This window comes from Arthrobacter sp. LAR12-1-1.1, from assembly GCF_040676555.1.
In the GTDB taxonomy this organism is placed as follows: Bacteria; Actinomycetota; Actinomycetes; order Actinomycetales; family Micrococcaceae; genus Arthrobacter.
Map to the genome: position 1 here is coordinate 1 of NZ_JBEGIG010000003.1, position 113017 is coordinate 113017.

The 113017-nt window shown below is 66.6% G+C and carries 102 protein-coding genes, 7 tRNA genes, 1 other RNA gene and 1 riboswitch (1 of these 111 cut by a window edge); of the genes, 30 read left to right on the forward strand and 80 right to left on the reverse strand.

All coding sequences use genetic code 11. The features are described 5' to 3' along the window. Positions 1-570: 570 nt before the first annotated feature. The 10 genes from MRBLAR12_RS04605 to MRBLAR12_RS04650 all read right to left on the reverse strand — a co-directional run bounded on the left by MRBLAR12_RS04605 (position 571) and on the right by MRBLAR12_RS04650 (position 11841). Positions 571-702, reverse strand: a complete 132-nt coding sequence (locus MRBLAR12_RS04605) for a hypothetical protein (protein ID WP_364743911.1) — start codon at positions 700-702, stop codon at positions 571-573. Continuing rightward, complete coding sequence (locus tag MRBLAR12_RS04610) at positions 699-2456, reverse strand: hypothetical protein (RefSeq protein ID WP_364743914.1); 1758 nt, start codon at positions 2454-2456, stop codon at positions 699-701. Before MRBLAR12_RS04610 ends, MRBLAR12_RS04605 begins: the two co-directional genes overlap by 4 nt. A gap of 458 nt (positions 2457-2914) precedes the next feature. Further along, positions 2915-3889 carry a class 1b ribonucleoside-diphosphate reductase subunit beta gene (gene nrdF, locus MRBLAR12_RS04615; RefSeq protein ID WP_223916933.1) on the reverse strand — a complete coding sequence of 325 codons (975 nt, stop codon included), beginning with the start codon at positions 3887-3889 and terminating at the stop codon, positions 2915-2917. Further along, positions 3886-4680 (reverse strand): NUMOD3 domain-containing DNA-binding protein, encoded by a 795-nt coding sequence (locus MRBLAR12_RS04620; RefSeq protein ID WP_364743917.1) that lies wholly within the window; start codon positions 4678-4680, stop codon positions 3886-3888. Before MRBLAR12_RS04620 ends, nrdF begins: the two co-directional genes overlap by 4 nt. Positions 4681-4717: 37 nt before the next feature. Next, the gene (gene nrdE, locus MRBLAR12_RS04625; RefSeq protein WP_364744034.1) at positions 4718-6838 is read right to left on the reverse strand and encodes a class 1b ribonucleoside-diphosphate reductase subunit alpha; all 2121 of its coding nucleotides are present in this window, start codon (positions 6836-6838) and stop codon (positions 4718-4720) included. Positions 6839-6909: 71 nt separating this feature from the next. Beyond that, complete coding sequence (gene nrdI / locus MRBLAR12_RS04630; protein ID WP_414645465.1) at positions 6910-7314, reverse strand: class Ib ribonucleoside-diphosphate reductase assembly flavoprotein NrdI; 405 nt, start codon at positions 7312-7314, stop codon at positions 6910-6912. Between the two features lie 182 nt (positions 7315-7496). After that, a complete protein-coding gene (nrdH, locus tag MRBLAR12_RS04635) occupies positions 7497-7742 on the reverse strand; it encodes a glutaredoxin-like protein NrdH (protein WP_018773329.1) in 246 nt (81 codons plus the stop codon). Between the two features lie 492 nt (positions 7743-8234). After that, positions 8235-9698, reverse strand: coding sequence for a class I SAM-dependent methyltransferase (locus MRBLAR12_RS04640; RefSeq protein WP_414645463.1), 1464 nt, complete (start codon positions 9696-9698; stop codon positions 8235-8237). Next, positions 9695-10441 carry a DUF1365 domain-containing protein gene (locus MRBLAR12_RS04645; RefSeq protein WP_364743921.1) on the reverse strand — a complete coding sequence of 249 codons (747 nt, stop codon included), beginning with the start codon at positions 10439-10441 and terminating at the stop codon, positions 9695-9697. Before MRBLAR12_RS04645 ends, MRBLAR12_RS04640 begins: the two co-directional genes overlap by 4 nt. Then, the gene (locus MRBLAR12_RS04650; RefSeq protein WP_364743924.1) at positions 10438-11841 is read right to left on the reverse strand and encodes an NAD(P)/FAD-dependent oxidoreductase; all 1404 of its coding nucleotides are present in this window, start codon (positions 11839-11841) and stop codon (positions 10438-10440) included. Before MRBLAR12_RS04650 ends, MRBLAR12_RS04645 begins: the two co-directional genes overlap by 4 nt. A 322-nt stretch (positions 11842-12163) precedes the next feature. Here MRBLAR12_RS04650 and MRBLAR12_RS04655 point away from each other — a divergent pair, with 322 nt between their 5' ends. Both MRBLAR12_RS04655 and MRBLAR12_RS04660 read left to right on the forward strand, forming a co-directional pair. Beyond that, positions 12164-13084: a LysR family transcriptional regulator gene (locus tag MRBLAR12_RS04655; protein ID WP_229994507.1), complete on the forward strand. Its 921-nt coding sequence runs from the start codon at positions 12164-12166 to the stop codon at positions 13082-13084. 85 nt (positions 13085-13169) lie between these two features. Beyond that, the gene (locus MRBLAR12_RS04660; protein WP_229994505.1) at positions 13170-13391 is read left to right on the forward strand and encodes a hypothetical protein; all 222 of its coding nucleotides are present in this window, start codon (positions 13170-13172) and stop codon (positions 13389-13391) included. Here MRBLAR12_RS04660 and MRBLAR12_RS04665 read toward each other — a convergent pair. Then, entirely contained in the window at positions 13388-14782 is a 1395-nt protein-coding gene (locus tag MRBLAR12_RS04665) for an aldehyde dehydrogenase family protein (protein WP_229994504.1), read from the reverse strand. The genes MRBLAR12_RS04660 and MRBLAR12_RS04665 overlap by 4 nt on opposite strands. 98 nt (positions 14783-14880) lie before the next feature. On the opposite strand from MRBLAR12_RS04665, the gene MRBLAR12_RS04670 reads away from it, so the two are divergent. Further along, on the forward strand, positions 14881-15387 hold the full coding sequence (locus tag MRBLAR12_RS04670; protein WP_229994503.1) for a DUF2004 domain-containing protein: 507 nt from the start codon (positions 14881-14883) through the stop codon (positions 15385-15387). 148 nt (positions 15388-15535) lie between these two features. Here the strand turns inward: MRBLAR12_RS04670 and metE are convergent, their stop codons facing one another. Both metE and MRBLAR12_RS04680 read right to left on the reverse strand, forming a co-directional pair. Further along, on the reverse strand, positions 15536-17869 hold the full coding sequence (metE, locus tag MRBLAR12_RS04675) for a 5-methyltetrahydropteroyltriglutamate--homocysteine S-methyltransferase (RefSeq protein WP_364743929.1): 2334 nt from the start codon (positions 17867-17869) through the stop codon (positions 15536-15538). Positions 17870-17914: 45 nt separating this feature from the next. Next, positions 17915-18922 (reverse strand): methylenetetrahydrofolate reductase, encoded by a 1008-nt coding sequence (locus tag MRBLAR12_RS04680; RefSeq protein WP_364743932.1) that lies wholly within the window; start codon positions 18920-18922, stop codon positions 17915-17917. 429 nt (positions 18923-19351) lie between these two features. Between MRBLAR12_RS04680 and MRBLAR12_RS04685 the strand changes: the two genes are divergently transcribed. Continuing rightward, positions 19352-19555 carry a hypothetical protein gene (locus tag MRBLAR12_RS04685; RefSeq protein WP_229993357.1) on the forward strand — a complete coding sequence of 68 codons (204 nt, stop codon included), beginning with the start codon at positions 19352-19354 and terminating at the stop codon, positions 19553-19555. Between the two features lie 52 nt (positions 19556-19607). Here the strand turns inward: MRBLAR12_RS04685 and MRBLAR12_RS04690 are convergent, their stop codons facing one another. From MRBLAR12_RS04690 to MRBLAR12_RS04785, 20 genes are all read right to left on the reverse strand, one after another. Beyond that, the gene (locus tag MRBLAR12_RS04690; RefSeq protein WP_364743935.1) at positions 19608-20810 is read right to left on the reverse strand and encodes an ROK family transcriptional regulator; all 1203 of its coding nucleotides are present in this window, start codon (positions 20808-20810) and stop codon (positions 19608-19610) included. A 156-nt stretch (positions 20811-20966) separates the two neighbouring features. Further along, the gene (locus MRBLAR12_RS04695) at positions 20967-22097 is read right to left on the reverse strand and encodes a class I SAM-dependent methyltransferase (protein ID WP_229993359.1); all 1131 of its coding nucleotides are present in this window, start codon (positions 22095-22097) and stop codon (positions 20967-20969) included. 113 nt (positions 22098-22210) lie between these two features. Continuing rightward, positions 22211-23365 carry an NAD(P)-binding domain-containing protein gene (locus tag MRBLAR12_RS04700; RefSeq protein ID WP_364743938.1) on the reverse strand — a complete coding sequence of 385 codons (1155 nt, stop codon included), beginning with the start codon at positions 23363-23365 and terminating at the stop codon, positions 22211-22213. A 13-nt stretch (positions 23366-23378) separates the two neighbouring features. Then, positions 23379-23744: a zinc ribbon domain-containing protein YjdM gene (locus tag MRBLAR12_RS04705; protein WP_229993361.1), complete on the reverse strand. Its 366-nt coding sequence runs from the start codon at positions 23742-23744 to the stop codon at positions 23379-23381. A 71-nt stretch (positions 23745-23815) separates the two neighbouring features. Further along, positions 23816-24652 carry an amino acid ABC transporter ATP-binding protein gene (locus MRBLAR12_RS04710; protein ID WP_290369346.1) on the reverse strand — a complete coding sequence of 279 codons (837 nt, stop codon included), beginning with the start codon at positions 24650-24652 and terminating at the stop codon, positions 23816-23818. Continuing rightward, positions 24639-25304, reverse strand: a complete 666-nt coding sequence (locus MRBLAR12_RS04715) for an amino acid ABC transporter permease (protein ID WP_229993362.1) — start codon at positions 25302-25304, stop codon at positions 24639-24641. Before MRBLAR12_RS04715 ends, MRBLAR12_RS04710 begins: the two co-directional genes overlap by 14 nt. A gap of 36 nt (positions 25305-25340) precedes the next feature. Continuing rightward, positions 25341-26162 (reverse strand): amino acid ABC transporter substrate-binding protein, encoded by an 822-nt coding sequence (locus MRBLAR12_RS04720; RefSeq protein WP_229993363.1) that lies wholly within the window; start codon positions 26160-26162, stop codon positions 25341-25343. A 208-nt stretch (positions 26163-26370) separates the two neighbouring features. Beyond that, positions 26371-26446: transfer RNA gene (locus MRBLAR12_RS04725), tRNA-Ala, on the reverse strand. A gap of 188 nt (positions 26447-26634) precedes the next feature. Next, positions 26635-26707: transfer RNA gene (locus tag MRBLAR12_RS04730), tRNA-Ala, on the reverse strand. Positions 26708-26861: 154 nt separating this feature from the next. After that, positions 26862-27263 (reverse strand): ribosome silencing factor, encoded by a 402-nt coding sequence (gene rsfS / locus MRBLAR12_RS04735; protein WP_364743944.1) that lies wholly within the window; start codon positions 27261-27263, stop codon positions 26862-26864. 166 nt (positions 27264-27429) lie between these two features. Beyond that, positions 27430-28641 (reverse strand): hypothetical protein, encoded by a 1212-nt coding sequence (locus tag MRBLAR12_RS04740; RefSeq protein ID WP_229993365.1) that lies wholly within the window; start codon positions 28639-28641, stop codon positions 27430-27432. 7 nt (positions 28642-28648) lie between these two features. Then, positions 28649-29332: a nicotinate-nucleotide adenylyltransferase gene (nadD, locus tag MRBLAR12_RS04745; protein WP_229993396.1), complete on the reverse strand. Its 684-nt coding sequence runs from the start codon at positions 29330-29332 to the stop codon at positions 28649-28651. A gap of 55 nt (positions 29333-29387) precedes the next feature. Next, on the reverse strand, positions 29388-29627 hold the full coding sequence (locus MRBLAR12_RS04750; RefSeq protein ID WP_229993366.1) for a hypothetical protein: 240 nt from the start codon (positions 29625-29627) through the stop codon (positions 29388-29390). Positions 29628-29707: 80 nt separating this feature from the next. Further along, a complete protein-coding gene (locus tag MRBLAR12_RS04755) occupies positions 29708-31105 on the reverse strand; it encodes a glutamate-5-semialdehyde dehydrogenase (protein ID WP_229993367.1) in 1398 nt (465 codons plus the stop codon). A 26-nt stretch (positions 31106-31131) separates the two neighbouring features. Further along, positions 31132-32304 carry a glutamate 5-kinase gene (gene proB / locus MRBLAR12_RS04760; RefSeq protein WP_229993368.1) on the reverse strand — a complete coding sequence of 391 codons (1173 nt, stop codon included), beginning with the start codon at positions 32302-32304 and terminating at the stop codon, positions 31132-31134. Beyond that, the gene (gene obgE / locus MRBLAR12_RS04765; RefSeq protein WP_229993369.1) at positions 32294-33883 is read right to left on the reverse strand and encodes a GTPase ObgE; all 1590 of its coding nucleotides are present in this window, start codon (positions 33881-33883) and stop codon (positions 32294-32296) included. Before obgE ends, proB begins: the two co-directional genes overlap by 11 nt. A 117-nt stretch (positions 33884-34000) precedes the next feature. Further along, positions 34001-34264 (reverse strand): 50S ribosomal protein L27, encoded by a 264-nt coding sequence (gene rpmA, locus MRBLAR12_RS04770; RefSeq protein ID WP_009372867.1) that lies wholly within the window; start codon positions 34262-34264, stop codon positions 34001-34003. Between the two features lie 62 nt (positions 34265-34326). Beyond that, positions 34327-34635: a 50S ribosomal protein L21 gene (gene rplU, locus MRBLAR12_RS04775; RefSeq protein WP_018773353.1), complete on the reverse strand. Its 309-nt coding sequence runs from the start codon at positions 34633-34635 to the stop codon at positions 34327-34329. Positions 34636-35038: 403 nt separating this feature from the next. Next, complete coding sequence (locus MRBLAR12_RS04780) at positions 35039-36763, reverse strand: bifunctional hydroxymethylpyrimidine kinase/phosphomethylpyrimidine kinase (protein WP_364743950.1); 1725 nt, start codon at positions 36761-36763, stop codon at positions 35039-35041. Beyond that, positions 36746-36842, reverse strand: a riboswitch (TPP riboswitch). Its footprint overlaps the gene before it by 18 nt. 146 nt (positions 36843-36988) lie before the next feature. Then, the gene (locus MRBLAR12_RS04785) at positions 36989-40231 is read right to left on the reverse strand and encodes an Rne/Rng family ribonuclease (RefSeq protein WP_364743953.1); all 3243 of its coding nucleotides are present in this window, start codon (positions 40229-40231) and stop codon (positions 36989-36991) included. Positions 40232-40709: 478 nt separating this feature from the next. Between MRBLAR12_RS04785 and MRBLAR12_RS04790 the strand changes: the two genes are divergently transcribed. Beyond that, entirely contained in the window at positions 40710-41381 is a 672-nt protein-coding gene (locus tag MRBLAR12_RS04790; RefSeq protein ID WP_229993371.1) for a vitamin K epoxide reductase family protein, read from the forward strand. A 97-nt stretch (positions 41382-41478) separates the two neighbouring features. On the opposite strand, the gene ndk is transcribed toward MRBLAR12_RS04790, so the two are convergent. The 4 genes from ndk to ileS all read right to left on the reverse strand — a co-directional run bounded on the left by ndk (position 41479) and on the right by ileS (position 47147). Next, entirely contained in the window at positions 41479-41892 is a 414-nt protein-coding gene (gene ndk, locus MRBLAR12_RS04795; RefSeq protein WP_090578496.1) for a nucleoside-diphosphate kinase, read from the reverse strand. 83 nt (positions 41893-41975) lie between these two features. Next, positions 41976-42431, reverse strand: coding sequence for a DUF4233 domain-containing protein (locus MRBLAR12_RS04800; protein ID WP_229993372.1), 456 nt, complete (start codon positions 42429-42431; stop codon positions 41976-41978). Between the two features lie 3 nt (positions 42432-42434). Continuing rightward, a complete protein-coding gene (locus MRBLAR12_RS04805; protein WP_229993373.1) occupies positions 42435-43793 on the reverse strand; it encodes a bifunctional folylpolyglutamate synthase/dihydrofolate synthase in 1359 nt (452 codons plus the stop codon). Positions 43794-43796: 3 nt separating this feature from the next. Then, entirely contained in the window at positions 43797-47147 is a 3351-nt protein-coding gene (gene ileS / locus MRBLAR12_RS04810) for an isoleucine--tRNA ligase (protein WP_364743958.1), read from the reverse strand. 429 nt (positions 47148-47576) lie between these two features. Between ileS and MRBLAR12_RS04815 the strand changes: the two genes are divergently transcribed. Continuing rightward, positions 47577-48638 carry an endonuclease/exonuclease/phosphatase family protein gene (locus MRBLAR12_RS04815; protein ID WP_364743961.1) on the forward strand — a complete coding sequence of 354 codons (1062 nt, stop codon included), beginning with the start codon at positions 47577-47579 and terminating at the stop codon, positions 48636-48638. Here MRBLAR12_RS04815 and MRBLAR12_RS04820 read toward each other — a convergent pair. From MRBLAR12_RS04820 to MRBLAR12_RS04830, 3 genes are all read right to left on the reverse strand, one after another. Further along, positions 48635-49699, reverse strand: coding sequence for a glycerophosphodiester phosphodiesterase (locus tag MRBLAR12_RS04820; RefSeq protein WP_229993376.1), 1065 nt, complete (start codon positions 49697-49699; stop codon positions 48635-48637). The genes MRBLAR12_RS04815 and MRBLAR12_RS04820 overlap by 4 nt on opposite strands. Positions 49700-49865: 166 nt before the next feature. Then, positions 49866-50657, reverse strand: a complete 792-nt coding sequence (locus MRBLAR12_RS04825; protein WP_229993377.1) for an SDR family oxidoreductase — start codon at positions 50655-50657, stop codon at positions 49866-49868. Positions 50658-50684: 27 nt separating this feature from the next. Then, the gene (locus MRBLAR12_RS04830) at positions 50685-51074 is read right to left on the reverse strand and encodes a DUF488 domain-containing protein (RefSeq protein ID WP_229993378.1); all 390 of its coding nucleotides are present in this window, start codon (positions 51072-51074) and stop codon (positions 50685-50687) included. Positions 51075-51168: 94 nt separating this feature from the next. On the opposite strand from MRBLAR12_RS04830, the gene valS reads away from it, so the two are divergent. After that, positions 51169-53787, forward strand: coding sequence for a valine--tRNA ligase (gene valS / locus MRBLAR12_RS04835; RefSeq protein WP_229993379.1), 2619 nt, complete (start codon positions 51169-51171; stop codon positions 53785-53787). A 101-nt stretch (positions 53788-53888) separates the two neighbouring features. Here the strand turns inward: valS and MRBLAR12_RS04840 are convergent, their stop codons facing one another. The 8 genes from MRBLAR12_RS04840 to MRBLAR12_RS04875 form a co-directional block, all read right to left on the reverse strand. Next, complete coding sequence (locus MRBLAR12_RS04840) at positions 53889-54182, reverse strand: putative quinol monooxygenase (protein ID WP_364743966.1); 294 nt, start codon at positions 54180-54182, stop codon at positions 53889-53891. Positions 54183-54336: 154 nt separating this feature from the next. Next, positions 54337-56256: a glycoside hydrolase family 15 protein gene (locus MRBLAR12_RS04845; RefSeq protein WP_364743969.1), complete on the reverse strand. Its 1920-nt coding sequence runs from the start codon at positions 56254-56256 to the stop codon at positions 54337-54339. A 353-nt stretch (positions 56257-56609) separates the two neighbouring features. Next, complete coding sequence (locus MRBLAR12_RS04850; RefSeq protein WP_364744040.1) at positions 56610-57215, reverse strand: DsbA family protein; 606 nt, start codon at positions 57213-57215, stop codon at positions 56610-56612. 127 nt (positions 57216-57342) lie between these two features. Next, positions 57343-58623 (reverse strand): ATP-dependent Clp protease ATP-binding subunit ClpX, encoded by a 1281-nt coding sequence (gene clpX, locus MRBLAR12_RS04855; RefSeq protein WP_229993382.1) that lies wholly within the window; start codon positions 58621-58623, stop codon positions 57343-57345. A 133-nt stretch (positions 58624-58756) separates the two neighbouring features. Then, positions 58757-59416, reverse strand: a complete 660-nt coding sequence (locus MRBLAR12_RS04860; protein ID WP_026266422.1) for an ATP-dependent Clp protease proteolytic subunit — start codon at positions 59414-59416, stop codon at positions 58757-58759. A 38-nt stretch (positions 59417-59454) separates the two neighbouring features. Beyond that, the gene (locus tag MRBLAR12_RS04865) at positions 59455-60093 is read right to left on the reverse strand and encodes an ATP-dependent Clp protease proteolytic subunit (RefSeq protein WP_229993399.1); all 639 of its coding nucleotides are present in this window, start codon (positions 60091-60093) and stop codon (positions 59455-59457) included. A gap of 298 nt (positions 60094-60391) precedes the next feature. Beyond that, positions 60392-61783 carry a trigger factor gene (tig, locus tag MRBLAR12_RS04870; RefSeq protein WP_229993383.1) on the reverse strand — a complete coding sequence of 464 codons (1392 nt, stop codon included), beginning with the start codon at positions 61781-61783 and terminating at the stop codon, positions 60392-60394. A 68-nt stretch (positions 61784-61851) separates the two neighbouring features. Continuing rightward, positions 61852-61926, reverse strand: a tRNA-Pro gene (locus MRBLAR12_RS04875). Between the two features lie 131 nt (positions 61927-62057). Here MRBLAR12_RS04875 and MRBLAR12_RS04880 point away from each other — a divergent pair. Beyond that, a tRNA-Gly gene (locus MRBLAR12_RS04880) sits at positions 62058-62128 on the forward strand. A gap of 130 nt (positions 62129-62258) precedes the next feature. Here the strand turns inward: MRBLAR12_RS04880 and MRBLAR12_RS04885 are convergent. From MRBLAR12_RS04885 to MRBLAR12_RS04895, 3 genes are all read right to left on the reverse strand, one after another. Next, a complete protein-coding gene (locus tag MRBLAR12_RS04885) occupies positions 62259-63197 on the reverse strand; it encodes an Fpg/Nei family DNA glycosylase (RefSeq protein ID WP_364743973.1) in 939 nt (312 codons plus the stop codon). Further along, the gene (locus tag MRBLAR12_RS04890) at positions 63197-63688 is read right to left on the reverse strand and encodes a ribose-5-phosphate isomerase (RefSeq protein WP_364743976.1); all 492 of its coding nucleotides are present in this window, start codon (positions 63686-63688) and stop codon (positions 63197-63199) included. The genes MRBLAR12_RS04885 and MRBLAR12_RS04890 overlap by 1 nt, the downstream gene beginning before the upstream one ends. A gap of 150 nt (positions 63689-63838) precedes the next feature. Then, positions 63839-64840 (reverse strand): hypothetical protein, encoded by a 1002-nt coding sequence (locus MRBLAR12_RS04895; protein WP_229993385.1) that lies wholly within the window; start codon positions 64838-64840, stop codon positions 63839-63841. 805 nt (positions 64841-65645) lie between these two features. Between MRBLAR12_RS04895 and pepN the strand changes: the two genes are divergently transcribed. Continuing rightward, positions 65646-68201: an aminopeptidase N gene (pepN, locus tag MRBLAR12_RS04900; protein WP_229993386.1), complete on the forward strand. Its 2556-nt coding sequence runs from the start codon at positions 65646-65648 to the stop codon at positions 68199-68201. Between the two features lie 85 nt (positions 68202-68286). Beyond that, positions 68287-68772: an OsmC family protein gene (locus MRBLAR12_RS04905; protein WP_364743979.1), complete on the forward strand. Its 486-nt coding sequence runs from the start codon at positions 68287-68289 to the stop codon at positions 68770-68772. A gap of 18 nt (positions 68773-68790) precedes the next feature. On the opposite strand, the gene MRBLAR12_RS04910 is transcribed toward MRBLAR12_RS04905, so the two are convergent. Next, entirely contained in the window at positions 68791-69804 is a 1014-nt protein-coding gene (locus MRBLAR12_RS04910) for an NAD-dependent epimerase/dehydratase family protein (protein WP_364743982.1), read from the reverse strand. A 136-nt stretch (positions 69805-69940) separates the two neighbouring features. Here MRBLAR12_RS04910 and MRBLAR12_RS04915 point away from each other — a divergent pair, with 136 nt between their 5' ends. Beyond that, entirely contained in the window at positions 69941-70600 is a 660-nt protein-coding gene (locus MRBLAR12_RS04915) for a mechanosensitive ion channel family protein (protein WP_229993389.1), read from the forward strand. 4 nt (positions 70601-70604) lie between these two features. Beyond that, positions 70605-71063: a globin gene (locus MRBLAR12_RS04920; RefSeq protein ID WP_223979482.1), complete on the forward strand. Its 459-nt coding sequence runs from the start codon at positions 70605-70607 to the stop codon at positions 71061-71063. 22 nt (positions 71064-71085) lie between these two features. Here MRBLAR12_RS04920 and MRBLAR12_RS04925 read toward each other — a convergent pair whose 3' ends face one another. Then, the gene (locus tag MRBLAR12_RS04925; RefSeq protein WP_229993390.1) at positions 71086-71745 is read right to left on the reverse strand and encodes a hypothetical protein; all 660 of its coding nucleotides are present in this window, start codon (positions 71743-71745) and stop codon (positions 71086-71088) included. Between the two features lie 96 nt (positions 71746-71841). On the opposite strand from MRBLAR12_RS04925, the gene MRBLAR12_RS04930 reads away from it, so the two are divergent. After that, positions 71842-72822 carry an acyl-CoA thioesterase gene (locus MRBLAR12_RS04930; RefSeq protein ID WP_229993391.1) on the forward strand — a complete coding sequence of 327 codons (981 nt, stop codon included), beginning with the start codon at positions 71842-71844 and terminating at the stop codon, positions 72820-72822. A 97-nt stretch (positions 72823-72919) separates the two neighbouring features. Here the strand turns inward: MRBLAR12_RS04930 and ettA are convergent, their stop codons facing one another. Further along, positions 72920-74602, reverse strand: coding sequence for an energy-dependent translational throttle protein EttA (gene ettA / locus MRBLAR12_RS04935; protein ID WP_229993392.1), 1683 nt, complete (start codon positions 74600-74602; stop codon positions 72920-72922). A 461-nt stretch (positions 74603-75063) separates the two neighbouring features. Continuing rightward, positions 75064-75642, reverse strand: a complete 579-nt coding sequence (locus MRBLAR12_RS04940) for a single-stranded DNA-binding protein (RefSeq protein WP_229993393.1) — start codon at positions 75640-75642, stop codon at positions 75064-75066. 245 nt (positions 75643-75887) lie between these two features. Between MRBLAR12_RS04940 and MRBLAR12_RS04945 the strand changes: the two genes are divergently transcribed. Further along, a tRNA-Arg gene (locus tag MRBLAR12_RS04945) sits at positions 75888-75960 on the forward strand. A 64-nt stretch (positions 75961-76024) separates the two neighbouring features. On the opposite strand, the gene MRBLAR12_RS04950 is transcribed toward MRBLAR12_RS04945, so the two are convergent. Next, positions 76025-77041 (reverse strand): magnesium and cobalt transport protein CorA, encoded by a 1017-nt coding sequence (locus MRBLAR12_RS04950; protein ID WP_229993394.1) that lies wholly within the window; start codon positions 77039-77041, stop codon positions 76025-76027. A 193-nt stretch (positions 77042-77234) separates the two neighbouring features. On the opposite strand from MRBLAR12_RS04950, the gene MRBLAR12_RS04955 reads away from it, so the two are divergent. Then, the gene (locus MRBLAR12_RS04955; RefSeq protein ID WP_364743989.1) at positions 77235-77687 is read left to right on the forward strand and encodes a LapA family protein; all 453 of its coding nucleotides are present in this window, start codon (positions 77235-77237) and stop codon (positions 77685-77687) included. 25 nt (positions 77688-77712) lie between these two features. Then, entirely contained in the window at positions 77713-78357 is a 645-nt protein-coding gene (locus tag MRBLAR12_RS04960) for a GNAT family N-acetyltransferase (RefSeq protein ID WP_229994495.1), read from the forward strand. 20 nt (positions 78358-78377) lie between these two features. Here MRBLAR12_RS04960 and map read toward each other — a convergent pair whose 3' ends face one another. After that, on the reverse strand, positions 78378-79145 hold the full coding sequence (map, locus tag MRBLAR12_RS04965) for a type I methionyl aminopeptidase (protein WP_229994494.1): 768 nt from the start codon (positions 79143-79145) through the stop codon (positions 78378-78380). A 77-nt stretch (positions 79146-79222) separates the two neighbouring features. Between map and MRBLAR12_RS04970 the strand changes: the two genes are divergently transcribed. After that, positions 79223-79906, forward strand: a complete 684-nt coding sequence (locus MRBLAR12_RS04970) for a DNA alkylation repair protein (protein ID WP_229994493.1) — start codon at positions 79223-79225, stop codon at positions 79904-79906. Here MRBLAR12_RS04970 and mptB read toward each other — a convergent pair. Beyond that, positions 79903-81528: a polyprenol phosphomannose-dependent alpha 1,6 mannosyltransferase MptB gene (gene mptB, locus MRBLAR12_RS04975; protein WP_229994492.1), complete on the reverse strand. Its 1626-nt coding sequence runs from the start codon at positions 81526-81528 to the stop codon at positions 79903-79905. The genes MRBLAR12_RS04970 and mptB overlap by 4 nt on opposite strands. Positions 81529-81697: 169 nt before the next feature. On the opposite strand from mptB, the gene orn reads away from it, so the two are divergent. From orn to def, 4 genes are all read left to right on the forward strand, one after another. Next, positions 81698-82330, forward strand: coding sequence for an oligoribonuclease (gene orn / locus MRBLAR12_RS04980; protein ID WP_290369376.1), 633 nt, complete (start codon positions 81698-81700; stop codon positions 82328-82330). Positions 82331-82520: 190 nt separating this feature from the next. Further along, a tRNA-His gene (locus MRBLAR12_RS04985) sits at positions 82521-82593 on the forward strand. A 136-nt stretch (positions 82594-82729) separates the two neighbouring features. Next, the gene (locus MRBLAR12_RS04990) at positions 82730-83884 is read left to right on the forward strand and encodes an acyl-CoA dehydrogenase family protein (protein WP_229994491.1); all 1155 of its coding nucleotides are present in this window, start codon (positions 82730-82732) and stop codon (positions 83882-83884) included. A gap of 39 nt (positions 83885-83923) precedes the next feature. Further along, the gene (def, locus tag MRBLAR12_RS04995; protein ID WP_364743995.1) at positions 83924-84496 is read left to right on the forward strand and encodes a peptide deformylase; all 573 of its coding nucleotides are present in this window, start codon (positions 83924-83926) and stop codon (positions 84494-84496) included. A gap of 33 nt (positions 84497-84529) precedes the next feature. Here def and MRBLAR12_RS05000 read toward each other — a convergent pair whose 3' ends face one another. From MRBLAR12_RS05000 to rnpB, 8 genes are all read right to left on the reverse strand, one after another. Continuing rightward, positions 84530-85240, reverse strand: coding sequence for an alpha/beta fold hydrolase (locus MRBLAR12_RS05000; protein WP_229994489.1), 711 nt, complete (start codon positions 85238-85240; stop codon positions 84530-84532). A 9-nt stretch (positions 85241-85249) separates the two neighbouring features. Further along, the gene (locus tag MRBLAR12_RS05005) at positions 85250-85708 is read right to left on the reverse strand and encodes a DUF1579 family protein (protein WP_364743999.1); all 459 of its coding nucleotides are present in this window, start codon (positions 85706-85708) and stop codon (positions 85250-85252) included. A gap of 30 nt (positions 85709-85738) precedes the next feature. Continuing rightward, positions 85739-86611, reverse strand: a complete 873-nt coding sequence (ppk2, locus tag MRBLAR12_RS05010; RefSeq protein ID WP_229994487.1) for a polyphosphate kinase 2 — start codon at positions 86609-86611, stop codon at positions 85739-85741. Positions 86612-86780: 169 nt separating this feature from the next. Then, complete coding sequence (locus tag MRBLAR12_RS05015; RefSeq protein ID WP_229994486.1) at positions 86781-87578, reverse strand: HNH endonuclease family protein; 798 nt, start codon at positions 87576-87578, stop codon at positions 86781-86783. 108 nt (positions 87579-87686) lie between these two features. Then, positions 87687-87896 carry a hypothetical protein gene (locus tag MRBLAR12_RS05020; RefSeq protein ID WP_229994485.1) on the reverse strand — a complete coding sequence of 70 codons (210 nt, stop codon included), beginning with the start codon at positions 87894-87896 and terminating at the stop codon, positions 87687-87689. Between the two features lie 92 nt (positions 87897-87988). Then, positions 87989-89479: a glyceraldehyde-3-phosphate dehydrogenase gene (locus MRBLAR12_RS05025; RefSeq protein WP_290369375.1), complete on the reverse strand. Its 1491-nt coding sequence runs from the start codon at positions 89477-89479 to the stop codon at positions 87989-87991. 231 nt (positions 89480-89710) lie between these two features. Next, on the reverse strand, positions 89711-91378 hold the full coding sequence (locus MRBLAR12_RS05030; RefSeq protein ID WP_229994484.1) for a GMC family oxidoreductase: 1668 nt from the start codon (positions 91376-91378) through the stop codon (positions 89711-89713). Positions 91379-91569: 191 nt separating this feature from the next. Then, an RNA gene (gene rnpB / locus MRBLAR12_RS05035) (RNase P RNA component class A) lies at positions 91570-91963 on the reverse strand. Between the two features lie 108 nt (positions 91964-92071). Here rnpB and MRBLAR12_RS05040 point away from each other — a divergent pair. From MRBLAR12_RS05040 to MRBLAR12_RS05050, 3 genes are all read left to right on the forward strand, one after another. After that, complete coding sequence (locus MRBLAR12_RS05040) at positions 92072-92923, forward strand: SPFH domain-containing protein (protein ID WP_229994483.1); 852 nt, start codon at positions 92072-92074, stop codon at positions 92921-92923. Positions 92924-92968: 45 nt separating this feature from the next. After that, positions 92969-93862: an alpha/beta hydrolase gene (locus MRBLAR12_RS05045; protein WP_229994482.1), complete on the forward strand. Its 894-nt coding sequence runs from the start codon at positions 92969-92971 to the stop codon at positions 93860-93862. 62 nt (positions 93863-93924) lie between these two features. Continuing rightward, positions 93925-94689 (forward strand): YaaA family protein, encoded by a 765-nt coding sequence (locus MRBLAR12_RS05050; RefSeq protein ID WP_229994481.1) that lies wholly within the window; start codon positions 93925-93927, stop codon positions 94687-94689. Positions 94690-94696: 7 nt separating this feature from the next. On the opposite strand, the gene MRBLAR12_RS05055 is transcribed toward MRBLAR12_RS05050, so the two are convergent. Both MRBLAR12_RS05055 and MRBLAR12_RS05060 read right to left on the reverse strand, forming a co-directional pair. Next, complete coding sequence (locus tag MRBLAR12_RS05055; protein ID WP_229994480.1) at positions 94697-95434, reverse strand: zinc ribbon domain-containing protein; 738 nt, start codon at positions 95432-95434, stop codon at positions 94697-94699. Between the two features lie 62 nt (positions 95435-95496). Then, entirely contained in the window at positions 95497-96426 is a 930-nt protein-coding gene (locus MRBLAR12_RS05060) for a Nif3-like dinuclear metal center hexameric protein (protein ID WP_229994479.1), read from the reverse strand. Positions 96427-96525: 99 nt separating this feature from the next. Between MRBLAR12_RS05060 and msrA the strand changes: the two genes are divergently transcribed. The 3 genes from msrA to epsC all read left to right on the forward strand — a co-directional run bounded on the left by msrA (position 96526) and on the right by epsC (position 98675). Then, a complete protein-coding gene (gene msrA / locus MRBLAR12_RS05065; protein WP_229994478.1) occupies positions 96526-97050 on the forward strand; it encodes a peptide-methionine (S)-S-oxide reductase MsrA in 525 nt (174 codons plus the stop codon). Positions 97051-97115: 65 nt separating this feature from the next. After that, a complete protein-coding gene (gene cysK / locus MRBLAR12_RS05070; RefSeq protein WP_229994477.1) occupies positions 97116-98051 on the forward strand; it encodes a cysteine synthase A in 936 nt (311 codons plus the stop codon). 39 nt (positions 98052-98090) lie between these two features. After that, positions 98091-98675 carry a serine O-acetyltransferase EpsC gene (gene epsC / locus MRBLAR12_RS05075; RefSeq protein ID WP_229994476.1) on the forward strand — a complete coding sequence of 195 codons (585 nt, stop codon included), beginning with the start codon at positions 98091-98093 and terminating at the stop codon, positions 98673-98675. Positions 98676-98699: 24 nt separating this feature from the next. On the opposite strand, the gene MRBLAR12_RS05080 is transcribed toward epsC, so the two are convergent. Both MRBLAR12_RS05080 and gndA read right to left on the reverse strand, forming a co-directional pair. Next, positions 98700-99533, reverse strand: coding sequence for an oxidoreductase (locus tag MRBLAR12_RS05080; RefSeq protein WP_364744009.1), 834 nt, complete (start codon positions 99531-99533; stop codon positions 98700-98702). 106 nt (positions 99534-99639) lie between these two features. Further along, complete coding sequence (gndA, locus tag MRBLAR12_RS05085) at positions 99640-101076, reverse strand: NADP-dependent phosphogluconate dehydrogenase (protein WP_018773415.1); 1437 nt, start codon at positions 101074-101076, stop codon at positions 99640-99642. Between the two features lie 278 nt (positions 101077-101354). Between gndA and MRBLAR12_RS05090 the strand changes: the two genes are divergently transcribed. Beyond that, positions 101355-102083 (forward strand): FadR/GntR family transcriptional regulator, encoded by a 729-nt coding sequence (locus MRBLAR12_RS05090; protein ID WP_229994474.1) that lies wholly within the window; start codon positions 101355-101357, stop codon positions 102081-102083. A gap of 59 nt (positions 102084-102142) precedes the next feature. Here MRBLAR12_RS05090 and MRBLAR12_RS05095 read toward each other — a convergent pair whose 3' ends face one another. From MRBLAR12_RS05095 to MRBLAR12_RS05105, 3 genes are read right to left on the reverse strand one after another with little or no spacing between them, the layout of a single operon-like run. Then, positions 102143-103207, reverse strand: a complete 1065-nt coding sequence (locus MRBLAR12_RS05095) for an L-idonate 5-dehydrogenase (RefSeq protein ID WP_229994473.1) — start codon at positions 103205-103207, stop codon at positions 102143-102145. Beyond that, complete coding sequence (locus MRBLAR12_RS05100) at positions 103207-103977, reverse strand: SDR family oxidoreductase (protein ID WP_229994472.1); 771 nt, start codon at positions 103975-103977, stop codon at positions 103207-103209. The genes MRBLAR12_RS05095 and MRBLAR12_RS05100 overlap by 1 nt, the downstream gene beginning before the upstream one ends. A gap of 13 nt (positions 103978-103990) precedes the next feature. Beyond that, positions 103991-104914 carry an NAD(P)-dependent oxidoreductase gene (locus tag MRBLAR12_RS05105; protein WP_229994497.1) on the reverse strand — a complete coding sequence of 308 codons (924 nt, stop codon included), beginning with the start codon at positions 104912-104914 and terminating at the stop codon, positions 103991-103993. 98 nt (positions 104915-105012) lie between these two features. Here MRBLAR12_RS05105 and MRBLAR12_RS05110 point away from each other — a divergent pair, with 98 nt between their 5' ends. Continuing rightward, complete coding sequence (locus MRBLAR12_RS05110) at positions 105013-106077, forward strand: D-2-hydroxyacid dehydrogenase (RefSeq protein WP_364744015.1); 1065 nt, start codon at positions 105013-105015, stop codon at positions 106075-106077. A 312-nt stretch (positions 106078-106389) separates the two neighbouring features. Here the strand turns inward: MRBLAR12_RS05110 and MRBLAR12_RS05115 are convergent, their stop codons facing one another. The 5 genes from MRBLAR12_RS05115 to MRBLAR12_RS05135 all read right to left on the reverse strand — a co-directional run bounded on the left by MRBLAR12_RS05115 (position 106390) and on the right by MRBLAR12_RS05135 (position 111785). Then, the gene (locus MRBLAR12_RS05115; RefSeq protein ID WP_229994470.1) at positions 106390-107739 is read right to left on the reverse strand and encodes an MFS transporter; all 1350 of its coding nucleotides are present in this window, start codon (positions 107737-107739) and stop codon (positions 106390-106392) included. A 164-nt stretch (positions 107740-107903) separates the two neighbouring features. After that, on the reverse strand, positions 107904-108701 hold the full coding sequence (locus tag MRBLAR12_RS05120; protein ID WP_364744018.1) for an IclR family transcriptional regulator: 798 nt from the start codon (positions 108699-108701) through the stop codon (positions 107904-107906). Positions 108702-108867: 166 nt separating this feature from the next. Further along, positions 108868-109698, reverse strand: coding sequence for a fumarylacetoacetate hydrolase family protein (locus tag MRBLAR12_RS05125; RefSeq protein ID WP_364744021.1), 831 nt, complete (start codon positions 109696-109698; stop codon positions 108868-108870). Positions 109699-109946: 248 nt separating this feature from the next. Beyond that, positions 109947-110225 carry a hypothetical protein gene (locus tag MRBLAR12_RS05130; protein ID WP_364744024.1) on the reverse strand — a complete coding sequence of 93 codons (279 nt, stop codon included), beginning with the start codon at positions 110223-110225 and terminating at the stop codon, positions 109947-109949. 93 nt (positions 110226-110318) lie between these two features. Beyond that, positions 110319-111785: a glycosyltransferase gene (locus MRBLAR12_RS05135; protein ID WP_229994466.1), complete on the reverse strand. Its 1467-nt coding sequence runs from the start codon at positions 111783-111785 to the stop codon at positions 110319-110321. Between MRBLAR12_RS05135 and MRBLAR12_RS05140 the strand changes: the two genes are divergently transcribed. Beyond that, positions 111784-111969: a hypothetical protein gene (locus MRBLAR12_RS05140; protein WP_229994465.1), complete on the forward strand. Its 186-nt coding sequence runs from the start codon at positions 111784-111786 to the stop codon at positions 111967-111969. The genes MRBLAR12_RS05135 and MRBLAR12_RS05140 overlap by 2 nt on opposite strands. 68 nt (positions 111970-112037) lie before the next feature. Here the strand turns inward: MRBLAR12_RS05140 and MRBLAR12_RS05145 are convergent. Both MRBLAR12_RS05145 and MRBLAR12_RS05150 read right to left on the reverse strand, forming a co-directional pair. Further along, positions 112038-112113, reverse strand: a tRNA-Val gene (locus MRBLAR12_RS05145). 103 nt (positions 112114-112216) lie between these two features. Beyond that, a protein-coding gene (locus MRBLAR12_RS05150) for an NAD-dependent protein deacetylase (protein ID WP_414645464.1) crosses the window boundary here: on the reverse strand, positions 112217-113017 show its 3' portion. 105 nt of this gene lie beyond the right edge of the window; only the last 801 of its 906 coding nucleotides appear in the window; its start codon lies beyond the right edge, outside the window; it ends in the stop codon at positions 112217-112219.

Genomic DNA, 113017 nt, shown 5'->3' on the forward strand with positions numbered 1-113017 from the left:
CCGTGCCACCGGGACGAATCGTGCCGAGGTAGGTGACCGTGGCGTCAACTTGGACACCGCAGAGCGTGCCGACCTGATGGTCGGTCAGTTCGGTGCGCGGACCGAGACCAATGTCTTCCAGAACCCGCGTGCTGATGGTTTGTCCGTTGAGTTCCCCGATTTGTTCTCCGAGCATCATGATCTCCTTGCCAATTGGATCGGTGCATGGACCGGAACTAATGCCACGTCGACTGGGGCGTGACGCTCCAATCGTAGGCAGGAGACCGCTCGAGGTCGACGTCTGTCCGGTGCCCGTTTCCGACAGTTCGGATGATGGACCCGGTGCCCCATCGGCGACCGACTCGCTCCCCTAATCCGCGGCAGCCCGGCATCACACCGCGCCTTCCACCCAGAGGACCTCTCCTCGATGGCCGCGGCGCTCCCGCGGGGAGCCGGACCGACGCGAATGACGGCGGCAACGGCGCGGGTGCGGCCCAACGCAGCCTCACATCCTCGCAGAAACTACTTCAGCTAAGCAGATACCCAATACGTGAGTTCGAATATGGCTTTCGGGATAGACGCCGTCGTTGCTCAGGACTGCATGCTCAGGTACCGGTAGACGGTAGCGCGGCTGGCTCCGATGATCTTGCCGATGTCCGATGGTTTGAGACCCCGCGCCTTCAGTTCATGCGCCCGCTTGACCTTCTCGTGATCCGCGGTCACTTATGTACGCCCTCTAGTATCGGATCATCAATCGTCGGTATGCCCCAAGGCTTGTATAGAGGCTGGCTGCCCTCTTCTGATCCGGTGACAGTCTGGAGCCAAACCCGGAAAGGCGTGCCATCGGCAGCTTTCAGCCTGACCTTCTCGCCGGCCCCTTCCCCGGCTTTGAGGTCTTGCCAAATACGCTCACCATCCACGGCCTTCACGTTGGGGTGATAGGTATATCCCGCTCCCAGATTGTATTTACCTCCCAGGATTTCAACAGCGGTCGTGGGCTGTTGAGCCCAGATTGCGCCACCCTCCAGCAGGAGCCTCTCTAGTCCATCATCGGTTCCGCCAGACAGAGTCATCGTCAAGCTCCGCCCAGGAGGCATAACCGTCTGGTAGCCCTCAAGAAGAAGCCGGGCAATGCGAATTTCAACGCGCTCGGTGCGCGTTGTTTGATCCGGAACGGCGAAGCAGACGTCTCCGAGGGCTTGCTCAATGACATACAGGTCATCCACCAACGATTCGGTCCACTCATCGCTGCTGCCTCCGGAATCCTGAAGGGCGTGCAACACCAGAGATGCAAGACGCCCCCCGCCGGCATACATCTCGATCTTGTTCCCTGATCGAAGGATACGAAGCATTCTGATGGCCGCGTGCACATCTCGTACAGAACCACCGGGCGCGTTGAATGTGAGATTGCAGCTGCCTTCACCCGCATTCTCGGACCACGGCAGCTTGAAGATGAGCGTTACTACATTCATGAACTGACATTTGAAGGTCGCTCCGACGCCACCTTTGGCTCGTTGCGCTATACGGCCTTCATATCGTCCTCTGATGAAACCATGCTGATCTAGGACGTTAAGTGTTATGGGTGGCGCATGCGAACCCTCAGACTTTTCAAATGCAGCTGGAGATAGTCGCACTTTCTCGATGTTCATCTGAGGTAGAGGTGCAACCCACGCTGGTCCGATACGAGTAAAAGAGGCCGCACTGCCAGGCAGATCAAAATCATTCAGCAGCCCGTAAGCCAAGTTCTCTTGGAGCTGTTCTGCCACATCCTTGTGCTCTGGTCCGAAGCTAAGCGTAAGTTGGGTGTGGATCGGCTCCTTCTCCATGGCCTCTGGGTGCTTGGCGACGTAGTCCTCAAAGACAACGTTGCCACTGGTGATCAAAGTTGTGTCCCAGTACCTACTTCGCGTATTGGCGAGCGATAGAAGAGCGCCAATTCGTTCAGAGAGATCCGCGTTGCCTACCAGGCCGGCTTTCTCCTGGTTGATCATCCGCAGCACATCTACTAGCTCGTCCCTAAGGAAGGCACGTTCAACCTCCGGATGATCGGTCAATGCCGCTGCCAGCTTTTCCTGTCCCCAGATATCAACATCCACGTCCTTGCTCGCTGCAAACCCGTCAACGAAGTCGCGTTCATTCTTATGTGGATCTGGCGGCATCACTAGAATCCACTCATCCGGGGCATGGTTTTTCCAGGCGGTCTCGAATGACTTCCGCACCTGGGGGCGGCGTGAATCCCGGAACCCACCAGTGAAACCTTCAGGAAAGTATTTAAGCTGGAAGATCTTGACCACCCGGTCTTCCAGCCGCACCGCAACATCGATGCCGCCATCACCACCGGCGCCTCTGAGGACCTCCGCCTTGTACGGCTTCTTGTCATACATTTTGAGAAGCAGGACTTCTACGACTTGGTTGAAGTCAACTTCACTGATTTGGGACCAGTTGATCCTGCTCTGGCTCAGCCCTTTAGGCGCCATGCTGCCCTCCATTCACCGGCCCGTGCTGTTCAGCTGTCTTTGAGGCGTCGACCGCCGGGGAGCTTTTCCGCACGATGGATATATCTCGCCCTCGTTGTGTTCGCTCCATCTAAAGGACGTTCCACGTCCTTGGAAATCGGGGTCTCGGCTCGCCGGCACACGTTCAAGCAATCGTTGGCTGGGGTCTACCTGTGGGCGATATGAAGCCCGGCGCAGCGGTCATTGAGTGAAGAAGCCCGGCTCATGCTGTGGGCATCAGCCCGAACTCGTCAGGGAACGCTTGAAAGGGGCCCGGTAGTTGGCCAGCTGAGGGAATCAGTTGGCCAACTACCGTGAAACGTGGCCATCTAAGTTGGGAAATGGCCACGTAGCGTGGAACCTCACAACTTCCAACTAGACGATGCGTTTCTTCCAAATAGGGTGCCGTACTTCCAATTAGGGTGACATCTCTCAGAGGACTAGAAGTCCCAGTCGTCGTCCTCAGTATTGACAGCCTTGCCAATCACATAGGACGAACCCGAACCCGAGAAGAAGTCGTGGTTCTCGTCCGCGTTAGGCGACAGGGCCGACAGGATCGCCGGGTTCACGTCGGTGACGGAGGCCGGGAACATGGCCTCGTAGCCCAGGTTCATCAGGGCCTTGTTGGCGTTGTAGTGCAGGAACTTCTTGACGTCCTCGGCCAGGCCGACGGAGTCGTAGAGGTCGTGCGTGTACTGGACCTCGTTCTCGTACAGCTCGAAGAGCAGCTCGAACGTGTAGTCCTTGATCTCCTGCCGGCGCTCCTCGGAGACCTTCTCCAGGCCCTTCTGGAACTTGTAGCCGATGTAGTAGCCATGCACAGCCTCGTCGCGGATGATCAGGCGGATGAGGTCGGCCGTGTTCGTCAGCTTGGCCCGCGAGGACCAGTACATCGGCAGGTAGAAGCCGGAGTAGAACAGGAAGCTCTCCAGCAGCGTGGAGGCCACCTTGCGCTTGAGGGGGTCGTCGCCCTGGTAGTAGTCCATGACGATCTGGGCCTTCTTCTGAAGGTTCTCGTTCTCGGTGGACCAGCGGAACGCCTCGTCGATCTCCTTGGTGGAGGCCAGCGTGGAGAAGATCGAGGAGTAGCTCTTGGCGTGCACGGACTCCATGAACGCGATGTTCGTGTAGACAGCCTCTTCATGCGGGGTGAGGGCGTCCGGAATCAGCGACACGGCGCCGACGGTGCCCTGGATGGTGTCCAGCAGGGTCAGGCCCGTGAACACGCGCATGGTGAGCTGCTGCTCGTCCGGGGTCAGCGTGGCCCACGACTGCACGTCGTTGGACAGCGGCACCTTCTCCGGCAGCCAGAAGTTGTTGACCAGGCGGTTCCAGACATCCACGTCCTTGTCGTCCTGGATGCGGTTCCAGTTGATCGCCTCAACATGGCTGAGAAGCTTTACTTTTTCTGTCATGACTCCGACTCGCTTTCTGAAGAGAGACTGGGTTTGGCTGAGTCCTCGACGCAATACTTGCAGTCGGCTTTCTCTATGCCTTTGTTGGTGTGATGTCTGGTATGGGCGTTTCGCTGACTGGAAGGCATGGGACGGCCCTTCCTTACTGCTGACATTTTCGCACGGGTTTCGGCACTGGCCTGCTTCCCAAAGTTCGGGTTGCCGGCACCTTTCTTGGCTTCTGAAAGTGCTTTGCGGGTTTCTTCACTGACCGAATGCCCAAAACTTGGATGCTCCGCGCCGAACTTCCCAAAGTTCGGGTTCTCCGGTCCGGAGTTAGTTCCCTTGCGGTCCTCCGCCCACTTCGTCCGCTGTTCCAGGCTGTGCTTGCCGCCATAAAACGGGTTCTCGGCTCCTGGCCGGCTAAGTCCCTTACGGCCCGTGCTCCTGATGCGGGCGGTTTCGCGCTGTTCTTCAGTCCAGACGACGCCGGTCGGGCCTAGGCCGCCATCCGCAATGTTCAGAAGACGATCCCCTTCGCGTCGCAGATAGCTGATCCACTCGATCTCCGCCTGCCCCAACTCGGGCAGACCTTCAATCCAATCCAGCTCGCCCGCGATGAGATCAGCCGGATCGTGTTTTCGGAGCCAATCGTAGAACGGCGTCTTACGACCCTCAGCAGCCACTCGCAGGTGCTGATGGAAACGACGACTGGCCGTCTTGGTCGTGATACCGACGTAGCGGTACTCGACCTCCCGCCGAAGCCGGATGCCGTAGACCAAGCCGCCCATCGCCGTCGTCGTTTCCATCATTTCAACCGATCACTCAAAATCTACCGATTTCAGTTGATCAAAGCATGCACGAGACACAATTTTCCACCTCGGTCCCTTCCAGCGCGAGCTGGCGGAGACGGATGTAGTAGATGGTCTTGATGCCCTTCTTCCAGGCATAGATCTGGGCCTTGTTGATGTCGCGCGTGGTGGCGGTGTCCTTGAAGAACAGTGTCAGGGACAGGCCCTGGTCCACGTGCTGCGTGGCTGCGGCGTAAGTGTCGATGACCTTCTCGTAGCCGATCTCGTACGCGTCCTGGTAGTACTCCAGGTTGTCGTTCGTCAGGTACGGCGCCGGGTAGTACACGCGGCCCAGCTTGCCTTCCTTGCGGATCTCGATCTTGGATGCCACCGGGTGGATCGAGGAGGTGGAGTTGTTGATGTAGGAGATCGAGCCGGTGGGCGGCACAGCCTGCAGGTTCTGGTTGTAGATGCCGTGCTCCATGACAGAGGCCTTCAGCTCGCGCCAGTCATCCTGCGTGGGGATGTGGATGTTCTTGAACAGCTCGGCGACCTTCTCGGTCTGCGGGACCCATTCCTGCTCGGTGTACTTGTCGAAGAACTCGCCGGAGGCGTACTTGGACTTCTCGAAGCCGCCGAACGTCTGGCCGGTCTGGATGGACAGCAGGTTGGAGGCGCGGACTGCGTGGTACACCACCGAGTAGAAATAGATGTTGGTGAAGTCCAGGCCCTCTTCGGAGCCGTAGTGGACCCGCTCGCGGGCCAGGTAGCCGTGCAGGTTCATCTGGCCGAGGCCGATCGCGTGGCTCTGGTCGTTACCGCGGGCAATCGAGGGCACCGAGGTGATGTTGGACATGTCAGACACTGCCGAGAGGGACCGGATGGCCGTCTCGATGGTCAGGCCGAAGTCCGGCGAGTCCATCGTCTTGGCGATGTTCAGCGAACCCAGGTTACAGGAGATGTCCTTGCCGGTCTGGTCGTAGGACAGGTCATCGTGGTACGTCGTGGGCTGGGAGACCTGGAGGATCTCGGAGCACAGGTTGGACATGATGATCTTGCCGTCGATCGGGTTTTCCCGGTTCACGGTGTCCTCGAACATGATGTACGGGTAGCCGGATTCGAACTGGATCTCGGCGAGCGTCTGGAAGAACTCGCGCGCCTTGATCTTGGTCTTCTTGATCCGGGAATCGTCCACCATCTCGTAGTACTTCTCGGTGACCGAGACGTCGGAGAACGGCATGCCGTAGACCTTTTCGACGTCGTACGGGGAGAACAGGTACATGTCCTCGTCCCGCTTGGCCAGCTCAAAGGTGATGTCCGGGATGACAACGCCGAGCGAGAGGGTCTTGATGCGGATCTTCTCGTCCGCGTTCTCGCGCTTGGTGTCCAGGAAGCGGTAGATGTCCGGGTGGTGCGCGTGCAGGTACACCGCGCCGGCACCCTGGCGGGCACCGAGCTGGTTGGCGTAGGAGAAGCTGTCCTCGAGGAGCTTCATCACGGGGATGACGCCTGAGGACTGGTTCTCGATCTGCTTGATCGGCGCGCCGACCTCGCGGATGTTGGTCAGCGCGAAGGCCACGCCGCCGCCGCGCTTGGAGAGCTGCAGCGCGGAGTTGATGGACCGGCCGATCGACTCCATGTTGTCTTCGATGCGGAGCAGGAAGCAGGAGACCAGCTCGCCGCGCTGCTTCTTGCCGGCGTTCAGGAACGTCGGGGTGGCCGGCTGGAAGCGGCCTTCGATGATCTCGTCCACCATCTGGGTGGCGAGCTTCTCGTCGCCGCGGGCCAGGTGCAGTGCCACCATGCAGACGCGGTCCTCGTAGCGCTCCAGGAAGCGCTTTCCGTCGAACGTCTTCAGCGTGTAGGAGGTGTAGAACTTGAACGCGCCGAGGAAGGTCTCGAAGCGGAACTTCTTCTTGTACGCGCGGTTGTAGAGCTCGCGGATGAAGTTCATCGTGTACTGGTCGAGGGTTTCGCGCTCGTAGTACTCGTTCTTGACGAGGTAGTCGAGCTTTTCCTCGAGGTCGTGGAAGAACACGGTGTTGTTGTTCACGTGCTGCAGGAAGTACTGGTGCGCGGCCTCGCGGTCGGCCTCAAACTGGATCTCTCCGTTGGGGCCGTAGAGGTTCAGCATGGCGTTGAGCTCGTGGTAGCCCAGGCCCTTGTAGGCGGCCGGCATCTCGTGCTTTTCCTGCTTCTCCTGCTTGTCAACGGAGGTGGCGGTGGCCGCGTGGGTGCCTGCGCCCTCAGTTACTGCTGTGTCTGCGACAGTCGTGTCCAAAACTCTTCCAATCCTTGTTGTACGCGGTTGACGTCTTCCGGCGTCCCCATGAGTTCGAAGCGATATAGGTGCGGGACCTTGCACTTGGCGGCGATGATGTCGCCGGCCATGCAGTAGTTGTCCCCGAAATTCGTGTTCCCTGCGCCGATCACTCCGCGGATCAGCTTCCGGTTGCCCGGGTCGTTCAAAAACCTGATGACCTGCTTTGGAACAGATCCCTCTCCCCCGGTGCCGCCATAGGTCGGCACCACCAGCACGTAGGGCTCCCGGGCCACCAGCGGAGCGTCCCTCGGGTAGAGGGGGATCCTGGCGGCGTCGACTCCCAGCTTCGCGACGAAGCGTGCCGTGTTTTCGGAGGTGGAGGAAAAGTAGATGAGGCGGCAGTGCGTTAGTTCGGGAGCTGTTGTGCTGACCGCTTCCCCGCTGTCAGCCGTGGCAGCTACCCGATCTTCAGTTGTTACAACCACGGTGGTCACCTCATCTACCGTGAATTCTTGCCTGGTAGCGGCGTCCCTGAGTGTTTCAGGTGATTGGGCGTTTCAGGCTACGGGGCGTTTCAGGCTACAGCGACGGCGGCGGCCTGCGCCAGTTCTTCGATCTTGTCCGGGCGGAAACCGGACCAGTGGTCCTGGTCAGTGACGACAACGGGGGCCTGCATGTAGCCCAGGGACTTCAGGCGCTCAAGGGCCTCCGCATCCTGGGAGATGTCGACACTCTGGTAGGCGATGCCCTTCTTGTCCAGCGCGCGGTAGGTCGCGTTGCACTGAACGCAGGCCGGCTTCGTGTAAACCGTAACGGTCATGGTCCTAGTCCCCTTTGTTGAAGTCTTCTTCGGAGCGCTTCCCCGGCTCCGACTGTCCCGCGCTGATGCTCTGCTGGAACTGTATGTCGATACTACATGTAGTGCAAGAGCCTCACGCGGACCCCAAGATGATGTATTACAAGTATGTCATTTAACCCACCGTTAATCCACAGGAGGGGGCCCTCCAAATGTCCGGATTTCCGCCATTTTGGCGGACGAAATCCACACCCTGTGCAGTAGTTACCCACATTAATCACCCCCGCGTGTCGCACCGCAGACGGCGTGTCGCGCCCCTCCGTGCGGGCGCGTCACGGTGGCGCCGGCCACTACATCTGGTGTCCGGGCACACTAAAGAGGCGGGCACCGTGGTGCCCGCCTCATCAGATGGTGATTGTTCTAACACCCGAGTCGTCATACCCTGCGCCGTCATGCCGTGACCGGCGCCACGGGGACCTATTCAGGACCTATTCAGGACCTCGGCTGGTGCTCGGTCTAGGCCGCGCCCTTGGTGGCGGCACCGTTCGTAAGGGCACTGTCGAGCACGATCTGCTGCACGTCGAGATAGCCCGTTTCAAACCCGGCCCGGGAGTAGCACAGGTAGAACAGCCACATCCGCTGGAAGACCGCGTCGAAGCCCATGGCCCCCACCTCGTCTTCGCGGGCCATGAACCGCTCCTCCCAGAGCCTCAGGGTCTGGGCATAGTGGTCGCCCATGGCGAGGCGTTCGCGCACCCGCAGTCCGGTCTGCTTCGCGGTGATGTCTTCGATGGCGCGGACGGACGGAATGACCCCGCCAGGGAAGATGTACTTGTGCACCCAGGTGTAGCTGGTGCGGGTGGCCATGAGGCGGTCGTGGGCGATCGTGATGGCCTGGACGGCCACCTTGCCGCCCGGGGCCAGGACCCGCTCGATTGTCTGGAAGTACGTGGCCCAGTATTCGAAGCCGACGGCCTCGATCATTTCGACCGAGACGACGGCGTCGTACTCGCCCTCCACAGCGCGGTAGTCCTTCAGCTCGATCGTGACGGCGTCGGCGTAGCCGGCCTCGGCCACGCGCCGGCGGGCGAGTTCCTGCTGTTCGCTGGAGAGCGTGACGGAGTAGACGGTGGCGCCGCGGGAGGCGGCGCGCAGGGCGAGCTCGCCCCAGCCGGTGCCGATTTCCAGGACGCGGGTGCCTTCCTTCACGCCGGCCTTGTCCAGGAGGCGGTCAATCTTGGCCTGCTGCGCGGCGGCCAGCCCGTCCCAGGCCACGCTCCGCAGGGCGTCGCCGTTTTCCGGGAAGAGGGCGCTGGAGTACGTCATGGTGCTGTCCAGGAACGAGGCGAAGAGCTCGTTGGAGAGGTCGTAGTGCCGCGAGATGTTGGAGCGGGTGTTTTTCTCGGTGTTCCGTTCCCTGCGCGGCTGGCGCGGGAGGTACAGGCCGCGCAGCTTCTGCAGCGGCTCGGGCACGAGCGTGCCGACGCGGGAGGCAAACACCTCCATGACGGCGGTGAGGTCATCGGCGTCCCAGTCGCCGGCCATGAAGGACTCGCCCAGGCCGATCAGGCCGCCGTCGCCGAGCCGGGCGGCGAAGTCGTCGGGCCGGTTGATGGTCATGACGGGGTAGGCGGTGCCGGCGGGCGTCTGCTCGGCGGGTGCCTGGTCCGAGGCAGCCCGCTCCAGAACGGCATTGCCCGGCGCCTTTCCCAGTGCCGTCTTGCCCAATATCGTGCCGTCCGCGTACCGGACTTCCAGCGGCAGCCTGCGCACGGCCGCCTTGAAGATGGCGTCCGCAGCGCGTCCGGCCACACGGGCCTTCAGGCTCGAGGGCACCGTCGCGATGCTGGGCCAGATGGCGGCGTCGATGGCGACGGGCGGCTGGGGAACGGTGTAAGGCACCCTGCTGCTGACGGCTCCGCTGCGCGTGGCGCCCTGGGCCCGTCCCGCGCCGGATCCGGTCGCTTCGGTCATAGTCACTGAACTGCCTCCTGTGAAGGGTGGTGTGGTTTCTTGATGATGGGCAGGCGGCGTGCCCACAGCCTGATGCCCTGCCAGCGGATCTGCGCCGCAACACGCAGCGGGGCCAGAGGTACCGCGAGCGCCGCGGACACGATGTTCCGCAGCGTCGCTTCGTGGCGGACGCCGTCCATGGTGGCGATGAAGGGCTGCTGGCCCTCCCGCTCCAGGACGATCGATACGGCAAGCCGTTCACCGGGTTCGGGGAGCTTCATGCGGTACCCGCCGTCGACGTCGTTGAACGGGGAGACGTAAAACGCCTTCGGGACGCTCGCCCGGCCAGTGGCGTCGGTTTCGAGGAGGTAGCAGTGCCTCTCCCCGTACGTGTTGTGGACCTCGACGACGACGCAGCGCAACTCACCGGCGCTGTCATGGCACCAGAACACGCTTAGCGGGTTGAACACGTGCCCGAATACCCGGGCACTGGCCAGCATGGCGATGCGTCCGCCGTCGAGCCCGATCCCCTGGGTGGCGAGGTAGCGTTCCACATTGCCGCGCAGCGTGCCGTCCGGGTCGCCGAGATGGTCCTCCACCCGGAAGCCGGCCAGCGGCCGGAGCAGCCGCGGCAACTGCGGAAGGTGGTCGACGTCGACATACCAGCTGTAGCTGCGGTACGTGAAAGCGTTGTGCAGCGGGGTGCGCCGCACATGGGAGATGACTGTGCGATAGATGGCGGCGCGGTAGATGGCTGCAATTGCGCTCATGAGCCCTCCGCGGAGACGGCCTGCAGGTCAGGATCTACGGCCACGGAACGGTACTCCTCGTTCAGGACGGCGGCATCGTCCCAGTCGCGGCCCAGCCGGGCGGCGGCCTTGAGGCCGGACAAGGCGCCGTCCTCGTGGAATCCCCAGCCGTGGTAGGCGCCGGCGAAGGCCAGGCGCTCGTCGCCGAGTCCGAGCATCCGCTGCTGCGCCTTCAGCGACTCCGGGGTGTACTGCGGGTGCTCGTAGACCATCCGGTCCAGCACCGCAGCGCCGTCGATCAGTTCGGATTCGCCGAGGCTGACGATGTACCGGCCGCCGTCCGCGGGCTCCAGCCGCTGCAGCCGGGTCATGTCGTAGCTGACCAGGACCTTGTCCGGCCGGGCATCGCAGGACGGCAGCCGGTAGTTCCAGGATGCCTGGGCGTTGGGGCTGGCCGGCAGCACGGCTTCGTCGCGGTGAAAAATGGTCTGGTTCACCGAGTACGGCATGCCGCCAAGGGCATCCCTCTCGGCGGCCGAGGCACCGGTGAGCATGCGCAGGGCCTGTGCCGGGTGGGTGGCGATCACCACAGCGTCAAAGGTCTCGCGCACAGTCCCGGCACCCAGCGCGGACGTGACGTCCACGCCGTCTGCGTGCCGGTGCACCGTGGTGACAGGGCTGGCGAGCCGGATGTCCGGCAGGGTCTTGGCCACCTTGTCGACGTAGCTGCGCGAGCCGCCGGTGACCGTCCGCCACTGCGGCGAGCCTTTGACGCCGAGCAGGCCATGGTGGCCCAGGAAGGTGAACAGGTAGCGGGCCGGGTAGGCCAGCGCTGTGGTGGGGTCGCAGGACCAGACGGCGCTGACCACAGGGGTCATGAAGTGCGAGATGAAGTAGCTGCTGAATTTTTCCCGGGCCAGGAACTCGCCCAGGGTGAGCTCGTGTCCTGTGCCGGTGCCTGTTCCCGTGGAGGGTTCCGCCAGCAGGGCGCGGGCCCGGCGGTGGAACCGGGTGACTTCCAAGAGCATCCGCAGGTAGCGGCCGCGCAGCAGGGTGGACGGCCGGGGAATGATGCCGCTCCCGTTGGGCCGTGCGCCGGCGTATTCCAGGCCGCAGCCGTCGCAGCGGACGGACATGCTCATCTCGGAGTCCTGGGTTTCGACGCCGAGCTCGGCGAACAGGCGCAGGAGTGTGGGGTAGGTCCGCTCGTTGTGCACGATGAAGCCGGTATCCACGCCCAGGGTGGGCCCGTTCTGCTGCGGCACATCGTGGGTGTGGGCGTGGCCGCCGAGCCGGGCGTCCGCCTCGAAGAGGGTCACCCGGTCCCACCCGTTCAGCACGTAGGCGGCGGTCAGCCCCGCCACTCCGCTGCCGATGACGGCGACCCGCCGTCCTCCCGGAATCCCTGCTGCTTGCGACACTGGTCTGCTCCTGTTGTTTAGCCCAAATACTTCTCTAGCCCGAAGTCTCTTGTGGGCTATTCGTTGCCGTCGGGCGGCCGGATGAGTATGGATTCCGCATTTTTCAGGTCGGCTTTCAGTTCACCGCCTGCGGCGCCGGCAACCGTCGCTTGGGTGGGGCCCCTCGAAGTCTCATGCATGGGCATGGCCGTGCCGTGCAGACATTCCGTGCAGCCAACCCTGGCCGCCCGGGGTAGGCCGGATATGCCACAATGAAGCGGGATTTCCGGTCCCGTCCCGTGGACCCGCCACATTGGACCCGCTACCAGGCGAAGGGCAGCCCTTGATCAACCCCGTCCATCTGCGGACCCTTGTCGAAGTGATCCGGCTTGGATCGTTTGCGGCCGCCGCGGCCCGGCTCGGCTACACGGCCTCGGCCGTCTCCCAGCAAATGTCGGCACTGGAGCGTGACACCGGCGTCACCTTGTTCCAGCGGGCGGCCCGCAGCATCCAGCCGACGGAAGCCGCCGTCGTCATGACACGGCACGCAGCCAAAGTGCTCACGGATATCGAGACGCTCATGGCCGCCGCCTCACGGGCGCAGGAGAGCCCCAGCCAGGAGCTGCGGCTGGGCATTTTCCCGAGCCTTGCCACCTATGTGCTGCCGCCGATCCTGCAGAACCCGGCCTGGAAGAAGCTCGGCATCGACCTGCGGGTCTCGGTCGCGGAACCGGCCCAGACCATCCAGGGGCTGCGGACCGGCGGCGAACTCGACGTTGCCCTGGTGTACCAGGTGGGACAGTCCGGCCTCGCCTGGCCGCACACCGTGGACCGGCAGTGGATCGGCGACGACGACTTCCGGGTGGTGCTGCCCGCGGCCTGGGGCATCGGCACGGATTCCAAGGTGGCCGCCCCGCATCTCTCGGACATGCCCTGGATCATGCATCACCCGGGCACATCCGATGCCACGGTGATCGAACGCCTCTTCGCGAGCTGCAACCTGCACCCCCGTGTGGTGGCCTACAGCGATGACTTCCATGCCAGCCTGGAAATGGCGGCCGCCGGGCTCGGCGCCGCCCTGGTCCCCGAGCTGGCCCTGCGGCACCGGCCTGCCGGCGTCGTGGTCCTCGATGTTCCGGAGATCAGGCTGGCCCGCAATGTTTTCGCCCTGCTGATCAACGAGAAGCGGACCGCCCAGGTCCAGCTGTTCGTGGAACTGCTGGCCGAGACGATGCACAGGCTCAGCACCGTGCGAAAGGATTGAGCCCGAAGGGCCGAGCTGAAAGACCACACGTCTAAGAACTGCGGAGGGGTTTCCCTCCGGCGCCCGATCGAGAAGGATGGGGGCCATGAACAAAAGCTATTCAGCCTCCCGGCCCGTCTCCTCCGACAACCCCGAGGTAATCGCCGCGGCCATCCGGGCGGCCACCGAGGAACTCCGAGACACGCTGCAGCGCCATGGCATCGAGGCGAGCTTCGAGGACATAGCCCTGCTGGGGCACTCGGAGTCCTGGGACGACGAGGGGACGCGTTGGGTCGAGGTCGAATGGGACGGTGTGGAAGCCGGTTAGGACCTGACCCGCTTTCCGACCGGCGCGACCAGCGCGTCGATGATCCGGTGCCTGGTCCGGGTGTACGGCGGGTAGATGAGTTCCAGCGTGTCCGGCCACAGCGGCTTGTCCAGGGTGGAGCGCTCATGCGAGAACGTCCGCACCGAATGTTCCCCGTGGTACGCGCCCATGCCGCTGCCGCCTACCCCGCCAAACGGAAGCCCGGGGACGGAGAGGTGGGCCGCCGGAACATCGAAACACAACGCCCCGGACGAGGTCCGCTCGGCGAAGGCACGGCGCGTCGCGGGATCCTTGCTGAAGACGTAGAGGGCCAGCGGTTTGGCGCGCCCGTTGACCTCCCCGATGGCCGCGTCGAGCCCGCGCACGGGCACCAGTGGCAGCAGCGGGCCGAAGATTTCTTCGGCCATGACGGCGTCGCCGGGCGCCGGCCGCAGCAGGGTCGGCGCTAGGTAGCGGCTGGCGGCGTCGCGCTGTCCGCCGTGCACCACCGTGCTGGCGTCGGCCAGGGCAGCGAGCCGTGCGAAGTGGCGGTCATCGACAATCCGGCCGTAGGACGGGCTCGCCGCCGGGTCCGTTCCGAAGAGCGCCGTGATGGCCTTGATCAGCTCGGCCTGCAGCGGCTCCAGGACCTCCTCGCGGGCCAGGACGTAGTCCGGGGCGACGCACGTCTGCCCGGCGTTCATGAACCGGCCCCAGGCAATCCGTTTGGCCGCCGTGGCAAGGTCCGTGGACGCATCGACATAGGCCGGGCACTTGCCGCCGAGCTCCAGCGTCACGGGGGTCAGGTGTTCGGCGGCCGCGCGCATCACCACCTTCGCCGCGGCCTCTCCCCCGGTGAAGAAGATGTGGTCGAACCGTTCGGCCAGCAGCGCTGTGGTCTCCGGGATGCCGCCCTCAACCACCTCGGCGGCGCCGGCCAGGTATTCGGGAATCCAGCGGGCCAGCGCGGCCGAGGTGGCCGGGGCGTGTTCGCTCGGCTTGAGCACTACGGTGTTTCCCGCGGCCAAGGCTCCGGCCAGCGGGGCGAGCAGCAGTTGCAGTGGGTAATTCCACGGCCCGATCACCAGCACCACGCCCAGCGGAGTGAGTTCGGTCCAGGCACGGGCCGGCTGTACTGCGGGAGGCACCGGCACGCGGCGGGGCCGCAGCCAGTTTTCCAGGTGCCGCTCCAGATGTGCCGCCTCTGCGTCAGCGAATCCGATCTCCGCCAGCTGCGCCTCGGTGCGGTGCTTGCCCACGTCGTGGGCGAGGGATTCGGCGAAGTCCGCCTGCCGTTCCGCCAGCATGCGCCGCAGCCCGCGCAGTTGATCCAGCCGCCAGGTGAGTGGACGCGTGGTCCCGGCGTCGAACACGGCACGGGCACGGACGACGGGCGAGATTACATGCTGCATCCGATCAATCTACAGTCACACGGACATCCGCCGGTCCGGCACCCGATAAAACCCTGCCAACGCTGGAATGGTCCGGTTTTCAGGACTATGTTGAACATATGAACAAGGTAGCGAGCAAGCACTTCGGCGAGGTCGAGCTCAACCACGGAAGGGACCATAATCTCACCGCCACGCATGAGCTGGCGGGCCAGACCGTGGAGCTTGACCTGAATGTCAACGCGCATGACCATTTCGATGAAGCGGCCATGCACAAAGTTGACTACCGCTTGCGCTTCCTGCCCGAGCTCGTGGACCAGGTCCGCGAAATGATCGCCGAGGAACTGGACCAGGAAGGCACCAGCCCCCAGGAGTACCGCCACTTCCACTGCAACGCGATCAAGGACGAACACCTCAAGAAGGTTTTCGGCGTCGAGAACAAGAGCCAGCTGACCGACGAGGTCTTCCTCAGGGCGCTCAAGCTCGGCCACGTGGGCATCTACCCCGGCCAGCCGGAACGCTACTTCGTCCTCGACTTCACGCTGGGCCAGCATTTCACCGACGAGGTCCTCGTCGCCTCCGCGGATGAGGACGGCGTCGTCGACGACGAAATCCTCTGGGAATCCTGAATCGCCGGCGAACTTGGATCCACTGCTCCGCAGGTGCCCTTTTGAGCGCCCAAAAGGGCGACTGCTCAGCAATCGATGACCAAGAACGTACGACGCCGGCCGGCCACCTTGCGAGGTGACCGGCCGGCGTCGTTTTGGCTGGAGCGGGTTACTTGGCGGCTTGGAGCAGTTCGGCGCGGACCGTCTTGGTGGCCGTGACCAGGTTGCGCAGGGACTCTTCGGTCTCGGCGTAGCCGCGGGTCTTCAGGCCGCAGTCCGGGTTGACCCAGAGCTGGCGGGACGGGACGTGCTTGACCGCGGTGCTCAGCAGCTCGGTGACTTCCTGCTCGCCCGGGACGCGGGGCGAGTGGATGTCGTAGACACCCGGGCCCACGCCGCGGCCGAAGCCGTGGGACTCGAGGTCGTGCACAACCTCCATGCGGGAGCGGGCGGCCTCGATCGAGGTGACGTCGGCGTCGAGGCCGTCGATCGCGTCGATGATGGCGCCGAACTCGGAGTAGCACAGGTGGGTGTGGACCTGGGTGGCGTCCGCGGCACCGGCCGTGGAGAGGCGGAAGGACTTCACGGACCAGTCCAGGTACGCGGCCTGGTCGGCCTTGCGCAGGGGCAGGAGTTCGCGGAGGGCCGGCTCGTCCACCTGGATGACCTTGATGCCGGCCGCTTCGAGGTCGGCGATCTCGTCGCGGAGGGCCAGGGCCACCTGGTTGGCGGTCTCGCCGAGCGGCTGGTCATCGCGGACGAAGGACCAGGCGAGGATGGTGACCGGGCCGGTGAGCATGCCCTTCATCGGCTTGCTGGTCAGGGACTGCGCGTACTTGGCCCATTCCACCGTGATCGGGGCGCTACGGGTGACATCGCCCCACAGGATGGACGGACGGGTGCAGCGCGAGCCGTAGGACTGGACCCAGCCGTGCACCGTGACGTCGAAGCCTTCGAGGTTCTCGGCGAAGTACTGGACCATGTCGTTGCGCTCGGGCTCGCCGTGGACCAGGACGTCGAAGCCGAGCTCTTCCTGCAGCTCCACGACGCGCTTGATCTCTTCCTTCATGAGCTGCTCGTACTGCTCCGTGGTGAGGTCGCCGCGGTTGGCGCGGGCCCGGGCGGTGCGGATTTCCGAGGTCTGCGGGAAGGATCCAATGGTGGTGGTGGGCAGCGGCGGCAGGTGCAGCGCCTTCTCCTGGGCTGCCTCGCGGACCGCGTAGGCGGAGCGGTTGAAGTCGGCGTCGGTCAGGGCGGCGGTGCGGGCCCGGACGTCGCCGCGGCGGACGCCCTCGGCCTCGGCGCGGGAGGCGATGACGCGGGTGGCCTCGTCGATGGCGGGCTGGACGGCTTCGGGGTCGCTCAGCAGACCGGCGAGGGTGACAACTTCAACGGCCTTCTGGTCGGCGAAGGCCAGCCAGCTGCGCAGCTGCTCGGACAGCTGGACTTCCTCGTCGACGTCGTGCGGGACGTGCTGGGCGGAGGTGGAGGTGCTGACGGCGAGCTTGGCCACCGACTTCTTCAGTTCGGCGATCTTCTTCGCGGAGGCGGCGAGATCGTTGCGCCAGATGTTGTGGCCGTCCACGACGCCGGCGACGAGGGTCTTGTTGCCCAGCGCGGCCATGGCCGCGGCGGACGGGACCTCGCCCTTGAAGACGTCCAGGTGCAGGGCGTCGATGCCGGTGGCGGCGAGCGTGCCGAGCTGGCCGTTGAGCGCGCCGTACGGGGTGGAGACGAAAAGCTGCGGGCGCTGGGCCGTGGCGGCGAGGGCCTCGTAGGAACGGGCGACGGCGGCCTGGATTTCCACGGCCGGGGTGTCCTGGTCCACCACGAGGGCGGGCTCGTCGAGCTGGACCCAGCTGGCGCCGGCCGCGGCAAGCTTCTGAAGCAGTGCGGCGTACACGGGGAGGATGTCCTCGAGGCGGGACAGCGGGCTGAAGCCGGCCGGGGCGTCGTCGGAGGCCTTGCTCAGCAGCAGGAACGTGACCGGGCCGACGATGTACGGGCGGGTTTCCACGCCGTTGGCGAGGGCGTACTCGAATTCCTCGACGATCCGGTTGGAGGTCAGCGCGAAGTTGGTCTCCGGGCCGATTTCCGGCACGAGGTAGTGGTAGTTGGTGTCGAACCACTTGGTCATTTCCAGCGGCTGCTGTTCCTTGTTGCCGCGGGCCAGGGTGAAGTAGCCGTCAATGTCGAGCTGTCCCTCAGCGTTGAGGAGGTTCCCGAACCGGGCCGGCACGGCGCCGAGGTGGGCGGCGGCGTCGAGCACCTGGTCGTAGTAGGAGAAGGTGCCGGGGACGGCCGCGGCTTCAGTCAGGCCAAGGCCCTGGAGGCGCTTGGCGGTGCCGAGCTGGATTTCCTTGGCGGCGGCGTCCAGGGCTGCGGCGTCGATCTTGCCGGCCCAGTAGGCCTCGACGGCTTTCTTGAGTTCGCGGCGGCGGCCGATTCGCGGGTAGCCGAGGATCGAGGCGGACGGGAAGGGGGTGGTGAGAAGTTCAGTCATGGGAAGTCCTTGAAGTTGTCGTTGACAGATGACGGAGGTGGGTGCTCAGCTGGCGAGCTGGCTGGCGGCACGCCGGGAGGCGCTGATGCGGCCGGCGCCGTGCCGGTTGCCGCCCTGCCGGTTGCCGCGGTTGCCGCTTCGCGGCCGGGGCAGGGCGAGTTTGTCCAGCACGTCCAGGGCGGCGGCGTGCTCATTGAACGTGTAAAGGTGGATGCCGGGGGCCCCGGCGGCCAGGGCCGCGTTGGCGAGATCCACCGTGGCGCTGACCCCGATCCGGGTCCGTTCGGCGTCGGTATCGGCGGCCGCAAGGCGTTCGATGAGTTCCGGGGCCGGTTCCACGCCGGTCAGCTCGCCGAGGCGGGCGAGCCGCCGGAGGCTGGTCAGCGGCATGACCCCGGGAATGATCGGGATGGTGACCCCGGCCCGCCGTGCCCGGGTCAGGAGATCGGCGTACTGCTCGGTGTGGAAGAAGACCTGGGTAATGGCGAAGTCGGCGCCGGAGCGCTGCTTGGCCAACAGGACCTCGATGTCGTGCGCCTCACTCGGGGATTCCGGGTGCCGGGTCGGGTAGGCGGCGACGCCGACCGCCACCTTGCCGGCGCACAGCAGTGCCGAGCGGCGCTGCTCCACGCGGCGGATGAGTTCGATCAGGTCCTGGGCGTACCGGAGCGATCCCGGCGGCGGGGTTGCGCCGTCTTTGGGCCGGTCACCGCGCAGGGCGAGGATGCCGCGGACACCGACGTCGAGCAGTTCGCCGATGATCTCCGCCAGTTCCTGCGGGGAGTTCCCGACGCAGGTCAGGTGGGCCAGGGGCCGGAGCGTCGTTTCCTGCACGAGCCGGTTGATGAGTTCGACGGCGGTGCTGCGGTTGGAGCCGCTGGCGCCGTAGGTCACGGAGACGTAGTCCGGGTCCGTGGCTTCCAGTTCGCCGATGGTGGTCCAGAGGGATTCGGCGGCCGCGGGCGACCGCGGCGGAAACAGCTCGTAGGACAGCGCAACAGGGGCTGCGCCGCCAAGATTGGGATGGGTGTCGATAAGGCTTGGTGGTGACATTTGCGTCCTTGGCTGTGAACACTGCCGTCAGGAGACCGGAAACCCGGATGACCGGATACAGATACGGAAACACCGTTGGCAGTGAATTGAGTTTGGGGAACACGGAGGGAACTTCAGCAGGGCGCAGCCGCGACTGTTACGCCTGATACGAAGTTGTCCGTGAGCAAATGTCAGGCCCACATGGGGGCACCCACACCCTCCTGGGCTGCCTTGGGGGCAGCCTTCAGCGGAGGATCGCTGACACGTTACTGAGGTAACTTGTATAGAACTCTAAGGCCGGGCAGCGGGGCCCTTCAAGTCGGCGCCCGAATTAAGACGCACCTTTACGGCCGTTTGCGGTGCCGGGCAGAATTATGTTCGCCGAAGGGGCGGTTTTCGGCCGGCACGGCCGCTCTCCCCAACGCACGCGGTCAGGACTATCCTGTTGCCATGATTCAGCTTCCAGCCAGCTACAAGGAGTACCTCGCCGGCAAGAGCGAGAGCTTCATCAACACGGTCCGGCCCGTCCTCATGCAGTCGGCCGCAGATAAGTCGCACGGGGTGCGGGTCTCCTACAACCGCGGCCCCACCGGCCACCAGGCGCATCTGGACGACACTATTCCTTATGGGACGGTCGTTGAGGACATCGACTGACGCCCGGCTGGCCCGCTGAGGCGGCCGGGCCGGGTCAGCCCACCAGCGACGTCTATCCTTCGAGGAGGAGGCGCTGGGAGCGCGGGGCAAGCGTGTGTTCCAGCACCAGGCAGGCGGCACCGACGGCGCCGACGTCCTCGCCCACTCCTGTGCCCACCACTTCGATCCCGTGGATCTTCCGGGTGGCGCTGTTCGCGTCCACCAGGGCCGGGATTAGCTCCAGATAGGCCGCTGAGAGGCACGTCCAGAACGGGCCCCCAAAGACCACGCGGTCCACGTCCAGGGCGTTGGTGATGGCCGAGACGGCACGGGCCACAAGCACGGCGGACCGTCGAATGATTTCCTTGGCCTCTTCGTTGCCGGCGTCGGCGATCGCGCACAACTGGGCAAACCGCTCCTGGACCGCCGGCGCGCTCCTGTCCTGGAGCGATCCATCCAGTACGCCGGCCGCCTCGGCCTGCGCCACGAGGACCTGCGGAATGGCGGAGGATTTCACGCAGCCGCGCTGCCCGCAGTCGCAAAGGGCGCCGCCCGGGTCCACGATGATGTGTCCGATTTCCCCGGCGTTGCCCGAGGTTCCGCGGACCACTTCGTCGTTGAGGACGATCCCGCAGCCGATCCCGGTCCCCATGTACATGAAGACAAAGCTACCCTCGCCACTGGGGCCGCCGGCCCAGGTTTCGGCCACGGCTGCGGCAGTCACATCTTTGTCCATGATCGTGGACAGGCCCGTGGCTTCGGCCAGGGCATCCCGCAGCCCCACGTGGTCCCAGCCCGGCAGCAGGGGCGGGTCCACGACGGCGCCGTCGTTGAGGTCGATGGGGCCCGGTGAGGCAACCCCGAGCCCGGCGATCCGGTCCGGGTCCACCCCGGAGTCCATGATGAGACGCTTGATTTCGTCCGAGATGGTGTCAATGACCGCCCGGGGGTCGGTGCCGGGCGGGGTGCTGATCCGTGAGTGCCTGACGACGGCGCCGAGCAGGTCCAGCACGACGAACGTAAGTACGGCGGGGTCCAGGTGCACGCCCACCGCATACATTCCTGCGGGATTGAGCCGGAGCATGGTCCTTGGCTTGCCCGGTCCGGTGCCTTCCTTGCCTGCCTCGACGATCAGGTGCTGGTCCAGCAGGCGGCGGGAAATATTGGAGATGGTCTGCGGCGAGAGTCCGACGATCTGGGCGAGCTCCACCCGGCTCAAGCCGCCCGGCGCGCGGCGGATGGCGTCCAAGATGACCGTGAGGTTGAAGTCACCCATCTTCGGTAGGTTGGTCCCTCGCCTCGGAGAGGGTTGCCGGAACTCGGTCACTGATACCTCTAAACGTCTTTGGCCACGCACAGCAGTTGTCAGAATCGTACGTTACGTGCAGGCCTGCGCCCACACTTGCGCTTTTCAGACACAATGTTTCTGCCGCTACGGCCGCCGGGTGCTTGCCGTCACGGTGAACTTCGGATTCCTGCCGACCTCGCGGGTGGGCCCGATCAGGCGTTCGAGTGCCGGCCGGTAGTGCAGGTGGCTGTTGAACACGGTCCAGAGCTCCCCGCCCGGGGCGAGCACCCTGCCTGCCGCTTCGATCAGCTTGATCCCTGCGCCGGAGTGGACGGCCGCTTCAAGATGGAAAGGCGGGTTGAGCAGGACCAGGTCCGCGCCGGCGTCCGGCAGAGAGCTCATGGCGTCGTCCTGGAGCACGTCGATCCGGCCGTCCAGGCCGTTCGCCCGGGACGTGGCCAAGGCAGAGTCGACGGCGGCCGCGGACCGGTCCGTGGCGGTGACGCGGGCGCCGGGGTTGGCGCGGGCGTACATCGCGGCGAGGATTCCGGTGCCGCAGCCAAGGTCAACGGCACGGGTGGCGTGCGGCATCCGGGGCAGGAAGTCCAGCAGGAACCTGGTTCCGATGTCCAGCCCGGTGCCGGCAAACACGGCGCCGCGTGCGCAGACCGTGAGGCCCAGTTCGTCATTGACCTCAGTGACCGGGAAGGGCAGCGCGGCCGGGACCGGCTTGGGGCGCCGGGCCAGCAGGAGCCGTGATTTCTGCCGGGCCAGTTGGGGCTGGACGTCCTCGAAGTAGCGCGCCAGCACGGCGTTCATGCCCAGGCTCATGTGTTTGACGCGTCCGCCCGCCAGCAGCACGACGTCGGGAGCGGCGTAGCGGGCGACGGCGTCGGCGATCTCCTCGAGTTCCGCCAGGGACCGGGGCAACTGGAGCAGGACCAGGGACGCGCCCTCCAACAGGCCGGCGCCCAACGGGAGGTGTTCGAAGCCGGCGTCGATCTCCAGGGCCTCGGCGTTCGCCCGCAGCGCCCGTTCACCGGTGATGAGGTCCTGGTGGACCCGGACAGGGTGCGCCCCGAGCGTCAGCGCCCCGAGTGTCAGGGCGCCGTACCGGTCCCCCATGACCGTGAGCCGTCCCCCGGGCTGCAGCAGGCCGGCGGCGGCCTCCAGCAGGAGCTTGTCCGTGGCATCCCAGGCCTGCAGGTTGGCGGCCTCGACGTCGGGGAATCGTCCCAGCCGGGCAAAGAGCGATTCGAAGTTGTTGTCCGTCACGCGCGTTGTGCCGCCGTTTCTACTTGGGCTTGGGAATTTGGCTGGGGTGCCGGGACCCGGTACGAGGGCCCTGGGTACTGCACTGCAGTGTTTTACGTTTTACGTTTTACGTTTTACGTTATACCGGTCCGGGCCAGCAGTGTGACGATGCCCGCCACGGCGGCCCGGCCGGCACGGTTGGCGCCTATCGTGGACGAGGACGGCCCGTAGCCGACGAGGTGGACCCGCGGCTCGGCCGCGACCTGGGTGCCGTCCATCGCGATGCCGCCGCCAGGTCCGCGCAGGTGCAACGGGGCGAGGTGTTCGAGTTCGGCCCGGAATCCCGTGGCCCACAGGATTACCCCGGCGGCCAGGAAGCTGCCGTCAGCCATCCGCACGCCGTCGGGCTCGATCGCGGTGAACATGGGGTGCCGGTCAAGGACGCCGCGCGCCGCGGCGGCGCGCAGGGCCGGGGTCCAGATCAGGCCCGTCACGGAGACGACGCTCTGCGGCGGGAGGCCCTGGCGCACCCGCTCCTCAACGAGGGCGACGGCGTCGTGGCCCGCCTGCCGGTCGAAGGCGGCCTCGCGCCAGAGAGGTACCCGGCGCGTGAACCACGTGGTGCTGGTGAACTTGGAGATTTCATCGAGCAGCCCGACAGCCGAGATCCCGCCGCCGACCACGATGACATGCTGGCCGCGGAATTCGCCGGCGGAAACGTAGTCGGCAACGTGCAATTGCCGGCCGCGGAAGCTGGCCTTGCCCGGATAGATGGGCCAGAACGGCCGGGTCCAGGTGCCGGTCGCGTTGATCACGGCGCGGGCAGAGAACCCGCCGCTGGAAGTGGTGATGGTCAACCGTCCGGCGGGATCAGCGTCTTCCCGGGTCACCGAGTGCACTTTAACGGGCCGCTCGATCGCGAGGCCGAGGTCGTGTTCGTACCCGCCGAAATAGCGGGTGAGGAAACTGGAGCTGGCCTCGGCGGGATCCACGTCGGGCTGTGGGATTCCCGGGAGGTCGCTGATGCCGTTCACCGTGGCCATGAGCAGGCTCTTCCAGCGGTGCCGCCAGGCGCCGCCGGGCCCGTCCTCGGCGTCGAGCACGACATACGTCCCCGCAGGCGGGGCCTCCGCCGCTGCTGGTCCTTCTGCCGCGGTCTGCCCCGTGCCGGCCCCGGCAGGGCCGGCCGGGATGAAGCCGCGGCGCTGAAGGTGGTAGGCCGCCGACAGCCCCGCCTGCCCGGCGCCGACCACGACGACGTCGGCCCGGCGCGCCGTCTCCACAGTCACGCTCCGGCCCCGGTCAGATCTTTTTGACGACGCTGGACTTGAGCTGCATGGGGCCCACGCCGTCCACCTTGCAGTCGATGTCGTGGTCGCCCACACCGTTGACCAGACGGATACCGCGGACCTTAGTGCCGACCTTGATGACCGTGGAGCTGCCCTTGATTTTCAGGTCCTTGACCACTGTGACGGTGTCGCCGTCGGCGAGGACGTTGCCCACCGCGTCCTTGACGACGGCGTCGGCAGGGGCGGCGCCGCCGGCGTCTGTGTCAGTTTCCGCGGACGCGGACCATTCGTGCGCGCACTCCGGGCAGACCAGGAGCGCCCCCATTTCATAGGTGTATTCGCTGGAGCATTCGGGGCACGGGGGCAGGGTATCGTTCACGCGTCCAAGTTTAGTCGCCGCTTTGGGTCGCCGCTTTGCTGGCCGCTATTGGCCGCCGCTGGCTGGTTGCCTCAGAACGGGTTCAGCAGGCGATCCACGAACTGCCGCGTGCGTTCCTCCCGCGGGTCCCGCAGGACGGTGTCGGGGTGGCCGCGCTCGACCACCACGCCGCCGTCCATGAAGATGACTTCGTCGGCCACCTGGCGGGCGAACGCGAGCTCGTGGGTGACCACCACCATGGTCCAGCCTTCGTCCGCGAGTTCCTTGATGACGGTCAGCACCTCGCCCACGAGTTCGGGGTCCAGCGCCGAGGTCGGCTCGTCGAAGAGCAGCAGCTGCGGGCGCAGGGCGAGGGCACGCACAATCCCGACACGCTGCTGCTGGCCGCCGGAGAGCTCGAACGGATAGCTGTTCTCCTTGCCGGCCAGGCCGACGCGCTCCAGCAGTTCCCGTGCCTCCTGGATCGCCTCAGCCTTGGGCCGCTTCTGCACCTGGACCGGGCCCTCGATCACGTTCTCCAAGACGGTCTTGTGCGGGAAGAGGTTGTAGTGCTGGAACACCATGGCGCTGCGGTCCCGTAAGGCGAGCACCTGCTTCTTCGCCACCGGAGTGGAAAAGTCGACGGTCAGTTGCCCCGCGAACTCGGCAACGCCGGCGTCGGGCATTTCGAGGCCGTTCAGGCACCGGAGCACTGTCGTCTTGCCCGACCCGGACGGCCCGATCAACGTAACCACTTCGCCGCGGCGGACTTCAAGGTCGATGGATTTCAGCACAACATGGTGGCCGAACGCCTTGCGCAGGCCCGTGACGGTCAGCAGGGCGTCCACCGGGACAGCGGCGTCCGGAAGCGTATTCCCAGGGGGCGGCGGTTCAAGCGGTTCCGGGGGAAGCGGTTCAGTGGGCGACATAGCGGTCCAATCTCTTCTCCAGGGCGGACTGTCCGCTGGCGAGGACGAGGCAGATGATCCAGTAGATCACGGCCGCCTCCAGATACAGCAGCATGAACTCCTGGCTGAAAGCCGCCACCTGCTGCGCCACGCGGAACAGTTCGGTGACGAGGATCAGCGACGCCAGCGAGGTGTCCTTGACCAGGCTGATGAAGGTGTTGGACAGCGGCGGGACCGAGACCCGCGCCGCCTGCGGCAGGATGATCCGCACCAGTGTCTGGTGGCGCGACATTCCGATGGTGTGGCCGGCCTCCCACTGGCCCTTGGGAACGGACAGGATGGCCGCCCGGATGACCTCCGCGGCATAGCCGCCGACGTTCAGGGAGAACGCGATGATGGCGCTGGGCCAGGGGCTGATGGTGATTCCGACGGACGGGAGCCCGTAGAAAATGACGAACAGCTGGACCAGGAGCGGGGTTCCGCGGATGACGGAGATGTAGATCCTCGCCACCGCGGAGATGAGCCGGTTGCGGCTCAGCCGCATGAGGGCAACTACCAGGGCCAGTAGGAGGCCCAGGCTGAACGACGCCAGCGCCAAGGGAATAGTGCCAAAGATTGCACCCGACAGGAGGGGGCCCAGCGATGACCACACGAGTTCCCAGTTGATGCTCATACCCGGACGCGGCGTTTCTCGGCGGCTGTCACAGGGCTACTTCGTGACGTCGGCGTCGAAGTACTTCTGGGAGATCTTCGTCAGGGTGCCGTCGGCCGCCAGCTCGCCGAGGGCCTTGTTGATGGCGTCGGTCAGGCTGGTCGATCCCTTGCGCAGGGCGAAGGCGCTCAGCGACTTGTCAGTGGTCTCGGCGGCAACCTTGATGGCGGTGTCGTTGTCGGTCTTCTGGTAGTCCAGATACGTCAGCTTGTCGTTGATGGTCGCATCGACGCGGCCCTGCTTGAGCAGCGTGATCGCCTGCGCCCATCCCTCCACGGCCTCGACGTTCGCACCGCTCTGCTGCGCCAGTTTGTACCAGTTGCTCGTCAACGACTGCGCCGTGGTCTTGCCGTTCAGGTCCTCGAAGGAATTGATGCTGTTGTTGTCCGATTTGGTGACGACGACGCCGGTGCTCACCGTGTAGGGCGTGGAGAAATCGTACTTGGCCTTGCGCTCGTCCGTGATGGAAACCTGGTTGGCGACGACGTCGAACCGTTTGGCGTCGAGGCCGGCGAAGATGGCGTCGAACTGCGTCTCCTGGTAGGCCGGCTTGACGCCCAGCTTCTCGGCGACGGCGTTCATGATCTCGACGTCGTAGCCCGTCAGTTCACCGCTGCCGTTGGCGTGGAACGTGAACGGCCTGTAGGTGCCTTCCGTGCCGACCTTGAGCACGCCCGAGCTCTTGACGTCGCTGAGGGAGGTGTCCGCACCGGCGGCCGGCGCCGAGCTGGCCGGAGTGGTGGACGCCGAGCCGCAGCCAGCCAGGGCGAGTCCAGCTGCTGCAATGAGGCCGATAACGGAAAGTCGTGTGCGCTTCATGATGGTCCTTAGTCGTGGAGCCGGAAATGGCCTTCCAGCTGGCCGCATGGCGGCCGTCTCCTAGCGACGATAGCAAGGTCCAGCTCAGGGTGGAGAGCTTAAATGACAGTTTGTGACGTCCGGTCTTGACGGACGCGCTTTCTGACCGGCTGCACACCTGCGGGGGGTACGAAAAAGGGAACCACCGTCTGACGGTGGTTCCCTTGGTTGGTGGAGCTGAGGGGACTCGAACCCCTGACCCCCTGCATGCCATGCAGGTGCGCTACCAGCTGCGCCACAGCCCCTCATTTGCCTTGGAAGTTCTTATCTTCCCTGAAGCAACCTGATTAGCTTAAACCACAAATCGCGTTCGCGCTAATCGGCACCCCGGCCCGTGAATTTGCTCGCCCGGCACGCCCTGGAGCAGCCCCGCACCCTGGATCCGGGCAGAAAAAAATCCGCCGGAATCTTTCGATTCCGGCGGATTATCCGGTGGAGCTGAGGGGACTCGAACCCCTGACCCCCTGCATGCCATGCAGGTGCGCTACCAGCTGCGCCACAGCCCCGAATTTTCGCTGCTCCGAGCACGCCTGCTGACGCGCAAAGTTCCGGTTCTTTGTCCGGATCTCTCCGAAGCAACTCAAATATCTTAGACCAGCCCTTCGGAAAATTCCAAATCGGGCATATTCGCCCCAATGGGCGTGGCCGGTGCGCGGGTTGCTACTCCGTGTCCGTGGCGGCGGCTGCCTTGGCGGAGGCGTCCTCGCCCAGCTGCAGATCGACGACGGGGCAGTCCTTCCACAGGCGCTCGAGGGCGTAGAAAATGCGGTCTTCCTCGTGCTGGACGTGGATGACGACGTTGGAGTAGTCCAGCAGGACCCAGCGACCGCCGGAGCGGCCCTCGCGGCGGACGGGCTTCTGGTCAAACTTGGCGAGCTCGTCCTCGATGCCGTCCACGATCGCATTGACCTGGCGTTCGCTCGGGGCCGAGGCGATCAGGAACACGTCGGCCAGGGCCAACCGTTCGCTGACGTCCAGGGCCACGATGTCCTCGGCAAGCTTCTCCGAGGCAGCGCGGGCTGCGTGGCGGGCGGTAATGATGGATGAATCGGTTGCAGACACGGGACTCCTTGTAGTGATGAAATTTATGGTGAAGAAAAATGCTTGGAATGAAAACTGTGGGGTCAAAAGCTGAACTTGGGTGGCCGTCGGGCGAACGCTGCGGCGGGAAACAGCAGAACAGCCGCGGTGCCGTTCTTAGTGGGGTGCCATTGGACGGGCCCCCGGCCTAGCGGGCCAGACCGGTGACGATCAGGGTGATGCCGGCGATGAGGGCGACGATCCCCAGGGCCAGGACGCCGAGCTGGAGCAGACGGAGGCGCCGCGCCCGGCCCAGCCCGGCGGTAGCGGCATCCAGGGGTTCCAGTCCGTAGGCCGAATTCGCGGCCACGGGCTCCCCGCCCACCAACCGCTCGTCCGTCTCCCCCGCGGAATTCGCCGCGGCGCTTGCCGGCCGCGCCGTTCCGGCCTTGGCGGCTTCTTCTGCGCGGGCCAGGACGCCTGCCCGGCTGCCAGCCGGGCCTGCGGGCCGCTGGCGGGACACGCCCGGACGCCGCGCGCCGGGTTTCCGTGGCGCGTCCACCCGGGGACCCGGGTTGGTGACAACCGGAACATACGACGTGGCAGGGCGCTTCATGACGGGCCGCTCCACGCCGGGAACCTTCTCAAATTCCAAGGGCGTGACCATTGCCAGGTTGTTGGCCGTGGTCGGATCGTTGCGGGGCACCGCCGGCTGGCTGTTTTGTTCCGCGAGCTTCTGCTTGGCGGCGGCACGGCGGTTCAGTATCGCGGCGCGCTCAGCCAGGGCGATCTGCTCGGCCAGGACGGCCGGATCAACGGCGTCGGGATCCGTGGCCGCGATGTGCTCCATCTTGGCCACTTGGTTCTTGGCCTGCTCCGCGAGGAGTTCGCGCGCGGCTAGCGCCTGCTCCACGGTCATCCCCTCGGGCGTCTGCCGGCCGGGTCCGGCGCTGTCCGGCGCGGGAGCATTGGGAGCCGGGGATGCTGACACAGCCGGAACCGCGCCCTTCTGGGCGGCATCCTTTGGGGCAGCGTCCTTCTGAGCGGGGGAAACCACGGGGGTGGCCCGGGTCCGCGGCGACACCGGGACGATGGTGTTGGCCTGGGTGGCCGGGGCGGTTTCGGTCGCCAGCTCCAAAAGCCGCAGCTGGCGCCGGGTGGGCGGCCCTCCCTGCGCCAGCTGGCCTTCTTTCTCAGCCAGTTCCTTGATGGTCCGCAAGGCGGCACGGTCCCGTGCCCGGACCTGAGAGGACCGTTCGGCACCGCCACGCACAGAGTCCACGGGAGCGTCGGCAACGCGACGGCTCCGGCCGGTGATTTCGGCCTCGGTCGGTTCGCCCGGTCCCTGAGTGTCCAGACGTTCATCTCTGGCCTGTCGCATTTCGCGGCGGCTGCGGATGGGAGGCTGTTCCTGACTCATGGCAAACTCATTCAGTGCTGGCTGGTTGGGTTATCTCGAAGGTGGGATCGTGCTGTGCGGGGTCGACCCCTGCCGCGCCGTTGCCGGCGTTGGTGGCCTCAGCGTGTTCGGAATCGGGGCGGACTGAGTCGGTGCTGGCGTGGTACAGGCCGTACTTGGCGATGTACTGGACCACCCCGTCCGGCACGAGGTACCAGACCGGATTGCCTTCGGCCACCCTCGTGCGGCAGTCCGTGGAGGAGATGGCCATGGCCGGGACCTCCAGGAGGCTGACGTCTTTGCGGCCCATGCCGTCCAAAACGTGGCCAGGCCGGGTTACGCCCACGAAGTGAGCGAGGGACCAGAGTTCATCGATGTCTTTCCAGGACAAAATCTGGGCCAGGGCGTCCGCGCCGGTGATGAAGAACAGGTCGGCGTCCGGTCGCAGGGTGTGCAGGTCACGCAGGGTGTCGATCGTGTAAGTCGGTCCCGGACGGTCCACGTCCACCCGGCTGACGGTGAAGCGGGGGTTCGAGGCCGTGGCGATGACTGTCATGAGATACCGGTGCTCGGCTTCGCTGACTTTCTTGGCCATCTTCTGCCAGGGCTGGCCGGTGGGCACAAACACGACTTCGTCGAGGTCGAACTTGGCCGCGACCTCACTGGCCGCGACAAGGTGTCCGTGGTGGATGGGATCGAACGTGCCGCCCATCACACCCAGACGCAGGCGGCGCTGGGCGCCGCGCTGCCTCATGGTGGCGGAAATATTAGTGACCTTGGCTGTGATCGTGCTTGTTCGGGTGCTGGCGGTGCGGATCCGAGTGCTCCTCGACAGCCACGTGGCGCCTGCCCAGGTTGGAGTAGGACAGCGTGATCAACAGCAAGACGACCAGAATCACGAACAGGGAGCCGCCAATGACAAACGGCGGTGCGATGAGCGGTGCGAGTTCCTCGTGGCCCGATTCGCCGACGGCGGCGACGAAAGTGGCGATCTGCTGCGACAGCATGTTCTCCCCTAGTGAGTTCAAAATTTGACGACGGCGGAGGTGTCCGCCGTTCCGGTCTTCCGTTCCATGTTACAGCGTTGTTAGCCCCGGACCTGGCCCTCGCCCTGCACGATCCACTTCGTGGTGGTCAGTTCCGTCAGTCCCATGGGGCCGCGGGCATGCAGTTTTTGGGTGGAAATCCCCACCTCGGCGCCGAGGCCGAGCTCGCCGCCGTCGGTGAAGCGGGTGGAGGCGTTCACGATCACGGCGGCCGAATCGACCTCGGCGATGAAGCGCTCGGCGTTGGCGAGGTCGTTGGTCAGGATCGCTTCGGTGTGGCCGGTGGTCCACTTCCGGATGTGCCTGACGGCCTCGTCCAGGCTGTCCACCATGGCCACTGCCAGGTCCAGGTTCATGTATTCGGTGGCCCAGTCTTCCTCCGTGGCAGGCACCGTCTGGATCGAGGCCGGCAGTGCGGCGCGGATGCGCTGGTCCACGTGCAGGGTGACCCCGGCTGCCCGCAATGCCGAAGCGACGGCGGGAAGGACGGTTGACTTGGAGTGCACCAGGAGCGTTTCGACCGTGTTGCAGACGCTGGGCCGCTGGGTCTTGGCGTTGAGGAGGATGTCGACGGCCATTTCCTCGCCGGCGGAAGCGTCCAGGTAAATGTGGACATTGCCCTCACCGGTCTCGATGACCGGTACGGACGAGTTCGTCACAACGGCCTGGATCAGCTCGCGGCCGCCGCGGGGAATGAGCACGTCCACCCGGCCGCGCGCCCGCATGAGGGCGTTGGCGCCGTCGCGGCCGTACTGGTCCACAGTCTGGACGGCGTCGGCGGGCAGGCCCACCGATTCCAGCGCATCCCGGAGGATGGTGATCAGGGCGGCGTTGGTGGCGGCAGCGGCGGACCCGCCGCGCAGGATGACGGCGTTGCCGCTCTTAAGGGCCAGTCCGGCAATGTCGACCGTGACATTCGGGCGGGCCTCATAGATCGCGGCCACCACACCCATGGGTACGTTGATCTGGCGCAGGCGCAGCCCGTTGGGGAGGGTCTGGCCACGCACGACGTTTCCAACGGGATCGGGCAGCGTGGCGAGGTTTTCCAGCGCCGCGGCGAGGGCCGTGATGCGTGATTCGGTCAGCGTCAGGCGGTCCAGCAGGGCGGCGCTCGTGCCGGCGGCCCGGCCTGCCGCGACATCTTTGGCGTTGGCGGCCAGGATCTGGTGTTTGTGTTCCACCAGCGCCTTGCCGATGGCGCGCAGGCCCCGGTCCTTCCAGGCCCGGTTGGCGTGCGCCATCTTGCGGGCAGCGTGGCGCGAGCGGTCAGCGATCGCGTGGACGGCAGCTTCGATGTCCGTTGCCGTGGCCGGCGTCCCTGCCGGATCCGGCGCCGCGCCGAAACCCTGGGTGGGTACGGCAGTGCCGGCGGGAACGGTGCCGGCAGGCACGTCAGACACGGCGGCGGGCACGGCGGCGGAAGTCAGGGCCTCAGTCATGCTTCCAGTTTAGGCGTCCAGTGGACCTAGACCAGCACCAGGTCGTCAACATGAACAACTTCGCGGTCATATCCGCGGCCCAGCGCCTTGCCCAATTCCCGCGTGGAGCGGCCCAGCATTTGGGGCAGCTCGGCGGCGGAATAGTTGACCAGCCCGCGCGCAATCACGGTGTTGTCGACAGACACCATCTCCACGGCGTCGCCGGCCTCGAAGTGGCCTTTCACCGCGGCGATCCCGGCAGGCAGCAGCGAGGTGCGGCGGTCGCGGACGGCCTTGACCGCGCCGTCGTCGAGCACCAGGGTGCCGTGCACGGTGGCCAGGTGGGCCAGCCACAGGAGCCGGATCGGCTTGCGCGCGCCATTGACGGAGAACCACGTGCCCACGTCCTCGCCGGCCAGTGCCGCAGCCGCATTCGGCGTGGACGTGACCAAGGCGTGGATGCCGGAACCGGCGGCCATGCTGGCGGCTTCGACCTTGGTGGCCATGCCGCCTGTGCCCACGCCGGCCTTGCCGGTGCTGCCGATCGAGACACCGTCGAGGTCGTGCGGGCCGGAGACGTGCGCAATCCGTTTGGCGCCGTGCGACGGCGGGCCGTCGTACAGGGAGTCGACGTCGGAGAGCAGCAGGAGTGCGTCGGCGCGGACCAGGTGGGCCACCAGGGCGGCGAGCCGGTCGTTGTCGCCAAAGCGGATTTCGTGGGTGGCCACGGTGTCGTTTTCGTTGACCACCGGGACGACGCCGAGGTTCAGGAGCCGGTTCAGCGCGCGGAACGCGTTGGTGTGCTGGCTGCGGCGCATGAGGTCATCCGCGGTCAGCAGCACCTGGCTGACGGTGACGCCGTGCGCGCCGAAGGCGTGGGTGTACCGGGCCATCAGCAGGCCCTGGCCCACGCTGGCAGCGGCCTGCTGGGTGGCGAGGTCGCGGGGGCGCTTCTCGAGTCCCAGCGGGGCGAGGCCGGCTGCGATCGCGCCCGAGGACACCAGGATGATCTCGGTGCCGGCGTTGCGCTGGTGCGCCAAGGCGTCGGCGAGGCCGGTCAGGGCCTCTTCGGAGATCCCGCCCTTGATGGACGTCAGCGAGGACGAGCCCACCTTGACGACGATCCGGCGGGCCCCGGACAGCGCACTGCGGTCCGGGGCGCTGAGGGTGTGGGCCTTGAGGGGCTGCGACCGGTGCTCGACGACGGTCTTACTCGTCATCTGTTGCGCCCAGTCCACTCTCCTTGAGCGGCTGCCGCGCGCGGCGTCCGCTGACGGACTCGGTCCAGATGCCGGCCTTGCGTTCGGCTTCGAGCTCCGCACGGGCGGCGGCCTTCGCGTCGCGCCGCTCCTGCTGTTCGTCGCGCTTCTGGCCACGCGTCGGGCGGTCGCCGATGTCGGCGAAGCGCACGTCGGTGCCGCGCGGTGAGGCGAGGAGTTCGGCGCCGGCCATCATGGTCGGTTCCCAGTCGAAGACGACGCCGTCGTCCTCGCCGATGACCACAGTGTCGCCCGGTGTGGCGCCCTGCTTGAAGAGTTCATTTTCGACGCCGAGCTTGGCCAGGCGGTCCGCGAGGTACCCGATCGCTTCCTCATTGGTGAAGTCGGTCTGCTTGACCCAGCGCACGGGCTTGTCGCCGAGGACGCGGAAGAGCGGCTCGAGGTTCTTCTCTTCGCGGCGGATCGTGAAGCCGGTCTCGTTGACGGCGCGGGGGCGCAGCACGGGGGCCTGCACCTTCGGCGGGGTCGCGGCGACGGCGTCGCGGGCGGCCTGGACGATTTCGGCCATGGCGAAGCCGAGCTGGCGGAGGCCCTCGTGGCTCGTCGCGGAGATTTCGAAGACTTTGTAGCCGCGGGATTCCAGTTCGGGGCGGACGAACTCGGCCATGTCCTTGCCGTCGGGCAGGTCCACCTTGTTCAGGGCCACCAGGCGGGGGCGGTGGTTCAGCGGAACCACTTCGCCGTCGGACCCGCTGTAGCTCATGTCCACGGCGTACTTCTCCAGCTCGGCCTCGATGATGGCGAGGTCGGAGAGCGGATCGCGGTCCGATTCGAGCGTGCCGCAGTCCAGTACGTGCACGAGGGCTGCGCAGCGCTCGACGTGGCGAAGGAAGTGGTGGCCGAGGCCCTTGCCCTCGCTGGCGCCCTCGATCAGGCCGGGGACGTCGGCAATGGTGAAGCGGACCTCACCGGCCTGGACGACGCCCAGGTTCGGGATGAGGGTGGTGAAAGGGTAGTCGGCGATCTTGGGCCGCGCGGCCGACATGGCGGCGATCAGGCTGGACTTGCCGGCCGAGGGGAAGCCGACGAGGGCGATGTCAGCGATGGACTTCAGCTCCAGGACGACGTCGCTGGATTCACCCTCGATGCCGAGCAGCGCGAAGCCGGGCGCGCGGCGCTTCTGGGAGGACAGCGAGGCGTTGCCGAGGCCGCCAATGCCGCCGGCGGCGGCGATGTATTCGTCGCCTTCGCCCACGAGGTCGGCGAGGACCTCACCGGACTTGGACTTCACCACGGTACCTACGGGCACCGGAAGGATCAGGGTTTCGCCGTTCTTGCCGCCGCGCCAGTCGCCCATGCCGGGGCCGCCGTTGGTGGCGTGCCGGTGGGGTGCGTGGTGGTAGTCGAGCAAGGTGGTGGTCTGGAGATCGACGCGCAGGATGACGTCGCCGCCGTTGCCGCCGTTGCCGCCGTCGGGACCGCCGAGGGGCTTGAACTTCTCGCGGTGAACGGAGACACAGCCGTGGCCGCCGGTACCGCCGGATACGTGCAGTACTACCCGGTCTACAAAGCTCGCCACGTGGATCTCCTCAGTGCTGTTCCCCGGACCCACAAAGGGGCCCAAGATGATTGTAATGCGGTTAAAACACCGGTGGAGCGGACCTAATGGCCCGCCCCACCGATTTAGAACGTTTTGTTACTCTGCAGCTGCAGCAGCCACGATGTTCACAACGCGGCGACCACGGCGGGTGCCGAATTCGACAGCACCGGGGGTCAGGGCGAACAGGGTGTCGTCCCCGCCGCGGCCGACGCCGGCGCCCGGGTGGAAGTGGGTGCCGCGCTGGCGGACGATGATCTCGCCTGCGGAAACTACCTGGCCACCGAAGCGCTTGACGCCGAGGTACTGGGCGTTGGAGTCACGACCGTTGCGAGTGGAACTCGCGCCTTTTTTATGTGCCATTTGGAATGCCTGCCTTCAAAAAATTCTGGGGAATCTGCTGGAACCTGAACAGTAACGAAGAGTTACTTGATACCGGTGATCTTGACCTTGGTCAGTTCCTGACGGTGGCCCTGACGCTTCTTGTAACCGGTCTTGTTCTTGAACTTCTGGATGACGATCTTCGGACCACGAAGGTCTTCGAGGATCTCAGCCGTAACCGTTACCTTGGCCAGGTCCGCAGCAGCAGACGTGACTTTGTCACCGTCCACCAGGAGCAGTGCGGGCAACTCAAAGGTGCTGCCGGCTCCACCGGGGACGCGGTTCAGGGTAACGAAGTCTCCAACGGAAACCTTCTCTTGGCGGCCGCCTGCGCGGACAATCGCGTACACCACTGGGGAACTCACTTCTCTCGACGTTTATTACTAGATTTGCGTGCGGAACCTGGGGCCAAATTGTTTGGACCGGCTCACGCTGTGCCTCAACGCCGGTGGATTCCCCGGGGGAACCCATGAGCTATCCCCGGAACAAATCCACTTGGAATTCCAAGCAGGCTGTTCTCAGGGTCATAACCCAAGTGTTGGCGTAAGCACCGAAGATCTAGAATACGCTAATTTTGCCTTCGGCCGCAAATGAGGCTGGTTCCGGCTGGTAGTCCGTGATAGGCGCCACAACGTCTTGAAGCAAAGACCGTGTCAATGTTCTTGACCGTGATCTCGACCGTCTTGATGCTGTGCTGCCGCAACGACTTCCGGAACCGTGCCCCACCATCGTACCGGCTGTGCGGGCCAGGTCGTGTCAGGCGTACAGCCGCGGCGCGTCGAAGAAGGCCACTTCGTAGCCCGATGACTGCCGGAAAGCCAGGGCCATGGCCTCCCGCTCGCTCCCGGATGCCCGTCTGGCCGCCGTGTCCGTGTACGCGATGGCCTGCCGGGTCGCGGCGGCGAAGTCCTCATCGGCGTACGTCCGCAGCCAGTCGGCGTAGGGGTGTGCCACGGGGGCGCCGCCGGCAAGGAATTCCCGGTGCAGGGTGGCCCCGACCTCGGCGTAGAGCCAGAAGCATGGGAGCGCCGCCGCGACGAGGATCGCGTAGCTGCCGGCCACCGAGGCGGCCAGCAAGTGGTCCACGTACGACTTCGTCACCGGGCCCAGGTTGGGGGCAGTGGGGCGGGTGCTGAGCCAGGAACGGTGCAGCTCTGATTCGACCTCCAGGCAGGTCTGTGCGGAACGGGCCCAGAACAGCTGCTCCGCCTCGGTGGGGGCGATCGCGGCGGCACGGGCCAGGACCCGGGAGTAGCCGTTGAGGTAGATGGCGTCCTGGGCGAGGTAGTACGCGAACTCGTGCTCGGGCAAGGTCCCGTCGGCCAGCCCGCGGATGAAGTCCAGGGCGTAGATGGCGTCAAGATCGCCCGCGGCCCCTGCGCGCAAGGCAGCGGCGAACTCGCCCTCCGCCGGACCGTGGCCGTCGAGGCTGCCCTGGCCGCGTTGGTCGTCTTTGAGGGCGTGCACATCGCCAGTTTGCTGCATGTGGTGGAAGTGATGGACCGGACCGTTGCCGGAGCCGACGTCCAGGGCCGCGGCTTCGCGGAGCGCGCCCAGCAGCCACGGCTTGACCTCCCGCAACGCCGCTTCCCAGTCCCCCACCCGGGCCTGCACGGTGGCCATGGCCGAGGACAAGGAGCAGCCGGTGCCGTGGCTGTTGCGCGTGGCGATCCGCTCCCCCGGCACCACCACCGTTTCCCGGCCGAGCAGGCCCCCGGTGTTCACCAATGCATCCGGGCAGCCGGCGCCCGCGCCGTTCCCGCCCTCCGCGGCATCGCCGCCGTCGACGGGTCCGTCCCCGGGCTGGCCGCCCTGGGAGTGTCCGTCCTTGAGGTGCCCGCCTTTGACCAGCACGGTGGTGCCGGTCAGGGCCGCCAGTCGTTTGCCCTGCGCCAAGGCCTCAGCCCAGTCGGCCGCGGCGGGCTCTTTGAGCAGGATGGCGAGTTCGGCGAGGTTCGGCGTGATGAGGTCCGCCAGCGGCAGGAGGGCCTGCAGGGCGGCCTCGGCCGATTCCTGCAGGAGCCGGTCGCCGCTGGTGGCGACCATCACCGGGTCCAGGACGACGACGTCGGGGCTCACCTTTTCCAGCCAGCTGCGGACGGCGTCGATCACCGCGGCGTCGCCGAGCATGCCGATCTTGACGGCGTCGATGCCGATGTCGTCGCTGATGGCGTCCAGCTGGGCCGTGAGGAACGCGGCCGGGGGCACGTGGACGGCGCGCACGCCCTGGGTGTTTTGGGCCGTCAGGGCCGTGATGGCGGCCATGCCGTAGCCGCCGTTCGCTGCAATGCTCTTCAGGTCGGCCTGGATCCCGGCCCCGCCGGAGGGGTCGGAGCCGGCGATGGCCAGCACGCGGGGAATGCGCGGGGGTGCGGACGGGGACGGCACGGACGGGGACGGCACGGACGGGGACGGCCCTGCCGTCTGACAATCGCTGGGCAGAAACTCGGACTGATTCGATCTCGCGGACAAGTCAGACATCCCTTCGCCGGTGCTAACCGGACAGGTTCAACGGGTCTGGATCTCAGCCGGCTGATGCGCGGCACCCCGTGTCAGTGTTCCAGCCTAGCCGTTGCCACCGGGCTGCCCCGTTAACGCAGGAGCGGGACCGGGCCGGAGCGGACGTATTGTTACGCCCGCTCCGGCCCGGTCCCGCAGTCCAACCAGTCGAAGGGACCGGTCGGGGAAGCGATCAGTCGCGGCGGACTACAGCTCCGACGCCGGTACGCCCACGCCGAGGATGATCGGCTCGTTGCCGGCCGGGATGGACGCCGGCCTGGCCGCGGCGGGTGCCTTGGCCTCGTGAACCGATCCGGCCGCGGCCGGCCGCGTCGCCTCGCGATGCTCCACGGAGGTCTCGTTCGCAGCGCCCTGGGCGCGGCTGGCGCTCCGGTTGCGGCGCCCGCGGCGGCCACGAGCCGTGGTGTCCGCTGTCCGCGAAGCCGGCGCCTGCGCAGTGCGCACGGCTGCGGGCGCCTCCGGTGCCGCGGAAGCCGCGGAGGGCGGGGCCTGGACGGCGTCCATCCCGGCCGGCTTGCCGGCCTCGGCGTCGCCCAGGTTGGCGAAGGCCTCGGTCAGCAGGTCCAGGGTCAGGGCCGGTTCCGGCGTGTCCTCGGCGTGCTCCACGAACGGCAGGGCCACCTGCTCACCGCCAAACGTCAGCACGGTCGCGGGACGTCCGGCTGCCTCTTCGGCGGCCGCGAGCTGCGTGACGGCGTCGACGGCGGCCTTACGGGCCCCGGCGTCGCTGGCAGCGGCTGCCTCCCCGTCGTGCAGGTGCGCGGCGTGCGCCGCGGCGGCGATGTTGGCCAGCGCGGCCCGGGTGGCTTCAGCCTTGGCGTGGCGTTCGGCCTCGGTGGGCTCGACGTGGACGGCTGCGGGTGCGGCCGGCGCCGTCTCCGGGCCCTGGCCTCCCCTGCCGCGGCGACGGCTCTTGCGCTCCGTGCGGGCAGCAGGCTGCGCCTCGGCGCGCGGCACATAGTGCTCCGCGGCAACCGTGTTGGCGCGGCGGTGTTCCACCGGTTCGTCGTGGGTGACGATGCCGCGGCCCGCGCAGGTTTCGCACTGTTCGCCGAAGACTTCCAGCAGCCCGGTGCCCATCCGCTTGCGGGTCATCTGCACGAGGCCCAGCGAGGTCACCTCGGCCACCTGGTGCTTGGTCCGGTCCCGGCCCAGGCACTCCACCATGCGGCGCAGCACGAGGTCGCGGTTGGATTCGAGCACCATGTCGATGAAGTCGATCACGATGATGCCGCCAATGTCGCGCAGGCGCAGCTGCCGGACGACTTCCTCGGCCGCTTCCAGGTTGTTCTTGGTGACGGTTTCCTCGAGGTTGCCGCCGGAGCCGGTGAACTTGCCGGTGTTGACGTCCACCACGGTCATGGCTTCGGTGCGGTCGATCACGAGGGAACCGCCGGAGGGCAGGAAGACCTTCCGGTCCAGGGCCTTGTGGATCTGCTCGTCGATGCGCCAGGCAGCGAAGATGTCCGTGTCCTTGGTCCACTTCTCGAGCCGGCCCACGAGGTCCGGTGCCACGTAGGTGACATAGGCCTCGATGGTGTCCCAGGCTTCCTCGCCGGAGACGATCAGCTTGGAGAAGTCCTCGTTGAAGACGTCGCGGACCACCTTGATGGTCAGGTCAGGTTCGCCGTAGAGCAGCTCGGGGGCGAGGATTTTGGTCGACGTCGACTGGCTCTCGATGCCCTCCCACTGCGCGCGGAGCCGGTTGATGTCGTGCGTCAGCTCTTCCTCGGAGGCACCCTCGGCCGCGGTGCGGACAATGACGCCCGCGTCCTCAGGCAGGCGGTCCTTGAGGATCCGCTTGAGGCGGTTGCGCTCGACGTCGGGCAGCTTGCGGGAGATGCCGGTCATGGAGCCGCCGGGCACGTACACAAGGTAGCGGCCGGGCAGCGAGATCTGGCTGGTGAGGCGGGCCCCCTTGTGGCCGACCGGGTCCTTGGTGACCTGGACCAGCACGGAGTCGCCGGACTTCAGCGCGTTCTCGATCCTGCGCTGTTTGCCTTCGAGGTTGACGGACTCCCAGTTCACTTCGCCGGCGTAGAGCACGGCGTTGCGGCCGCGGCCGATGTCCACGAATGCGGCTTCCATGGACGGCAGCACGTTCTGGACCTTGCCCAGGTAGACGTTGCCGATCAGGGAATCCTGCTGGGTCTTGGACACAAAGTGTTCGGCCAGGACGCCGTCTTCGAGGACCCCGATCTGGATTCTGTCGTCGCGCTGGCGGACGATCATCTGGCGGTCCACGGACTCGCGGCGGGCCAGGAACTCGGCCTCGGTGATGACGGTGCGGCGGCGGCCGGTGTCGCGGGATTCGCGGCGTCGCTGCTTCTTGGCTTCCAGGCGGGTGGAGCCCTTGACGGACGTGACGCGGTTGTTGACCGGCGCCTCGGCCATGGCCCGCGGCGCACGGACGCGGGTCACCGTGTTGGGCGGATCGTCGCCTTCCCCACCGGTCAGTTCCAGGTCCTGGTCGCCGCGGCGACGGCGGCGGCGGCGGCGCGACGTCACGCCATCCTCAAGGGTTGCCTCGGAACCTTCGTCGCCCTCGTCCTCGGCGCCTTCGGACTCGGTGTCGGACTCGGCGGACGTACGGGTGCGCCCGCGCCGGCCACGGCTGCGGCGTCGACGGCGGCTGCCGGCGTCCTCGTCCTCGTCGCCTTCTTCCTCCTCGGGCTCCGCTGCTGCTGCGGCAACGGGGACCGGGCGCACCACGGTGCTGAGGTCGGGGGCCTGGAAGATCACGGAAGTGAGGGCACCCGGTTCCATGAACAGCGACGTGGCCGGGCTTTCCTCGGGCAGGGCTTCCGGCTCTTCGGGCTGGGCCGCGGCGGGGGCTTGCGCAGGTTCGGCCGCCGTGGCGGCTTCTGCCGGCTCGGCTTCTTCGGCCGGGACCGCTACTGCGGGTACGTCTTCGGCTTTCGGTGCGGCCTTGGCACGGCTGGCGCGGCGCCGGACCGGCTTCTCTGGGGCCGTCTCTGCGACCTTCTCTGTGGCCGTCTCCGTGACGGCGGCGTCGTCGGAAGCAGCGGCCGCCTCGGGAGCCTCTGCCGCGGCAGGCGCGTTGGCTTCGGGCTCTTCAGCGAAGGCAGGCAACGGTTCCGGGGCGGCAACAGGCTTGCGGGCACGGGTGCGCCGTGCGGGCGCCTTTACAGCAGTTTCGGGGGCAGCAGTTTCGGGTACGGCGGTTTCGGCGTCGGCTGCTTTGCGGCGCGCGGCGACGGGCTCATCCGAGCCGGCCGCTTCGGCCAGCACCGCGGCTTCAGCCACGGCCTCCGCGGCGGCCGCGGCGTTGACCTTTGCGACGGGCGCCTTCCGGCGGGTCCGGACGGCCCTCTTCGGCGCTGCCGGAGCTTCCGCTTCCGCAGTTGCTTCTGCTTCCCCGGCGGCTACTAGTTCTTCGTTACCGGCTACAACCTGGTCATTATCCATCTGTGGCGACACTCCTGCCCCTGATGCGCCGCCACATTCGGCGCCCGTTGGGGCAAATATGCGTCAACACCCGCAGGCATTGACAGAAGTCAATTGGATACCCTCAGGTTCGCACCGGCAGTGGGGTGCGGCAGCCCTGGAGGGCCGGCGAGATTGTTTTGGAACCCGTTGACCTACACGCCACAACCAGGTGCCGTCCAATGGCATTGCGGGACAGCTGGAATCAGAGGATCCGCAGCTCCCTGCTCATCATTGGCGGTCTTGAAACAAAATCGCCGGACCGGAATCCGGATGTGGATCGGGTTCCAGCCACGATCATTGTCTCACAGGAGCCGCCAAAGCTGGCGTAGGCGGGGCCTGAAGTGCTTTCGGAGCGGCTGGGCAGGGCGGCAGGGGCCGTTCTCCGCCGCTGCCCAGCCTGCGGCGTTAGAATCGGGCCAGCAGAACACGGTCAAGACGATCAAAGGACTCATATTCCATGCCCAGCATCTCCAGCACTGCCGGTGACGCGACCGTACAGCACCCGGGTTCCGGCCCGGCGCCCGCGGACCGCTCCCTTCCCACGATGACCCGCGACCGCCCGTTCGCCTGGCTCCTGCTGATCACCGGCGTCGTTGGCTGGCTCGCTTCCGGCGCCCTGGTGCTGGAGAAGCTGGAGGTCCTGAAGGACCCCAACCACGTCACGGTCTGCGACGTGAACCCGTGGATCTCCTGCGGCCAGGTCATGCAGACGCCGCAGAGTTCTGTGTTCGGCTTCCCGAACATGTTCATCGGCATCGTGGCTTTCGCCGTGATCATCACCACGGCCATGGGCATCCTGGCCGGCGCAAGATTCGCCCGGTGGTACTGGCTGGGGCTGCAGGCGGGCGTGACGCTGGGCTTCGCGTTCGTTATCTGGCTCTGGTCCCAGGCCCTGTACGCCATCCACATCCTCTGCCCGTTCTGCATGATCGTCTGGGCCGTGATGATCCCGTTGTTCGTCTGGGTGAGCGTCCGCAACATCTCCCACGGGGTGATCGCGTTGCCCGCCGGTCCCACCAAGGTGATCGGCGACTCGGGCTGGATCATCACGGCGCTGTTGTACGTCGCCGTCATCGCGACAATCTTCTTCGCCTTCATCCAGGTCTTCATCGGGACCTCCGGCTACTAAGCACTCCCGAACGCCGCGAGATAACAGTTAAGGCCAATGTTCAGCGTGAACATTGGCCTTATCTGTCACCTCGGTGAGGCGAGGGTCCAGGAAATTCCTAGAACCAGATCTTGATCTCGCGCTCGGCGGATTCCACCGAATCCGAGCCGTGGACCAGGTTCTGCTGTACCTTCAGGCCCCAGTCGCGGCCGAAGTCGCCGCGGATGGTGCCGGGCGCCGCCGTCGTCGGGTCCGTGGTCCCGGCGAGGATACGGAAGCCCTCAATCACGCGGTGGCCCTCGAAGATTGCGGCGACCACCGGGCCGCTGAGCATGAACTCAACCAGCGGCTCGTAGAACGGCTTGCCGACGTGCTCCTCGTAGTGCTGCTCGAGCAGCTCGCGGTTCGCATCGACTTTCTTGAGCTCGGCCAGGGTGTAGCCCTTGGCTTCGATCCGGCTCAGGATGGCGCCGGACAGGTTGCGGGCGACGCCGTCGGGCTTGATCAGGACGAGGGTGCGCTCAATGCTCACAGCTGCTCCAATGTGTTGGGGTGGGGTTCGGGTCAAGTCTACGGGGTGCGGCCCAAGCGCCGGGCGCAGGTTCAGTCGCTGGTTCAGGCGCCGTTGCCGGGCGCGGGGCCCTGGGGATGGGCCGCATCCCATTCAGCCTGCTCGCGCTCCCGCTGCGCGGCCTCCCGGTCAATCCGGATGCCGGTCCGGACCCCGTACCACCAGGCCACGGCGAAGAGCGCGCCGACGAGGTACATGGCAGGCTCCACGAGGCCGCCCAGTATCAGGACGAGCTGCAGGATCCAGCCCAGGGCCACTCCCCACGGCTTGGAGAGGACCGCGCAGGTGAAGATGAAGACCAGGCACAGGCCGATCCCCACGGAGAAGACCAGGGCCGCAGGATATTCGTTCCGGTGCAGGCCAAAGACGGCCAGTGTTCCGAAGAGCACCACGAAAGCTTCCAGCAACAGGACCGTGGAGGCGAACATGACCTTCGTGGAACGCCGCTTCTTGGGCATGCCCGGACGCCATTCGCGCTGGGCTTTGGTGAGTTTCGCCATCGCTTACGCGTCCGCCTTTCCGAGCAGGATGCGGGCGTCCGCGACGAGCGTGATGGACCCGGTCACCAGGACGCCGCCGGCGAGTTCGTCATCGGCTTCGGCGCGTTCCACGGCCCATTCGATGGCGTCGTCGAGCTTTGCAGCGACATGGATGTTGTCCTCGCCGAAGCCAAGATCAATGGCGACCTCAGCCAGGTCCTCGGCCGGGACGGCGCGGGGCGAGTTGGACTCGGTGAAGCAGTATTCGGTGGCCAGGCCGCCCAGGGATTCCTTGAGCTGGCGCAGGATCTCCTCGGCGTCCTTTTCCCGCAGCACGCCAACCACCACCACCAGCTTGGTGAAGTTGAAGGCCTCGTGGATGGCCTCGGCGGAGACCCGGATGCCCTCCGGGTTGTGCGCCGCGTCCACGATGATGGTCGGTGAGGTGCGGACCACCTCGAGCCGCCCCGGGGACGTGACAGAGGCAAAGGCCTCCTGCAGGATCTCGGCGTCGATCGCCTTCTCCCCGCCGAAGAACGCTTCCAGCGCGGCAATTGCGACGGCGGCGTTCTCGGCCTGGTGCGCGCCGTGCAGCGGCACCAGCAGGTCCTCGTAGCGGCCGGCGATGCCCTGGATGGTGACCATCTGGCCGCCCACCGCGACGGTGCGGGATTCAACGCCGAACTCCACGCCCTCGAAGCGGAACGGCACGTTGACCTCCTTGGCCTTCTCCAGGAGGACCTGGGCCGCGTCGACGGGCTGCGCCGCGCTGATGAGGAAGCCGCCGGGCTTGATGATGCCGGCTTTCTCAAAGGCGATGTCCCCGGTGGTGTCGCCCAGCAAATCGGTGTGGTCCAGGGAGATCGGGGTGACCACGGCCACCTGGCCGTCGCCGACGTTCGTGGCGTCGGTGATGCCGCCGAGGCCCACTTCGATCACCGCGACGTTGACCGGCTGGTCGGCGAAGACCGCGAAGCCCAGGATGGTCAGGCACTCGAAGTAGGTCAGCCGGGGCTGGCCCGCCGCCTCGAGTTCGCTGTCCACGATCTGCAGGTAGGGCCGGATCTCGTCCCAGATCCGGACGAACGTCTCATCCGGCACCGGGGCGCCGTCGATGCTGATCCGTTCGGTGACCTTGGACAGGTGCGGGCTCGTGTACCGGCCCGTGCTCAGGCCGTGGGCCCGCAGCCCGGCCTCGATCATCCGGGCTGTGGACGTCTTGCCGTTGGTGCCGGTGACGTGGATGATCGGGAACGCCTTGTTCGGCTCCCCCAGGATTTCCATGGCCCGGTGCAGCGGGGCGAGCCGCGGCTCCATCTTGTTTTCCGGCGCCCGGCCCAGCAGTTCGGCGTAGACGCTTTCTACGGAGAATTCGTCGGTCATGGTTTAGGCCCCAACTTTCTTTGCAACACTGACCAGCGGTTCCTTGATGTCGGCCGTCACAGTTTCCAGCTCGATGGTCAGGGTTTCGGTCTTGACCAGCGCCGCGTTGGCCAGCAGGGCTTCGACGACGTCCTGCTTGGCCGTGACGGAGGTGCTGATCCGGTCGCTGACATTGAGTCCGGCGTCCTTGCGGGCCTGCTGGATGGCGCGGACCATGTCGCGTGCCAGGCCCTCGGCCTCCAGTTCCGGGGTGACCTCGGTGTTCAGGACCACGAACCCGCCGCCGGGAAGCACTGCGGCGGCCCTTGTGGCAGGACCGGCTCCGGTTCCCTCCGCGGCTTCAGCCACGACGGTTTCCAGGGTGTATTCCTGCGGCTCGAGCTCGAGGCCGCCGGCGGTGACCACCCCGGCTTCGCTGACCGACCAGTCGCCGGACTTGGAGCCCTTGATGGCCTGTTGGACGTTCTTGCCCAGGCGCGGGCCGGCGGCCCGGGCGTTGACGACGAGCTTCTGCTCGATGCCGAACTCCTCCGGGGAGGCGGTGTCGGCGTCGAGCAGGCGGACCGAGCGCAGGTTCAGTTCATCGGCGACGACGGCGGCAAAGCCTCCCAGCGCGTCCGCGCCGGGAGCCACGACCGTGAGTTCCTGCAGCGGCAGGCGCACGCGCAGGTTCGCGGCCTTGCGCAGCGAGGAGCCGGTGGAGCAGATCTGCTGCACACGGTCCATCGCTTCGACCAGTCCCGGGTTGGCCGGGAACAGTCCGGCGTCCGGCCAGTCGGCCAGGTGCACGGAGCGCCCCCCGGTGAGGCCGCGCCAGATCTCCTCGGAGACCAGCGGCAGCAGGGACGCGGCCACGCGGGAGACGGTTTCCAGTGCGGTGTAGAGCGCGTCGAAGGCGTCAACGCTCTCGTCGAAGAAGCGCTGGCGGCTGCGGCGGACGTACCAGTTGGTGAGCATGTCCAGGTAGCTGCGCAGTTCGTCGCAGGCGCCGGAGATGTCGTAGCTGTCCAGCTGGGCGGTCATGTTCCGGACGAGGTCCCCGGTGTTGGCTATGAGGTACTGGTCCAGGGTGTCGGCGTAGCCGTCATAGCGGAGCTTGGCATCGTACCCTGTCCCGCCGTTGGAAGCGTTCGTGTACAGCGTGAAGAAGCTGTACACGTTCCACAGCGGCAGGATGACCTGGCGGACGCCGTCGCGGATGCCTTGCTCGGTGACCACAAGGTTGCCGCCGCGCAGGATGGGGCTGGACATCAGGAACCAGCGCATGGCGTCGGAGCCGTCGCGGTCCAGGACCTCGGAGACGTCCGGGTAGTTGCGCAGGCTCTTGGACATCTTCTGCCCGTCCGAGCCCAGCACGATGCCGTGGCTGATGACGTTGCGGAAGGCCGGGCGGTCGAACAGCGCGGTGGAGAGGATGTGCAGCATGTAGAACCAGCCGCGGGTCTGACCGATGTACTCGACGATGAAGTCCGCCGGGTTGTGGGTGTCGAACCATTCCTCGTTCTGGAACGGGTAGTGCACCTGGCCGTAGGGCATGGACCCGGAGTCGAACCAGACGTCCAGGACGTCCTCGACCCGGCGCATGACGGACTGGCCCTCCTCCGGGGTGCGGGGGTCATCCGGGTTCGGGCGGGTCAGCTCATCGATGAAGGGTCGGTGCAGGTCCACCTGGCCGGCCTTGTTCAGCGGCAGGCGGCCGAAGTCGGCTTCGATCTCGGCCAGGGAGCCGTAGACGTCGGTGCGGGGGTAGTCGGGGTCCGTGGACTGCCAGACCGGGATGGGGCTGCCCCAGTAGCGGTTGCGGCTGATGGACCAGTCGCGGGCGTTGGCGAGCCACTTGCCGAACTGGCCGTCCTTGACGTTGCCCGGGATCCAGTTGATGTCCTGGTTGAGCTCGGACATGCGGTCCTTGAACTTGGTGACCTCGACGTACCAGGAGGACACGGCGCGGTAGATCAGCGGGTTGCGGCAGCGCCAGCAGTGCGGGTAGCTGTGCTCGTAGCTGGCCTGGCGGACCAGGCGGCCCTGGGCGCGGAGCACCTGGGTGATGGGCTTGTTGGCCTCGAACACTTGCAGTCCGGCGATTTCGGCGAGGTCGCCGTGGCCGAAGAGCGGGAGGAATTTGGCGCCTTCGTCGACCGAGAGGACCACCGGGATGCCGGCCTCTTCACAGATTTTCTGGTCGTCTTCGCCGTAGGCGGGTGCCTGGTGGACGATGCCGGTGCCGTCGGTGGTGGTGACGTAGTCGGCCTCGAGGAAGCGCCAGGCGTTTTCGGTGCCGTACTTTTCGGCGTCGTGGAAGTAGTCCCAGAGCGGCTCGTAGCTCAGGCCGTCGAGCTCGGCGCCGGTGTGGCGGGAGGTGATGGCGGCTTCCGCGGCGGCGGCGCCCTCGGCCCCGTCGCCGTAGCCGAGGTCCTTGGCGTAGGCGCCCAGGAGGTCAGCGGCGAGCAGGAAGCTGCCCGCGACGGGCGCTTCGGCTGCCGCGGCCTTGATCCCGTGCGGGCCGGCGGGCAGGACCACGTAGCTGATGGCGGGCCCGACGGCGAGCGCCAGGTTCGTGGGCAGCGTCCAGGGCGTGGTGGTCCAGGCGAGCGCCTGCACCCCGGCGAGCTGCCTGGACAGCTCCGATTCCCCGGCCGTGATGGGGAACATGACCGTGACAGTCTGGTCCTGGCGGTTCTTGTAGACGTCGTCGTCCATGCGCAGCTCATGGTTGGACAGCGGCGTCTCGTCCTTCCAGCAGTACGGCAGGACGCGGTAGCCGTTGTAGGTGAGGCCCTTTTCGTGCAGCTGTTTGAAGGCCCACAGCACGGACTCCATGTACTCGACGTTGAGAGTCTTGTAGTCGTTCTCGAAGTCCACCCAGCGCGCCTGGCGGGTGACGTAGCTCTTCCACTCGTCGGCGTACTTCATGACGGAGGCGCGGCAGGCGTCGTTGAACTTGTCGATGCCCATGGCCTCGATCTGGGTCTTGTCCGTCATGCCAAGCTGCTTCATGGCTTCCAGCTCGGCGGGAAGGCCGTGCGTGTCCCAGCCGAAGCGTCGCTCGACGCGTCGGCCGCGCTGGGTCTGGTAGCGGCCCACGAGGTCTTTGGCGTAGCCGGTCAGGAGATGGCCGTAGTGCGGCAGGCCGTTGGCGAAGGGCGGACCGTCGTAGAAGACGAATTCGTTGCTGCCGTCTTTGCCAGCATCGCGCTGGTCGATGCTGGCCTGGAAGGTGCCGTCCTGGTCCCAGTATTTGAGGATGCGCTCTTCGATCTCCGGGAACTTCACGGAGGCCGGAACACCAGAGGTGTGGGAAGCGGAGGTGGTGGAGCCGGCGCCTGCGGCGGCGGCCTTGGGGTAATAAGTCATCTCGACATCCTGGGTTGAGCTGGTGAACACATGTATTCATTCAGGATGCGAGGACGGCCCCTGCACTGTCTTTTGACAACAACTGTCTTTCGACAACACCGGCACCGCGGTACCACCTCACTTACCGCCACCGGACCGCACCTTTTCGAGAAAGGGGCTGCACCGGCGTCGGCCGCTCATTACTGCTGTGACGGGCTTACCCGTCCGGTTCTACTGGCCCTGGCACGCTCAGTGGGACTGAGTCTGCACCGCACGCGGGGGTGTTCTTCCGGAAGCTCACCGGTGATGGCCGGGTCAAAGCTGCTAAGTCGATGGTACCGGAGAAAATACGGGCTTTCACAGCGCAGCAAACTCCGCTGCCAGGGGCGACGCCGGCGGCCCGACTACATAGACTCGTGCCATGACCGTCCCGCCGCCTCGGGCCGACCCGTGAAGAGCCGCAGCTCAAGCCGCCGCTGGCACCTGTCCTCCGCCCTCTGCGCCGCGCCCGTGGTGGTGGTGTCCGTGTTCCGGGCGGTCCCGGCGCCGTGGCCGGCGCCTGTGGTCCAGCTCGTGGCCTTCACACCCTGGTTCGTGCTCCCCGCCGGCGCCGCCCTCCTGCTGGCGTTGCCGGCACGGCGTCCCTGGGCGGCCCTCCCGGCCGGTGCCCTCCTGGCCCTCCAGCTGCTCTGGCTGTTCCCGCCGGACCGGGTGGCGGACCGGTTCCTGGCCCGGCAGGCCGATCCGCCGCATGGAGAGCAACAGAGCACAGGGCAGGAACAGGCCGCGACACGCCCGCCGGCGGCGGAACTGAAGGTCATGACCCTCAACGCCTGGAAGGGCCAGGCGGACGCCGCGGAGGTGGTTCGGCTGGTGCGGGAAAACGGCGTCTCGCTCCTTGCCGTCCAGGAACTCTCCCCGGCCCTGGAAAAACGGCTGGATGCTGAGGGGCTGGGCGCGCTGCTTCCGCACCGGATCAGCCGCTCGAGGGACGGCGCGGGCGGCGGAGCCGTGTACTCCTCCCGCCCGATCGTTCCGTTGGACTCCGTGGACGGTTCCGCCTTCCACACGCCCACGGTGCAGTTGGAGCTCGACGCCGGCGGCCGGCCGGTCTCCCTTGCCGTGACCAACGTGCACACCAAGGCTCCGGTCTGGGGCCGGGCCGGGCAGTGGCGGAGCGAATTGGCCGCCCTGGGCCGCCTTGCCGCCCGTCGGGGCAACCTGCTGCTGCTGGGCGACTTCAACGCCACCCTCGACCACGCCGAGTTCCGCCAGATGCTTCAGGGGCCGGAGGGGGCCGGGCCTGGCGGCCCCCTCGTCGACGCCGGGGCAGCGGCCCTGGCCCGCCTGGTTCCGACCTGGCCCATGGATGGCCCCCCGCTGCCGGGCGTGGTGATCGACCACATCGTGACTGGCCCGCAGGTTCGCAGCGGCGGCTATTCCGTGCTGCCGGTAGCCGGGACGGACCACGCGGCGGTTCTGGCCACGCTGTCCGTCCCGGCGGAGGACTAGCTGCGCGGCAGTTTCATGCCGGACTCGGCCATCACGTCCCGGAGCCGGTCCGGGTAATCCGTGATCAGCCCGTCCACACCCGCACCGATGAGCGCGCGCATGGTGGGCTTGTCATCAACGGTCCACGGAATGACCTGCATGCCTGCCGCGTGGGCGCGGCGGACCATGTCGGCGGTGGCATAGGGAACATAGCCCGGATCCGTCACGGCGCCGTTCTGCGGCGCGCCGTGCACCGGAGAGATGGCGTCGAAGCCAAGGGAGGAGGCCGCGGCGACAAGGTCACCGCCGAAGTCATCGGCGTCGATTCCGCCCAGCCACGGCGACTTGCCGGGCTGGCCCGCCTGGAGGAAGTCCTTGTTGGTCAGGGCCACAGTGCGGATCTGCGGATCGCGCTGCTGGACCAGGCGCAATGCACCCCAATCAAAGCTCTCAATCGAGACACGGCTCTGCATGTGGGCTGCCGTGATTTCGCGGAGAGCGACGTCGACGAACTGCTCGCGCGGTGCGGTTTCCTGCGGCGCGCCGGCCTCCACCTTGGTTTCGATGTTGAACTTCACCTGGCTGGCGCGGTAGGAGTCCGCCAACGCGAAGACCTCGGCCAGCGTGGGCATCTTTGCGCCCGGGGAGGCAACCTGGCCCGGGAACTGGGGAAGCGTGAGGCTGCCGCAGTCCAGGCTGCGGACCTGCGCGAACGTCAGGTCCCTGACGTACTTGCCGACGTAGGGGAACTGGGGGTCGTTCGGTGTGACAGGAGCCGTGTCCAGGCACTTCTGGCCGCTGATCTTGCGGTCGTGGGTGATGACCTCGTGGCCGTCCTTGGTGATCTGGAGGTCAAGCTCGAGGGTGGAGACGCCGGTCTCGATCCCCTTGGCGAAGGACGCCAGGGTTGACTCGACAGTCAGGCCGATGCCGCCGCGGTGGGCCTGGAGATCGAAGTGGTTGTCCTGGCCGTTGGCGTTGGTGTCGGCCGCGGGGGCCTGGACCGCGTTTGCCTGGGCCGAGGTGGCGAGCAGCAGGGCTGCGCTGAGTACGGCAGCGCCGAGCTTCGTCGGGGTTCGCATGGGAAAGTTCTCCACTCTGGTGGTGTGCAGTTGCACGGGCCACCCTGCCCCGCCGCGGCCAACTCCGGACCAGCGCAGCCTGACCGGCACACGACGCCACGGTGAACGGCCGGAGTCGCCGCCGGACGTCCCGGCCCACGCGGCTGGACCTAAGCCCAGACCTGCCCTACTGGCTCTTGCGGATCAGCTTGTAGTTGGCCGCCTGGGCCACCGGGCGGATCACGATCTGGTCCAGGTTGATGTGGTGCGGCGCCACGACGGCGTAGCGGACCACATCGGCGACGTCGGCGGCCGTCAGTGGCTTCTCGACTCCCGCGTAGACCTTGGCTGCCGCGTCCTGGTCGCCGAGGCGGTTGAGGGCGAACTCCTCGGTCTGCACCAGGCCGGGGGCCACCTCGATCACGCGGAGGTTGTGCTCGGCCTCTTCGAGCCGCAGGGCGCCGGTCAGGGCGTGCTGGGCGAACTTGGCCGCGTTGTAGCCGCCGCCGCCCTCGTAGGCCGAGAGCCCGGCGGTGGAGGTCAGGTTCAGCACGGTGCCCTCGCCGCAGGCACGCAGCATGGGCAGGAACGCGCGGATGAGCTTCATGCTGCCCAGCACGTTGACCTGGAACATCCATTCCCAGTCCTCGGTCTTGGCTCCGGCAACCTTGTCGGCGCCGCGGGCACCGCCGGCGATGTTGATCAACGTGTCGATGCCGCCGGCCCGGGTCACCTCCTCGAGCAGCCGGGCCACATCGGCGTCGTCGGTCACGTCGGCGGGAAGCGCGATGGCACCGGTTTGGGCGGCGAGCGCCTCGAGCCGGTCGGCGCGGCGGGCGACGGCGAAGACGGTCCAGCCTTCCTTGCGGAGCGCACGCACCGTGGCGTCGCCGATTCCGGTGCTGGCGCCGGTGACTACTGCTGCTTTGGCTGCTGTTGCGTTGACTTCTTTTGCGCTGTTGTCTATTCCCTCAGTCATGGCACCACCCTAACGGCAACGCCGGGCTCATTTCCTACTGTTGCTGCTGTGCTCCAGGAACTCCTGCAGCACCCGGGCATGGTTGGTCTCCGGGTCCCGTGCACCGAACAGCAGCGTCACTTTCCCGTGCTCCGCCGCGAGTCCGTAGAGCGTCTGCACGGCGGGGTTGGTTTCCAGCTCCGCCTCGTAGGCCGCCCGGAAGTCCGCGAACCGTTCCTGCATGTGCCCGAACTCCTTGCGCAGCGGCGGGGACGGTGCCACGTCCTTGAGCCAGAGCTCCAGGTGGGCCCGTTCCTTGCTGACTCCCCGCGGCCAGAGCCGGTCCACCAGGACCCGGCAGCCGTCGTCGTCGGAGGGGTCATCATAGATGCGCTTGATCGCAAATCTGGCCCCAGATTTCTCCATAGTGCTGGACATTAGTGCAGTGGATTGCCCTCGCATAGTGCGGTTCATTGCAGTGGACTGCCGCGATTAGGTGAAACGGACTGAAAAGAACTGCAAGAATTGACCCATGGCTGAAGACAATCAGGGTACAGACACGCCCACCACCGCCCCCATCAACGTTCCGGACAAGCCCGCCCTGGAGGGGCTGGAAGAGGCGCTCACGCAGCGCTGGCTTGACGAAGGGACCTACAAGTTCAACCCGGACACCACCCGGGAGCAGGTCTACTCGATCGACACTCCCCCGCCCACGGCGTCGGGATCCCTTCACGTCGGACACATGTTCTCGTACACGCAGACCGACGTCCTGGCGCGCTACCAGCGCATGACCGGCAAGAACGTGTTCTACCCCATGGGCTGGGACGACAACGGCCTGCCCACGGAGCGCCGCGTGCAGAACTACTACGGCGTGCGCTGCGACCCCACCGTCACGTACGACGCCGGCTACCGCCCCCCGGCCGAGCCGGCCAAGAACCAGCGCGACTTCGACGTCATCTCGCGCCGGAACTTCATCGAGCTGTGCGAAGAGCTCGCGGTCGAGGACGAGAAGGTCTTCGAGCACCTCTTCCGGACCCTCGGCCTGTCCGTGGACTGGGACCTGACCTACCGGACCATCGATGACAAGTCCCGCGCGATCTCGCAGCGGGCCTTCCTGGCCAATCTGGCCGCCGGCGACGCCTACATGGCCGAGGCGCCTACGCTGTGGGATGTCACGTTCCGCACCGCGGTGGCCCAGGCCGAACTTGAGGACCGCGAAGTCGCGGGCGCCTACTACCGCTACCCGTTCTTCACCGAAGACGGCGAGAAGATTTACATCGAGACCACCCGCCCCGAGCTGCTGGCCGCCTGCGCCGCGCTCGTGGCGAACCCCGACGACGAGCGCTACAAGCCGCTGTTCGGCAAGAAGGTCACCTCCCCCCTGTTCGGCGTCGAGGTAGAGGTCAAGGCCCACCCGCTCGCCAAGGCGGACAAGGGCTCCGGCGCCGCCATGGTCTGCACCTTCGGCGACCTCACCGACGTCACCTGGTGGCGCGAACTGCAGCTGCCCACCCGCGCCATCGTGGGCCGCGACGGCCGCATCATCGGCGAGACCCCGGACTGGATCACCACCGAAGAAGGCCGCGCCAACTTCGCGGCTATCGCCGGCAAGACGGTGTTCAGCGCCAAGGAAGGCGTGGTGGAGCTCCTGGCCGCCGCGGAACTGCTCGACGGCGAGCCCAAGAAGATCATGCACCCCGTGAACTTCTTCGAGAAGGGCGACAAGCCCCTCGAGGTCGTCACCTCACGCCAGTGGTACATCCGCAACGGCGGCCGCGACGAGGACCGCCGCGAACGGCTGATCGGCCGCGGCAACGAGATCGAGTTCCACCCCGCCTTCATGCGCTCCCGCTACGAGAACTGGATCTCGGGGCTCAACGGCGACTGGCTCGTGTCCCGCCAGCGCTTCTTCGGCGTGCCGGTACCGGTCTGGTACCCCCTGGATGCCGACGGCAACCCCGAATACGACGCCCCGATCGTCCCGTCCGACGCGCAGCTCCCCGTGGATCCCGCGGCGGACGCCGCCCCGGGCTACGAAGAAGCCCGGCGCGATGTGCCGGGCGGCTTCACCGGCGACGCTGACGTCCTCGACACCTGGGCCACGTCCTCGCTGACGCCGCAGATCGTGGGCGGCTGGAGCACCGACGAGGCACTGTTCGCCAAGGTCTACCCCTTCGACGTGCGCCCGCAGGGGCACGACATCATCCGGACCTGGCTCTTCTCCTCCGCCGTCCGCGCCGATGCGCTGCAAAACACGGCGCCGTGGAAGCACGCGGCCATCTCCGGCTGGATCCTGGACCCGGACCGGAAGAAGATGTCCAAGTCCAAGGGCAACGTCATCGTGCCCACCGATGTCCTCGAGGAGTACGGCTCGGACGCGGTGCGCTACTGGGCGGCATCGGCCAAACTCGGCGCGGACACCGCCTACGAAATCGCGCAGATGAAGATCGGCCGCCGCCTGGCCATCAAACTGCTCAACGCCTCCAAGTTTGTCCTGAACCTCGGTGCCACCGAGGACTCCGTCGTTTCCGGCGACGTGTCCGTGCTGAGCAACCCGCTGGACCGGGCCGTCCTGGCCCAGCTCGCCGATGTTGTCGCCCAGGCCACCAAGGCGTTCGAGGGCTACGACTACGCCCGGGCCCTGCAGATCACGGAGAGTTTCTTCTGGAACTTCACGGACGACTACGTGGAGCTCATCAAGGACCGTGCCTATGGTGCGGCCGGCGAGGAGCAGCAGGCGTCCGTGCTGGCCGCGCTGGCGACAAGCCTGGACACCCTCCTGCGGCTCTTCGCGCCGTTCCTTCCGTTCGCCACGGAGGAGGTCTGGAGCTGGTGGCGCACCGGTTCCGTGCACCGCGCCCAGTGGCCGTCCGCCGTCGCGGTCGACGGCGACACGACCCTCCTGGCCACGGTCGGCACCGCGCTCAGCGGCATCCGCAAGGCCAAGTCCGAGGCGAAGGTCAAGCAGCGCACCGAGGTGCTGTCAGCGACGATCACGGCCTCGGAATCCCTCACGACGCAGCTGAAGGCCGGTCTCGGCGACCTCAAGGCCGCCGCCAACGCGCGCGAGCTGGCGCTGGTCGCCGGTGAGGGAGAACTCAGTGTGAGTGACGTCGTACTGGCTCCGGCCGAGCCGCCGGCCCAGGCGTAAGGCCTGCGGCCACATCGATACCGAGGAAGGGGGCCCTCGGCCCGGCCCAGGCCGGGCCGAGGGTTCTCTTTTGTTTACCAGGTCTTTGCCGTCCGGGCGCCTCAGATTTTGAAGGACGTCTCGAAGCGCGTCAGCACCGGCGGAGCGGCCAGGAGCTCTCCCAGCCCGCTCGCGCCGTCGCCGGCCCGCCAGGTGCGGTAGGCCTCGTCGTGCTCCAGCGACGCCCACTGTTCCACCACGAGAACGTGCGCCGGATCCGTGCTGTCAACCAGCACATCGACGCCGAGGCAGCCGTCAAACGCCCGGGTAGCGGAAAGGATGTCGCGGAGCACGGCCGCGGCCGTGGACACGGCTTCGGTTTTGAAGTTCAGGTCAAAATGGGCGGTGATGGGCATGGTGCTCCAATGATCGGGGTGGGCTCAGGACACAGGACGCCGCCAGGCGGGATGCTTCACATCACGGCACCCGGACCGCTGCCTGCCAACAGAGGCAACACCGTTGCCACAGGGCTTGTTCCTTCGGTCCCGATCCGCCGGCCGGCTTCCGCTGCTAGACGCCGGATTCCCGGCTGTGCCGTTCCGCTTCGCTGATCGCCCAGGCCGCGTTGACGAGGCCGATGTGGCTGAACGCCTGCGGGAAGTTGCCCAGCAGCTCGCTGCTGTCCGGGGCGACCTCTTCGGCCATCAGGCCCAGGTCGGTGGCAAACGCGGCCGCCCGTTCGAAGACAGCCCGGGCGTGTTGGGTGCGTCCGGCCAGGGCCAGGGCGTGCGCCAGCCAGAAGGTGCACAGCAGGAACGTGCCCTCTTCCCCTGCCATGCCGTCGTCGGCGAGGTAGCGGTACACGAGGCCGCGGGGGTCCGTGAGCCGCTCCTCGATAGCCTCAATCGTGGCGATCATGCCGGGATCGTCCGCCGGCAGGAATCCCACGATGGCGAGCATCAGGGCAGAAGCATCGAGATCGTCGGATCCGTAGGCCTGGGTGTAGGCGTTCGCTGCTTCGCTCCATCCCTCAGTGCGGATGGACGCCGCGATCGCGTCCCGCGCCTCGGTCCAGTGCGGAACTTTTTCTGTTGACTGCAGGATGCCGGCGAGGGAGATGGCGCGGTCCACGGCAACCCAGCACATGAGCTTGGAGTGCAGGTAGTGGCGCCGCTCCCCGCGGACTTCCCAGATGCCGTGATCGGTGGACTTCCAGCGCGCGGCGGCAGTGTCCGCGGCGTCGGCAAGGAACTTCCGTGTCTCCGGTGCCAGTTCCGCGAGGTATTCCGGCAAGGTGGCGGCGGCGTCGAGAAGTTCGCCGTAAACGTCGAGTTGGCGCTGGTTCCAGGCGCCGTTGCCCACCCGGACCGGGGTGCTGGCGCGCCACCCCGGCAGGTGGCCGAGCGCGCGTTCGGGGAGTTCACGTTCCCCGCCGATGCCGAACATGATCTGCAGTTCCTCGCCTCCGGCCAGCTGGCTGGCCGCCGCGGTGGCCAGGAATTGGAAGAACTTCCCGGCCTCGTCCGGGCAGGCCGCCACCCAGAGGGCCTGCAGGGTCATGCTGGCGTCCCGGATCCAGCTGTAGCGGTAGTCCCAGTTGCGCGTGCCGCCGGCCACCTCCGGCAGCGACGTGGTCGGGGCGGCGACGATCGCGCCACTCGGGTAGTAGCTCAGCGCCTGCAGGACCCTTCCGCTGCCGGCCACGAGCTCCTGCCAGGGGCCGCGGTAGTTCTGGTGCATCCCGGACCAGCTGGTCCAGCCCTGCACGCTGTCCTCGAGCCTGCGCCCAATCTCATCCTGGCTCCAGAACACGGGGGCACCGTGCCCGCCGGGATGGAAGTCTCCGGACCCGGAGTGGTGGGCCCGGGAGTGGAGGGCAAAGCCTGCAACGTCGCCGGCGCGGAGGCTCAGTCGTGCGTGCACTGTGTCGGTGCCGGCGTCGGTGCTGGTGTCGGCGCCGGCGCCGGTGCTGGTGTCGGTGCCCGGCCGGAACGCCGCCGGGGTCGAGACCGACAGGACCACATCCCCCGCGCGGATGAGGAGACCGCCGTCGGCCGCGGTGAGAAGTGGCCTCGCGAGGCCGTAGTCGGGTCGGGCGCACAGGACGATGTCGACGTCGACGGAACCCTGCGTGCAGGACACCTGGCGCAGGAGGGTGCCCGGGGAGTCCGCCCCGAGCTCGTGGCCGCGCCGGCCGTCCCCGAGGGCGAGGGCATCTGTGACGGTCATGCACCCGCCGGCGGTGATGTGGGTGGTTTCCAGGACCAGCGTGGGTCCGAGGTAGCGCCTTGTCGAGGTGTGGGCGCCGGCGGGCCGGATCGACCAGAATCCCGCGTCCGGGCCGAGGAGCCGGCCGAACACGGAGGGGCTGTCAAAGCGGGGGAAGCAAAGCCAGTCCACAGAACCCGCCGCGCTGACCAGAGCACCGGAGCGGCAGTCGGACAGGAGTGCGTAGTCCGCGATTGGTTCACCGCTCTGGAAACTGCTCATGGGGCACACTCTGGCCAGTTTTTGGGCAAAGGGGAAGCCCCATCAGCGTTTAGCCGTTGGTGGGGCTTCGACTTTTCGATTGTCACGTGACGTCTTAGACAATCTGGCGGGATCCTTAGACTTTCAGGTCTTCCTACCTCGTCACTGGTAGCCATCATCTGACTTTGCCGAAGGCTGCGTCGGATGAGTGTCACTGAATCTTTGGTTCCTGCGTCCCTCTTCTTTCGAAGTGGGTAAGTTCTATTGTTGTCCCCCCGTCTGGCATACACAAGAGCCCCGGCAGAACTACATCGGAGTAGTTCTGCCGGGGCTCCTGGCAGGCCGGGCAGAGTACCGGCGCGGTGTCTTCAGGCCTAGTTGAAGACCGGGCTTTCGGTCCGGCTGCGCTTGATTTCGAAGAAGTAGGGGAAGGAAGCCAGGGTCACGGTGGCGTCCCAGATCCGTCCGGCTTCCTCGCCGCGCGGGATGCGGGTCAGGACCGGGCCGAAGAAGGCCGTGCCGTTGAAGGCGACGACGGGCGTGCCCACGTCCTGTCCGACCAGGGAGATGCCTGCCTCATGGCTGGTGCGGAGCTGCGCATCGAATTCGTCGCTCTGGCCGGCGGCCGCAAGCTCGGCCGGCAGTCCCGCCTCGGCCAGCGACTTGGCGATGACCTCGTCGACATCCTTGTTGCCCTCGTTGTGGATCTTGGTGCCCATGGAGTCGTAGAGCGGCTTGATGTACTGCGCGCCATGCTGTTCAGCGGCGGCAGTGATGACGCGGACGGGAGCCCACGCCTTCTTCATGAACTCCCTGTACTGCTCGGGCAGCTCCTCGCGGCCCTCATTGAGCACGGCGAGGCTCATCACATGCCACTCGGTCTTGATGTCACGGACTTCTTCCACTTCGCCGATCCAGCGGGAGGTAACCCAGGCGAACGGGCACATCGGGTCGAACCAGAAGTCGGCTTTGTTGGTCATGGTTTCAGGCACAGGTGTTCTCCTTAAGGAAGTCTGGGGGATGCGCTGAGGCAGATCACCTACACGGCGCGCCAAGGATCATAGCGACCGGTACGGGTTGTTTATTCCCGTGCTGGCCTGGTCCGGATCAGGCGGACTTGCGGCGCTTGACGTCGTGGGCGATCATCGTGGGCGCTGCCTTCTTGGTCACGACCTCTTCCGTGATTACGACGCTCGCGACGTCGTCACGGCTGGGGAGGTCGAACATGACCGGGAGCAGCACTTCCTCCATGATGGCGCGGAGCCCTCGGGCTCCGGTGCCGCGCTCCAGCGCCTGGTCGGCAATGGTGTTCAGGGCCTCGTCCTCGAAGATGAGCTCGACGCCGTCGAGCTGGAACATCTTCTGGTACTGCTTGACGAGGGCATTCTTCGGCGTGGACAGGATCTGGATGAGCGCGGCGCGGTCCAGGTTCGAGACGGTCGTGATGACGGGCAGCCGGCCGATGAATTCCGGGATCAGCCCGAACTTGAGCAGGTCTTCCGGCATGACCTCGCCGTAGGAATCCGTGGTGTTCTTGACCTCGTTGAGCGGGGCGCCGAAGCCGATGCCCTTGCGTCCGGAACGCGAACCGATGATGTCCTCGAGCCCCGCGAAAGCTCCGGCCACGATGAACAGCACGTTGGTGGTGTCAATCTGGATGAATTCCTGGTGCGGGTGTTTGCGTCCGCCCTGCGGCGGGACCGAGGCCACAGTACCTTCGAGAATTTTCAGGAGCGCCTGCTGCACGCCCTCGCCCGAGACATCCCGGGTGATGGACGGGTTTTCGCTCTTGCGTGAGATCTTGTCGATCTCATCGATGTAGATAATGCCCTGCTCGGCCTTCTTGACGTCATAGTCGGCGGCCTGGATCAGCTTGAGGAGGATGTTCTCAACATCCTCACCGACGTAACCGGCCTCCGTCAGGGCCGTGGCGTCGGCCACGGCGAACGGGACGTTGAGGCGGCGGGCCAGGGTTTGGGCCAGGTAGGTCTTGCCGCAGCCGGTGGGGCCGATCAGCAGGATGTTGGACTTAGCGATCTCGACGTCGTCGTGGTGCACGCCGTCGGCGAGGCTGCCGCTCTTCGGCGCGTGGCCGGCCTGGATCCGCTTGTAGTGGTTGTACACCGCGACGGCAAGCGACCGCTTGGCGGGTTCCTGGCCAATCACATATTCCTGCAGGAAATCAAAGATCTCGCGGGGCTTGGGCAGCTCGAAACTGCCCAGGTCAGCTACTTCCGCGAGTTCTTCTTCGATGATCTCGTTGCAGAGTTCGATGCACTCGTCGCAGATGTAGACGCCGGGCCCGGCAATGAGCTTGCGGACCTGCTTCTGGCTCTTTCCGCAGAAAGAACACTTCAGCAGATCAGTGCTCTCGCCAATCCGAGCCATGTGTGAACCCCTTTAGTAGCTTGCTGCTGCCTGTGACATGTTCCACTCTAGGTCACTTTGGGCCTGTTGGGTGGAAAGCGGACGCCGGTGCGGCCAAGTGAAAGTGCCGCACCGGCGCGTCGCGAATTGCTGATTAGCGCGCGATTGCCTGGGGCTTGATCTTGCGGGAATCGAGGACCTGGTCAATTAGGCCGTACTGCATGGCCTCGGCGGCCGTGAGGATCTTGTCCCGCTCGATGTCGTTGTTGACCTGTTCCGGCGTTCGGCCGGAGTGCTTGGCCAGCGTGTCCTCAAGCCAGGACCGCATGCGCATGACCTCGGCGGCCTGGATCTCCAGGTCCGAGGCCTGCCCGCCCTGTCCGCCGGACAGTGAGGGCTGGTGGATCAGCACGCGGGCGTTCGGCAGCGCGAGGCGCTTGCCCGGCGTGCCGGCCGCGAGCAGCACGGCGGCGGCGCTGGCCGCCTGGCCGAGGCAGACGGTCTGGATCTCGGGCCGGATGTACGTCATGGTGTCGTAGATCGCGGTCATGGCGGTGAAGGAGCCGCCCGGGGAGTTGATGTAGAGCGTGATGTCGCGGTCCGGGTCCGTGGACTCGAGCACCAGCAGCTGGGCCATCACGTCGTCGGCCGAGGCGTCGTCGACCTGGACGCCGAGGAAGATGATGCGGTCCTCGAACAGCTTGGTGTACGGGTCCTGGCGCTTGAAGCCGTAGGGGGTGCGCTCTTCGAACTGGGGCAGCACGTAGCGGCTGCTCGGCAGGTTGCCGGCAGTCGAACCGAAGTTGTAGTTCATGTTCATTGCTCCTGAATTCATTGCTGTCTACCTGCCGGTCAGTTCTCGGTGGCTGTCGCAGCGCCGCCGGCGTTGCCGGAGCCATTGGCGTTGGTTCCGCCGCCGCCGGCCACGGATCCGGCGTGCGCCGCGATCTTGTCGAAGAAGCCGTATTCGAGGGCTTCCGGGGCCGTGAACCACTTGTCGCGGTCGTTGTCCTTGAGGATGGTGTCCACGCTCTGGCCGGTCTGGTCAGCGGTCAGCTCGGCCATGACCTTCTTCATGTGCAGGATCAGCTCGGCCTGGATCTTGATGTCCGACGCCGTGCCGCCGATGCCGCCGGAGGGCTGGTGCATGAGGATGCGGGCGTTGGGGGTGGCGTAGCGTTTGCCCTTGGTGCCGGAGGAGAGCAGGAACTGGCCCATGGACGCGGCGAGGCCGGTGGCAACCGTGACAACATCGTTCGGGATGAACTGCATGGTGTCGTAGATGGCCATGCCGGCGGTGACGGAGCCGCCGGGTGAGTTGATGTAAAGGTAGATGTCCCTTTCAGGATTTTCCGCCGAGAGCAGCAGCAGCTGGGAGCAGATCGCGTTGGCGTTATCGTCGCGGACCTCGGAGCCGAGCCAGATGATGCGCTCTTTCAGCAGGCGGTTGTAAATGTAGTTATCCTGGGCTGCCGGATCGACCGTGGCCATCCGGGGTGCCCCTGCTTGCTGTGACATATGTACTTACCTCTCGCTGGCGACGGTGACGCCATTGGACGACATCACTGAACTTTCCTACAGCGACACTAACCGTTTTCACGCCCGCTTTGTTCGCTGGCGCCGGGCTGTTCGCTGACGGCGCACGATTGCCGGGACCGCGCAAGCCGGGTCCCGGAGGCACGGCCTTCGCGGCGCTTAACTGGCTGCGTCAACAGGACACGGCCGGCAGGCGGGGGGCTTAAAACGAACGGCCCCCGGATCGGTGATCCGGGGGCCGTCAGCGGCAATGCTAGAACTTCACTGCTGCGGGGTCATCGCTCGGCGTGGCCTCGGTGGCTGCATCCTCTGCGGTTGCTTCCTCAACGGGCTCGGCGGCCGGGGCTGCCTCGTCGCCGGGGCGGACGAAATCGCTCAGGTCAACCTTGTTGCCCTCGGAGTCGGTAACCTCGGCCTGGCCCAATACGACGGCCAGTGCCTTGCGGCGGCGGACCTCGGAAACCATCATGGGAACCTGGCCGCTCTGATCGATGATCTGGGCGAACTGGTTCGGGTCCATGCCGTACTGGCTGGCGGTGGTGACGATGTAGTCGATCAGCTCGTTCTGGCTGACGTTGACTTCTTCCTTTTCGGCGATTGCGTCAAGGATGATCTCGTTCTGGAAGGCGCGCTCGGTGTTGGCCTTGACTTCGGCGCGGTGCTCCTCGGTGTCGTGCTCGCCTTCACCGTGGGCGTTTTCGGCGTTGAAGTGCTGCTCAAGCTGCTCTTCGACGATCGATGCCGGGACGGGAACCTCAACGAGCTCAACGAGCTTGTCCAGGACCTTGTCGCGGGCCTCGACGCCCTGGTCCACAACCTTGGACTCGGCGGCCTGCTTGGCGAGGTCCTCACGGAGTTCGGCCAGGGTGTCGAATTCGCTGGCGAGCTGGGCGAAGTCGTCGTCGGCGACGGGGAGTTCGCGCTCCTTGACGGCCTTGACGGTGACCTTGACCTGGGCGGACTCGCCGGCGTGCTCGCCGCCAACCAGCGTGGTGTCGAAGATGGCGTCCTCGTCGGCGCTGAGGCCGGTGACGGCCTCGTCGAGGCCTTCGAGCATGGTGCCGGCGCCAACCTGGTAGGACAGGCCGGAGGCGGAGTCAACGTCTGCGCCGTCGATCGAGGCTGCGATGTCGATCGTCAGGAAGTCGCCATCGGCGGCCGGACGGTCTACGGACTTCAGCGTGCCGAAGCGGCCGCGGAGCTCGTCCAGGGCCTTGTCGACGTCGGCGTCCGAAGACTCGGCGGCGGCGACCTCAACCTTGATGCCGGCGTAGTCAGGCAGCTCGATCTCGGGGCGGATGTCAACCTCGGCGTGGAACTTGAGCTCACCGTCGGTGGCGGACGGGTCCGGAACCTCGGTGATCTCGACCTCGGGACGGCTCAGGGGGCGGATGCCGGTTTCCTGCACGGCGGCCTGGTACCAGCCGTTGAGACCTTCGTTGATGGCCGTCTCCAGGACGTAGCCGCGGCCAACGCGCTGGTCAATGAGCTTGGAGGGGACCTTGCCCTTGCGGAAACCGGGGACCTGGATCTGCGAAGCAACAGTCTTGTATGCCTCTGCGATGCTGGGCTTCAATTCCTCAAAGGGGACCTCAACATTGAGCTTGACCCGCGTGGGGGTGAGGTTCTCGACAGCGCTCTTCACAGTCTAAGTACTCCTGGTTTGGGGGGTATGGGGTTCTGCATTGCCACGTGCTGGCAGTGCTTGCAGAGTCGGGGTGACAGGATTTGAACCTGCGACTTCCTGCTCCCAAAGCAGGCGCTCTAGCCAAGCTGAGCTACACCCCGTAAGTGCACAGAACAGTCTACGGTCATACACTGCCGATTTGCACATTTGACACCGGGGCCCTGAATTGGGTTTAGTTGTATCCGGCTTGCACAGCCGACCGGAAGTTATGCTGGAGTTCCAGCAAGTTCCCGGGGACGTAGCTTAATGGTAAAGCCTCAGTCTTCCAAACTGATTACGCGGGTTCGATTCCCGTCGTCCCCTCGGAAATATGACGAAAAAAGCCCCTCTGCGGAGGGGCTTTTTTCTTGCCCTCATGCATCTTTCATGCCCGATTCATGCCTCTGTCATGCGTCTTTCATGCCTGCTTCATGCCTGCGGCGTTTATGCCTGCTCAGGCCTGCTGGCACTGCGGACACCAGTACAGCTTCCGCGCACCCAACTCCGTGAGCGCCACGGGCGTGCCGCAGTCACGGCAGTCCAGCCCGTGCCGGCGGTAGACGAAGTGTGCCTCATCCGGTTCCGGCAGCACGCGACGGGACGCGCCGGCACCGGCGCCATTCCAGTAGCGCGGCGGCGTCGTGATGATCCGTCCGTCCCGGACGCCGTCGGACATCATGGCCACGGTGTCGTCCCAGAGCCGGCGGGCCGCGTCCACTGACAGTTCAGCCCCGGGCAGCCAGGGGTTGAGGCGCTGCCGGAACAGCAGTTCGGCCCGGTAGACGTTCCCGATGCCGGCAATCACCTTTTGGTCCATGAGCAGGCCCGCCAGCGGTGTGCGTTTGCCCGCCACCGTGGCGATGAAGGCGTCCCGGTCCCCTGACCGGTTGCGCAGCGGGTCCGGGCCGAGCCGCGCCAGCACGGCCGCCGCCTCCGGTTCCGTGATTGCCTCGCACGTGGTTGCGCCGCGGAGATCGGCCCAGCCGTGCCTGCTCACCAGCCGGACGCGGACGGCGCCCACCGGCGCGGGCGGCCCTGCGTATGCAGACGAGGCGGCGACGACGTCGGCCGGCTCAGCCGCGCTGTCGTCGTCGTAGACCTCCCGCTCCCCCACCTTCCGGGGCGCGCCGATGCTGGACGCGCCGCGGAAGCTGGCGTCGCCGCCAAAATTCCAGGCGCCATAGAGGCCGAGGTGGACATGCAGGTCCAGCCCGTGCTCGAACTCGAGGAAGAGGTGCTTGCCGTGCGCGGTCGCGGCTGTCATGACGTGGCCGTCCAGCAGTGCGGCGCCGGGCGCGAACCGGCCCTGCGGGCTCGAGACTGTCAGCCTCTCGCCTGCGAAAACGTCACCGAACTGGCGGGCCAGCCGGTGGACGGAATGCCCTTCCGGCACTAGTCGATGACCTCGCCGGTGCGCTCGTACGTGGCGATCTTGCCGATCCGGCGGACGTGGCGCTCGTCGTTGCTGAACGGCTCCGTCAGGAAGGCCTCGATGATTTCCGTGGCCTCTTGGACGCTGTGCTGGCGGCCGCCGACGGCGACGACGTTGGCGTCGTTGTGTTCGCGGGCAAGCTGCGCCGTGGAGAGGTTCCACGCCAGCGCGGCACGCACGCCCTTGACCTTGTTGGCGGCAATCTGTTCGCCGTTGCCAGAGCCGCCGAGGACGATGCCCAGGGCGTGGGTTCCGGCTTCCTGGTCCGCGACGACCGCGAGGGCGGCGTTGATGCAGAACGACGGGTAGTCATCCAGGGCGTCGTAGACCTTGGGTCCGTGGTCCAGCACCTCGTAGCCCTTGGCACTGAGGTGGCTGACGAGGTGGGCGCTGAGCTCCATGCCGGCGTGGTCGGTGGCGATGTGCACGCGGGGGAAGTCAGAAATGGTCACGGCTGTTCCGTTCGGTTGCGGCGCCGGGCGGCGGCCGGGTGCGGTTGGGGTCTGGTCCAAGCGTACTAGGCCGAGCCTTCCGGAGCGGTGCTCTAGCTGGCCGGATGCCTCACGGGGCTCTCGTGTTACACGGCTGTTTACACGGACGAGTTACACCGCGGGTGTCCCGCCGTTCCGCCGGGCCCTGTCCGCCACCCGGGAAAGCGTTTGGGCCATGTTGTCCGCCGCGGTGGCGCTTCCGCCGCTAACCGCCAGCCGCCGCCCGTCCGAGCGGTCGATGACCACGGCGGGGCCGCTGCTGACCAGCATCGCCGTGGTGTTGCCGTGGATCCGGTATCCCCACCCGCCATAGTCCGCCGCCGTGACGTCCCGGGGCGTGGCGGCGTCGATGGCCGCGGCCGGAACTTCCATGACCCGGACGAAGCCTGCCGCGAAGACGTGCAGGCCGCCGCGGTCAACCCGGATCCGGGCCACCAGGAACGCCGCGGCCACCAGGGCCGCGGCGACCAGGAGGGCAGCAAGCCACGGCACGGCAATGGTGAGGAGGGCGGCGGGCAGAAGCGTCGCGATGCCGAGCATGACGAAGATCGAGCTGCGGGCGTGGACCCAGAGGCTGACCCGGTCCCTGGCCAGTTCCGGATCCTGTTCACGCTCGAGGGCCTGGCGGACGGCGAGGTCGTCATCGACAGACCAGCGTTCGTCGGCCTTGAACACGAAACCCATGACGACGCCCAGGGCGAGGGCCGCGCCGCTGCCGAGGGCCAGAACGGAGGCGTCCACATGGGATCCCCGCGCATCGGGCAATCCCAGCTGGCCCACGAGCACGGCTGCCAGGACGGTGGTGACGAAGAGGCTCATGGCCAGGCCGGCGCCCATCATGATGCGGCGCATCATCACGGGGCGGGACAGCGGAACGGCCTGCAGCAGCACGGCCCAGCCGATCACCACGATCAGCGCGGCACCTGCTCCCGTGACGGCGGTGAACGGCGCGAAGTCGGCGGCACCGGCACCAGTCCAGCGGACGGCCAGCGGTTCGGGCAAATCCGGGCGCACCAGAAGCGCGCACACCACGAATCCGGCCGCCAGCATCAGGGGGAAACCGATGGCAAAGCGCAGCGCCCTGGCATCGACTGAGTAACGGATCTTTCCCATACCCCAACGCTACCCCCGCCGCACCTTGAGGGATCTGGGGACGTGCGCGCAGGTCAGGAGGTCGACGGGAGGGAAACGTGGGATCAGGCACGTTGTACAGGACCCGCCCACGAGCAAGAAGAGATCGCGATTCAGTACGACGGCGGGCATCACGCCAGTCCGGCCCAGCGTCGCAGCGACATCTTCCGGGATGAGAACGCCAGGGATGCCGGGTGGCGCGTCGTCGTATTGACCCAATGGCATTTGACCCCGTTCGCCCCTGGGATGGAGCCGGCCGCGGTTACCCGGGTGCGCGCGGCGCTGACGGAGCGCGGCTGGACTCCCGGCCCTGGTTCAAGTCCGGGGCCGAAGCCGGGGCGACGCCAACGTGCCCGCCCTACAGAGCACTCACTTGACACGAATGGCCGCTAAGCACGGTGGCATAGCGGCCATCTGCGGCGAATCGATGGAGAGAGTGCCGGCGGAGCTCCGGGAAGCACTTGGATCGAAGTTCAAGCGCACACGGGCAAACCACACACCCCGGTTCCGAAGGTCCGTGCCCGGGTCCGAAGCCGGGGCAACCTCAACGTGCCCGCCACGCCGCGCCGCCCCACCGCACTCATCTGACACGAATGGCCGCCAAGGGCATCGGCTTAGCGGCCATTCGTGGCAAATCGTGGACTCGGTGCAGGGGCGTTGGCGCCGGACATTGTGATCGGGCTAACTTGCCATAGGCCGCTGACGTGAAAGAATAATTTCACAGTATCGCCGGCGGCTGCGGCCGGCCGGCAGTATCCATCTTCTTCTGGAGGCCCCTTTGCCCGGTATGAACCTGACCCGCGCCGAAGCCCGCGAGCGCGCCGCCCTGATCGACGTCGACTCCTACGAGGTCAGCCTTGACCTGACGCGTGGCGAGAAAGTCTTCGGGTCCACCACGGCCGTGAAGTTCAGGGCCAAGCCTGGGTCTTCGACCTTCATCGACGCCGTGACCCACGCCGTGCACAGCGTGAGCCTCAACGGCCGCGAACTGGACCCGGGCGAGGTCTCCGACGGCGTCCGGATCCAGCTCCCGGACCTGGCGACCGAGAACCACCTGCTCGTGGTCGCCGACGCGCCCTACATGAACACCGGCGAAGGCCTGCACCGCTTCGTGGATCCGGTGGACAACGAGGTCTACCTGTACACGCAGTTCGAGGTCCCGGACTCGCGGCGCATGTTCGCCGTCTTCGAACAGCCCGACCTCAAGGCCAGCTTCACCTTCACCGTCACCGCCCCCTCGCACTGGGACCTCGTGTCCAACTCCCCCACACCGGTGCCGGTGGAGACCATCCCGGGCGCGGACGGGGGCGCCCGCTCCGTCTGGGAGTTCACCCCCACTCCGCGGCTCTCCTCCTATGTCACCGCGCTCATTGCCGGGCCGTACCAGTCGGTGCGCAGCGAAGTCACGTCGGCGGAAGGCCGGGTCACTCCGCTGGGCATCTTCGCCCGCAAGTCGCTCATGCAGTACCTCGATGCCGAGAACATCTTCGAGCTCACCCGGCAGGGTTTCGAGTTCTTCGAGGCCCAGTTCGGCTGCCCGTACCCGTTCGAGAAGTACGACCAGCTCTTCGTGCCGGAGTTCAACGCCGGCGCCATGGAAAACGCCGGGGCCGTCACCATTCTTGAAGGCTACGTCTTCCGCGGCAAGGTCACCGATGCCCAGGTGGAACGCCGCGCCATCACCGTGCTGCACGAGCTCGCGCACATGTGGTTCGGTGACCTCGTGACGATGCGCTGGTGGAACGACCTCTGGCTCAACGAGTCCTTCGCCGAATACATGTCCCACCTGGCCGCCGTGGAGAACACCGAGTTCGACCACGCCTGGACCACCTTCGCGTCCGTGGAGAAGTCCTGGGCGTACCGGCAGGACCAGCTGCCCACCACGCACCCGATCTTTGCCGAGATCAACGATCTCCAGGACGTTGAGGTGAACTTCGACGGCATCACCTACGCCAAGGGCGCCTCGGTGCTGCGCCAGCTCGTCGCCTGGGTGGGCCCGGAGGAATTCATGTCCGGGGTGCGCGAGTACTTCAGCAAGCACGCCTGGCAGAACACCGAGCTCAGCGACCTCATGGCCGAACTCGAGAAGGCCAGCGGCCGTGACCTCGAAAGGTGGGGCCAGCTCTGGCTGGAAACCGCCGGCGTCAACACCCTGACACCGGAGATCTCGGCGGACGCGGACGGCACCATCGGCTCCTTCGCCATCGTGCAGTCGGCGATCGAGAGCGAACCGACGCTGCGGCCGCACCGCCTCGCCGTCGGCTTCTACAACCTCAACGGCGCCGGCAGGCTGGAGCGGGTGCACCGCGAGGAGCTCGACGTCGACGGCGAGCGCACCGAAGTTCCGGCCCTGGCCGGCCTGGCCCAGCCGGACCTGATCCTGCTCAACGACGACGACCTCGCCTATGCCAAGGTCCGCCTGGATCCGAAGTCCCTCGCCACCGCAACGGCGCACCTGAAGGACTTCAGCCAGAGCCTCCCGCGCACCCTCGTGTGGGGCTCGGCCTGGGACGCGGCGCGCGACGGCGAATCCCCGGCCCGCGGGTACGTGGACCTGATCCTGGCCAACATTGCCGAGGAATCCGATTCCTCCGTGATCATGGTCCAGCTCCGCCAGCTTGCCACCACGCTGACCTTCTACGTGGCCGAGGAGCACCAGGCGGCCACTGCCGTAGCCGCGGCCGACAAGCTCTGGGAGCTCGCCTCGGCGGTGCCTGCCGGCTCGGACGCACAGCTGCAGTTCGTGAAGTCCTACGCCCTGCTGGCCCGCAGCGCCGGGCAGCTGGACACGGTGTCCGGGCTGCTGGACGGCTCGCTCACCCTCGACGGGCTGAGCGTGGACCAGGACCTGCGGTGGGAGCTGCTGGCGTCCCTCGTGGCAGGCAGCCGCGCCGGGCAGGAGCGGATCGACGAGGAACTGGCGCACGACAACACCTCCAACGGCCAGAACGCGGCGGCCCTGGCCAAGGCCGCCATCCCCACTCCGGAGGCCAAGGCCGAAGCCTGGGAATCGATTGTGGTCAAGGGCGATCTGTCCAACGCCCTGCAGGGCTCCGCGGTGACCGGTTTTACCCGGGTCCTGGACACGTCCCTGCTGGAGCCGTACGCCGAGAAGTACTTCGAGGCCGTCCCGGGCATCGTGGCCAACCGCACCCACGCGCTGGCCTCGCAGATCGTCGTCGGTCTCTACCCGGCCCAGCTGACCACGCAGGCCACCGTGGACCGCACGGATGAGTTCCTGGCCTCGCTGCCGGAGGACAGCTCGGCGCTGCGCCGGATGATGCTGGAGAACCGCGACGGCGTGGCCCGCTCCCTGCGGGCCCGCCAGGCTGACGTCGGCTAGGACGCCAACAGCCTGCCCCGACGATCCTGGAACCCCGGTGCCGCCCCCGCGCGGCGCCGGGGTTCCGTCGTTCTAGACTGGCCGCATGAGCCTTGACGAACACCGCTACGCGCTGACTGTCCGCTGGACTGGGAACCTCGGGTCCGGGACGTCCACATACCGCGGTTACTCACGCGACCACGACGTCGAGATCCCCGGGGTGCCGGTGTTGCGCGGCTCCGCCGATCCGACCTTTCACGGGGACCGGCAGCGTTACAACCCCGAACAGCTGCTCCTGGCCGCGCTCTCGCAGTGCCACATGCTCTCCTTCCTGCACGTGGCCGTGAAGCACGGCGTGGTGGTGACAGCTTATGAGGACCGGGCCGAGGGCCTGATGCGGACCAACCGGGACGGCAGCGGGCAGTTCGAATCCGTCACGCTGAAGCCCACGGTGACGGTGGCTGGACCGGCGGCCCCGGATGTTCTGGAGGAGCTTCACGTCGAGGCCAACAAACTCTGCTTCATTGCCCGCAGCGTCAACTTCCCGGTGTTGCACGAGCCCACGGCTGTGGTGGAGGGCCAGACAGACTGAACAGGTCAGCCGGCACCGTCAGCCGGGCCCGGCTGAGGCCTCTGCCTTGTACTCGGACACGATCCGGCGTTCCGTCTCCGGGCTCATCCCGGCCTTGCGTTCGCGGCCGAGTCCGCGGCGGCGTTCATCCGCCAAGGTGTCCCGCAGCGTGTCCATCCAGGGCCGGATGGACAGCCCGGCTGCCCGGGCAGCGTCATTGCTGCGGGTCTCGAAGCCATCATGGCCGGGCGGCAGCCACAGCGGCAGCGAGTCCGGACCGGCCCAGTAGTTCGCGCCGTGGGACGCCAGCCAGTCCTCGGGAGCCACAACGGCCTCGGAGTCGGCGTCGGCGAGCTGACGCGACTCCTCAAGGTAGGCGGCAAAGGGGACCGGTTCGCCGACGGCGTTCAGTGCCCCGGTGATCCCGTTTTCGGCGGCGGTGAGGATCCAGGCCGCGAGGTCGCGGACGTCGATGATCTGGGTCGCGTCGGTGGGGATGTCCGGGACCAGGACGGGATAGTTGTCCCGGGCGAAACGGGCCGGCCAGTACCCGTAACGGTCGGAGCCGTCCCCGGGTCCGCCGATCAGGCCGGCACGGCAGAGGTGCGCCTTGTCCCCTGCCAGTTGGCGGGTCCATTGCTCGATCGCGGACTTGGCCTCGCCGTAGTTATCCATGCTCAGTTCCGTCCCCGGCGCCAGCGGCGGAAGCACCTGGGCATCTTCGGCGGCGCCGGCCACCGAATGGTCCGCATAGACAGAGCAGCTGGAGATGAAGGTCCAGTGCCGGGCCGAGCCGGCCAGCGCCTCGAGCGCCTCCCGCGCCTGGCCAGGATCCCGCGAAACGTCGACGACGGCGTCCCACCCGCCGCTGCCGGCGGCCCCCACGTAGGCGGCCTCCCCCTGGGAGCGGTCCGCGCGCAGCCAGGTAGCGCCGTCGGGCGGCGCAGCGACGGTACCGCGGGCCAGGCAGGTGACGTCGTGGCCCGCGGCCAGGGCCTGCCGGGCTATTTCTGCTGACAGGAAGACCGTTCCGCCGAGTACCAGGATGCGCATGGAGCCACGCTACGGCGCTAATGTTGAAGTAGACCAGAGTGTTATGCGCCCGGCGAACGCCGGCCGCCTATCCGGACGCCCAGCCCCGCTGCCGGCCGGCAGCAGGGACGCAGCAACAAGGAGTTTTCCCCCGCCGATGATCAGCCTTACCACCATCGAACCAATCACCGCCCAAGACATCGCGGCCGTCAACCTGCCGGGTGCCCTGATCAGCCTGGGGATCGGCGTCGCCGTGTGGCTAGTGGCATCCTTCGTGATCTCCGTCATCACCAAGCGCGTCGCCTCGGGCAGCACGCTCTTCAAGAAGCCGCACTTCCGCTGGGTGGCTCCGGCCTTCCGCGCCCTGGACCATGAGCGCCGGGTCCAGCGGGCACAGACAATCGGCGCACTGCTCAGCAGCGTGGTCGGCGTCCTGGTGGCCGTCCTCACCATCGTGTATGTGCTCAAGAACCTGAACGTGGACATTGCCCCGATCCTGACCAGCGTCGGCATCCTCGGTGTGGCCATCGGCTTCGGCGCCCAGCAGCTGATCCGCGACTTCCTCGCCGGCATCTTCATCACGATCGAGGACCAGTACGGCATTGGCGACATCATCGAGACCTCCGAGGTGGTGGGCACTGTCGAGGCCATGAACCTGCGGATCACCCGGGTCCGGTCCGACGACGGCACCATCTGGTACTTGCGCAACGGCGAAATCCTGCGCGTGGGCAACCGCTCCCAAGGCACCTACATTCCGCCGGAGACACCGCCGGCGGACGAGGCCGACAGCGCACCCCAGCAGAAGGCCGGAGAATAGAGAAATGACGATTCCCAGCGCCGGCGAACCCAGCCAGCCCAGGCAGCTGCTGCAAAACGATCCATTCAGCCAGCCCGGCTACACAGACAACTTCTATGATGCCGTGGGCGGCCACGAGACTTTTGTGAAGCTCATCGACGTCTTCTACGACGGCGTCGCGACCGATCCGCTGCTGCGCGCCATGTACCCGGAAGAGGACCTCGGCCCGGCCAAGCGGCGTTTCCTGATGTTCCTGGAACAGTACTGGGGCGGGCCCACCACCTACGGCGAGGAGCGCGGGCACCCGCGGCTGCGGATGCGCCACATGCCGTTCCGGGTGACGCCGGAGGCCAAGGAACGGTGGCTGTTCCACATGCGCGCCGCGGTGGATGCCCTGGAGCTGCCGCCGTTGTACGAGGGAACGCTCTGGGACTACATGGAGCGGGCAGCCCTTTCCATGGTGAACAGCCCGTCGGAGGCCTGAGCGGAGGATGCCGGGAAGCTTCCTAGAGCCCGGTGCCGGTCCGGACCAGCACGTGGCCGCGGGTGCCGCTGAGCCGGAACCAGCGCCCGGCCCGGTAGAGCCGTTGTTCGCCGTCGGCCAGGAAGCCCAGGGTGAGGGCGGCGAACGCGGCGCCGGCCGGCAGCCCGGCGGCGTCGGGCAGTTCCCGGCCCCAGACCGTTGCCCGGGCGTTATTGACGATCAGCGCGCCCGGCTTGTCCGGGATGATCGCGGCGATCTCCCTGATGCCGGCCTCGGCGGCGGCCCGCAGGACGGTGTCCTGGACGGTGCCGAGCGGTTCCCAGCCGGCCCGCGGCGCCCCTATCCCGGCCCACGACTCGCTGACGGTCACCGGCGGGACGGGGAGTTCGACGTCGTGCTCCCCCGCCCGTGCCAAACGGTCCAGCACGGCGGACAGCGGCACGGTGACGTCAGTGTCCGCCGGCTGCGCCAGCGCCATGGTCCGCAGGCCCAGGATGGTGGGGGTGGATTCGCCCAGGAGCCGGGGCCGCAGGACGCAGACGTAGGCGGCCAGGACTGGGCCCGCGGCCTGGAGCCGGATGGCGCCGTCGTCAATGGACTTGGCGCGCGTGGCGAAGGTGCGCAGGTCGTCGAGGTCGCGGGGATCGGAGAACTGCAGGGGCTGGTTTAGGACATCAGACACACTACCGACTCTACCGGCTGCGCCTCTCGGGAGCCGCGCCGCCTTTTGAGCAGTGTCCCTTTTGAGCAGTGTGACTGTGCCGTCTAGAGTCAGACCATGACTGAAGCCGAAGCCGGACTGCTGGGGCTCCCGACCCAGGACCCCACCTCCTCGCTCATCCAACTCCTCAACCTCGGCGAGCTCGAGGGCGCGCGGACGGACGAGGACATCTTCATGGGCCCCTCCCAGCAGCAGCCCAGGCACCGCGTCTTCGGCGGCCAGGTGCTGGCGCAGTCCCTGATAGCCGGCAGCCGCACCGTCGATCCGGACCGCAGTGTGCACTCCATGCACGGCTACTTCCTCCGGCCAGGAGACGCCAACAAGCCGATCACGTTCGGCGTGCAGCGCCTGCGCGACGGCCGGTCGTTCTCGGCCCGCCGGGTCCACGCCTACCAGGAGGGCATGCCCATCCTGTCGATGATCGCGTCCTTCCAGGCCGAGGACGAGGGGATCGAGCACCAGTCCGAGATGCCCGCCGGGATCCCGGACCCCGAATCGCTGCCCAGCACTGCCGACCTGCTGGGCAAGTTCGATCACCCCGTGGCCCGGCACTGGGCGTACGAGCGGCCGTTCGATATCCGCCACGTCGATCCGGCGTTGTATGTCTCGGCCAAGGGGCCCAAGGACGCACGCAACGCCGTCTGGATGAAGACCTTCGGCCCGATGCCCGACGACGCCGGCGTGCACCGGGCCGCCCTGGCCTACGCGAGCGACTACACCCTGCTGGAGTCCATCCTCCGCAAGCACGGGATGAGCTGGATTACGCCCGGGATGTCCGTGGCAAGCCTGGACCACGCCATGTGGTGGCACCGGCCGGTCAGGGTCGACGAATGGCTCCTGTACGTCCAGGAATCGCCCAGCGCCCAGGGCGCACGGGGCCTCGCCACCGGCAAGATCTTCAGCCGGGACGGCCGGCACGTGGCGACGGTGGCCCAGGAAGGCATGGTCCGCGTCCCGAACGATTTGAAGAACAAGGTCAAGGGCGCCGTCCAGTCCAAGGTGCTGCAGCACCAGATGCGCAAGGCCGAGCGCAGCTAGCCCGCCCGTCCGCTCGCTGGCACTTAGACACCACGGCACACAAAAGCCGGCTCCCCGCGGGGAGCCGGCTTTTTCATGGCGCTGAAGCCGTGTGGGCTTAGTCGCGGGTGAGGCGGCGGTGCGTTACGCGGTGCGGCTTGGCCGCGTCCGGGCCCAGTCGCTCGACCTTGTTCTCCTCGTAGGACTCGAAGTTGCCCTCGAACCAGTACCACTTGGAGGGGTTCTCCTCGTCGCCTTCGTAGGCGAGGATGTGGGTGGCCACCCGGTCCAGGAACCAGCGGTCGTGCGAGACGACGACGGCGCAGCCCGGGAATTCGAGCAGGGCGTTTTCGAGGCTGCTGAGGGTTTCGACGTCGAGGTCGTTAGTCGGTTCGTCGAGCAGCAGCAGGTTGCCACCCTGCTTGAGGGTCAGCGCAAGGTTGAGGCGGTTGCGCTCACCACCGGAAAGCACCCCGGCCTTCTTCTGCTGGTCCGGACCCTTGAAGCCGAAGGCGGCCACGTAGGCGCGGGAGGGCATTTCGACGTGGCCGACCTGGATGTAGTCGAGACCGTCGGACACGACTTCCCACAGCGTCTTGTTGGGGTCGATGCCGCCGCGGCTCTGGTCGGCGTAGGAGATCTTGACGGAATCGCCGATCTTCAGTTCGCCGCCGTCGAGCGGTTCCAGGCCCACGATCGTCTTGAAGAGCGTGGACTTGCCGACGCCGTTGGGGCCGATGACGCCAACGATGCCGTTGCGGGGCAGGGTGAAGGACAGTCCGTCGATCAGGGTGCGATCGTCGAAGCCCTTCTGGAGATCCTTGGCCTCCAGCACGAGTCCGCCCAGGCGCGGTCCCGGCGGGATCTGGATCTCTTCGAAGTCGAGCTTGCGGGTGCGGTCCGCCTCCGCAGCCATTTCCTCGTAGCGGGCCAGACGGGCCTTGGACTTGGTCTGGCGTCCCTTGGCGTTGGACCGGACCCATTCGAGTTCTTCGGTCAGGCGCTTGGCCTGCTTGGCGTCCTTCTTGCCCTGGACTTCCAAGCGGGCGCGCTTCTTCTCCAGGTACGTGGAGTAGTTGCCCTCGTACGGGTAGAGGTGGCCGCGGTCCACTTCGGCGATCCACTCGGCCACGTGGTCAAGGAAGTAACGGTCGTGGGTGACGGCCAGGACGGCGCCGGAGTAGCTGGAGAGGTGCTGTTCGAGCCACAGCACGCTCTCGGCGTCGAGGTGGTTGGTGGGCTCGTCGAGCAGCAGCAGGTCCGGCTTCTGCAGCAGGAGCTTGCACAGCGCGACGCGGCGGCGCTCACCACCGGAGAGCAGGGTGACATCGGCATCGGCGGGCGGGCAGCGCAGTGCGTCCATGGCCTGTTCCAGCTGGGAATCGATATCCCAGGCGTCAGCCGCGTCGATCGCTTCCTGCAGCTGTCCCATTTCCTCGAGGAGGGCATCGTAGTCAGCGTCGGGGCTGGCCATTTCCTCGGAGATCTCGTTGAAGCGCAGGATCTTGCCGTAGATTTCACCGACGCCTTCCTGGACGTTGCCCAGAACGGTCTTGTCTTCGTTCAGCGGCGGCTCCTGCAGCAGGATGCCTACCGTATAGCCGGGGCTGAGCCGGGCCTCACCGTTGGAGGGAGTGTCCAGGCCTGCCATGATCTTGAGAATGGTGGACTTACCGGCACCATTCGGGCCGACAACGCCAATCTTGGCCCCCGGGAAGAAGGACATGCTTACGTCATCGAGGATGAGTTTTTCGCCGACAGCCTTACGGGCCTTGGTCATTGTGTAGATAAATTCCGCCATGCCTACAAATCTAGTGGTTCGGCCGGGATAACTCACATTCCGTGAGCCGCGCTGCGCCCCTGGCAGGCCCAGTTGCAGGAGCCATTGCCGTTGTCCTTGCGGTTGCCGTTGCCTCAGTGGCGCCGATTGCACCCGCAACCGTGCCCGGCCGCTGACGGTTCGGTTCAGTCCCGGACGCCGACAAGGCAGCCGCCCCGCTCCAGAGGCCTGGGCTCCGCTGCCCCCGGCCGGCATCGAACAGGCGGACGCTGCGAGCAGGAGCGCCACGGTTGTGGCCGCCGGAACGGCCCGGCCGCGGCGACGGGCGGCGCCGCCCGCGGCGGTAGTACCGGCCGCCAGTACCGCAGCTGCAGAGGCCGCGGCGTGTCCCGCAGCGCTCCTGGCATGTCGCATCCGGCAATTCTGCCACGCGGTGGTGTCTCCGATCCGGTGCCCGGGCATTGCCCGCCGGTGCCCGGGATTCAGGCGGCGGCCCCTTTCAGTTCGCCGGTCTCCTGGTCCACCTCCTCTTCCTCGCCGCTTGCGTCGTTGATGAAGGTCGTGTGGTCATCGGCACCGCCGTCGCCGTCCCCGCCGGTATCCCCGCCCGTATCCCCGGACTGGGTCTGGGGTCCGGCGTCGTCGCCGTCTCCGCCGCCAGGCGCACCAGCGGCACCAGGTCCTGCGGCCGGCTGGTTTCCTGCTGCGGCCGAGCGGGTGAAGTTGGCAGAGCCCCACATGAGGTCGTGGCCGACTGACTCCGCGTCAATCTCGGCGACGTGGTAGACCCTGCCGTCCTTTTCCCAGCTGCGCATCTTCAGCCTGCCAACGATGATGACCCGCTGGCCTTTCTTGATGCTGCAGCCGATGTTGCCGGCCAGTTGCCGGTAGCCCTGGACAGTGAACCAGTTGGTGTTGCCGTCCACCCAGGTGCTGGAGCCGCGGTCGTAGCGGCGCTCGGTGGCGCCGAGCCTGAAGGACGCCGTGGGCACGCCGCCGGGGGTGGTCGAACTTCTGATCTCCGAGGCGACGAAGCCCCGGACCGTAATGTTGTCGCTCATTCTCATGTCCTGTCTCGAGTTGTCGTGCCCTGCCGGGCAGTTCCAGCATCGCGCCGCGGACCGTCACCGGGGAGGGCCCGGTTGTGCCATGTGGAAAACCGGCTGCCGGCCGCGGCGTTGCGGCCTGTGGTGGGGAGTGGTCCGGGCCGCCGGACAGGCGAACGGCCAGCATTGACCCCCACCGGCCGTCCGGCACTGTAAACTTTTTGAGGCGTCCCCCGGCAGCGGCCGGCGGGTGCCACCGTGCCCCAGTAGCTCAGGGGATAGAGCAGCGGCCTTCTAATCCGCCGGTCGGGGGTTCGATTCCCTCCTGGGGCACAAGAGAGCGGCTCTGACCTGCGACAACGCAAGGTCAGAGCCGCTTCCTATTTCAGCCGGATCCTCAAATCCATTTGTTGTGTTTGAACGTCAGGAACAGCGCACCGCCCATGCCGATCATGAGCGCGAGTGCCATCGGATAGCCGAAGATCCAGTCGAGCTCGGGCATGTCGCGGAAGTTCATGCCGTAGATCGACGCGATCAACGTCGGGGCGAACAGGATGGCAGCCCACGACGATATCCGCTTGACCTGCTCATTTTGGGCGAAGCTCGATTCGGTCAGGAGCCGCATTTCGTCGTTCTGCCGCTGGGCGACGAGGGCTGCGTTGACGGCCAGCGCGTTTTGCAGCAGCGCCCGGAAGGCGGACACCCGCTCCCCCAGCCTGATGGCGTGGTCCAGGACGTCGCGGAAATGGTCCTGCAGTTCGGGGTCCGGCACCCCGTCCGGCCCGCTGCCCATAAGAGTCTGCAGGATCCCGGCCAGCGGGGCTGTCGCACGCTGGAAAGTGATGACCTGGCGGGAGAGTTCATAGATCCTGCGCGATACGCCGGGATCGGCGGCGAACAGGTCATCTTCGATTTCATCGATGTCGTTTTCGAGCCCCGCGGCCACCGGCTCGTACTCGTCCACTACCTGGTCCAGAATCGCGTACAGCACCGCGTCCGGACCGAGCGCCAGGAACTCCGGCTCGGATTCCATGCGCCGGCGCACCCGGGCCAGATCGGGAGACTCTGCCCGGCGGACAGTCACCACAAAGTCCGGGCCGGCGAACACATGGATCTCGCCGAACTCGACCTTCTCCACTTCGTCCAGGTACCGGGCGGGCCGCAGCACCAGGAACAATGTCTCGCCGTAGTGTTCCAGCTTGGCCCGCTGGTGGCCGGCGAGCGCGTCCTCCACGGCCAGGTGGCTCAGGTCGAATTCCTCGGCCACCGAGCGCAGCTCCTCAGGTTCCGGCCGGTAGAGCCCGATCCAAGCCATGCCCTGGCGCTGCCGCAGGAGAAAATACGTTTCCTCGAGGCCTTCCGGGTCGGCGGTCCGGTGACCGTCCACATAGACGGCGATGTCGATAATGGTCACGGCCGCGCCTCCTCTTCAAGGCAATCCCTTGGCTGTGACGTTATACCGTGCCCGGGCCGGTGCCAACAGCCCGAACCGCGCGCCCAACCGCCCGGACACCCCGCCGGCCATCAGCACGCTTAGTATTGAGTGGACCGGCAGGGCGCCAGGGAAAGTCTGTGCGCCCTGCCCGCAATCGAAAGGCACGGCCGCCATGACCGAGACACCCCGCAGATTCGACCCCAACAATCCCGACGATGCCCTGACCACCCAGTACCCGGGGACCGCCGACGCCACGTCCGGGTCCGGGACCTCCGAGGTTGATACCTCCCGTGCAGAGGCACCCGTGGCGCCGGCGCCGGCCCCTGCCCCCACCCCTGCCCCGGAAACGCGCCAGGTCACCCGCGCGGGAATGGTCTGGGCCGCGGTTGCCAGTGCGCTGGTGGTGCTGATCGTGCTCATCGCCTTCATCCTGCAGAACCAGGAATATGTGCAGGTGAAGTTCTTTGGCCTCGAGGGGTCGGTTCCGCTCGGCGTTGCCTTGTTCATCGCGGCCGTCGGCGGCGGCGTGCTGGTCGCGATCGCCGGAGCGGCCCGCATCATTCAACTGCGGCTCGCCGCGCATCGTGTCCGCCGACAGGCCGGCCCGGGCACGCGCACGCGCTAAAGCCGCCAGGCGCTACCCTCTATCCATGGGCGAAGCAGACCCCCGGAGCCAGCCAGCCATTACCACCGCCGCGGCGGACTGGCCCGACGTCGAGCGTCTTTTTGGCGTCCGCGGCGAACCGTCACGCTGCTGGTGCCGGTTCTTCGCCGTGACCGGCAGCGAGTGGTCCGCGTCGACGCCGGAGGACCGCAAGAGCCAGTTGAGGGACAAGTTCGACGGCGGCCAGCCGGCGCCCGGTGTCCTGGCCTTCCGCGACGGGCATCCAGTGGGCTGGTGCGCCGTCGAGCCCCGCGGGTGCTATCCAAGGATCCTGCGCTCGAAGGTCCTGACGTCGGCCCCTGACGTGGCCCGGGATCCCGGCGGGAACCCGGTGTGGTCAGTCAGTTGTTTCGTCGTCTCCCCCGGCCAGCGCCGGCGCGGTGTGGCGGGGGCGCTGCTGGCAGCCGCCGTCGAGCACGCCTTCGCGCACGGCGCCACCGTGGTGGAGGGCTATCCGGTTGATCCCGCGCGACGGCCCAAGGCGGGCCCGGCAGACCTCTATCACGGCACCTTGGGGCTTTTCCTGGCGGCCGGTTTCACAGTCGTCAGCGACGCGGTGCCGGGACGCGCCGTCGTGCGCCTGGCCGCACCCCCGACTGGAGCCCGCCGCGGTCCCAGGCCCCAGCCCTAGCCCTAGCCCTAGCCCTAGCCCTAGGGCAGCGTAAGGATCACAGGCCCGTCCGCGGTGATGGCCACGGTGTGCTCGCTGTGCGCGGCGCGGCGACCGTTCGCCGAGCGGAGGGTCCATTCGTCGTCGTCATGGTAATAGTCGTCCTTGCGGCCGAGAATCAGCATCGGCTCGATGGCGATGACCAGGCCCTCGGTCAGTTTGATGCCGCGGCCGGGACGCCCGTCGTTGGGCACGTGCGGCTCGGCGTGCATGGTCCGGCCGATCCCGTGGCCGCCGTGATCGGCAAGCAGCCCGTAGCCGGCCCGCCGCGCTGCCCCGCCGATCGCGTAGGCGAGGTCCCCCATCTTGTTCCCGATCCTTGCCGCTTCGATCCCCCGGGCCAGGGCGGCGTCGGTGGCGTCGATGAGGGCCTGGTCCACCGGGTCCGGGGTCCCCACAATGAAGCTGACGGCGGCATCGCCGCACCAGCCGTCCAGGAACGCGCCGCAGTCCACGCTCAGCAGGTCCCCGTCCTGCAGCCGGTACTCGTTGGGGATGCCGTGCACCACGGCGTCGTTGACGGACGCGCAGATGACCCCGGGAAACGGCACTGACGCCCACCGCGGCCGGTAGTTCAGGAACGCCGGCGTGGCGCCGGCGTCGGCGATGGACGCCGCGGCGACCTCGTCCAGTTCCTTGAGCGAGACGCCGACGGCGGCGGCCTCCCGGACCCGCCCCAGCGTGTTGGCGACCACCCGGCCGGCCTCGCGCATCAGTGCGATCTCTTCAGGACTCTTAATCATGGACATGGGTTTCCTTCCGACGCGGAGCCGCGGCTTGCTGGGTTCAACTCTAGAGCCCGCCGCAGGATGTCTACAGTGGCCTCATGGTCACCACTGAACTGATTGACGCGATCCGCGGCCGGCTGCAGGCGGTGGCCGATCCTGGCCGCGCCGCGGGGGCGCAGGCTTATATGAAATCGCAGATGCCCTCACTGGGCGTGCGCGTTCCCGAGGTCCGCAGGATCGTCCGAGCCGAGGCGGCGGCCCATCCGCCGGGCGGCCTGGCGGAGCTGCAGTCCACCGTGCTCGCGCTGTGGCGGAGCGCCAGCTGCCGTGAGGAACGTTATGCCGCGATCGAGCTCACGGGGCTCAAACTCGCCGCCGGGGAACTGAGCATGCTGGCGCTGTACGAGGAAATCATCCGCACCGGAGCCTGGTGGGACCTGGTGGACGGGGTGGCGCACCGGCTGGGCACGCTGTTGCAGGCGCACCGGGCAGAGCTGACGCCGGTGCTGGGGCGCTGGAGCAGGGACGACGACTTCTGGGTCCGGAGGGCCTCCATTACGGCGCAGCTGGGGGCGAAGGCGGCCACTGACACGGCCCTCCTGGCCGCAGTAATCGAGGCCAACCTCGATGATCCGGAGTTCTTCATCCGCAAGGCCATCGGGTGGGCGCTGCGCCAGTACGCCAGGACGGATCCGGCCTGGGTGCGGGCCTTCGTGCAGCGGCACTGGGACGATCTCAGCCCGCTTTCCCGCAAGGAAGCGCTCAGGAACCTGCCGGCCTAGATGATCGGGCGCGTGGTGACCGGCTCGTCCGACTTGCTGAACAGCAGCTTGGTCTTCGGGTCCAGGAAGATCAGGTACAGGGCAAACAGCAGGGCGATGATCGCGGCGGCGTTGCGGGCCAGCGCCAGGGCCAGGCCGAGGTCCGCGGTCTGCAGGTACGGGAAGACGTCCAGCTGGTCCGAGATCGCGTACACCATGAAGAAGGACACGATGAAGTAGAGCGCCTTGACCTGCCAGTCATCTCGGATGCCGGTGACGGCAAAGAGCGGGATGAGCCAGACGATGTACCAGGACTGGATCATCGGGGACAGGAGCACGACGGCGGCGAACGCCAGGGTGAGCCGGCGCATCAGCCGGTCGTAGTCACCGCGGAAGATCTGCCAGGCCACGATCCCGACGGCGAGCAGCTTGCCGGCGTCGAACACCCACTTGGCCAGTCCCCAGCCGTCGAGCCCGAAGGCGTTGGAGATGGAGGCCACGATCAGGCCCACCAGGCCAACGGGCGCGTACCAGATCCAGATGCTGCCCGGCGCGGACAGCCCGTTGATCCAGCCGAAACCGAAGCCGTTGACCCGGCTCATGAGGTACAGCAGGGCCAGGCTGATGCCGGCCGTGAGGGCCCAGAAGACGAACTTGCGCGGCCAGCTGGCGCCCTTGCCAGCCCAGAGCAGGCCGATGAACGGCAGGAAGACGACCGTGATCGGCTTGACCGAGATGGACAGCGTGACCAGCACGATGCCAAGGATGACCCGGCGGGTGGCGCAGTAATACAGGCCGGCCAGGGCAAGGCCGATCATGAGGGCGTCGTTGTGGACGCTGGCGATGAAGTTGGTGAGGAAGAGCGGGTTGGCTGCCGTCAGCCACAGGGCCCGGTTCGGGTTCACGCCGTGCAGCTCGGCCAGTTTTGGCACGTAGATCACGCAGAGGACGACGCCCACGAGTGCGGCCAGCCGGAACAGCATGATGCTGCCTTCGGGGTGCACATTGGTGGCCCAGACCACGAACTGTTCGATCCACAGGAACAGCTGGCCGTACGGGACGGGGGCCTCGGTCCACATCCTGTCGGCGCCCAGCTGGAAGTAGTTCGACAGCGCAGAGATGCCGTTTTCGTAGGGGTTGAAGCCTTCCACCATGAGCCGGCCCTGGCCGATATACGCGTAGACGTCGCGGCTGAACAGCGGGACGGAGAACATCAGCGGCAGGCCCCAGGCCACCGTCGCCTGGAGCGTGGCTTTGCGGGCGCCGGCTCCCCAGACCCGGACGCGCTGGCCGAGCCGCAGCCAGGCGCGGACCAGCAGCATCCCGCCGAAGGCCAGCAGGACAATGGACAGGGCGACGCCAAGGGCCTCGGTGCGCATCCAGATGAACAGCGGAACACGGCGGAGCTCGGACGCGGGGGCGAGCCAGCCGACACCCATCGAACCGATCGTCATGAACAGCGATCCCAGGAACCCGGCAAGGATTGGGGACCGGGGGTTGTCGACGTCGCCAACGGCACCGTCCCCCAATGGGGTGAGCTCAGCCGGGCCGAGCGCAGACCGGCCGGACGCAGAGGGGCGGGACGTGGACGTGCGGGACGTACCGGCAGCCGTTCCCCCCGCCGCAGGCACAGGCGCCGTCATGTCAGGATCGTCCAATCTGTTGTGGGCCATATTTCCGCCCACAGCTAGCCGCATTGTCCGGCCCGGGGCGCCGCGTTGAAGAAATCGGTTGACGAAATAATTCGACGGCCGCGTATCCGAAATCCTAGCACCGGACGGCTCTGTGGCGTCGGAACGGTAGGCTGGGCGGGTGCCTATTACTAACGAACGCATCGTCTGGATTGACTGCGAAATGACCGGCCTGGACACCAAGAATGACGCCCTCATCGAGGTGGCCGCCCTGGTGACAGATTCGGAGCTCAACATCCTGGGTGACGGCGTCGACGTCGTGATCAAGCCTGACGACGCCGCGCTGGCCCAGATGAACGACTTTGTCCGCGACATGCACACCCGGTCCGGTCTTCTTGAGGAGCTCCCGCACGGCAAGACCATGGCCGAAGCGCAGGCAGCGGTGCTCGACTACATCAAGAAATGGGTGCCGGCCCCCCGGAAGGCCCCGCTCGGCGGCAACTCCGTGGGCACCGACCGCGTGTTCCTGGTCCGCGATATGCCCGAAGTGGTGGAGCACCTGCACTACCGGGTCATCGATGTGAGCACCATCAAGGAACTCTCCCGCCGCTGGTTTGCCCGGGCCTACTTCCAGTCCCCCGCCAAGCTGGGCGGGCACCGGGCCCTCGGCGACATCAAGGACTCGATTGACGAACTCCGGTATTACCGCGAGGCCGTGTTTGTCCCGGCGCCGGGCCCGGACAGTGCCACGGCGCAGCGGATCGCCAAACGCGTCATGGACGGCGAGGCAGCCGCCGCCAATCCGGCGCAGTAGCGGCACACTGACGGAAACCAACCGCCGGCACCGCCGCGAAACGTGGCGCAGGAATGTAATCTGCGCCACGTTTCGCGGAAATTTTGGTGAAAATCGCAAAAGTGGCAAAACCACCCCCAAACAACAGGTAAGCTATTTGTCGTTGCCTTTCCAGCCAGCCGGTTCGCCGGAGGGCGCGATACGGCACATGGTGGGCGTAGCTCAGTTGGCAGAGCGCCTGGTTGTGGTCCAGGAGGTCGCGGGTTCAACCCCCGTCGCTCACCCTCATGAAGGACGGCAGTGATTGTCCGACCTTTTCCAAAGGCCGCACCGGATATCCGGTGCGGCCTTTGTTGTCTGTACCGAGTTTTTGACCGTACGGCGCAGTTGTCCCGGGATCTGTCATTGGAAGGAAACGCAGTGAAGCGCAAGCTCTTTGAAGAAGACCACGAGATGTTCCGTGAGATGGCCGCCGAGTTCAACGTGCGCGCGATTGCCCCGCACTACGCGCAGTGGGACGAGGACCACATGATGTCCCGGGAACTGTGGTCGGCGGCCGGCGAGCAGGGCCTGCTGGGCCTCGCCGTGCCGGAAGAGTTCGGCGGCATGGGGATGTCCGACTACCGGTTCCGGGCAGTGCTCGACGAAGAATTCGCCAAGAGCAACCACCTCGCGGTCGGCCTGGCGTTCCACCTCCACGACGACATGGTCCTCCCCCATCTGCTGGCCTACGGCTCCGATGATCTCAAAGCCCGCTGGCTGCCGGGAATGGTCTCCGGCGACAAGGTCACCTCGGTCGCCTGGACCGAACCGGGGGCCGGCTCCGACCTGCGCGGCATCCGCACCAAGGCCGTCCGCGACGGCGACGACTGGCTCATCAGTGGCCAGAAGACGTTTATCGGCAACGGCATCTCCGGTGACGCCTCCCTGGTCCTGGCCCGCACCGACGGTGGCACCGGACGCGGAAACCACGACTCGTTCTCGCTGTTCATGGTCCAGAAGGGCGAGGGCTACAACACCGGTAAACAGCTGGACAAGATGGGCCTCAAAGCCTCCGACACGGCCGAATTGTTCTTCGACAACGTCCGCGTCCCGCACGCCGATCTGGTGGGCGAGGAAGGCAAGGGCCTGCAGTACGCGGCCGAACAGCTCCCCCAGGGCCGTCTGGCGATCGCCGTGGCCAGCTCCGCCGTCGTGCGCGCCATTTACGAGGCGACCGTCCGCTACACGAAGGACCGCAACGCGTTTGGCGAGCGGGTCATCGATTTCCAGAACAGCCGCTTCGAACTCGCGGACATCCTGACGGAGGTCGAGGTCACCGAAACGTACGTGGACCAGGCCATCCTCGCCTTCAACGCGGGGGAACTCGACGCCGCGTCCGCTGCCCGCGCCAAACTGTGGGCGTCCGAGCGCGCCAAGTCCGTTACGGACCGCTGCCTGCAGCTGCATGGCGGTTACGGCTACATCCTGGAATACCCGGTGGCCCAGGCCTACCTCGCCGCCCGGCTGCTGACGATTTTCGGCGGCACCAACGAAATCATGCGCGACGTCGTCGGCCGCACCATTGCCGGCTGAGACGCCGCGTCTCCAACAGCACCCGAGGAACCCCCTGACATGACCGTCCTGCCCATTACGATCTGGGGCGAGCCCGTGCTGCACCGCCGGGCCGCGGAAGTCGAAGTCTTCGACGACGAGCTCCGCACCCTGATCGCCGACATGTTCGAGACCAACGACGCCGCCAACGGCGTCGGGCTGGCCGCTCCCCAGGTGGGGGTCGGCAGTCGGCTCTTCGTGTACAAGTACGACAACGACGACGGCGCCCCGCCCACCGGCGTCGTGGTCAATCCTGTCCTGACGCTTTCCAAGATTTCCGGCGCGCTGCCGGACCCCGACGAGGAAGAGGAAGGCTGCCTGTCCTTCCCGGGCGGCCAGTATCCGCTCAAGCGGGCAGAGTGGGCCAGGGTCCAGGGCTTCGACGGTGACGGGAAGCCGGTGGAATTCGAGGCAACCGGCTGGTTCGCCCGGGTCATCCAGCACGAGTACGACCACCTCGACGGCAAGCTCTACGTGAACCGGCTGATCGACCGCTATTCGCGCAAGGCCATGAAGCAGGCCAAGCGCAGCGGCTGGGGCGTTCCGGGCCTGACCTGGATGCCGGGCGTGGACCCGGACCCGTTCGGCCACTGACGAATTTCCCGCCGGACTGGGCGACCCGGCCGGCTAGCTCCCCGAAGTGCGGTCGACGGCGGCCAGGAGGGCGGCGCCGAGCTCGGCCGGCTTGGTGAACTGCGGCCAGTGGCCGGTGGGCAGGTCCACGTAGTCGACGTCGCGGATCCGTGCGAGCTCCGCCACGTACGGGTGGCCCCCGGCAATCATTTCCCTCAGCGTCGAGGACGGGAATTCGCAGGCGATGACGGTGGCCGGGACCTCGAAACGGCGTTCGTCCTTGAGCTCCTGCCGGTCCTGGGCCACGCCGCGAGGCTGCGGGATGGCGCGGGCGCGGAACATGGCACGCAGGTCCCCGGTCAAGTCGGAGAGGTCCGCATCCTCGAAGAGCTCCCACGGCGGCAGGGGCACGTCGTCGCCGTCGGCCGGGAGTTCGTCATTGATGAGACCACCGTCGGCGAGCGGTCCGCTGTCCACGTAAATTGCCCGGGCCACCCGGTCCGGGCGGGCATCGACGGCGCCGTGGATGATCGCCCCTCCGCCGGAGTGGCCCACCAAGGCCACGGGCGCGTCGAAGGTATCGATCTTCGCCACGACGGCGTCGATGTGGGTGCGCAGGCCGATCCCGGCGCGCGGCGCATCGGCAGATTCAAGGCCCGGCAGTGTCAGCGGGTAGACCTTATGCCCGGCAGCGGTGAGCGGCGGGGTGACGTCCTCCCACGACGAGGCGTCCAACCAGAATCCGGGTACGAGGATGATGTCCATGCCGGTACCCTACCGTTCGAGTACCAACTCCACCACCTGATAGGGGTCTTCACCTGGGACGACGTTGTGCATGGTGATGCGTGCGCCCTGGCCCTCCCCCGGGTGGATGTGGATCTGCCAGCCCCAGTCCGGGCCGGTCGGCGCCGCGAAGGAGCCGCTGAGCCGCAGGACACCGTCCCCGTCCACGGTCCCCGAGAACTGCATCAGTGCCTTGCCCGTGTGCCAGGAGTCCACCCACACCGCAGTGGCGGGCTCCGCGTCGGACGCTCCGCCGGCCAGGAGCAACAGGCCTTCCTGTGGGCTCTCGCCGTCTGACCACGTGTAGGCGACGCTCGCGAAGTGCGCGGCCGTCACTGTGACAGTGGCGGTGGCCGCCGAGTCCTTGTAGTCGTCCGTGGGCATGATCCGCGAGCGGTTTTGTCCCTGCCAGGCGCCAAGCAGCGGCGTTATGTATCGCACAATGTCCATGCTGCAGTCTACTGAGGAAGTCAATTGCGCTCAGTCCTCGGCCGGTTTTTCCAGGCTTGCCGCGAAGTCCGGGACATAGCGGAATAGCTCCCGCGGCGGGCGCGTGTAGTTGACGGCCTTCGGCCGCTCCGGCAAAGTCACCAGCTCTGTCCGTACTTCGCTGTAATCGATGCTGGCGAGTAGGTGGGCGATGAGGTTGATCCTGGCCCGGCGTTTGTCCTCGGCTTCCACGACATACCACGGTGATTCCGCAGTGTCCGTCTGCATGAACATGTCATCCTTGGCCCGCGAGTAGTCTTCCCACCGCAAGATTGCCTCCCGGTCCATCGGTGAGAGCTTCCATTGCCGCATGGGATCATCCAGACGGGATTTGAACCGCCGCTCCTGTTCCGCATGGCTGATCGAGAACCAGTACTTGAAGAGCAGAATGCCGTCCTGAATGAGGAGCCGTTCAAAGACCGGGCACTGCGCCATAAAGCGTTTGTGCTCCGCCGGGGTGCAAAAGCCCATAACGTGTTCGACGCCGGCGCGGTTGTACCAGGAGCGGTCCATCAGGACTATTTCCCCGGCGGCGGGGAGATGCGGCACATAGCGCTGGAAGTACCATTCACCGCGTTCGCGCTCCGTCGGCGCCGGCAACGCTACTATCCGGGCAAACCGCGGATTCAGGTACTCGGTGACCCGCTTGATAGCGCTTCCCTTGCCGGCGGCGTCCCGCCCCTCAAAGATAACCAGAACCCGCGCCCCGGTGCTCCGGACCCACTCCTGCAGGGCAACCAGTTCTGCCTGGAGCCGGAGAAGTTCGGCCTCGTAGATTCCGACGTCGAGCCGAGCCCGCCGCCGTGCGGAGCCCTTCCTGTGACCGGAGTGCCCCTTGCCAGAATCGTCCGTGCGATGTGCCATGGTTTCCGTTCCAGTATTCCGGCGCGAGGTTTGTCCCGCGCCCATTCTCGCCGGGCAGCAGAACGGCAGCAAGGGTCCTCCAGCCCGGAAGCGGCGAGGGGCGGATCCTATGCTTGGGCCACTGAATCCCTGCGACATGCACGAAAGGACGGGACAGGACATAGTGCCGTCACCGCGCAACGATTGTCTGCTGCCCTGGGCACGAGGCGAGGATCCGTTTCATCGCCTCCTTCTCCGCGGGCGTGACCCATAACCGGTAGGCGGCCTTGACGGAAATCTGGCGGGCCACGTAGTGGCAGCGGAAAGCCTTGTTGGGCGGCAGCCAGGTGGCGGCGTCCGAGGCGCTTTTGTCCTGGTTGGCGGGACCGTCGACGGCGATCAGGTTGAGGGGATCGTTGGCCAGGTGTTCGCGCTGCTGCGCGGTGAGCTGCTGGGCGCCCTTTTGCCACGCGTCGCCCAGCGCCACGACGTGGTCGATCTGCACCGCTGCGCTGGTCTCGGCGCCGCGCCGGAACGCGATCATGCGGCCGGTGTAGGGTTCCTGGAACGTGCCGCCGGCCACCTGGCACCGGGAGCCGCTGACGAATTCGGCGGCTTCCAAGTCCCGGCGGAGGATGTCGTTGCGCGTATCGCAGCCGTTGCGGTCGACGTCGAGCCAGGCCTGGCCGAAGGCGCCGCGGTCATAGTTGTCCTTCGCCGACCGGCCCTTGACCGCAAGGGTGTCGAGCGCGCCGGCGGCGCTTCCTTCCGGCACGGCCCGGACTGGGTCCACCGCGTACATCCACCCGCCGGCAAGCACGGGGGCCTCGCTGGGGCCCGGGGTCTGCGGCTCCGCGACGGCAAACTGGCCGGCCGTGAAGAACCAGACCACGGTGCCGAGGAGGGCCAGTCCGGCTGCGGCCAGAAGAACCCACGCCTGGCGGGAGCGGCGCCGGGCGTTGCGAAATTCCGTCCAGGTGACGGTCATGAGGGCGGCCGCTGGCGGCGTTCTGGCTGCACGCCCTGAGCCTACCCGGGCGCTCAGACACCCGGGAGGTTGTCCACAGTGTTGGGGACGGGTGGCGGAACGCCGGGGCTATTGGTCCCGCGTGACCCGTTTCAAGTCTTCGTTGGCCAGATCCAGCAGGTCCTGGAGCTGGCTCACCCGGTCGTCGTTGACTTCACCGGCCCCGCGTTTGACGATGGCGTCGTCCAGCAGCCGCTTCGCTTCCTTCGCGTTGCCCCGTGCGACGTCCAGCGCGTGTTCCAGGGTGGTCTCGTGTTCAAGAGCCGGGTTCTGTTCCATGGCACCATTGTGGTGCCCTTTCCCGGCCGATTCCAGTGCATCGGCCGGGAAAGGAGGAACATGTCCCGGTCAGGGACCTTTGGCCCCGCGGACTAGACCTCTACGGGCAGCCCGGCGGCCTCGAGGATGGAGGCGGCGTCCTTGGCGGGGAAGGACGGCGGGTTGACCCCGGCCATTTCCTCCATGACGCGGACCACCTGGCAGCTGTAGCCGAACTCGTTGTCGTACCAGACGTACAGGACGAGGTTCTTGTCGTTGGAGATGGTGGCCAAGCCGTCAACGATGCCTGCCCGGCGCGAGCCGACGAAGTCCGTGGAGACAACCTCGGGCGAATCGATGTAGTCGATCTGCTTGCGCAGCTCGGAGTGCAGCGACATTTCCCGCAGGTAGTCGTTGACTTCGTCCTTGGTGGTGCCGTTGTCCAGGTTCAGGTTCAGGATGGCCAGCGACACGTCCGGGGTGGGGACGCGGATGGAGCTGCCCGTGAGCTTGCCGAGCAGTTCCGGCAGCGCCTTGGCGACGGCCTTGGCGGCACCAGTCTCGGTGATCACCATGTTCAGCGCGGCAGAGCGTCCACGGCGGTCACCCTTGTGGAAGTTGTCAATCAGGTTCTGGTCGTTGGTGAAGGAGTGGACTGTCTCCACGTGCCCGTGCACCACGCCGTAGCGGTCGTTGATCGCCTTGAGCACCGGGGTGATGGCGTTGGTGGTGCAGGAGGCCGCCGAAACGATCGTGTCCGAGTCGGCGATAGTGCCGTGGTTGATGCCGTGCACGATGTTCTTCAGTTCGCCCTTGCCCGGGGCGGTGAGGAGAACGCGAGCGACGCCCTTGCTCAACAGGTGCTGGGACAGGCCTTCGGCGTCGCGCCAGCGGCCCGTGTTGTCCACGACGAGCGCGTCGTGGATGCCGTAGGCGGTGTAGTCCACCGTGGAAGGGTTGTCCGAGTAGATGACCTGGATCTGGACGCCGTTGGCTGTGATGGTGTCGTTTTCGAGGTCCACCTTGATGGTGCCTTCGAAAGAGCCGTGGACGGAGTCGCGGCGCAGCAGGCTCGCGCGTTTGGCAAGGTCGTTATCGGAACCGCGGCGGACCACAATGGCGCGCAGGCGCAGGCCGTGGCCGCCGCCTGCCTTTTCGATCAGGAGCCGGGCCAGGAGCCGGCCGATGCGGCCGAAGCCGTAGAGGACGACGTCGGTGCTGGTGCGGTCGTCGCCGCCGCGCTTGCCGACAACCTCGGCGAGTTCCTCGCGGAGGAAGGCATCCAGGCTGGCGCCGTCGCCCTCGGCGCGGTACTTCTCGGTGAGGCGGGCAATATCAATGGCCGCTGCGCCGAGGTCCAGCTTGGTCAGGGCCTCCAACAGCGGGGCCGTCTCCTCGAGGCGCAGTTCTTCCTTGCTCATCCGGCGGGCGAAGCGGTGGGCCTTGAGGATATTCATAGTGGACTTGTTGATCAGGCTGCGTCCGTGGATGGAGGTCACCACGTTGTTCTCGCGGTACAGCCGGCCGATCACAGGGATCATGGCCTCGGCGAGCGCCTCACGGCCCATCCACGTATCAAGACAAGAATCTGACGTCTGGCTCACAGAACTACCTTCCTAGAATCCACCCCCTACGTCCTCGTAGGGGGAAGTCGGCCGCCGGAGGGTGTCCGGTACCGGGCACCGGCGGGGATTCGGTCCACCCCGGGCGCCTCATCGAGCGCAAAGAAAAATCCGCCGGCTGCGAACGCAGACCCGGCGGCAGAACTTCTACGTTCACCATCAATTCTACGGGCGGCCCGGCAGGGTGAGGTGCCTTGTTGCGCGTGAAATGACTCACACACCGTCTGGGACGCTGCAGGAACCGGCGAATCCACCGACGCCGGGTGTCGCCCTGCCTGCGTCCTCGAGGATCATGTCCACAGCTTTTTCCGCGATCATGATCGTGGGCGCCTGGGTGTTGGCACTGATCAGGCGGGGCATGATCGAGGAGTCAACCACGCGCAATCCCTCAAGACCATGGACCTTCAGCCGCGGCGAGACGACGGAATCATCGGAGGTTCCCATCGCACAGGTGCCGACCGGATGGTAGGAGGTCCGTCCGTAGGAGCGCACGAAATTCACATACTCGTCACGGGTTTTGACCCTTGAGCCGTCACCGATGTGCTCCGCCTTGATGAACGCTGCCATCGACGGCTGCTCCATGATCTGGCGGCTCTGCCGCACGCCGGCAATCGTCATCTCCAGGTCATAGTCATCCGCGAGGAAATTCGGATCGATGAGCGGTGTCCTTCTGGGATCTGAGGACTCGACGCGAACTGTCCCGCGACTGCGTGGGCGCAGGAAGTACGAGTTCAGCGTCGCCCCGAACCCGGGCCGCAGCGACGCTATGCCCGGCTCCGACCTCGCCGCTGGCAGGAAGTGGAACTGCAGGTCAGGGGTCTTCTCATTCGTGTTGGCGTAGCTGAAGCCACCGGCCTCGACAAGGTTGGACGCGAACGGTCCCGAGCGGAAGGCCAGGTACTCGAGGCCGGCCATGACGGTCGCCGGGCGCACGCGATTGAACCGGTCCAGGCTGTGGTCGTCGGTGAGTTCGTAGATGATGTCCAAGTCCAGGTGGTCCTGCAGGTTCTTCCCGACGCCCGGCAGCGCATGGAGAACGTCGATGCCGGCGGCAGCAAGGTCTGCCGGGTCTCCAATGCCCGAAAGCTGCAGCAACTTCGGAGATCCGAAGGCGCCACTGGCGACGATCACCTCACGCCGTGCGCCGTAGGTTCGTTCCACTCCGCCTTCGATGGCCTGGATGCCGACGGCGCGGCCATTATTGATGACCACCTTTGAGACGGTTACGTTGACTCGAACCGTAAGATTGGGCCGCTGGCGCGCGGGTTTTAGATAGGCAACGGCTGCACTGCACCGTCGGCCGTTCCTGGTGGTGGTCTGGTAGAAGCCGACGCCGAGCTGCTTTGCGCCGTTGAAATCGTTGTTGTAGGGTAGCCCGAACTCCTGGCCCGCCTGCACGAATGCCGCCGAGAGCGTGTGCGGTCGCCGGGGGTCAGAGACGCCCAGAGGCCCTTGAGTTCCGTGGTGGGGCCCTGAAAGTCTGGAGTTTGACTCCGAGCGGACGAAATACTTGGACACCTCGGCGGCGGACCAGCCCTCGCATCCGTAGTCCGCGACCCAACCGTCGTAGTCCTCAGCCACGCCCCGGGTGAAGACCTGGGAGTTGATGGACCCTCCGCCGCCGAGCACGCGGCCTTGAGGGAGCGGGATGCTGCGGCCGTTGCTGTACTTTTGCGGGACGCTGTTGTAATCCCACTGGTACGGGCCTCCCTTTAGTCTCGGGAAGCCCGCGGGCATGTGGATGAAAGGATGGCGGTCGGACCGGCCCGCCTCAAGCAGCAGCACGCGAACTGCTGGGTCTTCACTTAATCTCCCGGCCAGGACGCTGCCGCCTGTGCCACCACCGGCGATGACATAGTCGTATGCTGCGTCATCCGGCACTATGACTCCTCAACCATCGCATGCACCGTCACCTGAAGCGTTCATTGAAGTGTCGGGGCTCGCCGGGATGATGTCAAGCATGCCTCAAGGTTTTCCCAAGCTTGCAACCGTGCAGGCACGCGCCCCCCGGCCGGCACCCTGTGAGGGCCGAATCCCGCTCCGGGCAGGACAGGGTAACCCGGCGGTTTTGGTGGATGGGTTGACCGATACGCCGGGTTCTGTGTTCCCGCGCTGTTGCCGGCGAGGGAGTAGCGGCCATCCATCTACGGACGCCGTTGCCGACGCCCTCCAGCGGCCTACCCGAACACTCGGGCGAGCAGCCCTCAAACGTGTCCTGTCTGGCCTTGCTCCGGGTGGGGTTTACCTAGCCTTCCCGGTCACCCGGGAAGCTGGTGGTCTCTTACACCACCGTTTCACCCTTACCTGCCGTGCGGCCTGTGCAAGCACACGCCGCACGCAGGCGGTCTGTTCTCTGTGGCACTGGCCTGCGGGTTACCCCGAGTGGGCGTTACCCACCACCCTGCTCTGCGGAGCCCGGACGTTCCTCGAGCCACTTGCGTGACGCGCGGCCGCCTGGTCAACCCATCCGCTGTCCATTCTACGTTCTCCCCACGACGCAGCCGCACCGGGTCTTTTGGGGCGGCCGGTGGGAGAATTGGAGCAGGATTCCTGCTAGTCAAGGAAAAGATCCCGATGAACTGGACCGCCATCATCATCTGGCTGCTCGCCATCGTCCTGGTGGTTGTTATCGCCAAGATGTCGATCAAGATTGTGCGCCAGTACGAACTAGGCGTCCTGTTCCGGCTGGGCCGGGTGGTCGCGGTCCGGATGCCCGGGTTGCGGTTCATCATCCCGGTGGTGGACCGGCTTCAGCTGGTGAGCCTGCGGATTGTGACGATGCCGATCCAGTCGCAGGGCATCATCACCCAGGACAACGTCAGCGTCGACATCTCGGCAGTGGCCTATTACCGGGTGATCGACGCCGTGAAGTCCGTTGTGGCGATCGAAGACGTGGCGGCGGCTATCAACCAGATCGCCCAGACCACCCTGCGCAAGGTCGTGGGCCGGCACAGCTTGGACCAGACGCTGTCCGAGACCGAGCACATCAACAGTGACATCCGGAAAATCCTGGACGCCCTGACCCTGGAGTGGGGTGTCGAAGTAACCCTCGTTGAACTCAAGGACATCCAGCTTCCGGAGAGCATGAAGCGGGCGATGGCCCGGCAGGCGGAGGCCGAGCGGGAGAAGCGGGCCAAGATCATCGCGGCCGAAGGAGAGGCGATCGCCGCCGTGGCGCTCGGCGCGGCATCTGACACCATGATGGCCCACCCGGTCGCCCTGCAGCTGCGGAATCTCCAGTCCCTCGTGGAGATCGGGGTGGACAAGAACTCAACCGTCGTCTTCCCGGCGCCCCTGATGAGCACCATCGCCGAACTGGCCGCCTTCCTGGCCCGCGAGGACCATGTGGCCCGGACAGCGATGTCGGCGGCTGCACCCGCAGCGACGCCGGCGGAATCACCGGCGTCACCGATCAAGGCCGCGTAACGCCCGGACCGGCGCGCCTATTACCGGCGCGCCTATTATCGAGGGATGGACAAGTCTGCCCTGACCCGGCGCCGGCTGCTTGAGCTGGCAGGAATCGGCCTTGGCGCGTCCGCCCTCACAGCCTGCACTGACGGCATAGCGCCTCCCGAGAGCTCCCCGCCCGCGCCGGCAAGCCCGACGGCGACAGCTCTGCCGGCTCCCGCCGCCCCGTTGACAGTCCGGACCAGAACAGGTTCATTCGTCTCGGCTTTCCGCCCCGGGATCGCCAGCCATTGGTCGCTGGCTGCACCCGAATTGCCGCCCGGCGGCGTGCCGCCCGAATTGCCCGTGGCGGTGTTTCTTCACGGACTGGGCGGCAGCCACACCGTCCTGCTGGAGGATATGGCGGCCCATGAGGCCCTCCAGGGGCACCTGGACGCCGGTGGGGCGCCGTTCGCGATCGCTGCGGTGGACGGCGGAAACACGTGGTGGCACCCCCGCGCCGACGGCAGCGACACCCAGTCGTTGCTGGTGAAGGAGTTTGTTCCGTTCCTGGGCGGCCAGGGCTACGACCTTGGCAGGATCGGCCTCTTCGGCATCTCTATGGGAGGCTTCGGCGCCCTCCTGCTGGCCTCGCAGGGCCGGCTGCCCGGAGTCCGCGCCGTCGCGGCCATGAGCCCGGCGGTCTGGGACCACTACGACCCACGACAGGAATCCGCTTTCGACGGCCCGGCCGACTTCGCGGCCCATGATGTGTTCGCGCTCCGGCCCCGACTCGCGGCCGTGCCCATGCGGATTGATTGCGGCACCGGGGACGAGCTTGCCGCCACGGTCCGTGCCTACCGCGCAGGACTGCCGGGCGATGTCGAGGGGAGTTTCCGGCCGGGCGGCCACGACTACAGCTACTGGCGGTCCGTCCTGCCCGAGGTGCTGTCATTTCTGGGCTACCACCTCGCCTGAACCCTCCGCCGCCGGCCCCGGACTGCGGCACCCGCGGCCCCCGCCGCCGGTAAGATCGTACGGTGCTAATTCTGCTGCCGCCCTCCGAGGGCAAGACTCCCGCTGTGGGCGGGGACGCCGCCGACTGGAGCGCCTTGAGCTTTCCCGCCCTCAACAGCTCCCGGGCCAGGGTCCTGGACGCCCTCGGCACCGTCAGCGCCCACGAGGACGCCCTGGCGCTGCTGGGCGTCGGCGCCTCGCTGAGTTCCGACGTCGAACGCAACACCCGCCTGCACGCGGAACCTGCCGCCCCGGCCCACCAGGTGTATTCCGGGGTGCTCTTCGACGCCCTCGGCTACGACTCCCTGACCCCGGCGCAGCGGAAGAAGGCCGACGCTTCGGTGCTGGTGGTGTCCGCCCTGTGGGGCGCCATCCGCTTCGCCGACCGCGTACCGGCCTACCGCCTCTCGATGGGGATCTCGCTGCCCGACGTCGGACGGCTGGCCTCGTTCTGGAAGCCGCAACTGGGCGACGCCCTGGCGGCGGTCACTGCGGGTGAGCTGTTAGTGGACTGCCGGTCCAGCACCTACGCCGCGGCCTGGACTCCCCCGCCGGAGCAGACAGTGGCCGTGAACGTCTTCACCGAGACCGCCGGCGTGCGCAAGGTGGTCAGCCACTTTGCCAAGCACACCCGGGGCGAGCTGGCACGGCATTTGCTCAGCCGCAGGGGCAAGGCTCCCCAAACCCCGGCGCAGCTGCAGAAGGCGGCGGCGGAGAAGTGGGTTGCCGAACTCGTTGAGGGCACGGCCCGGAAGCCGCACACCCTCAACATCATCCTGCCGGGCTAGGAACCGGCTAGGCCCACTCGGCCGAGCGGACCAGGATGCAGCCGGAGTCCGGGCAGAACACGATGTCGTCCTCAGCCGCGGCCTTGATCTCGGCCAGGTCGCCGGGGCTGAGGTGCATGCCGGAGCCTTCCGAGGTGCCGTGGAAGAGCCGGGCAGCGCCGACGCCGCGCTTGGCCAGGGTCTTCTCGTAGACGGCAAGCATCCCGGCGTCGAGTCCGGCGGCGAACTCGGCACGCCGCCCGCGCACCACAGTGGCTTCGGCAGCAATCTCGGCCAGCTGCCCGTCCAGCTCGGCACGGATGGAGCCGAAGGAGCCCTGGATGTCGTCCACGATCTGCTGCTGTGCCCCCTGGCGGGCGCGGAGCGAGTCGAGCCGTTCGAGGACTTCGAGCTCGACGTCCTCGAGGTCCGAGCGGCGCTTGTTCAGGGAGACGAGGTCGCGCTGCAGGGCAACGAGATCCTTGGACAGGCCGGTGCCGCTGTTGAGCCGCGCCTCGTCGCGTTCGATCCGGGAGGCAACCTGCTCGACGTCGGCCTCTGAGCGCTTGAGCTCGAGCTCGGCGTCGTGGACGGCCACCTTCGCGGCGCCAAGTTCACCGTTGGCCACGCTGAGCGCGGCTTCCAGGTCGGTGATCCGGGAGTCACTTTCAAGGCTTCGTCGGCGGTTGGACAAGGACTTGAGCTTGGCATCGAGTCCCTGCAATTCGAGCAACTTCAACTGTTCCGCCGGTGCTGCCTTGGCCACTATTTACCTCCGCTAAATCCAAACCGGCCGAAGCCGGGCACCGTATCGGCGCTCCCTAGACTCTAGTCCCCGCCCGGAGTCAGAATGAAGTCCCACGGGTCGCTGTTGGTGGTACTGACCCGGATCTCGACGTCGTGGCCCTGGTCGGCGAGCACATTGCCCAGCGCTTCGGCGGCCGCAGGCAGCCAGAGCCATTCGCTGGCGAAGTGGGAGACGTCGATCAGGTACGGCCGGTCGTTGACCGCCGCCTCCCGGGCTTCCGAGGCCGGGTGGTGCCTCAGGTCCGCCGTCACGTAGACGTCCGCGTTGCTCGCCCGCACCTCGCCGAAGAGGGAATCCCCGGCGCCACCGCAGACAGCCACCCGCCGGATCAGCCCGTCCCGGTCACCCGATACCCGGACGCCGCCGGCCACAGAGGGCAGGATGCCGAACACGCGGGCGGCGAAATCACCCAGCGTCAGGACCTCTTCGAGGTCGCCGACGCGGCCGATGCCTTCCTCGGGGAGACCGTTCGCCGCGGGAGTCAGCGGGGCCACGTTCTGCAGGCCCAGCGCGTCAGCAAGGACGTCGGAGACGCCCCCGACGGCGGAGTCACCGTTGGTGTGCACGGTCATCAGCGCGGTCCTGGACTCGATGAGGCGGTGCACGGCTTTGCCCTTGGCCGTGTTCGCCGCGACGGACGTCACGCCTTTGAGCAGCAGCGGATGGTGCGTGATCAGCAGCTCGGCACCGAAGTCGATGGCTTCCTCGATCACATCGGTCGTCGGATCGACCGCGAACATGACCCTGTGCACCTCGGCGTTCGGGTGGCCCGCCACGAGGCCCACCTCGTCCCAGTCCTCGGCCAGCGATTCAGGCCAGAGCTCCTCCACCGCCAGCTGGATCATGCCCAGCGTCGCGGCGCCCGAGGCCTCCCCTGTGCCGGCATCGCCGTCGACGGCGGCAGCAGCGCGGTCGGATTCCGCTGAAACATCGGTGTTCACAGGTTCCATACCCCCATTTTTACCCTATCCGCGGGCGGCACTGTCACTCGTAACACTCTCGTAAGGTGGGTGGGGAATCATCGGGGCCCTCGAACCATTGAAGAGATCATGAGAACTTTTGTCCTCGGCGGAGGCTGCTTTTGGTGCCTCGACGCCGTCTACCAGAAAACCAAGGGCGTCAGCTCGGTCGTCTCGGGCTACACCGGAGGCCATGAACACAACCCCGACTACTACTCTGTGTGCTCCGGGACCACAGGCCATGCCGAGGTGGTGGCGGTGACGTTCGACGAGGACGTCATTCCCGCGGAGGTCATCCTGGACATGTTCTTCGTCCTCCACGACCCCACCACACTGAACCGGCAGGGCTACGACGTCGGGACCCAGTACCGGTCCTCGATGTTCTACGAGACCACCGAGGAAAAGATCCTGTTCGAGGAGGCGATCGAACGGAACCAGGCCCTGTGGCGGCACCCGATCGTCACCGAGGTCAGCCGGCTGCCGAAGTTCCATGTGGCCGAGGAAATCCACCAGGACTTCTTCGCCAAGTACCCCGAGGAGGGCTACTGCCAGGTCATCATCAACCCGAAGCTGGCCAAGGCGAGGAAATATTACTCTGCATGGCTTAATGCTTAGCTAGGGCCTGCAGGCGCTCGTTAGGCTGACCTCAGTCAACCCTCTTCAAAGACAGGCATACATACATGGCACCGATCTATGACGATGTAACCCAGCTGGTGGGCGGAACTCCGCTGGTCCGGCTGAACCGGCTGACCGAAGGTCTTGACGCCACCGTGGCCGTCAAGCTGGAGTTCTACAACCCGGCCAACAGCGTCAAGGACCGGATCGGCGTCGCCATCATTGATGCTGCCGAGAAGTCCGGTGCCCTCAGGCCCGGCGGCACCATTGTCGAAGGCACGTCCGGCAACACCGGAATCGCCCTGGCCATGGTGGGCGCGGCCCGCGGCTACAGGGTCATCCTGACCATGCCGGAAACCATGTCCACCGAGCGCCGGGTCATGCTGCGCGCGTACGGTGCCGAAATTGTCCTGACCCCCGGCTCCGAGGGCATGCGCGGAGCCGTGGAGAAGGCCCAGGAGATCGTGGCCAACACGGAGAACTCCATCTGGGCCCAGCAGTTCGCCAACGAGGCCAACCCGGAGGTCCACCGCCGCACCACGGCCGAGGAAATCTGGACGGACACCGACGGCAAGGTGGACATCTTCGTCGCCGGCGTCGGCACCGGCGGCACCGTCACCGGCGTCGGGCAGGTCCTGAAGGAACGCAAGCCGGACGTCCAGATCGTCGCCGTTGAGCCGAAGGACTCCGCCATCCTCAACGGCGGCGCCCCGGGCCCGCACAAGATCCAGGGCCTCGGCGCGAACTTCGTCCCGGAAATCCTGGACACCAACGTCTACGACGAGGTCATCGACGCCACGCTGGAAGATTCCGTCCGCGTCGCCCGCGATCTCGGCATCAAGGAAGGCATCCTGGGCGGCATCTCCTCCGGCGCCATCGTCTGGGCGGCCCTGGAGCTAGCCAAGCGCCCGGAGAACGCCGGTAAACTCATTGTTGCTGTGGTTTGCGACTTTGGTGAGCGCTACATCTCCACCGTGCTGTACGACGACATCCGCGGCTAAGTACCTGCCGCTGTCCCACAATTCCCCAGAAAGGTCTTTGTGAGCTTCTTCGCAAGACTGAAGGAAGACCTCGACGCCGCCCGGTCCCACGACCCGGCGGCTCGAGGTTCTTTTGAGAACTTCTTCGCCTATTCCGGCCTGCACGCGATCTGGTTCCACCGCCTGACGCACCGGCTGTGGCAAAACCCGGCCCTGCGGTTCCCGGCGCGGCTCATCTCCCAGCTCGCCCGGTTCCTCACGGGCATCGAGATCCACCCCGGCGCGACCATCGGCCGGCGCTTCTTCATCGACCACGGCATGGGCGTGGTCATCGGCGAGACCGCCGAGATCGGCGAGGACGTCATGATCTACCACGGCGTGACCCTCGGCGGCCGCTCGCTGGCCAAGATCAAACGCCACCCCACCATCGAGGACCGCGTGGTGATCGGCGCCGGGGCCAAGATCCTGGGCCCCATTACTATCGGCCGGGACAGCGCCGTCGGCGCCAACGCCGTGGTGGTCAAGGATGCCCCGGCGGAATCAATCGTCACCGGCGTGCCGGCTACGTGGCGTCACCGCGATGCGCAGCGCGAGACCAAGCCCGCCGTCGACCCGGCCGAATACCTGATCGATTACCACATCTAGACCCAATACCGGATCTGGGCGGTCCTACCCGGGGAACCGCTTGTAGATGTTCCACAGGACGGCGTCGAACACACGGTCCGGCAGCAGGTGGCGCAGCATCAGGATCCCCCGGGCGCTGGCACCCACCGGGTACCGGGTCTTGGGGCGCCGTGCCGTCGCCGCGTGCAGGATCGCCTCGGCCGCGAGCTCCGGCCGCGCCGACGTTGCAGCGTTGTCCGTGGTGGCCAGGGCAGCCGCCACCACCTTGGCCTGGGCCCCGTACGGGCCACTCCCGGAGCTGGCCAGCAGCCCCTGCGCCGCAATGGCGCCCCACTCGGACTGCGTCCCGGCGGGCTCGATGATGGCCACATCAATCCCGTGCGGCTTAAGCTCGAGCCGCAGCGAATCACTCAGGCCTTCCACCGCAAACTTCGTCGCGTGGTACCAGGCGCCCAGCGGCTCGTACATTTTGCCGCCGATCGATGAGATGTTGATGATCCGGCCCGCCCGCGCGGCCCGCATGGCGGGGATCACGAGCTGCGTCATGCGCGCCAGCCCGAAGACGTTCACGTCGAACTGCCGTCGCCCCTCGGCCAGCTCCACCTCCTCGAGCGAACCGTACGTCCCGTAGCCGGCGTTGTTGACCAGGACGTCGATCCGGCCGTGCGCGGCCAGCACTTCCCCGACGGCGGCGCCCATCGAGTCCTCATCCGTCACGTCCAGGGCCATCACCTTGACGCCGGAGGCTTTCAACGGCTCCATCTTCTCCACCCGGCGGGCACCGGCATAGACGGTGAAGCCGGCCGCGGCGAGCTTCTTCGCGGTGGCAAAGCCGATCCCGGTGGACGCACCGGTGACAAGCGCTACGGGCTGGGGCATGTGCAGAACTCCTTGGGCGCTGAACTCCTTGGGTAGGAGCGGCCGGATACACGGACGGCCGGCGCCTCCCAGAGTATCTGGAAGGTGCCGGCCGTCCGTGGTGCGGCTAGTGGGTGTCGACTGCCTCGATCTCGGACTTGTCCTCGCCCCAAAGGGTGTGGAACGTGCCCTCGGCATCGACGCGGCCGTAGGTGTGCGCACCGAAGAGGTCGCGCTGGCCCTGGATGACGGCGGCCGGCAGGCGCTTGCGGCGCAGGCCGTCGTAGTAGGCCAGCGAGGAGGAGAACACCGGCACCGGGATGCCGAGCTGCACGGCGGTGGACACTACCCGGCGCCAGGCCGGGAGGACCTCGGCGATCGCCTTGGTGAACGCCGGGGCGAAGAGCAGGTTGGCCGGCTTCTCCGCCGCGGCGTAGGCCTTGGTGATCTCCTTGAGCAGCTCGGCGCGGATGATGCAGCCGCCGCGCCACAGCGAGGCGATTTCATCCAGCTTCAGGTCCCAGCCGTATTCCTTGGCCGCGGAGGTGAGCATGTCCAGCCCCTGGGCGTAGGAAACCAGCTTCGAGGCGTAGAGCGCCTGGCGGACGTCTTCGACAAAGCTCTCGGGGACCTCGACGGCGGCCTCGCCGCCGGCGAGCAGTTCCTGGGCCAGCACGCGCTGCTCCGCCTGCGAGGACAGGGCCCGGGCAAAGACCGACTCTGCGATGCCCGAGGTCGGGGAGCCGAGCTCGAGCGCGGAGATGACCGTCCAGCGGCCGGTGCCCTTCTGGCCGGCAGCATCCACCACGACGTCGACGAACGGCTTGCCGGTCTTCGCATCGACGTGGCCGAGGACCTCGGCGGAGATTTCGATCAGGAAGGAGGCGAGGTCGCCCTTGTTCCACTCTTCGAAGATCTTGGCCTGCTCGGCCGGTTCGATCCCGGCGCCGGAGCGCAGGAGGTCGAAGGCCTCGCCGATGACCTGCATGTCGGCGTATTCGATGCCGTTGTGGACCATCTTGACGAAGTGGCCGGCGCCGTCGGTGCCGATCCAGGCGCAGCAGGGCTGGCCGTCGACGTGGGCGGCGATCTTTTCCAGCAGCGGGCCAAGCGCGTCGTAGGACTCCTTGGAACCGCCCGGCATGATCGAGGGGCCGTTGAGGGCACCCTCCTCGCCACCGGAGACGCCGATGCCGACGAAGTGCAGGTCCTTCTTGGCGAGCGCGGCCTCGCGGCGGCGGGTGTCCTCGTAGTGCGAGTTGCCGGCGTCGATGATGATGTCGCCCGCCTCCAGGAGCGGCTCAAGCTGCTCGATCACGGAATCGACCGGCTTGCCGGCCTTGACCATGATCAGCACGCGGCGCGGCTTTTCCAGCGAATCAACGAGTTCCTGGAGGGTTTCCGTGCGGACGAAGTCGCCCTCATCGCCGTACTTGGCGAGCAGGGTGTCTGTCTTTTCCACCGACCGGTTGTGCAGGGCAACGGTGAAGCCGTTCCGGGCCAGGTTGCGTGCGAGGTTGGCCCCCATCACCGCGAGGCCGGTAACACCGATGTGTGCTGACATCAAAACTCCAATTCATTTCTGTGCACCATGATTTCTGTAGACCATGGATGCACGGCGGTTCATCTAAGACGTTCATCTAGGACTCGGGCAGGTGCGCCGCAGAGGGCGGAACCCGCTCTTGAGAATTTGTGGCTGTCCATAAACCATATGTATTTCCGCGGGCTGCGGGAAAGCAGCGCCCACGTAGCGGAATACTGTGCGTCATAAACAGTCTATGATCACCGGCGCCCGCCCCGCCGGTCGGCCTGGACCAGGCCCGCCGCATTATGCTTACGACTATGTCAACCAGTCTCCATCATCGTGCCATTGAGCACCTCGGAACCCGGATCGTGGCCGGCGAGCTGCCGCCCGGGCACGTCATGCTTGCCGAGCACCTTGAGGACGAACTCAAGGTCTCCCGTTCGGTGGTCCGGGAGGCGGTCCGCGTTCTCCAGTCCCTGGGCCTGGTTGAGACCATCAAGCGCGTCGGCATCCGGGTGCTGCCCTCCAGCCGCTGGAACCCGTTCGATCCGCTCGTGATCCGCTGGCGCCTGGCCGGCGAGGGCCGTGGCGCCCAGCTGCGTTCCCTGGCCGAGCTCCGCACCGCCGTCGAGCCGGTGGCCGCCGAGCTGGCAGCGGCCAACGCCCCCGAGGAGCTCCGCCAGGAGCTCGTGGAGATCTCGCACGCCATGCGCGACGCCGGCCAGGCCGGGGACGTTCCCCGGTTCCTCGAACTGGACATCCTGTTCCATTCGCTGTTGCTGACCGGCTCCGGCAACGAGATGTTCGCCAACATGGTGGGCCAGGTGACCGAAACCCTGACCGGCCGCACCATCCACGGCCTGATGCCGGACCACCCGCGGGAGACGGCGCTGCAGTGGCACGTAGAGGTCGCCGAAGCCATCGCCGCCGGGGATGCCGCCGCCGCGCGCGAGGCCTCGAACCGGATCATGCGGGAGACCATCTCGGAGATGGAGCCGAGCTGGAAGAACCAGCCGCGGGTGTTTGTCCCGGTCGAGCGGCACTAGCGCGCCACTGGCGGACCGGGCCTCGACGACGGCGCCGCGCCTCACGCCGGCCGGGCGCCTCACGCCGGGGCCGGCCGGAAGTCCAGCAGGACCTTCCCGGAAACAGCCGCGTTCCTGGCGACGTCGAACGCTTCCAGTCCGCGGTCCAGCGTAAAGGCGTGGGTGACCACGGGATCCACCAGCAGGGATCCGTCGGCCAGCGCACCGAGAACCTCATCGATTTCGTCGTTGAAGCGGAACGAGCCCACCAGCTCCAGCTCGCGCGTGATGGCCAGGGAGATCAGCACGGGCTGCGGGCCGGAGGGCAGGAGCCCCACCATGACCACCCTGCCGCCGCGGACCGCGCCCTTGATCGCCGAGGCCAGCCCCTGGTGGCTGCCTGAGGACTCGATGACGATGTCCGCCTCCACCGCCGCGATCGCCGCGGCGGCGTCCCCCTTGAGGACGGCGTCCGCTCCCACGGCACGGGCAATTTCCAGCGGCCGCTCATGCATGTCCACGGCCACGATCCGCCGAGCACCGGCGCGCTTGAGGACGGCCACCGCCAGGGCGCCGATGGGGCCGCTGCCGATCACCAGCGCCGTCTTTCCCGCCACATCCCCGGCGCGCGACACGGCGTGCCAGGCTACGCTGGCCGGCTCAGCCAGTGCGGCAGTCCTCAGCTCGAGGCCGGCCGGCAAGGGCCGGAGCATCCGTGCCGGCAGGTTCACATACCGGCTGAACGCGCCGTCCGTGTGCGGAAAGCGTGCTGCGCTGCCCAGGTAGGTGCAGCCCGGCGAAAGATTGGGGCGGTCCCCGGGGTACCGGGCGCCGCCCGGGCCCGGTGTGGCGGGATGCACCGCCACGGCCGTGCCCGCCGCGGGCCCGGTCCCGTCCGAGGCGGCGCGGATGACGGTTCCCACGATCTCGTGGCCCAGGACCAGAGGTGCCTTGAGGATGGACTCCCCCGCGGCGCCGTGCAGCCAGTAGTGCAGGTCGGATCCGCAGATGCCGCCGAAGGCCACTTCGATGACGGCTTCATCGGACGCAGGCGCGGGCACGGGAATGTCCTCGATCCGCAGATCGCCGGCCGCGTGGGCCACCACTGCGGCGGCCGTGGCCGGAAGTCCTGCCACGCCGCGCATCAGACCACCACCGTCATTCCGCCGTCGATGAAGATCGTCTGGCCATTGACGAAATTTGAGCCGTCGGAGGCCAGCCACACCGCGGGGCCGGCCAGGTCCTGCACGGTCCCCCACCGGTGCGCGGGGGTCCGGCCCAGGATCCAGGAGTTGAACGCCTCGTCATCGACGAGGTTCTGCGTCATCTCGGTGTGGATGTAGCCCGGCGCGATGCCGTTGATCTGCAGGCCCGAGGCCGCCCATTCCGCGGTCATGGCGCGGGTCAGGTTCCGCAGGCCGCCCTTGGCCGCAATGTAGGGGGCGATGGTCGGGCGTGCCAGGTCGGTCTGGACCGAGCAGATGTTGATGATCTTGCCCCGGCCGCGGGGAATCATGTGCCGGGCCGCTTCCCGCCCCACCAGGAAGGCACTGGTCAGGTCCGTGGAGATCACCCGCTCCCAGTCCGCGACGTCGAGCTCCAGCATCGGCACGCGGTGCTGGATGCCGGCGTTGTTCACCAGGATCTCCAGCGGCCCCACGTTTTCCTCGACCCAGGCGACGCCCCGGGCGGCCTCGGAGTCGCTGGTGACGTCGAAGGCGCAGCTGTGCACACGGCCCGGCGGGTAGTCCGCGGCCATCGCGGCCTCGGCGGCCTTGAGCCGCTCGGGGTTGATGCCGTTGAGCACCACGGTGGCGCCGGCGTCGGCCAGGGCCCGGGCCAGGGCGTTGCCGATCCCCCGGCTGGAACCGGTGACCAGTGCGGTCCGGCCTGTCAGGTCAAAAAGTCCATTCATGGTTCGCTGATCCTCAATTGGTCTTTGCTGCTGGGTTTTCACGTGTGTCGTCACTGAGATTGGAGATGGTTTGCCGCACGACGGCGAGGTCCCGGTCCCCGAGCCCCTGGCGCTTGAGCTCCGCGTAGAGCTCGACGCCGGCGGCCGCCATCGGTACTGCGGCACCGGCCGTGGCGGCGCTGTCGAGCACGAAGGACAGGTCCTTGTGCATGAACTTGGCCGGTCCGGTGGGCTCGTAGTCCTTCGCGGCGAGCCGCGGCCCCACGATGTCCAGGACCCGGCTGCCGGCCAGTCCGCCCGCGAGCACCTCGTAGAGCGCGGATACGTCCATGCCGGAGCGTTCGGCGAGCTCCGCGGCCTCGGCGAGCGCCGCCGTCGTGGTTCCTACGATCAGCTGGTTGCAGGCCTTGGCGAGCGACCCCGAGCCCACTGGACCCAGCCGGCGCACGGTGCTGCCCATCGCGCTGAAGAGCGGCAGGAGCCGCCGGAAGTCGGCTTCGCTGGCGCCGGCCATGATGGCGAGTGTTCCGTCCACCGCACCTCTCGTGCCGCCGCTGACAGGCGCATCGACGACGACGGCGTTGCCTCCGCTCGCCTCAGCGACCCGTTTCCCGAAGTCCTGCACCCCAGACGGCGAGACGCTGCTCATCACCACCACGGCGGTTCCGGGGGCGGGCGGCTTCGCGGCCCAGCCGGCCAGGAGCGCGGCGCTGGCAGCCTCAATGTCGGACAGATCCGGGAGCATGAAGACAATCACCGGCTGGTCGCGGAGCGCCTCGACTGCTGCCACGCGGGATCCGCCGAGGGCCTCGAAGGCGTCCAGGGCCGCCGGCGAACGGTTCCAGGCACTGACGGCCCACCCTGCCGCGAGGAGGTTGGCGGCCATGGGCGCCCCCATCAGTCCCAGGCCGACAAACCCGGCTTCTTTGCGGTCCATGTCCATGTTGCCTCACTCCGTCGTGGTAAATCTGTCGTGGTGAATCTCTGCCGTAGTCAATATTGGAAATCTGTTCAGCATTCTAGCCTCCATTCAGTATGATGAACACTATGACGACCAAAACCACCGTCGCGATCGCCGTCCCGCTCGAAGCAGAGCATGTGGAACGCATCCGCGCCGTAGATCCTTCCGTGACCGTCCTCTACGACCCCGAGCTTTTGCCGCCGGAACGCTTTCCCGCAGACCATTCGGGAGATCCGGACTTCCGCCGGACGCCGGAGCAGGAAGAGCGCTACTGGGACATGCTCAACAAGGCTCAGGTCCTGTACGGGCTCCCCAACGAGAGCCCCGCGGGCCTTGCCCGGATCGCCGGCAGCAATCCCCGCCTTGAGTGGATCCACGCCATGGCGGCCGGCGCCGGCGGTGCTGTGAAGGCATCGGGGCTGGACGCCGCAACGCTGCAAAAGTTCAAGGTCACCACCTCGGCCGGCGTGCACGCCCTGCCGCTCGCCGAGTTTGCCGCCCTCGGCATCCTCAACGGCTTCAAGCGCAGCGCGGAACTGGCACAGGACCAGGCCGCCAAGCTCTGGCCCGAGCTCCGCACCCCCACCCGCCTGGTCAACGGCTCCCGCCTGGTGGTCACCGGACTGGGCGAGATCGGGCTCGAGACCGCACGGATCGCCCGCGCCCTGGGCATGAGCGTCAGCGGCACCAAGCGGACCGTGGAGTCCATCGACGGGATCGAGGTGGTCACGGACAACGACGGCCTCGCCGGCCTGCTCGGCACCGCGGACGCCGTCGTCAACACCCTTCCCGGCACGCCCACCACCGAGAAGCTCTTCGGCCGCGACGTCTTCGCTGCCATGAAGCCCGGAACGGTCTTCGTGAACGTGGGCCGCGGCACCGTGGTGGATGAAGAGGCGCTCCGGGAGGCGCTCGGGAACGGCCAGGTCTCCTACGCCTGCCTGGACGTGTTTGCCGTGGAGCCGCTCCCGCAGGACAGCCCGCTGTGGACCCACCCCAGGGTGATGGTGTCCCCGCACACCTCGGCCCTCAGCGCAGCCGAAAACCGGCTGATCGCCGAACGCTTCTGCAGCAACCTGCGGACCTACCTCGACGGCGGCGAACTCCCCCACGTCGTGGACACGGTGCACTTCTACTGAGTCGGCTCTTTCCCCATCCTGCGGCCCCCGCCGCAGCGCACGCCAGGCGGTCCCTCCGGAAACGGAGGGGCCGCCCTTTGCGTTGATGCAGGGCATGCGCGTCCTGCCTGGCGACTCGCATTCCCGCCTGGCGAGGCGGGTTCCGGCCAGCGACGCGCATAGTGCCCGGCGACGCGGGTATTCGGAAGCGCTGGGTATTTTGCGCGTCGCCAGGCGTTTCCCGTGTCGCATAAAAGGCCGTGGCCCCTTCCTGAGTGGAAGGAGCCACAGCCTGCGGTCCCGCGCACGGCGGGTTGATAGGGGCGGGTGCGCCTAGCGCGCATCTTCCGTGAGGAGCAGGTCGCGTCCCACCGTCTCGGGCGTGAAGAAGGTGGTGACAAACGAGATCAGGGCAAGGACCAGCGAGTAGATGGCGAGAACCAGCCAGGAGTGATCCGTCACAGCCAGGAGCGCGGCACCCACCAGCGGAACGAGTCCGCCGGCCATGACTGCGGAGAGTTCACGGCTCATGGCCACCCCGGTGAAGCGGTAGCGCGACCCGAAGAGTTCGGGCAGGAGCGGGCACTGCGGGCCCAGCATGGACTGAACGCCGAGGGCGATGCCAACCACCATGACTATCCAGACAAGCGTGACATTGCCCAGCGTCACCAGGTAGAAGGCAGGCAGGGCGATGACGGCCTGGAACAGCGCACCGTAGCGGTAGACGGGCACGCGGCCGAACCTGTCGGACAGCGCACCGAACGTGATCACCATAACGGCGGCGAAGCCGGCGGCAATGAGCAGGCCGACCGGTCCGATGAACTTGTCGCCGGGGAAGACTCCGTCCTTGGCGGCCAGGAAGGCAATCAGCAGGGCGGAGTAGATCGAGGAGTTCCCGTTTTCGCCCATCCGCAGGCCAATACCTATCAGCGTGTTCTTCTTGGAGTGCTTCCACAGCTGGCCGATGGGGTTCTTGGCGACATTCTTGTGCTTCTCCAGCTCCTGGAAGACGGGCGTTTCCTTCAGCCGGAGCCGAATGAAGAGAGCCACTAAAATCAGGAACACACTGGCCAGGAAAGGCACCCGCCACAGCCAGCCCTCCAGCGTGGCCTTGTCAGCCATGGCAATCAGGGCAAACGTGCCGGCGCCAAGCAAGGTGCCCAGCTGGATGCCGACGAACGGAAGCGCGGCGAAGAAGCCACGACGGCGACGCGGTGCGACTTCTGAGATCAGCGTGGTGGCGCCGGCCTGTTCCGCGCCGGCGCCCAATCCCTGCAGGATGCGCAGCGTCACCAGCAGAACGGCGCCAAGCATGCCCGCCTGTTCATAGGTCGGCAACAGGCCGATGGCAAAGCTGGCGGACCCCATCAGGGTGATGGTGAGGATGAGGACCATTTTGCGGCCGAACCGGTCCCCGATGTAGCCGAAGACCATTCCGCCGAAGGGCCGGGCCGCGAAGCCTACGCCGTATGTGGCGAAGGATGCGATCAGCGCCCCGTCTTCGCCGAGCGGCTTGAAGAACAGCGGGCCGAAGATCAGGGCCGAAGCCAGGCCGTAGATGTAGAAGTCGTAGTACTCCAGCGCGGAGCCCACGGAGCTGGCAAGCGTAGCCCGTCGCAGCTGTTCCGGATCGACGACGGCGCCGTCCGCTTCAGCGAGCGGTGTATTAGTACTAGTTGTCACAAGCACTCCCTCAAGAACACTCCAGACCCCCGTTGGTCTGGTGGGATGTGAGCAACCCCCGAAGAGTCGATCACCATACTGAACAGCGTACAGCATGGTGATCGACTAGCCAATGAATAATCAGACTTATTCTTGGCAACCCGGGACGAGCCGACGGAACGGGGCTAGCCCATGGGATTGCCCAGGGACCGGGCAAGGTCCTGGAGTTCCTTGACCATCATGGCGCCCTGCTCCTGCGAGTAGGTCGCCTTCAGCGCGGTGACTGAGAGGCCAAGGCTGGGACCGTGCGCGCCGCGCGTCGGGACAGCCACGGCCAGGCACACGACGCCCGTGGTGGATTCCTCGTCCTCGAACGCATACCCCTGCTCCCGGATGACATCGAGCTGCGCCTTGAGCTCGGCTCCGGTGCGCAGCGACTTCGGCGTCAGGACCGGCAGTTCGGCGTCGTCCGGAAACATCTCGTCGACGTCATGGTCATGCAGCCGCGCTATCAGGGCTTTGCCCACGGCGCAGAGGGAGACCGGCATCTTGTCGCCAATGTTGGACGTCAGGCGTACCGCGGGGTGCCCTTCATAGCGGGCAAGATAAATGACATTTGTTCCGTCCAGCATCGCGATCCGGACAGTTTCACCCGACAGCGTCGGAGCCTGTTCACAGAACCGGTAGAACTCCTGGACCTCGTCGAGGCGGCTGAGGTACGCCGCACCCAGCTCAACCAATTTGCGGCCGAGGGTGAACTCCGCGCCCTGGCGGTTGATCAGCCTGGCCTCCTCGAGCGCGAGCAGGAGGTTGGAGGTTGAGGACTTTGGTATTCCCAGCTCCCTGGCCAGATCACTGAGCGTGAGGCGTCCGGTCGCGGACGCGGCCAGGGCCTCCAACACGGCGGCGGCGCGCGTGACAGCCGGTGCCGGTGACGCGCTCCCCAATCCGTCGGAGATTCGGGAAACTCGGGAATCGGCCATGATTCTCCTCCAGGTATCGCGCGCAAGTTGCCGCGCCACTCAAACAAATACCGTCCAGTCAGCTGAACACTAACCATCATAATGTCTGGCGCCGTGAACCGGACCTGGCTGGTCTCGTTTACCGCCGTTCGCCTGGCAGCACCGCCCGTCGTGGACCGCCGGCTCGTCAGGCGGCGGACACCACGGGATTGGTCAGCTCGCCGATGCCTGCAACATGGCACGTGACCGTGTCGCCGGGAATGATTGGCGCGGACCCGGCGGGGAATCCCGTCAGTACCAGGTCGCCCGGGTGAAGAGTCATGAAGGAGGTCAGATAGGCGAGGATTTCCTCTACCCGCCAGCCGAGATCGGCGGAACTGGCCGGCTTGAGCTCCACCCCGTTGTGCTTGATTCCGATTGCCAGGTGGTCCTCCGTCAGCTTCGTGACGACCCACGGCCCTGCAGGCGTGAACGTGTCCTGGCTCTTGGCGCTGATCCACAGCTCGTCGGATTCCTGCAGGTCCCTGGCGGAGACGTCGTTTCCGATGGTGTATCCCAGGACTGCGCTCTTGGCGTTGCCGGGCGTCAATCCGCGGGCTTTGCGCCCGATGACGATTGTCAGTTCGGCCTCAGGCTCGACGCGACCCACCCCCGGCCGGAGTTCAATTGCATCGCCCGGACCGACCACGCTGGTCGCCGCCTTGTGGAAGGCCTGCGGCGGAAGGTCGCGGCCTGCGCGGCCGGTATTGTGCGCCATGCCCAGGACGTTGGCCGGGACGCTGGGCGCGAGGAACGTAAACGATGCCTCATCCACCGTCGCGCCGATTTCCCAGCCGCCGCGCGGCCGGCTGCCGGCATTGGCCACAGAGCCAGGGAACGGAGAGGTGGCTACCGTCCACACCCGGCCGGCCGCACTGGCAAAGTCCGGTGCGTCGTTGGTGACAAAGAAGTGTTCGTCGTCGGCAGCACGGGAAAGGGGGCGGACTCTGGCGATTCGGCGGGCACTCGTGGCGGTCATGAAAACATCCTAGGCGGCAGGGTCCCGGGGCCTGCGAATAGGCCATCGAATGGCGTAATTCTGCCGCGGTGAAACGCCGTCGGTGTTTCACATTTCCAAACGTTCACGGTATATTCATTACAAGCCTTCCACCGCGGCATCCCCCAATAGTCGCGGTGGAAGGCTTTTCCAATGCCCGGGTTGAGCCGGTGTCCGGGACCACCATCAGAAGCCGGCGGGACCGGCCGATCGTTGCCCGCCCCGCCATCTTACGCGGCGTCCGCGACCGCTTCCCGGAGCCGCCAGCCGCCGCCGAGGCCGTCCCGGATCAGTTCCATGGTGGTCAGGGCCGATCCCCGGTTGCGGCCAAGCCTTGCCTGGACCTGCCAGACCTCGACGTCAACGCGGCTCAGGCCCTTGGGCATCCGGCGCTCGGCCTCCCACCAGCTGACCCGTTCGAACCAGCGGACCGGCTCGACCCCGATCAACCATTCCCTGCCCCCGCGGACTACCGCCAGGGGCCGCCCGTCCGGGCCTGTCTTCACCATTACGTGCTCCATGCCCGTCACATTAGGGTTAAGCCCTGACATTTTAGGTCCCGGACATTTTCGGAGCGCGGGCCGGCGTCGGACTCTCAGTACTTAGTCGGCGGCGTGCAAGGACACTACACGCGGCTCGCACCAACGGATGAAGACATCTGCCGGCTGTATCTTCTTGCCCCGCAGCGCGATGCCCGCAATCGTAAGGCCTTCTGGCAGGGGCAGGCTGTGGCGCACCACCCCGCGGGATTCGCGCGACCAGGCCAGCCGGTACAATCCGTAATCGGGGCTTGATCGCAGCCCAAGTTTGAGTCCCAGTTCCTCAACGTCCACGCCTTCTGCAGCACTGAGCTCGTACGAGATGACGGCAAAAGCCCCGTTGAGCTGCTGCGCTGACTCGAACTCAAACTCGAACTCAAGCAGCCCCTGGGTAATCTCCGGGTCCAGGGGAAACACCAGCGCGGTCTCTTGGGACAGGCGTAGGAGTTCCGCGCCGGGGAAGGACAGCTCATGCGCCGCGGGCTCACCGCGGATGATGTCTTGGTAGAGGGTTGGCCACCTATCTGCGGAGATCCCTTCCGCCCGCAGAGCCGGAAGTTTGTCCAGCCGCGCCAAGGATGCGACGGCGCGTTCATAAGGGGTGGTGCTGAGCGTTGAGTCCTGATCGCCGTGACGCACTTGGAAGAACATGTGCTCCCGGGAATCAAGGATGGTCGGCATCACCCGGTCCACACCGTGATGCGGACCGGGTGTGTTGATTTCGAGCCGGCCCCGGATCGGGTCGAATGCAGCGACGAAGGCCATGCCCTGCGCCGACTTCGGGTGGTAGTACTCCCGAAGGTTCACCAGTTCGCTGTCGGCCTTGTAGGCTGTCAGGCCGAGGCCGAAGGACACGGCCATGCCGACATTGCTTAAGGCCCGGTAGCTTGCAAGCCGTGTCAGGTAGTTGGTGGCGAGCACGTCGTCGTCGTCTAGGCGGAACCACGCGACCGGCTGCACGCCGGCGTCGGCGTCGAACTTGCTGGCGAGGTCCTGCTCAATCAGGGGCTTCACTTCTTCGATGCCAGTTCCCCGGACGACGTCGTTCCATTCCACCGGGACCAGGAACGGGTAGTGGGCCGCGGCCGCGAGCAGCACCTCCTGATGGCGCTGCGGCAGAAGGCTGGAATACAGAACGAAGTGTTTGTAGTCGTAATCTTCAGCCATGGCGGCCAGCGCCGGCACGGAACGGGTGAAGAACATTTCCTCCCGCAACTCAAGCCGTCGTTCCGAAAAGAGATACCCCATGTACTCTTCGGGAGTCTTGAAGACACCGCTGCTGGACGTTTTCCACGACTGCGATCCGGGTGAGAAGAGGCTGTAGCGAGTGACTCCGTAAAACATGATCCTCCGCAAAATTGTCTCAACGTCCCGTTCAACTGTATCGCCGGCCTGCCCGCGAACCGCATAGCGCAGGCATGCGGTGTCAATAATGACGGAGATTTCCCGAATTAAGCGGGGCAAGTGATAAGTTCGGTCCCGTGCCGGGGCGCACAGGGCGCCTTGGAAGAACCAAAGGGAATCCAACATGGCTGAATCGAACGCTCAGAAACTGGAGAAGGCGAAAGCTATTGTGCTGGATTCGATCGTGAAGGTTGGCGTTTCAACCAACCAGTCGCAGGCCGTGCAACGGCTCGCCAACGCATATGCCCTGCTTGAAGGGAACGTAGCGCCCATCAGCGGCCCCAACGAATCGGCGCCGAAAAGCGCCTGAGCCGGTCTACCGGAAGCACAAAACCCCGTTTTTGCGGACCATTTGGTCCGAAATGACGGGGTTTTCTGTGGTGGGTCCTACCGGGATCGAACCGATGACATCCACGGTGTAAACGTGGCGCTCTACCAGCTGAGCTAAAGACCCAAACCGCGGAATCCGCGCCTCAGCGCTTCAACCAACGAACAGCTACTGTACCGGATGTCACCGGCCAAGCGCCAATCGCCAAGCCAATCCGCCCGGCCCTCCGCTACAGTGGCGGCAGCTCGGCGGCGAGCCAGGTCAAGGCCCCGCTGACGCCTGCCTCCAGCTTGATGGTGGCGAGGCCGTCCCCACCGGTCGGTCCCCTGTTGATGATGACCACGGCTTTTCCCTGTTTCGCGGCGTGGCGGACAAATCGCAGGCCGCTCATCACGGTGAGCGACGAACCTGCCACCAGGAGCGCCCGGGCCGCGTCCACCATGGCGTAAGAGCGCTCAACGCGGTCCTTGGGCACGTTTTCGCCGAAGTACACAAAGTCCGGTTTCAAGGTTCCCCCGCAGGCGGGACAGCGGGCGACGACGAACGATTCGATGAGTCCGGAGTCCTCGACTGCGGCATCGGCGTCGGGAGCCATTTCCACCACCCCGGCGGCCTGGGCCCGTTCCAGGAACCCGGGGTTGAGTTCCTCAAGGACACTGGCCAGCATCCGGCGGCTGAAGCGCCGGTGGCAGTCCAGGCACACAACCTGGTCGAACCGGCCGTGCAGGTCCACCACGTTGACGCTGCCGGCGTCCTCGTGGAGCCGGTCCACGTTCTGGGTAATGAGTCCGGTGAGCAGTCCCCGCTGCTCCAGCCGGGCCACCGCGGCGTGGCCGTCGTTGGGATCCGCCCGGCGCAGGTGCGACCAGCCGATGTGGTTGCGGGCCCAGTAGCGTTGCCGGTTTCCGGGTGCGCCGATGAACTCCTGGTAGGTCATGGGGGTCCGCGGCGCGGCGCCCGGGCCGCGGTAGTCCGGGATGCCCGAATCCGTACTCAGGCCAGCGCCGGTCAGCACGGCGAACGGTAGCCC

Coding starts and splice junctions, on each gene's coding strand:
- MRBLAR12_RS05005 (WP_364743999.1), bottom strand. CDS start 85,708: ATGGACATTGTGCGATACATAACGCCGCTGCTTGGCGCCTGGCAGGGA.
- MRBLAR12_RS04610 (WP_364743914.1), bottom strand. CDS start 2,456: ATGGCGCCTAAAGGGCTGAGCCAGAGCAGGATCAACTGGTCCCAAATC.
- MRBLAR12_RS04660 (WP_229994505.1), top strand. CDS start 13,170: ATGAACAAAAGCTATTCAGCCTCCCGGCCCGTCTCCTCCGACAACCCC.
- MRBLAR12_RS04710 (WP_290369346.1), bottom strand. CDS start 24,652: ATGTCGCCCACTGAACCGCTTCCCCCGGAACCGCTTGAACCGCCGCCC.
- nrdF (WP_223916933.1), bottom strand. CDS start 3,889: ATGACAGAAAAAGTAAAGCTTCTCAGCCATGTTGAGGCGATCAACTGG.
- valS (WP_229993379.1), top strand. CDS start 51,169: ATGGCTGAAGACAATCAGGGTACAGACACGCCCACCACCGCCCCCATC.
- MRBLAR12_RS05110 (WP_364744015.1), top strand. CDS start 105,013: ATGATGAACACTATGACGACCAAAACCACCGTCGCGATCGCCGTCCCG.
- MRBLAR12_RS05135 (WP_229994466.1), bottom strand. CDS start 111,785: ATGTTGGATTCCCTTTGGTTCTTCCAAGGCGCCCTGTGCGCCCCGGCA.
- MRBLAR12_RS05090 (WP_229994474.1), top strand. CDS start 101,355: ATGTCAACCAGTCTCCATCATCGTGCCATTGAGCACCTCGGAACCCGG.
- rpmA (WP_009372867.1), bottom strand. CDS start 34,264: ATGGCACATAAAAAAGGCGCGAGTTCCACTCGCAACGGTCGTGACTCC.
- nadD (WP_229993396.1), bottom strand. CDS start 29,332: ATGGGCGGCACGTTCGATCCCATCCACCACGGACACCTTGTCGCGGCC.
- MRBLAR12_RS04895 (WP_229993385.1), bottom strand. CDS start 64,840: ATGGGAAAGATCCGTTACTCAGTCGATGCCAGGGCGCTGCGCTTTGCC.
- MRBLAR12_RS05020 (WP_229994485.1), bottom strand. CDS start 87,896: ATGGAACAGAACCCGGCTCTTGAACACGAGACCACCCTGGAACACGCG.
- MRBLAR12_RS05105 (WP_229994497.1), bottom strand. CDS start 104,914: ATGGACCGCAAAGAAGCCGGGTTTGTCGGCCTGGGACTGATGGGGGCG.
- def (WP_364743995.1), top strand. CDS start 83,924: ATGACCGTCCTGCCCATTACGATCTGGGGCGAGCCCGTGCTGCACCGC.
- MRBLAR12_RS04930 (WP_229993391.1), top strand. CDS start 71,842: ATGACTGAAGCCGAAGCCGGACTGCTGGGGCTCCCGACCCAGGACCCC.
- msrA (WP_229994478.1), top strand. CDS start 96,526: ATGAGAACTTTTGTCCTCGGCGGAGGCTGCTTTTGGTGCCTCGACGCC.
- MRBLAR12_RS04955 (WP_364743989.1), top strand. CDS start 77,235: ATGACCGAGACACCCCGCAGATTCGACCCCAACAATCCCGACGATGCC.
- nrdH (WP_018773329.1), bottom strand. CDS start 7,742: ATGACCGTTACGGTTTACACGAAGCCGGCCTGCGTTCAGTGCAACGCG.
- MRBLAR12_RS04970 (WP_229994493.1), top strand. CDS start 79,223: ATGGTCACCACTGAACTGATTGACGCGATCCGCGGCCGGCTGCAGGCG.
- mptB (WP_229994492.1), bottom strand. CDS start 81,528: ATGACGGCGCCTGTGCCTGCGGCGGGGGGAACGGCTGCCGGTACGTCC.
- MRBLAR12_RS04780 (WP_364743950.1), bottom strand. CDS start 36,763: ATGTCTGACTTGTCCGCGAGATCGAATCAGTCCGAGTTTCTGCCCAGC.
- MRBLAR12_RS04790 (WP_229993371.1), top strand. CDS start 40,710: ATGCCCAGCATCTCCAGCACTGCCGGTGACGCGACCGTACAGCACCCG.
- MRBLAR12_RS04670 (WP_229994503.1), top strand. CDS start 14,881: ATGAACAAGGTAGCGAGCAAGCACTTCGGCGAGGTCGAGCTCAACCAC.
- cysK (WP_229994477.1), top strand. CDS start 97,116: ATGGCACCGATCTATGACGATGTAACCCAGCTGGTGGGCGGAACTCCG.
- proB (WP_229993368.1), bottom strand. CDS start 32,304: ATGACGAGTAAGACCGTCGTCGAGCACCGGTCGCAGCCCCTCAAGGCC.
- pepN (WP_229993386.1), top strand. CDS start 65,646: ATGAACCTGACCCGCGCCGAAGCCCGCGAGCGCGCCGCCCTGATCGAC.
- MRBLAR12_RS05045 (WP_229994482.1), top strand. CDS start 92,969: ATGGACAAGTCTGCCCTGACCCGGCGCCGGCTGCTTGAGCTGGCAGGA.
- MRBLAR12_RS04750 (WP_229993366.1), bottom strand. CDS start 29,627: ATGCTGTCGCAGCAGATCGCCACTTTCGTCGCCGCCGTCGGCGAATCG.
- MRBLAR12_RS05140 (WP_229994465.1), top strand. CDS start 111,784: ATGGCTGAATCGAACGCTCAGAAACTGGAGAAGGCGAAAGCTATTGTG.
- MRBLAR12_RS05120 (WP_364744018.1), bottom strand. CDS start 108,701: ATGGCCGATTCCCGAGTTTCCCGAATCTCCGACGGATTGGGGAGCGCG.
- MRBLAR12_RS04920 (WP_223979482.1), top strand. CDS start 70,605: ATGACGATTCCCAGCGCCGGCGAACCCAGCCAGCCCAGGCAGCTGCTG.
- map (WP_229994494.1), bottom strand. CDS start 79,145: ATGTCCATGATTAAGAGTCCTGAAGAGATCGCACTGATGCGCGAGGCC.
- MRBLAR12_RS05130 (WP_364744024.1), bottom strand. CDS start 110,225: ATGGTGAAGACAGGCCCGGACGGGCGGCCCCTGGCGGTAGTCCGCGGG.
- MRBLAR12_RS05125 (WP_364744021.1), bottom strand. CDS start 109,698: ATGACCGCCACGAGTGCCCGCCGAATCGCCAGAGTCCGCCCCCTTTCC.
- MRBLAR12_RS05060 (WP_229994479.1), bottom strand. CDS start 96,426: ATGGAACCTGTGAACACCGATGTTTCAGCGGAATCCGACCGCGCTGCT.
- MRBLAR12_RS04665 (WP_229994504.1), bottom strand. CDS start 14,782: ATGCAGCATGTAATCTCGCCCGTCGTCCGTGCCCGTGCCGTGTTCGAC.
- MRBLAR12_RS04905 (WP_364743979.1), top strand. CDS start 68,287: ATGAGCCTTGACGAACACCGCTACGCGCTGACTGTCCGCTGGACTGGG.
- MRBLAR12_RS04845 (WP_364743969.1), bottom strand. CDS start 56,256: ATGAGCAGTTTCCAGAGCGGTGAACCAATCGCGGACTACGCACTCCTG.
- clpX (WP_229993382.1), bottom strand. CDS start 58,623: ATGGCTCGGATTGGCGAGAGCACTGATCTGCTGAAGTGTTCTTTCTGC.
- MRBLAR12_RS04645 (WP_364743921.1), bottom strand. CDS start 10,441: ATGAGCGCAATTGCAGCCATCTACCGCGCCGCCATCTATCGCACAGTC.
- gndA (WP_018773415.1), bottom strand. CDS start 101,076: ATGTCAGCACACATCGGTGTTACCGGCCTCGCGGTGATGGGGGCCAAC.
- MRBLAR12_RS04825 (WP_229993377.1), bottom strand. CDS start 50,657: ATGACTGAGGGAATAGACAACAGCGCAAAAGAAGTCAACGCAACAGCA.
- MRBLAR12_RS04685 (WP_229993357.1), top strand. CDS start 19,352: ATGATTCAGCTTCCAGCCAGCTACAAGGAGTACCTCGCCGGCAAGAGC.
- MRBLAR12_RS05095 (WP_229994473.1), bottom strand. CDS start 103,207: ATGCGCGGCGTGGCAGGACTTCCGGCCACGGCCGCCGCAGTGGTGGCC.
- MRBLAR12_RS04800 (WP_229993372.1), bottom strand. CDS start 42,431: ATGGCGAAACTCACCAAAGCCCAGCGCGAATGGCGTCCGGGCATGCCC.
- MRBLAR12_RS04910 (WP_364743982.1), bottom strand. CDS start 69,804: ATGCGCATCCTGGTACTCGGCGGAACGGTCTTCCTGTCAGCAGAAATA.
- MRBLAR12_RS04740 (WP_229993365.1), bottom strand. CDS start 28,641: ATGAGTCAGGAACAGCCTCCCATCCGCAGCCGCCGCGAAATGCGACAG.
- metE (WP_364743929.1), bottom strand. CDS start 17,869: ATGACTGAACTTCTCACCACCCCCTTCCCGTCCGCCTCGATCCTCGGC.
- MRBLAR12_RS04785 (WP_364743953.1), bottom strand. CDS start 40,231: ATGGATAATGACCAGGTTGTAGCCGGTAACGAAGAACTAGTAGCCGCC.
- MRBLAR12_RS04715 (WP_229993362.1), bottom strand. CDS start 25,304: ATGAGCATCAACTGGGAACTCGTGTGGTCATCGCTGGGCCCCCTCCTG.
- MRBLAR12_RS04865 (WP_229993399.1), bottom strand. CDS start 60,093: ATGGCCACGGTCGATCCGGCAGCCCAGGATAACTACATTTACAACCGC.
- MRBLAR12_RS04860 (WP_026266422.1), bottom strand. CDS start 59,416: ATGAACTACAACTTCGGTTCGACTGCCGGCAACCTGCCGAGCAGCCGC.
- MRBLAR12_RS04720 (WP_229993363.1), bottom strand. CDS start 26,162: ATGAAGCGCACACGACTTTCCGTTATCGGCCTCATTGCAGCAGCTGGA.
- MRBLAR12_RS04960 (WP_229994495.1), top strand. CDS start 77,713: ATGGGCGAAGCAGACCCCCGGAGCCAGCCAGCCATTACCACCGCCGCG.
- MRBLAR12_RS04755 (WP_229993367.1), bottom strand. CDS start 31,105: ATGACTGAGGCCCTGACTTCCGCCGCCGTGCCCGCCGCCGTGTCTGAC.
- MRBLAR12_RS05000 (WP_229994489.1), bottom strand. CDS start 85,240: ATGGACATCATCCTCGTACCCGGATTCTGGTTGGACGCCTCGTCGTGG.
- MRBLAR12_RS04915 (WP_229993389.1), top strand. CDS start 69,941: ATGATCAGCCTTACCACCATCGAACCAATCACCGCCCAAGACATCGCG.
- MRBLAR12_RS04850 (WP_364744040.1), bottom strand. CDS start 57,215: ATGACCAACAAAGCCGACTTCTGGTTCGACCCGATGTGCCCGTTCGCC.
- MRBLAR12_RS04690 (WP_364743935.1), bottom strand. CDS start 20,810: ATGGGTGACTTCAACCTCACGGTCATCTTGGACGCCATCCGCCGCGCG.
- MRBLAR12_RS05100 (WP_229994472.1), bottom strand. CDS start 103,977: ATGAATGGACTTTTTGACCTGACAGGCCGGACCGCACTGGTCACCGGT.
- MRBLAR12_RS04840 (WP_364743966.1), bottom strand. CDS start 54,182: ATGCCCATCACCGCCCATTTTGACCTGAACTTCAAAACCGAAGCCGTG.
- MRBLAR12_RS04940 (WP_229993393.1), bottom strand. CDS start 75,642: ATGAGCGACAACATTACGGTCCGGGGCTTCGTCGCCTCGGAGATCAGA.
- MRBLAR12_RS05080 (WP_364744009.1), bottom strand. CDS start 99,533: ATGCCCCAGCCCGTAGCGCTTGTCACCGGTGCGTCCACCGGGATCGGC.
- MRBLAR12_RS04805 (WP_229993373.1), bottom strand. CDS start 43,793: ATGACCGACGAATTCTCCGTAGAAAGCGTCTACGCCGAACTGCTGGGC.
- nrdE (WP_364744034.1), bottom strand. CDS start 6,838: ATGCCGGCCGCCTACAAGGGCCTGGGCTACCACGAGCTCAACGCCATG.
- MRBLAR12_RS04620 (WP_364743917.1), bottom strand. CDS start 4,680: ATGATGGAAACGACGACGGCGATGGGCGGCTTGGTCTACGGCATCCGG.
- MRBLAR12_RS04680 (WP_364743932.1), bottom strand. CDS start 18,922: ATGTCACCACCAAGCCTTATCGACACCCATCCCAATCTTGGCGGCGCA.
- ettA (WP_229993392.1), bottom strand. CDS start 74,602: ATGGCGGAATTTATCTACACAATGACCAAGGCCCGTAAGGCTGTCGGC.
- MRBLAR12_RS05015 (WP_229994486.1), bottom strand. CDS start 87,578: ATGACCGTCACCTGGACGGAATTTCGCAACGCCCGGCGCCGCTCCCGC.
- MRBLAR12_RS04820 (WP_229993376.1), bottom strand. CDS start 49,699: ATGCGAACCCCGACGAAGCTCGGCGCTGCCGTACTCAGCGCAGCCCTG.
- ileS (WP_364743958.1), bottom strand. CDS start 47,147: ATGACTTATTACCCCAAGGCCGCCGCCGCAGGCGCCGGCTCCACCACC.
- MRBLAR12_RS04830 (WP_229993378.1), bottom strand. CDS start 51,074: ATGTCCAGCACTATGGAGAAATCTGGGGCCAGATTTGCGATCAAGCGC.
- MRBLAR12_RS05040 (WP_229994483.1), top strand. CDS start 92,072: ATGAACTGGACCGCCATCATCATCTGGCTGCTCGCCATCGTCCTGGTG.
- ppk2 (WP_229994487.1), bottom strand. CDS start 86,611: ATGGCACATCGCACGGACGATTCTGGCAAGGGGCACTCCGGTCACAGG.